The sequence below is a fragment of the Williamsia phyllosphaerae genome (assembly GCF_014635305.1).
GTDB classification, from domain to species: Bacteria; Actinomycetota; Actinomycetes; order Mycobacteriales; family Mycobacteriaceae; genus Williamsia_A; species Williamsia_A phyllosphaerae.
The window spans coordinates 344,316-459,658 of the sequence record NZ_BMCS01000002.1; the positions used below are offsets into that span (position 1 = coordinate 344,316).

The following is a 115,343-nucleotide window of genomic DNA, read 5'->3' on the forward strand; positions in this document are numbered from 1 at the left end:
GAGGGCGATCCCGCCCCCGGCACCCTGGTCACCCAGGACGCCAACACCGTCGAGATCGAGGCCGACGTCATGTCGATCCCCGAGCAGATCGTCGTCTCGGTCGAGGATGCCCAGGTCGGCGTGACCGTCAGCGCCTCGGATCTCGAGCTGCCCGATGGCGTCACCCTCATCACCGATCCGGAGACCCTGATCGTCGCCGTCAACCAGGCGCCGACCCAGGAAGACCTCGAAGCCGAGCTCGACCAGGATCTGCTGCCCGACGAGCCCGCGGACGACGAGGACGCCGAGGGCGAGGGCGACGGCGACGCGGACTCCGAGTCCAAGGACGACTCGACCGACGAGTAGGTGCGTCTGGTCGTCGGTCCCGGGAATCCCGGGCCGCGCTACGCGGCCACTCGACACAACATCGGCATGACCGTCGCCGATGCGCTGGTCGAGCGGGCCTCGGAGCGGTACAAGGTGCACAAGCGGTCCGGCGCCGACATCGCGACGGTGTCGGTGGCCGGGACGTCTGTGCTCATCGCCCGACCACGGGTGTTCATGAACGAGGCCGGTCGCCAGATCGGACCGCTGGCCTCCTTCTTCTCCATCGCGCCCGACGACGTCATCGTCGTGCACGACGAACTCGACATCGATTTCGGTCACGTGCGTCTCAAGCGCGGTGGCGGCGAGGGCGGCCACAACGGATTGCGGTCGATCTCGGCGGCGCTCGGTTCACGCGACTACCTTCGGGTGCGTCTGGGTATCGGACGTCCGCCCGGACGCCAGGACCCGGCCGATTTCGTGCTCAAACCGTTTGCCTCAGCCCAGCGCTCCGAGGTGGACCTGTTGGTGGAGAACGGCATCGACGCCGTCGATCTGCTGCTCACGACAACGCTGGAAGAAGCCCAGAACCGCGTACACGCGTGGTGAGACGAACGAGGGGGATGCATGGTCGCCATCAAGGTCAACGAAGGTAATCCGAATGTCGCGATGCTGGGGATCGGCGCGTACCGCCCGACCCGGGTCGTGAGCAACGCCGAGGTGTGCGAGACGCTCGACTCCTCCGACGAGTGGATCTACGAGCGCAGCGGAATCCGCAACCGTCGCTACATCAGTGGTGACGAGACGGCGAAGTCCATGGCCATCACCGCGGCCGAGCGCGCGATCGAGAACTCCGGTGTGCCCAGGGAGAAGATCGGCGCGATCCTCCTGGCCACGCTGAGCTGGAAGACGAAGATCCCGCACGGTGCACCCCAGATCGCCTTCGAGCTGGGCATCAACGGCATCCCCGCGTTCGACATCGCCTCGGGCTGCGGCGGATTCGGCTACGGCCTGGGCATCGCGACCGACATGGTCCGCGCCGGCTCGGCCGAGTACGTGGTCGTCATCGGCGTGGAGACACTGTCGGTCGTGCTCGACCCCACCGACCGCAACACCGCCTTCATCTTCGGTGACGGCGCCGGTGCGGTGGTCGTCGGACCGAGCGAGGTCAACGGCATCTCCCCCACCGTGTGGGGCAGCGACGGCGAGAACGCCGAGGCCATCGGCCAGAGCTACGACATCATCGAGTACATGGACCGCGCCGAGGAGTTCCAGTCGCGCGATCCGCAGACCGATCCCGTCGAGCGCATGGTGGTCACCATGCAGGGATCGCGGGTCTTCCGCTGGGCGGCGATCACGCTGCCGAAGGCGCTGTCGTCGACGCTGGAGCTGTCCGGGGTGAGCGCCGAGGACATCGAGGTGTTCGTCCCGCACCAGGCCAATGCGCGCATCAACGAGTTGATGCGCAAGAACCTCGGTCTGCCCGACGATCTGCCGATGGCCAACGACATCGAGAACACCGGCAACACGTCGGCGGCCTCGATCCCGCTGGCGATGGAGGAGATGCTGGCCACCGGCAAGGCCAAGGGCGGCCAGACCGCGCTGCTTCTCGGTTTCGGCGCGGGCCTGAGCTACGCCGGCCAGGTCGTCACGCTGCCCCCGGCCCCGAAGATCACCAGTTTCTAGCGAATCGGAGCTCACGAGCTGAGCTCCACCTGTTGTCGGTCACAGTCTGCTAGGACTGTCCTTGTACACCTGCACAAATCGTTCACCTGATCACATCCGGGGTCGGACGCCGCAGGCAACCAGAGGACACCCGCATGACAGTGATCGCCGAACGCACCGGCACCAACAACATCGGGATCCTCGGGATCGGCGCCTATCGCCCGTCACGAGTCGTCACCAACGACGAGATCTGCGAGAAGATCGACTCGTCCGACGAGTGGATCTACACGCGCACCGGGATCAGAACACGGCGCTTCGCCGGTGTCGACGAGTCCGTCACCACGATGTCGGTGGACTGCGGGCTCAAGGCGATCGCGAACGCACTGCTACAACCCTCGGACATCGACGCGGTCATCATCGCGACCAACACCCACCTGTTGTTGACCCCGGCCGCCGCCACCGACGTCGCCCATCGGATCGGTGCCACAGGGGTCCCCGCGTTCGACATCACCGCGGGCTGCGCCGGGTTCGGTCACGCGATGGCGGTGGCCGCCGATCTGATCCGCGGCGGGAGTGCCGGACACGTCCTGGTCGTCGGCGCCGAACAGCTGTCGGTGGGTATCGACATGACCGATCGCGGCAACTGCTTCATCTTCGGCGACGGGGCCGGCGCCGTGGTCCTCGGGCCCGCCGATGAGCAGGGCGTCGGGCCCGTCGTGTGGGGCAGCGACGGTTCGCAATACAACGCGATCAAGCAAGACGTCGACTGGGCGACCTTCCTCCGCGGTGACCGTGAGCAGCAGCCGTTCCTGCGCATGGAGGGCACCGCGGTGTTCCGCTGGGCGGCGTTCGAGATGGGCAAGGCGGCGCAGCGCGCCCTCGAGGCCGCGAAGATCGGTGCCGAGGACCTCGACGTGTTCATCCCGCACCAGGCCAACGCCCGCATCAACGACCTGCTGGCCAAGAACCTGCATCTCCGTGAGGGCACCCCGGTGGCCAAGGACATCGAGTTCACCGGCAACACCTCGGCCGCCTCGATCCCCCTGGCGATGGAGAACATGCTCTCGACCGGCGAGGCCAAGCCCGGCCAGACCGCTCTGCTGCTCGGCTACGGCGCCGGACTCAGCTACGCCGCCCAGGTGGTGACCCTTCCCCCGGTCCCCTTCGAGTAGCTCGCTCCGTAGCAGTTCGTGTCGGTGCGCGACACGAACTGCTACGAACTCGGTTTTTGGTCTGACCTGCGCATTGAGTAGCCTCGACAGGTGAGTTCCAGTCCCGACACCGTCGCCCGCGAGGTCGCCCGTCGTCGAACCTTCGCCATCATCTCCCATCCCGACGCCGGCAAGTCCACGATGACCGAGGCGTTGGCTCTGCACGCCCGGATGATCTCCGAGGCCGGGGCCATCCACGGCAAGGCCGGACGGAAGTCGACCGTCTCGGACTGGATGGAGATGGAGAAGGCCCGCGGTATCTCGGTGAGTTCGACTGCCCTGCAGTTCAACTACGAGGGCAACGTCATCAACCTCGTCGACACCCCCGGTCACGCCGACTTCTCCGAGGACACCTATCGGGTGCTCACCGCCGTCGACGCCGCCGTCATGCTCATCGACGCCGCCAAGGGGCTCGAGCCCCAGACCCTCAAGCTGTTCCAGGTGTGTCGCCACCGCGGTGTGCCGGTGATCACCGTCATCAACAAGTGGGACCGGCCCGGCCGCTCCCCCCTCGAGTTGATCGACGAGATCAGCGAACGCATCGGTCTCACCCCCACCCCGCTGTTCTTCCCCGTGGGCATCGCCGGCGACTTCCGCGGCGTGCTCGACCGCCGCACCGGTGAGTACGTCCGCTTCACCCGTACCGCCGGCGGCGCGACCATCGCACCCGAGGAGTTCCTCGACGCCGAGCACGCGGCGCAGCGCGAGGGCAGCGACTGGGAGGCCGCCGTCGAGGAGAGTGACCTGCTCTCGGAGATGGGCCAGGACCACGACGAGGAACTGTTCCTCGCGGGTGAGACCTCGCCGATGATCTTCGCCTCCGCGGCACTGAACTTCGGTGTGCGCCAACTGCTCGAGGCACTCGTCGAGTTGGCGCCACCGCCCACCGGCCGTGAGGGCATCGACCACCACGAGCGGGAGGTCACCGACCCGTTCTCCGCCGTGGTGTTCAAGGTCCAGGCGGGGATGGACTCGTCGCACCGAGATCGCCTGGCCTACATGCGGATCGTCTCCGGCGAGTTCGAGCGCGGCATGGTCGTGACCCACGCGCAGACGGGCAAACCGTTCACCACCAAGTACGCACAGGCCGTGTTCGGACGAGACCGCTCCACCGTCGACACCGCCTACCCCGGCGACGTGGTGGGCCTGGTCAACGCGATGGCGCTGGCCCCCGGCGACACCCTGTACACCGACGATCTCGTGCAGTACCCCCCGATCCCGTCGTTCGCGCCCGAACACTTCGCCGTCCTGCGCGCGGAGAGTGCGGGCAAGTACAAGCAGTTCCGCAAGGCCATGGACCAGCTCGACTCCGAGGGCGTCGTCCAGGTGCTCCGCAACGAGGTGCGCGGCGACGCGTCACCCGTACTCGCGGCGGTCGGGCCGATGCAGTTCGAGGTCGTCACCGCCCGCATGAAGACCGAGTTCGGCGTCGAGACCTCCGTGCAGAACCTCCCGTACGGGCTCGCGCGGCGCACCGACGCCGAGAGCGCCGACGAACTGGGCCGACAGCGCGGGGTGGAGGTGTTCACCCGCACCGACGGCGCCATCCTCGCCCTGGTCAGCGACAGGTGGCGGCTGCAGTACATCGAGAAGGAACACCCGAAGCTGACTCTGGAACCCCTTGTCGCGGCTGCGGATTGAGCGAGTCCCGGTAGGCGTCCTCACACTGGTCGCCCTCCTCGCGTCCGGCTGCGCGTCGTCCACCACGGGCACGTCCCGCCCGCCCGCGAGGGTGACCACCCCGGTGGCATCGGCCCCGTCGTCGCCCGCCCGGACCGACGACCGCGTCGCCGAGGAGCGGTGTACCGAGAAGCCGCCGGCCGGTCAGCTCACCCAGGCGCCCGGCGGCGTCTCGTTCCGCACCGGACGCGTGTTCGTCGATGTGGCGCGACTCGCCCCCGCCGCGCCCGGTGAGGTCGCCGATCCCGATCCGGACACCGACGCCACCTCGGGCGACGGGTGTCACGAATTCCCCAAGTGGGGCAACGACGATCCCCTCGTTCCCCCGGACAGCGCGTTGTTCGTCTTCAAGAGCGAAGGCAAGAACGGTGTGCAGATCGAGGCACCGATCGCCGAGTTGGTGTCGCGACGAGACGTGACCGCGCAGATCGGCGTGGTGGCCGAGGGCAGATATTTCCAGGCCATCTCGTGCGCGCTGACGATGAGCTCGTTCACCGAGGACAGCGCCGCGGGATCGTTCACCTGTCCGAACGCCGTTCTCGTCCAGGCGAACCCGTTCCGACCCGACGACGCCATCGACCCGACCGATCAGTCACCGGAGCCGCAGGCGCCGATCCCCCCGATCGGGGTGCCGGGAACAGTGGCACCCGATGCGGCGTCGACGGCGGTGCTCTCCGGGTGGTTCGAACTCAGCCGTTGACGACGTCTCAGATGCTGCCGACGATCCGCTCGACCTCGGCCGGGTCGACGTCGTCGACCTGCGCGGGCGAGAACGCCGGGTTGCGGTCCTTGTCGACGAGGACCGCACGAACCCCCTCGGCGAAATCGGGAGTCGCGCAGATCCGTTCCGCGGCATGGAGTTCGCGCTCGAAGCACTGATCGAGCAGCGACGAGTCACCGATCTCGATCAACCGGGCCGCGACCATCAGGCTGGTCGGCGAGGCCGACTCCATCAACGACACCATCTGCGTGGCCCACTGCGCCTGCTGCTCCGACGCGCTCGACGCCGCACCGCGCAGACCGCCCAGGATCGCGGGGACCGAGCTGTCGGCGAAGTACTCGGCGATGTTCTTCAACGGGATCTCGGTCGGGGCCGGCGCCGACGAGGTGAGGACCTCGACCAGCGGAGCGCCCGAACGGATCGCCGCGGCCACCTCGGGGAGCCCCTCGGTCGGTACGTGGTGGGTGGCCAGGCCCACCGTGACGGCATCGGTACCGGTGATGCGGGCTCCGGTGAGCCCCAACCACATCCCGACACCTGCGGGCAGTCGCGGCAGGAAGTAGGTCGCACCGATGTCGGGGAAGAAGCCGATGGCCGTCTCCGGCATCGCCATCACGGCCTTGTCGGTGACGACCCGGACCTCACCGTGCACGCTGATCCCGAGACCGCCGCCCATCGCGGCTCCGTCGATCAGGGTGACGTAGGGCTTGGGGTAGTCGGCGATCAACTGATCGAGGGTGTACTCCGAGGCGAAGTAGTGGCTGATGGCCGCAGCGTTGCCGTCGACCGCGTTGTCCCGGATCGCCCGGATGTCACCGCCGGCGCAGAACGCCCGGTCCGACGCCGACGTCACGAGCACCGTCGACACCGACGGATCGTCCGCCCACCGGGTCAGCACCTCGTGCATGTCGTCGATCATCGACTGGTCGAGTGCGTTGAGCGCTCGTGGCCGATCGAGGACGATCTCGCCGACTCCGTTGGCAACCGAGGTCTGAATGTAGGACATGCAAGTACCGTACTATCCCCACTCTTCGGCGAGTTCCATCCATTCGACCTCGGCGGTCTCCTTCTCGGCCACGACGGCGGTCAGCTCGGCGTCGAGTTCGCGTAGACGTTGCGAGTCGGTGGCGGACTCGGCCAGCAGGGCGTGCAGTTCGGTCTCGCGCGCATCGAACTTCGCGATCTGACGCTCGAGCCGCTTCATGGCCTTCTGCGCATCCCGCTCGGCACCCGCATCACGGACCGGTGCGGCCGGCGCACCGTCCGAGCGGCCCACGACCGAGGACACCGGGGTGCTGTTGTCGCCCTGCCGCGCTCGTCGCTGCAGGTAGGACTCGATGCCGCCGGGCAGGTTCGTCAGTCCACCGTCGCCGAACAGCGCCCAGGTGCTGTCGCAGATCCGCTCGATCAGATATCGGTCGTGACTGATGACCACCATGGTCCCGGCCCAGCCGTCGAGGATGTCCTCGAGTTGCTGCAGGGTGTCGATGTCGAGGTCGTTGGTGGGCTCGTCGAGCAGCAACACGTTGGGCTGTGCCATCAGCACACGGGTCAGCTGCAGCCGCCGTCGCTCACCACCGGAGAGGTCCCCGACGGGAGTCCGCTGACGGGCCGGCGAGAAGCCGAGCCTCTCGGCGAGCTGGCCCGCCGAGATCTCCTTCTCCTGCTTCGTGCCTGCACCGATGGTGATGCGCCCGGCGACGTCCTCGACCGCCTCGAGCACCCGCATGTCGGTGGGCAGGTCGTCGAGTTCCTGACGCAGCCACCCGATGGACACGGTGGTGCCCTCCTTGCGACGACCGGGGTCGACGGGCACCTCACCGGCGAGGGCACGCAGCAGGGTCGTCTTGCCGGAGCCGTTGATGCCGACGAGACCGATCCGCTCGCCGGGCTGCAGACGCCAGGTCAGATCCTCGACCAGCACGCGGTCGTCCGGGGTGCGCAGGGTGGCGTCCTCGAGTTCGATGACGACGCGGCCGAGCCGACGCTTCGCGAAGCTCGACAACGCGACGCTGTCGCGGACCGGGGGCACGTCGGCGATGAGCTTCTCGGCCGCCTCGATCCGGTACTTGGGCTTCGACGTCCGGGCGGGCGGGCCGCGACGCAGCCACGCCAACTCCTTGCGGGCCAGGTTGCGCCGACGCTCCTCGGCCGCGTCGGCCAGACGGCCGCGCTCGGCACGGGCGTAGATCCAGTCGTTGTATCCGCCTTCGTATTCCGTGACCGACCCGTGCGCGACCTCCCAGGTGCGGGTGGCGACGGTGTCGAGGAACCAGCGATCGTGGGTGACGACCACGAGCGCGCTGCGACGGTTGACGACGTGGTCGGCGAGCCACTGCACACCCTCGACGTCGAGGTGGTTGGTGGGCTCGTCGAGGATCAGCAGGTCGAGGTCCTGGACCAGCGCGGCGGCCAGGGCGACTCTTCGGCGCTGTCCACCGGAGAGCTCGGAAACGCTGCGCTCGAGGCCCCCGTCGAGGCGGTCGATCCCGATGCCGGCGAGCACCGCGCGCACGCGCGCGTCCGACGCCCACTCGTGCTCGGGGATGTCGAGAGGTCCGAGGACGACGTCGCCCACGGTCGCCCCGGGCGGGAGCACGCCCCGCTGGGTGACCACGGCCATCCGCAGACCACCGACTCGCGACACGCGCCCGGAATCGGGTTCGGTGATGCCGGCGAGGATCTCGAGCATCGTGGTCTTGCCGCCGCCGTTGAGGCCGACCACGCCGATGCGCTGGCCTTCTTGCACACCGAGACTCACCGACTCGAGCAACGGCGCGATGCCGAAGCTCTTGCTGATCTTCTCGGCGTTGACGAGGTTGGTCATCGGATCCTGTCGTTGGTGTGTCGCCGGTACGGCGTCATCGGTCGTCGTCGACCCGGTGTGAACGGTCGTCGACGAGGTGTCATTGGTCGTCGTCGACGAGCCGCGCGCCGGGAACCGGACCCGAGGCGATGCGCACCGATCGGCACACCCCGGCCCCGGACAGTTCGGCGGCGACGTCGACGGCGTGGTCGGAGTCGGTGCACAGGAACACACACGTCGGCCCGGAACCCGAGACGATGCCGGCGATCGCACCGGCGTCGGTACCCGCTCGCAGCGTCCGGCGCAGGGGCGGCATCAGCGACACCGCGGCCGGCTGCAGGTCGTTGCGCAGCAGTGGCGCGAGCCGACGCGGGTCACCCGCGGCGAGCGCCTGCATCAGCTCGTCCGGATGCGAGGCGCGGGAAAGGGATTCGTTGCGGCGCAGACTGTCGAGCTCGCGGTACACGTCCGGTGTGCTGAGACCGCCGCCGGCGATCGCGATGACCCAGTGGAACTCACCGCGCGACAGCACGCTCATCAGGTTCTCACCGCGTCCACTGCCCAGGGCCGTACCGCCGTGCAGCGAGAACGAGACGTCGCTGCCGAGATCGGCGGCCATGGCGTACATCTCGTCGCGCGTGGGTTCGACGCGCCACAACCGGGCCAGGCCGACCAACACGGCGGCGGCGTCGGCACTCCCGCCGGCCATGCCGCCCGCGACCGGTATGCCCTTGGTGATCTCGATGGCGACCTCGCCGGAGTGTCCGGTCACCGCGGCCATGGCGTCGACGGCCGCCCACGCCAGGTTCCGGTGATCGGTCGGAACGACGGCGGCGTTGTCGCCGCGAACGGTGATGCTGCGTGCGTCGGCGGACACGATCGAGATCTCATCGGTCAGCGACACGGCCTGGAAAACCGTCTCCAACTCGTGGTAGCCGTCATCGCGCAGGTCACCGACACCGAGGTGCAGGTTGATCTTGGCGGGGACCCGGACTGTGACCGGGCGGGGAACGACGGAGAGCACGACTGCCAAGACTACTGGGCGCGGCGAGCTAGGACGAACCGGCGAGGCGCACGAAATCGGCCACCTCGAGGCGTTCGCCGCGTAGCGACGGGTCGATGTCGGCGGCCCGGAGTCGGCGTTCGGCCTCCGTCGCCGACCCGGCCCACCCGGCCAGCGCGGCGCGCAACGTCTTGCGGCGCTGGGCGAAGGCGGCGTCGATGACCGCGTAGACCGGACGTCGCGTCGCGTCGTCGGTGGCCCACGGCATCTCGAGGCGGTCGACGCGCACCAGCCCGGATTCCACCTTCGGCTCGGGCCAGAAGACGCCGGCGCCGACGGTTCCGGCCCGTTTCACGGTGCCGAAGAACCGGGCCTTGACGCTCGGCACCCCGTAGATACGCCCGCCGGGACCGGCCGCGAGGCGTTCGGCCACCTCGAGCTGCACCATCACCAGCACGGTCCGGATGGACGGAAAGGTGGCGAGGAGATGCAGCAGGACCGGCACCGCGACGTTGTACGGGAGGTTGGCCACCACGGCGGTCGGGGCGGCGGGCAGATCGTCGGCCGCGATGCTCAGCGCATCGGCCTCGACGACGGTGAGTCGGTCGGCGTGATCGGGGGCGTACTCTGCCACCGTCGTCGGCAATGCCCCCGCCAACACCGGATCGATCTCCACCGCCATCACCGCACCGACGACGCCCAACAGCGCCAGGGTGAGTGAACCCAATCCCGGTCCGACCTCGAGAACGACGTCGTCGGAGTCGACGCCTGCGGCGGCCACGATCCGACGCACGGTGTTGCCGTCGTGGACGAAGTTCTGCCCGAGTGTCTTGGTCGGACGGATCCCGAGCTCCTCGGCGAGGGTCCGGACCTGGACCGGCCCGAGCAGACGCGGTGGTGTGGGACTCAGCGAAGGCCCCCGCCGGAGGCGGGAATCACCGAAGACCCAGCTTCGCCGAGCAGGACGGCCACGCGCCCCAGCCCTGGGCGGCGAGGGTCTTCTCCGCGACGAAGATCTGCTCCTCGCGGGTGGCGAGATCGGCGCGCGGCGCGAATTCCTGTCCGCCCCAGCGGTCCCAGGTGTTCTGGTCGAACTGGACGCCACCGAAGAAACCGTTGCCGGTGTTGATGGCCCAGTTGCCGGTCGACTCACACTGCACGAGCTGGTCCCAGACCGATCCGACGGGGACGAAAGGTGCGCCCGGCTTGGTGCCGACGTTCACCTCGGCGGCGACGGCCGGGGTGACCTCGGTGGCGCCGGTCTTGACGCGCTTGGTCTCTTTGCCGTTGACGGTGGTGACCGAGTAGGTGACGTTCTGGGTGCCGGGCTTGCCCGGGGTCTTGACGACCTTCTTGCCGGTGATGACGGTCGGGTCCTTGGTCTCCTTGTCCGGCGCCTTGAGCGGCTCGGTCTCGGTGACCTCTTCGGTGCGGACCCGGGTGACGTTGATGGCCATGTTCGCGGCGATCGGCGTGTCGGCGGCCGGGGTGACGACGTCCTGCCCGGCGAGCGGGTCCCCCAGGTCGGCCAGCAGTTCGCCGACCGTCTTCGCCGCGACCTCCGGGGTCGACCGCACCTTCGCGTCGACGAGGGTGACCTTCTTGGGCAGCGTGACCGCCACGGCGGCACCGTCCACGGGCAGGGTCTCGGTGCGCGGGGCCTCCACGTCGATCGACGGCGCGGCAAGGTTCTGCTGCGCGAGGGCCTGCTCCACGGTGACGGCGTTCGTCTTGATCTCACGCTTTTCGCCGTCGACGTCGAGAACGATCGTCTTGAGGCGATGGAAGGTGATGGTCTGTCCGTCCGCGACGCCGTCCGACGGCGCGGGGCTCACGAGATCACCCTTGACCGGGTGGTAGCCCTCATCGGCGAGAACGTCCTCGATCGACGACCGCATGGTCGCGACGGTGACCATTTTCCCGTCCACATCGATGGTGACCGTCTTGTGCATCGCGATCCCCATCACGCCTCCGGCGATGAGCGTCAACAGCAGCGCCGCGATGGCGACTCGCACCTTGGTGGAGTTGGAATCGTTAATTCGGGCTAAAAAAGACACACGTCAACTTCTGGTCGGGGGCGGGGGTGTCCGTCAGGACTCGGCGGGATCACAGAAGGATAACGGTGGCCTACACCGATGGCAAAGCGATCCGGTAAACCCGCTCGGCGGTGGCCGTGAGATGTCCGGCGAGTGTCTGCGGGTCGGTGTTCCTCATGTCGGCCATCGCCCGCACCGTGTACGGCAGGCAATACGACTGGTTCGGGTGTCCGCGGTAGGGGTGCGGGGTCAGGAACGGCGCGTCGGTCTCGACGAGGAGTTGGTCGTCGGGGACGACCCGCAGGGCGGCCTGCAGTCCGGTGGCGTTGGTGAAGCTGACCGTCCCGGAGAAACTGAGCACGTAGCCCCTCTCCACGCATTCTCGAGCGATGGCCTCGTCGCCGGAGAAGCAGTGCATGATCACCGTCTCCGGGGCGCCCTCGGCGGCGAGGACGTCGAGCAGATCGCGATCGGCCTCGCGGTTGTGGATCATCAGCGGCTTGCCGACCTCTTTCGCGAGGTCGATGTGCCACCGAAACGATTCGTGCTGTTGGGTTTTCGACGCGCAGTCGTCGGACTTGCCGAGCCAGTAGTAGTCCAGGCCGGTTTCCCCGACCGCGACGACCCGCGGGTGGCGCGCCATCGCACGCAGTTCCTCGGCCGTCTCGTCGGTCAGATCGGCGGCGTGCGTCGGGTGCAGGGCGGTCGCCGCATAGGCACGGTCGTCCCATTCCGCGGCCGCCACGGCCCAGCGTGCGTCGACCATGTCGTCGGCCACCGTGACCACCGCGCCGACGCCGACGCCCTGCGCGTGATCGAGGATCGCCGCGACAGCCTCGCGGTCACGGCCACCGCAGGCGGCGAGGTGGGTGTGCGCGTCGATCAGCGGGGTCAGCGGTTCCGGATCCGGAGGCGGCAGACGTGGCTTGCGGCTCACAATGACACCATCCCGGTGATGGTGGTCACACTGGCCCCGCCGACCCAGATCCGGGACCCGTCGTCGTCGACGAACACACGTCCGTCGCGGCCCAGTGCTGTGCCCTGCGCGGCGATGTAGTGGGCGGGGATCTCCCCGGTGGCGCGCAGCCAGGTGGCGAAGCCGGCGTTCAGACTCCCGGTGACCGGGTCCTCGGGCACGCCGTCACCGGGCGCGAAGGCCCTGACCTCGTAGTCGACACCGACATCGCCTCCGCGGTAGGCCCCGATGAGGCCGACCTCGTGAGCGCCGAGGGCGGTGAAATCGGGTCGGACCTCCAGCACGCGCTCGCCCGAGGTGAGCATCAGTCCGATCCACCCCGGGCCGTTGTCCACCCAGTTCGAGGCCACGACGTCGGAGGCGGCCAGCCCCAGGGCGGCACGGATGTCGACGAGGGTGGCCTCGTCCACCGGACCCGACCGACGCAACGGGGGCGCAGCGAACGCGAGCCGCTCGCCGTCGCGGCGGATGGTGATCAGTCCCGCGCCACACTCCTGGACCACGACGTCACCCTGCGGGGTGTTCCCGGCCTCCAGCCAGGCGTGCGCAGATCCGAGCGTCGGGTGACCGGCGAACGGGAGCTCGCCGCCCGGGGTGAAGATGCGTAACCGGTAGTCGGCCGACGATTCGGTGGGCGGCAGCACGAACGTCGTCTCCGACAGGTTCGTCCACCGCGCGAACGCGGCCATCTGCTGATCGTCGAGATCGGTCGCGTCGAGCACCACGGCGACGGGGTTGCCGGAGATGGGTCCGGATGCGAAGACGTCGACCTGGGCGAAGTCTCGGGTGGTCGTCATGGGGGCGAGCGTACGACCCGGGCGTCGACCACACCTGATCCGAGTGTCGTCAGGGGTTCGCGAACTCGTCCGACAACTGTGTAACGCATTGCCCGATGATCCGATAGTAAGAACAAGCACGTAGTGGTACTTGTCAGTACCGTGCAGTTCGGAGCGATAGGCGTGCTTCGGTCCGTCGGCCGTACCGGCGAAGGCGAGGAACCGAAGGAATTCAGATGAGAACAGCGATGAAACAGCGTGTGGCTGCGGTACTGACCGCCGTCAGTGTCGGATCCATGATCGCGACCGGAGCAGCTGCACCCGCCTCGGCCGACCGCCTCATCGACGGCGTCAACGTGGGCGGGCGCATCGAACAGGCGTATCTGGAGACCGGTGGATTCGATCGATGGGGCGGCCCCCGCAGCGAAGAGCTGCGAGCGCGCAACAACGGCCGCTTCCAGAGGTTCAGCAAGGACACGTCGTTCTACTGGAACGCCGGCGTCGATTTCGGACGCGCCCACCAGATCAGCGGCGCGATCCGCGCGAAATGGGCTTCGCTGAACTGGGAGAACGGTGCGCTCGGTTACCCGGTGACCAACGAGTTCGCGCAGGGGCCCGCACGTGTGAACTTCTTCCAGGGCGGCACCGTCTACTGGTCGGCGCAGACCGGCGCGCACCAGATCTGGGGCGGAATCTTGTCGAAGTGGCGCGCGCAGGGCGGCGCCACGTCGCCCATCGGACTACCGATCGGCGACGAGATCCGACTCGGCAACACCTTCCTGCAGCGGTTCCAGAACGGGGTGATCTATTTCCCCTGATCGCGCGATGACCATGTGGCGGTGCGCGGCCGGCCGGAGGAACCCCTCCGGTCGGTCGTCGCGGTTGCGCCGGCGCCACGCGTAACGTCCTGCCTCGATGAAACCTGGTGAACGCCCCGCTGCGCCGACTGAACCGTCCGGGTCGGTGACGATCGACCGTCTCGTCGCTCCGGCCGACCCCGAGCTGGTCGCGCTGCTGGTGGCCACCGTTGCCGACCTCAACGAGCGGTACCCCGACTACGACCCCGACCCGGTGGTCGCCGAGTCCGAGTACTTCGTGGCCCGTCTCGACGGGGTGCCGGTCGGGTGCGTCGGTCTGCGCGACATCGGTGGTGGCCGCGGCGAGATCAAACGGATGTTCGTCGCCACGTACGGCCGTCGACGCGGGATCGCCGCTCGGCTCGTCACCGCGCTCGAGGAGCGGGCAGCCGAGCGTGGGATGTCGAAGGTCGTGCTCGAGACCGGTATCCGCCAGCCCGAGGCGATCGCGCTGTATCGGGCCATCGGCTACACCCCGATCGACGCATTCGGCGAGTACGCGACGAGCCCGCTCAGCCGGTGCTTCGGCAAGGACCTCGTCGCCTGACCCGTTCAATGCCCGGTAACCCGAGGTTGCCGGACAGTTCGTGTGGGCGGCCTAGCGTCGCGATCATGCAGTCGTTCGCTCGTTGCCGAGCAGTGTTCTCCCGACGCAACCTCCGATCAGCGATCGCCGTGGTACTCACGGTGGGAGCGGTGACGTTCGGCCACGAGGCGGCCGGGTCGGACTCGGCGTCTGCCGCCCCCGCACGACCGGGAGGGCACCGCGTGTTCGATCTCCAGGCGCACCGCGGCGGTATCGGGCTGACCACCGAGTCCACCATCGCCGGCTTCGACAAAGCCCTGCGGCTGGGCGTCAGCACCCTCGAGCTCGACACCCAGGTGACCCGGGATCTGCGGGTGGTCGTCTCGCATGATCGGCAGATCTCCGGTGACAAGTGCCGCGACACCGCCCCGGCGTTCCCGTCGGACCCGCAGTTCCCCTACGTCGGGAAATACATCAGGGACCTGACGCTGGCGCAGATCCGGACACTCGACTGCGGGTACCGACAACTCCCCCAGTTCCCGCAGCAGCAACGCATCGCCGGCGCCCGGATCATCGAGCTGCGCCAGGTGTTCGACCTCATCCGGTCGCGCCGTGCGTGGGGCGTGCACCTGAACATCGAGACCAAGGTCGAGGCGGGATCGCCGGAACAGACGATGCCGCGGGAACTGTTCGTGGCCCGCGTCCATCAGGAGATCGTCCGGTCCGGCCTGTCTCGACAGGTCACGATCGAGAGTTTCGACTGGGGCGCCCTGCGCGTGATGCACCGCCTCGATCCTCGGCTGCCGTTGATCGCGTTGACCAACAAGGACTTCCTGCAGGTCGGTCAGACGGGACGATCGCCGTGGCTCGGCGGGCTCGACGCCGACGATTTCGGTGGCGACCTGGTCCGCACGGCGAAGGCCATCCCGGGGGTCACGGCCATCTCGCCGGTCCAGGGCACACCGCAGGACGGCACGATCGGCGATCCGTCGTTCACGCCCTACCCGGACGCACGCATGGTCGCCGACGCGCACCGCGCCGGGCTGAAGGTCATCCCGTGGACCGTCGACGACCCGGAGACGATGGATCACTTCGTGAAGCTCGGGGTCGACGGACTCATCACCGACTACCCCGATCGCCTGCGCACGGTGCTCGCCGCCAACGGTCTCGCCCTCCCCGCGCCCGTCCGCTGACCCCCGCCGAACGTGCCATAACCACCCGCCCAACGTGCCGAAACCGCCCGCCCAACGTGCCGAAACGACCCGTCGATCGTGCCTAAAACACTCGCCGACCGTGCCGTAATCACACATCGACCGTGCCGAACTCGACATACGGTCAGGTACCGGCTGACTACAGATGCGTGGATCGCACACGCAGCCACCGTCGACGTCGAAACGAAGGGGAGCGTCCATGTTCGAACACGCCGCGATCCGCATCGCCCGCCCGTGCACCAATCTGGAGATTGCCGAACGCTTCTACGTAAGAGGTCTCGGATTCGCAGTCCTCGCACGTGTTGCCGGCGAGGGGCGCGACGAACACGACCTCGTCATGGTCGGCGCTCCGGGCGCCGCCTGGCACATCGAGTTGGTGGGTGGCCCGAACTTGTCCGTGACACCGACTCCCACCGCGGAGGACCTGTTGATCCTGTACCTCGACGCACCAGTCGACCCCGCCGTGATCGCCCGGATAGAAGAAGCGGGCGGGCGCGTCGTGTCGCAGGGCAAGTACTGGGATGAATGGGGCGTCACAGTCGAGGATCCCGACGGCTACCGGCTGGTCTTGTCCACGCGCGGGTGGGATTGATCGCGAGACTCGCCGAGCGAACCGAGTGTCGACTGTTCTGCCCACGCGACCGGTTTCTCCGCCCGGTCGACGGGTCGCTTCGGCACGATCGGAGCGTCATTAGGGCACGTTCGGGGCGTCGTTTCGGCACGTTCGGGGCGTCGTTTCGGCCCGCTCGGCGGGTTGTTTCGGCATGGTCGGGGCGTCGTCGGGGCGCGGTCGGCGGCTATCGTCGGACCGATGAGTGAGAGCCAGCTCCGCACCGGAACCGCCCACGTCGGCGACATCGACATCTACTACGAGGACATCGGCGACATCGCCCATCCGCCCGTGCTGCTGATCATGGGCCTCAGTGCCCAGTTGACGGTCTGGCCGACCGGGTTCTGCGACGTCCTGGTCGATCAGGGCTACCGCGTCATCCGGTTCGACAACCGCGACATCGGCCTGTCGACGCACCTCGACGGCGTCCGCGTCTCGGGCTCGATCCTGCCGCGACTGATCAAGACCGAGCTCGGCCTCGGCAGCGACGTCCCGTACACGGTCGTCGACATGGCGGCCGACGCGATCGGCGTCCTCGACTATCTCGGTATCGAACGCGCACACGTGGTCGGCGCGTCGATGGGCGGCATGATCGCCCAGGTCGTCGGCGGCAAGTACCCCGAGCGGGTGTCCTCGCTGGCGATCCTGTTCTCCTCGACCCTGCAGGCGTTGCTGCCGCCGCCGGACCCCCGCAAGCTGCTCGCACTGCTGTCCGGCCCGGGCAAGGGTGCGACGCGCGAGGACTACATCGCCGGCTCGGCGAAAGCGTTGCAGACCATCGGCAGCCCCGGTTACCCGCTGAGCGACGACGAGGCATGGGAGTTGGCCGCGTCGTACCACGACCGCTCGCACGACCCGGCCGGGATCCTCCGCCAGACCAGCGCGGTGATGGGCAGCGGGAGCCTGCGACGGTACGCACGCAAAGTGACCGCCCCCGCGGTGGTGATCCACGGCAAGGCCGACGGTCTCATGCGTCCCTCCGGCGGCAAGGCCATCGCCCACGCCATCTCCGGATCGAAGCTGGTCCTGATCGACGGCATGGGCCACGACCTGCCCGAGCCGCTGTGGCCACAGATCACCGGCGAGCTCATGGCGAACTTCGCCCGTGCCACCACCTCCGCCGACGCACCGTGACGGCGATGACCGGCCCATCGAGCGAGACCGTCTCGTACTGAGCGTATTTCGCGCGTAGGAGTGCGTACGCCCGATCGGCGGTCACCCCGGCGTGATGTACCTGCGCGGTTCCGTCGACCCGCACCCACCACAGTGCGTTCCAGTCGTCGTCGTAGTGGTCGACCAGCAGGCTGACGTTCGGATTCGCGGCGATGTTGCCCAGCCGACGCAGCGGTGCCCCGGATTTCGGCTTGCCGTCGACCGCCGTGTAGACCGTGTCCCCGTCGACGGCGAACACGACCGGGACCAGGTGCGGCAGCACCTCGTCGGACACCGTCGCCATCCGGGCCACCGGGGCCTGCGCGAACCGCTGCCGCGCCCGGGACTCGCCGTCGGTCATGCGATCACCCTAAGGCGGCCATCAATCCGGTGGCGCAGCCCCGATAGGCTGGGCGCACCATGGCACCCGCAGCGAAGACTCCCTTTTATGTGACCACGGCGATCGCCTACCCCAACGGCGCGCCGCACATCGGGCACGCCTACGAGTACATCTCGGCCGACGCCATCGCGCGGTTCAAGCGACTCGACGGCTTCGACGTCCGATTCCTCACCGGCACCGACGAACACGGTCAGAAGATGGAACAGACCGCCGCCGCCGAGGGGATCGCGACCCGCGCTCTCGCCGACCGCAACGCCGCGGCCTTCCGCGAACTGCAGCTCGCACTCGGCAGCAGCTTCGACCGCTTCATCCGCACCACCGACGCCGACCACCACGTCGCGTCGCAGGCGATCTGGCAGCGGATGGCCGACAACGGTGACATCTACCTCGACAAGTTCGCCGGCTGGTACTCGGTGCGTGACGAGGCGTTCTACACCGATGGCGATCTCACCGTCCGCGACGACGGCACCCGCGTGGCCACCGAGACCGGAACGCCGGTCGAGTGGACCGAGGAGGAGTCCTACTTCTTCCGACTGTCGGCCTACCAGGACAAGTTGCTCGCCCACTACGAGTCCCACCCCGACTTCATCGGTCCGCTGACGCGACGCAACGAGGTGGCGAGTTTCGTACGCGGCGGCCTTCGTGACCTGTCGATCTCGCGGACCACCTTCGACTGGGGTGTCGACGTACCCGGTGACGACGCGCACGTGATGTACGTGTGGGTCGACGCGCTGACCAACTACCTCACCGGCGCGGGTTTCCCCGACGACACCGAGACCCTCGAGAAGTACTGGCCCGCCGATCTGCACATCATCGGCAAGGACATCGTCCGGTTCCACTGTGTCTACTGGCCCGCGTTCCTGATGAGTGCGGGTATCGCCCTGCCCAAACGTGTGTTCGCCCATGGCTTCCTGTTCAACAAGGGCGAGAAGATGAGCAAATCGGTCGGCAACGTCGTCGACCCGTACGCGCTCGTCGACGAGTACGGACTCGACCCCCTGCGCTACTTCCTGCTGCGGGAGGTGTCCTACGGCCAGGACGGGTCCTACAGCCACGACGCGATCGTGGCGCGGATCAACGCCGACCTCGCCAACGAGCTCGGCAACCTCGCGCAGCGGTCGCTGTCGATGATCGGCAAGAACTTCGACCACGTCGTACCCACCCCCGGTGAGTTCACCGCAGACGACACCGCGCTGCTCGCGCGGGCCGACGCGTTGCTGGCACGGGTACGCGGCGAATTCGACCAGCAGGCACTGCATCTCGCGCTCGAGGCGCTGTGGGAAGTGCTGGCCGAGACCAACCGGTACATCTCCGCGCAGGAACCGTGGAAGCTGGCCAAGACCGATCTCGATCGCACCGGCACCGTGCTCTGGATCTGCGCCGAGGTCGTGCGGATCGTCGCCATCCTGGTGCAGCCGGTGATGCCGACCTCCGGTGGGACCCTGCTCGACCTGCTCGCGATCCCCGTCGAGAACCGGTCGTTCGACGCGATCGGCGATCGCCTCGCCGCGGGCACCACGCTGCCCGCCCCGTCTCCCGTCTTTCCCCGGTACGACACCAAGAAGAGCTGAGATGGCCTCCCGGGTCACCGATCTCGGACCCGGTCGATCGCCGAGCGCACTGCTCGCCGCGCTGCACGAGCGCAGCGTCGTCGCGGGCGTCCCCGGTCCCGCCGGGTTCATCGGCGACTGGCTGGGCGGCGATGCGGCGATCATCCCGTCGGTCGACGTGCGGGCCGGGGTCCGACCGCCGGACGACCCGACGCGATTCTGGGTGGGGTACCTCGCCTATCCGGATCGTCTGGCCGAGGCCGCGTTGCCCGCCGTCGTCGGTGGGGTCTCCCCGGACGTACTCACCCACGAGGGCGGACGGTGGTTTCACCACGACGCGACCGGCTCCTCGTGCCCGGACTGGTTGCGCGCGTGCGTGTCCGGTGATCTGAACCCACCCCCGACCCGAGCGTGGTCCACCCGCTGGACCACTCCCCCGCGTGCGCCCCACGACGCCGCGATCCGGTCGTGCCTCGAGGCCATCGCGGCGGGAGAGGTCTACCAGGCGTGCGTCTGTACCCGCTTCACCGGGCACCTCACGGGGCGGCCCGTCGACTTCTTCGTCGCAGGCGTCGAGTCGATGCGACCCCGGAAGGCCGCGTACGTCTCCGGCGACTGGGGCGCGGTCGCGTCGTTCTCCCCGGAGACCTACCTGCACGTCCACGACCGCACGGTCACCTCGAGCCCCATCAAGGGCACCGTGCCGTCGGGCGCGGATCCGACGTCGCTGCTGTCGTCGGTCAAGGACGTCGCCGAGAACGTGATGATCGTCGACCTCGTCCGCAACGACCTCGGCCGCCTCGCCGTACCCGGCAGCGTCACGGTGCCTGAACTGCTCGCCGTCCATCCGGCGCCGGGGGTGTGGCACCTGGTGTCGACGGTCGCGGCGACGCTGCCCGACGACGTCGGCAACGACGCGCTGATCGAGGCGACGTTCCCGCCGGGGTCGGTCACCGGCACGCCCAAGATCCGTGCGCGGACACTCCTGCAGGGATGGGAGACGTCGGCGCGTGGGGTCTACTGCGGCGCGGTCGGGATCGCGACACCCGACGGCGACCTCGACCTCAACGTCGCGATCCGCACGGTGGAGATCACCCCGGACGGGACTACGGCCCTCGGGGTCGGCGGCGGCATCACCATCGACTCCGACCCCGACCGCGAATGGCAGGAGTGCCTCGACAAGGCCGCCAGCATCATCTCGATGACGTCCTCGGCGTCCTGACTCGTCAGCGACTGTCGAGAACGGCCTGGTAGAGCTCGCGCTTGCCCGTGGTCGTCGGGGCGGCCACCTGCGCGCACGCGTCCTTGAGGCCCGCGCCGGCGTCGACGAGAACCCCGACGCGCCCGACGAGGGTGTCGAGGTCCTGCTCGACGGGCACAGCCCCCTCGATAACGACGGTGATCTCGCCGCGTACCCCGTCGGCGGCCCACCGGGCCAGGTCCTCGAGAGTCCCGCGCTTGACCTCCTCGTAGGTCTTGGTCAGTTCGCGGCAGACGGCGGCGCGGCGGGTCGGGCCGAGCACCGACACCGCGTCGGCGAGGGTGTCGGCGAGTCGGTGCGGGGATTCGAAGAAGACCACGGTGCGGGGCTGCTCCACCAGCTCGCCCAGCCAGGCGCGCCGCTGCCCGGTCTTGCGGGGCGCGAAACCGTCGAAGCAGAACCGCTCCACCGGCAGCGCCGACAGGGCCAGCGCCGTGGTCACCGCCGACGGCCCCGGCAGACACGTGATCGGCAGACCCGCATCGGCGCAGGCCACGACCAGCCGGTAACCGGGGTCGCTGACCGACGGCATCCCCGCGTCGGTGATCAACAGAACGGTCGCGCCGCCGGTGATCTCGGCGACCAGAGCGGGTGTGCGTTGCGCCTCCACCTGGTCGTAGTAGCTGACCACGCGTCCGCCGATGGTCACCCCGAGTGCGCTCGCCAGCGACTTCGCGCGACGTGTGTCCTCCGCGGCCACCACGTCGGCGGTGCTCAACGCGGCACGTAGTCGTGGGGAGGCGTCGTCGCGTTGCCCCATCGGGGTGGCCGCCAGAACCAGCCGGCCGTCACCCGGGAGCGCGCCCCGGGCACTGTCATCCGTGATCGTCATCATCGGACAGCCTACGATTGATCGGGTGACCGCAGCCCCGTCGATTCGCAGCTCTGCTGCACCGTCGACCACCGACACCGCCGATCCGGCGTTCGACGACGGACGCAGCGGCGACGCCACGGCATGGCAGTACCCGCTCGACGACGTCGAACCGGCCCGGCTGTACGGATCGGACGACGACCTCGGCGCGACCGAGGACCTCGGCGATGCCCCCGGCCCCCGCGTCCCCGACCCGGTCTTCGGCGCGTCGGACACCCGACGCGGGTGGATCGTCGCCGCGGTCCTGACCGCGATCGCGGCCGTCACCCGGTTCTGGGGTCTCAATGTCCCGACCGACGGCGGCACCCCGGTCTTCGACGAGAAGCACTACGTCCCGCAGGCGTGGCAGGTCCTCACCGGCGGCAACTGGATCGAGGACAACCCGGCCTACGGGCTCGTCGTCCACCCACCCGTGGGCAAGTGGCTGATCGCGGTCGGTGAGGGGCTGTTCGGCTACACCCCGCTGGGATGGCGGTTCGCCTCCGCGGTCGTCGGCACGATCATGGTGCTGATCGTGTTCCGGCTGACGCGACGCCTGAGCCGTTCGACCCTGATCGGCGCGGTCGCCGCGGTCTTCATGATCTGCGACGGCGTCACGTTCGTGTCGTCCCGCGTGGGCATGCTCGACATCTTCCAGATCTTCTTCGTGCTCGGCGGACTCGCCGCCCTGGTCGCCGACCGCGACCAGATGCGCTCACGTCTGCACCGGGTGTGGACGGAGGGTCGCATCGGCGATTCCCCGTTCGGACCCCGGCTGGGCTTCCGGTGGTGGCGCTTCGGCGCCGCGGTGCTCCTGGGCCTGGGATGCGCCACCAAGTGGTCCGGCATCTACTTCGTGTTCTTCTTCCTGCTGTTGGCGATCGGTTTCGACATCGCCAACCGCAAGGCCTATCACGTGCAGCGGCCGTGGATGGGCACCCTGCGACGCGACGTCATCCCGTCCGGATTCAGCCTCGGCGTCGTCCCGATCCTCGTGTACCTCGGCAGCTTTGCGCCGTGGTTCGCCAGCGAGACATCGGTCTACCGCTACGAGGTCGGCCGATCGATCGGCTACGACGGACCGTTCTCCTGGGTGCCCGGTGCGCTGCGGTCGCTCTGGTACTACGAGGCCGGGATCCTCAAGTTCCACGAGGGGCTGACCAATTCGGCGGGAAATCATCACCCGTGGGAGTCGAAGCCGTGGACGTGGCCGATGGGGCTGCGACCGATGCTCTACGCCGTGCAGAACGGGCCGGACAAGTGCGGCGGCGGAGAATGCATCCGCGTCCAGATGCTGATCGGCACGCCGGCCATGTGGTGGCTCGCGTTCCCGATGCTGCTGTGGGGTTTGTGGCAGTTCCTGCTCCGCCGCGATTGGCGCTACGCCGTCGTCATCGTCGCCTACGCGGCGTCGTTCCTGCCGTGGTTCCTCAACCTCGACCGGCAGATGTACTTCTTCTACGCCGCCGCGATGGCGCCGTTCCTGATCATGGGGTTGGCGCTGTGCGTCGGTGATCTGCTCGGCGCCGACGGTCGATGGCGAGAGTTCGGCCGGGAGCGGCGCATGCTCGGGGTGGTGCTGGCCTCGGTGTACATCGGGCTGGTGATCACCAACTTCATCTGGCTGTGGCCCATCCTCACCGGCCAGCCGATATCGCTGCACATGTGGAACCTGCAGATGTGGCTACCGAGCTGGCGCTGAGGCGCGAAAACGGTGGCCGCCGCTCCCGCATCGCGGGAACAACGGCCACCGATCTCGTCGTCAGATGACCCGGGCCGCTAGGGGCGGGCCGGCGCCCCGATGAACCGTCCGTAGATCGCGTCGGTCGTCGCGGTGTTGCTCGGGATGAAGATGCGGTCGATGCTCGTCTGCACCTGCATGTAGCGCAGCGGCAAATTCTTCAACTTGTCGTCGGCCGCGCGGAACTCGACCCGGTTGGCGAGGTACTTCACGTCGACCGGCACCAGTTGGTCGACGGCGGTGCCGGGCGGGTTGAACACGAGCGAGCCGTTGGCCGGGTACCCGAGCGACACCAACGACAGGACCGACTGTCCGAGACCGCCGGTCGCGTTGCGCGGACCGAACAGCAGAACCGAGTAGTTCGGTCCCTCGCCCGGGCTCGGGGTGATCCCGCCGCGCATCACCAGCGTGACGGCGAGCCGACCTCGTGCCCGGTCGTAGTCGATGGTCGCCGAGCGGATGTCGGTGCTCTTCTTCGCCCCGGGCTTGATCGGCGACTGAACGGTCACCGGCACCGCGGAGGCGGGCGCCGCGCACACCCCGGCGCCCACGGCCATGGCGACCCCGAGCGCAGCGGCGACGACCGAACGACGTGCAGTGTGAGACATGCGTACTCCTGTGACCGTTCCCCGACCGAATGTGATTCCTCGCAGTATTGCATCCCTCGCATGGGCTTCGAGCTACATCAAGCGCAAGCCACGGGTCACGTCAGACAGGATGGGCCGCCAGCCACTGCTTGGCGATGTCGGCCGGCTTGGTGCCGTCGGCCGCCTGACCGTTGAGGGTGAGCAGATCGTCGGTGGTCAGCTTCGCCGACACCGCGTTGAGCGTGGTGGTGACGGTGTCGGTCTGCTTCGACTTCTTGATGACCGGCAGCACGTTCTGCGCGGCGAACAGCGACTTGTCGTCGGTCAGGGTCACCAGGTTGTTCTTGGCGATGCCCGGATCGGTGGTGAAGAGGTTGGCCGCCTGGACCTGACCGCTGGTGAGTGCGTTCATCGTGAGGGTGCCGCCGGCGTCGAGCGGTACGAAGCTCTTGAAGGTGACGCCGTAGACGTCCTTCAATCCGACCACGCCCTGAACGCGGGTCTTGAACTCCGGCGCCGCGCCCAGCGCGAGTTCGCCTCCGACCGGCGCGAGATCGGACACCTTCGCGAGCTTGTACTTCGACGCGGTGTCCTGGGTGACGCAGATCGCGTCCTTGTCCTCGGCGGGCGAGGGAGTGAGACCGACGATGCCCTCGGGCAGCTTCTGGGTGAGCTCGTCGGTGACCGCCTGCGGGGTCGCCGCGGTCGACTTCTCGTCCAGGTACTTCAGGAGCGCCCCGGTGTACTCGGGCACGAGGTCGATCGACGAGTCCTTGAGCGCGGTGAAGTAGACCTCGCGGCTGCCGATGTTGAACTGGGTCTTCACCGCTACGCCCTTGGATTGCAGGGCCTGGGCGTAGATCTCACCGACGAGCTGACTCTCGGTGAAATCGGCGGAGCCGATGATGATCTGCGAACCCGACGAGCCCGACTGGTCGGTGCTGCTGTTGAGCGGGTCGCCACCGCACGCCGAGATGGTCAGGACGCTCGCGGCGGCGACGGCCGCCGCGACCAGGGTGGTCTTCTTCATGGGGGTTCTCCTCGGTGTGGTGACGCTGGGGTGGACGAATGTGGGGCGGGTGCGCGGCGGGTTCAGGTACCCGGCGCCGGCACCGGGATCGCCGGTGAGGGACGCGAGCGGGTCGCCGAGGTCTCGGCGCGCCGCAGGCCGGGCGAGATCGTGAATCGACCGACGAGAGCGAACAGCACCTCGAACGCTATCGCGAGAACCGCGACGAGCAGGGCGCCTGCGGTCATCTTGGTGAAGTCGGCCTCGGCGCGCCCGTCGAGGATGAACCGACCGAGGCCCTGCAGGCCGACGTAGGCCGCGACGGTGGCCGTCGAGACGATCTGGAGTGTCGCGCTGCGGATCCCCGACAGCATCAGCGGCAGCGCGCACGGCAGCTGGACCCGAACGAGGATCTGGGCGCGGGTGTAGCCCATCGCCCGGGCCGCGCCCACCGCTCCCGAGTCGGCGTTCTGGATGCCCGCGTAGGTGCCGGCGAGAATCGGCGGCACACCGAGCAACACGAGTACCGCGGTCGTCGGGATCAGATACACCGCCTGACCGCTGACGCTCGAGGAGATCAGCAGGAACAGGAGCACCAGGGCGCCCAGGGTGGGCAGCGCGCGCAGGGCGTTGGCCGATCCCACCACGAGTCCCCCGCCGCGTCCGGTGTAGCCGATGAACATCCCCAGCGGAACGGCGATGGCGAGTGAGATGCCGAGCGCGAGGAGCGTGTAGACGAGGTGGTGTCCCACCTGCGCGGGCACGCCGTCGGGTCCGGTCCAGTGGGCGCTGTCGGCGAACCAGCCGGTCACGTTCACGAGGTCACGATCCGTTCACGCCAGGGGGTGGCGAGTCGGTTGGCCACCTGGATCGCCACGTCGAAGATCACCGCGAGCACCACGCACATCACCACACCGGAGACCAGCGGACCGTACAACTGCAGTTGGAGCCCCTGGGTGAACAGCGACCCGAGTTGGGAGATGCCGAGCAGGGCGGCCAACGTCACGATCGACACGTTCGACACGACCGCGACCCGGAGGCCGGCGCTGATCACCGGCACCGCCACCGGCAGCTCCACCAGGAACAGGATCTGCCACGTCCGGTACCCCATGGCGCGTGCGGCGAGAACGGTGTCCACGGGCACCGAGGCGAGTCCGTCGGCGACCACCCGCACGAGCAACGCAACGGTGTAGATCGTCAGCGCCAGAACGATGTTGATGGGGTCGAGGATCTTCGTGCCGATGATCGGCGGGAGGAAGATGAACAACGCCAGCGACGGCACCGTGTAGAACAGGCCCGCGATTCCGACGATCGGGGTGTAGCTGCGTCGCGAGCGATAGGCCCACCAACCCAGCGGTAATGCGACGAGGAGTCCGATCACGGTGGGGATCAGCGTCAGCCAGATGTGGCTGACCGTCAGCGACCACACCAGCCCGTAGTTGTCGCCGACCCAGTCGACGATCTTGTTCACGCCGCACCCTCGCTCGCGCGGGCCCGGCGGATCGCGGCCAGTACGTCGGTGTCGGTCACCGAACCGACCAGCACGCCGTCGTCGCCGACGATCACGCAGCGGCCCGCGGGGTTCGACAGCGCCGAGTTGAGCAGCTCGCGCAGCGGGCTGTCGGCGCGCGCGACCGTGCCGGCGAGGTTGATGTCGCTCGACTCGACGCTGCGGGTCCCGATCGCGGTGATGTCGACCCACCCGATGGGTCGGTGGTCGCTGTCGACCGCGAGGGCCCAGCGCCCTTCGGACCCGCCGATCGGCTTGCCGACGGTCACCGTCGGCTCGGTCTGCGGGACGAGCTCGTCGTCGCCGAACCGGAAGCCGAGCGAACGGTATCCCCGTGTGCTGCCGACGAAGTCGGCGACGAACTCGTCGGCCGGGGCCTCGAGCAATCCGGCGGGGGTCGCGACCTGGGCCAGTCGCCCGCCCTGTCGCAGTACGGCGACGCGATCGCCGAGTTTGAGGGCCTCGTCGATGTCGTGGGTGACGAGGATGATCGTCTTGGAGATGTCGCTCTGCAGGCGCAGGAACTCGTCCTGCAGTTGCGCGCGGACGATGGGGTCGACCGCACTGAACGGCTCGTCCATCAGCAGGAACGGCGGGTCGGTGGCCAGTGCCCGGGCGACGCCGACACGCTGCTGCTGTCCACCGGAGAGCTGCCACGGGTAGCGCTTCGCGAACGCGGAGTCGAGGCCGACGCGTTCGAGTAGCTCCATGGCCGCGGCCCGGGTCTGCTTCTTGCCGCCACCGAGCAGTCGCGGCAGGGCGGCGACGTTGTCGACGACGGTGCGATGCGGGAACAGCCCTGCGTTCTGGATGACGTACCCGATGCGGCGGCGCAGCGTGACGGCGTCGATCGAGGCGGTGTCGGTGCCGTCGAGGGTGATGCGGCCCGCGGTCGGGTCGATCAGTCGGTTGACCATGCGCATCGTCGTGGTCTTACCGCAGCCGGACGGACCCACGAGAACGGTGATCTGGCCGCTCGGGGCGGTGAGGTCGAGCTCGTCGACCGCGACCGTCCCGTCCGGGTATGTCTTCGAGACGCGCTCGAACTCGATCATGGTCGTCCTCTGTGGGTGTCGGAATCCGCCGGCCCGTGACACGGCTCTGGATCAAACCGTATAACGCGCGCGGAGACACCGCCCCCGATCCCGCGGGTCAGCGCAGAGTGCGACCGTAAATCCCGTCGATCCCGAAGAAGCTGCCGGGCTCCGGTGATCGGGTCCTGGTCGACTGGACGTCGAAGTAGCGCACGTCGAGGCCGGCGATCCGATCATCGGTCGCGGTGAACTCCACCCTGTTCCCGAGGAAGCGGACTCGCACGGGGACCGACGTGGTGATCCCGTCGTTGGCGCGACTGACCTCGAGTCGCGCATCACCGGGCACACCCACCGAGGACAACGCGATCACCGCACCGCCACCGATGTACTTCTGGGGGCCGTAGAGCACCACCGAGTAGCCCGGCCCGCCGTTGGCCAGTGGCACCGGCGCCCCACGCAGGGAGATTGTCGCCGACAGTGATCCGGTGGATCGTCCGTAGTCCACTGTCGCGGAGAGGATGTCGATCGCAGGCGCACTGAGCAAGGACGGCGGCGAGTACACCGTCACCGGGGCGGCCGAGGCGGGGGCGGCTCCGAGACCGATGCCCATGGCCGCGGCCAGACCGCAGGCGAACGCGAGGGCGGAGCGACGTGGTGTGAACAAGGTGAACTCCCTGAGATGTCCCGACCTCAATTGGTACTGAACGGTACCAATTGTTCGCCTGGGGAACAAGGAGGTGTGCGGGACAAAAGAAGCCACTCGCGAACCGGATGGCTCGCGAGTGGCTTCTGGAGTGCGACAGCTCAGCTGGTGGTCGTGCCCGGCCGGGCCTCCCCCGACGGATCGGCGGCGACAAGCGACTCGTCGACCGGCAGGTCGTCCGACGGCAGCACGTCGTTGGTGTCGTCGGTGGCCGCGATGGTGTTGGCGTGGACGCGCAACTTGTCATCGAGTCCGTCCGAGCGGTGCTTCTCCGCCAGGATCAGCGGATCGCGCCGCAGATCTTTGTAGAGCGACACGCACATCAGGATCATCACGATCACGAACGGCAGGGCCGCGATGATCGCCATCGTCTTGATGCCCTGGAGGGCGTCGTCACCGCTGACCCACAGCAGCAGAGCGGCCACGGCACCGGTGAGGACACCCCAGAAGATGGTCACCGTCCTGCTCGGTTCGGGTCGTCCGCGTTCGGACAGCGTCGCCATCACCAGGGAGGCCGAGTCGGCACCGGAGACGAAGAAGATCGCGACCAGGACCATGACGAGCACCGAGGCGATGCCTGCCCACGGCAGGTTGCCGAGCAGATCGAACAGCTGCGACTCCGGGCCGTCGCTCTCCGACAGGCCCTTTCCGTCCATCTCCTGGCTGATCGCGGTGCCACCGAAGATGGCGAACCACACGAGCGAGACGCTGGACGGGACGACCATCACGCCGATCACGAACTCGCGGATGGTGCGTCCACGGCTGATCTTGGCCAGGAACATGCCGACGAACGGGGTCCAGGAGACCCACCAGGCCCAGTAGAAGATGGTCCAGCCCGCCAGCCACTCCTTGCCCGCGGCGTCGGTGCTCGCACCGGAACGCGCGGCGTCGGCGGTGATCTCCTTGGCGTAGCTGCCGATCGACGTCGGCACGACGTTGAGGATGAAGATGGTCGGGCCGACGACGAAGATGAACAGGGCCAGCGTGATGGCCAGCACCATGTTGATGTTCGACAGCCACTGGATGCCCTTGGCGACGCCGGACACCGCAGACGCGACGAACGCCGCGGTGAGGACCGCGATGACCGCGACGAGAAGCAGCTTGCCGCTCTCGCCGACGACGTTGAGCTCCTCGAATCCCGAACCGATCTGTGCGGCACCCAATCCGAGGGACGCGACCGTACCGAACAGGGTCGCGAAGATGGCGAGGATGTCGATGACCTTGCCGCCCCAACCGTTGGCGCGGTTGCCCAGGAGCGGTGCGAACACTGCGCTGATGAGCTGGCCGCGTCCGCAGCGGTAGGTGCTGTAGGCGATCGCGAGTCCGACGACGGCGTACATCGCCCACGGGTGCAGGCCCCAGTGGAACATCGTCGTCGCCATGGCCACGCCGACGTCGTTGGCGTTGGTTCCGGGAGGCGCGTCGGAGTAGTGGGTGAGCGGCTCGTTGGCGCCGTAGAACATCAGGCCGATGCCCATGCCGGCGCTGAACATCATCGCGATCCAACTGACCGTCTTGAACTCGGGCTTCTCGCCGTCGCGACCGAGCGGGATCTTCCCGTACTTGCTCGCCGCGAGGAACACGGCGAACAGGACGAACCCGGTGGCGCAGAGGATGAACATCCATCCGAGGTTGTCGGTGATCCACGCGAGGATGTTCGCGGTCACGTCCTTGAGGCCGGTCTTGTCGACGATCCCCCAGACGAGGAACCCGACGATCAGGGCGGCGGTGACGCCGAAGACGACGAAGTCGACGTGGTGTCCGCCGGCCTTCGAAGACCTCGTATCCCGGGTTTCGGTGTCGCCACCATCACCCGACATTCGTGTTTGCGTAGTCGTAACCATGTCTTTACTGTCGCAGGATTTGGCTGCGACATTCAAACGAGTCGGGGAATGGACATCGACTCGTAACAGTCGCCAGCTGCCCCGTTCGGGCTCAGCTGACCCTCAGGTGGCGCTCAGGCGCAGCTCAGGACCGTTTCAACGCCACTGACAGCATGTCGGCGATCATTTCGTCGCCGATGCCCATCGAACGCAGTTCGGCGACGTGCGCCACGGTCATGCGCTGCGCTTTCGCGTCCGCGGAGCCTGACCGCTCCGTCACGAACGACCCGTTGCGCCCCCGCGTCTCGATGACGTCGGCCGCCTCGAGCTCGCGGTAGGCCCGCGCCGCGGTGTTCGGTGCGATGGACAACTCGGCGGCGAGGGCGCGCACGGTCGGCAGCTTCGAGCCCACCAGCAATTCGCCCCTGCCGACGAGCTCGATGACCTGCCGCCGCACCTGTTCGTAGGGCGGTTCGGCGGAATCGGGATCGATGGTGATGTCCATTCCCCGGCCCGTCACAGCAGATCGCGCGCGACCGGGCACGACATGCAGCGCGGACCACCCCGGCCCGAGCCCAGTTCACTGCCGGCGATGGTGAGGACCTCGATACCCGAGTCCCGGAGGCGGCGGTTCGTCTCGACGTTGCGGTCGTAGGCCACGACGACGCCGGGCGAGATCGCCAGGGTGTTGTTGCCGTCGTCCCACTGCTCGCGTTCGGCGGTCACCGCGTCGAGCCCGGTGTCGATGACGCGGAGCTTGCCGATCCCCATGGCGTCGGCGGCCGCCTCGACGAACGGCGCCGGTCCCACGACGGTCGGGGTGTCGTCGTCCATCCGGATCGTGAACGCCGACAACGAGTCCTGGATCACCGGGTACATCACCACGGCGTCGGTGTCGACCATCGTGCAGACGGTGTCGAGATGCATCGACGCTCGCCGCTGCTCGATGGGGACCGCGAGCACGGTGTGCGCGAGTCCGTCGTCGAACAGGCTGCGCGCCAGCGCCTCCGCCCCCGCGGGCGTGGTCCGCTCACCGACACCGACCGCGACGACCCCCGGCGCCATCAGCAGGATGTCGCCGCCCTCGATCGGGGCGCTGTGCGACTCGTAGGCGCGACGGGCGCCCCGGAACCGCGGGTGGTGGGCGTAGATCAGGTCGGTCAGCGATGTCTCGCGCACCCGTGCGGGCAGCGCGAGGGTGGTGATCGCGAACCGGGTCCCGATCCAGAACGAGCTGTCCCGGGTGAACAGCAGGTTGGGCAGCGGATCGATCGCGAACTCGACGCCGTGATGCATCCGTCGCACCAGCGACGCCCGCGCCGCGGCGGGGCTCTCGGGCATCTCGTCGAACGTCATGCCCGCCATCAGGATCGTGGCCAGGTCGGCGGGCGGCAGGGTGCGCAGGTGGCCGGCGAGTTCCTGGGCGAGGTGGTGCCCGAGGCGACGCGCGCTGACCGCTGCGGCGATGCCCTGCATGCGGGCGGCGCCACTGAGCTCGATGGTCTGGCGCAGCAGGTCGCCGAGCAGCAGGACCTCGACGTCGTGATCACGCAACACCTGGGCGAACGTGTCGTGCTCCTCCTGCGCCCGGTCCACCCAGGGCAACCCGTCGAAGAGCAGTTGGTCGCTGTTGCGCGGGGTCAGACGCCGGAGCTCGTCGCCCGGCCGGTGCAGCATCACACTGCGGAGCCGACCCACCTCGGAATTCGCACCCAGCGGTGGTGCCGATCCGGGATCGACGGCAGATCCGCTCTGATCACTCATGCGGACACGGTAATCGTCGGCGCGGCGCGTCGCCGCTCACCGACGGGGCGGCTCCACGGTTGCGTCGCCGTCGGCCGTGGGTGGGATCGACGAGATGACGGGCTTGTCGATGGGCTCGCCGGTGCGCACCGGGGCGGTCTCCCGGGCGACCGACCACAGCGCCAGGGCCACGAGCGGCACCGCGCCGGTGAGCAGGAACGCCGGACCGTAGCCACCGGCGTGGTCGACCATCAGACCCGCGAGGATCGGCCCGGTCACGGCACCGACGTCGGAGATCATCTGGAAGGCGGCGAGTGCGGTGCCGCCCTGACCGCGCTTGGCGAGCAGGTCGGCCAGTGCCGCCTGGTGGGTGGGGGCGAACAGCCCCGACCCGACGCCGGCCACGAAGCTCAGGACGCCGGCCAGCCACAGGGATCCGCTGTAGCCGAGGACCAGGGTGGCACCCGACATCAGGGCGAGACCGGGCAGCATGATCGGCTTCCTCCCCAGGCGATCCGAGAGCCGCCCCGCGACGACGATGGACGCGACGTTGCCCGCGGCGTACACGGCGAGCACCACACCCGACCACGCGCTGGACTCGTCGAGCCCGTAGACGATGTAGAGCGGCACGAGCGCCACGCGCACGCCCTGACTCGCGAAACCCTGGGTGAAGCTCGAGGCGAGGATGGCCCGATAGGTCCTGTCGCGGAGCGCCTCCCGGAGTCCGACGGGGTCGAGGACCGGACCCGATCCGCCGACCGGGCGGCCGCCGACGCCCCGCAGTTGGGTGGCCACGACCGCCGAGGCGATCAGCAGGGCGACCGCGTAGACGACGAACGGCAGACGCAACCCGTAGTTGACCAGCGCCGCGCCGATCAGCGGGCCGGTGATGTTGCCGAGGAGGAAGCCGCCGCTGAAGAAGCCCGAGACGCGGCCGCGCAGATCGGTGGGCGAGAGCCGGATGAGCAACGCCAGCGCGGAGACGCTGAACATCGTCGAGCCGATGCCGCCGAGACCACGGAAGATCAACAGCTGCCAGTAGTTCTGGGCGAAGGCGCACGCCAGCGTCGAGGCCGCGACGATGAGCAGGCCGGTGAGGTAGACCCGCCGCTCACCGAGCAGCGACACCAACTTGCCGCTGGCGGGGGCGAACAGCAGACGCATCATCGCGAACGCCGAGACGATCACCGTCGCCGCGGCGACGGACACGTCGAAACTGCGGGCGAAGTTGGGGAGCGCGGGGGCGATCAGGCCGTAGCCGAGGGCGATGACGAAGTTCGCGGCGAGCAGAACCCAGATCCCGCGAGGGATCTGTCTCATCGTGGACCCGGATTCGACGTGATCGGCATGTGTTCGATAGTCGACCATCGCCCGGCGTTGCACCAAACCGTCGACCGTTCCCTACGATCTGGCAGATGACGATCTCGACCTCTCGCGGCCTGGCCGCCATCGCCGTGCTGGCCCTCGCCCTGACAGCCGCCTGCGCACCCACCTCCGACTCCGACGGCGGATCCGCCTCCGGCGCGGCGTCGGCGTCGTTGTCGGAGTGCGAGCCCGCCACCCTGCCGGTCGTGGCCAAGGGAACGCTGACCGTGGCCACCGACGACCCGGCGTACGAGCCGTGGTTCAGCGACAACGACCCCACCAACGGCAAGGGCTTCGAGTCGGCGGTGGCCTACGCCGTGGCCGACAAGCTCGGATTCACCAAGAATCAGGTCAAGTGGACCAAGGCGGGGTTCAACCAGGTGATCCAGCCCGGCAAGAAGAACTTCGACTTCGACATCAACCAGTTCTCGATCTCCGCGCAGCGGGCCAAGGCCGTGGACTTCTCGAGCCCGTACTACTCGGCCTCGCAGGCGATCATCACACTCGCGGACTCACCGTTCGCGGGTGCGACGTCACTCGCCGACCTCAAGGGCGCGAAACTCGGTGCGCAGATCGCCACCACCTCGCTCACCGCGATCGATCAGATCGCACCGACCACCGCGCCGCTGGTCTACGACGACACCTCCAAGGCCGGCCAGGCCCTGCAGAACAAGCAGGTCGACGCGATCGTCGCCGACCTGCCGACCGCGTACTACCTGACGTCCGCGGAGATCACCGGCGGCAAGATCGTCGGCGAGTTCCAGCCGACGAAGGGTGAGCAGGAACGGTTCGGACTGTTGCTGTCGAAGGGCAGCGCGCTCACTCCGTGCGTCAACGCAGCGGTCGACTCGTTGAACTCCGACGGCACCCTGACCGATCTCCAGAACGAGTGGTTGACCCGGGCGACCAGCGTTCCCGAACTGAAGTGACCTCCCGCGCGACGCCGCTGAGCGAACGCCAACTCGAGCGGCAGCGGTACCGGCGTCGCCGGACGCGGACGCGGGCCGCCATCGCCGCGGTCTCGACGGTCGTCGTGCTCGGCCTCGTCATCGCGGTCGTGATCTCCTCCCCGGGCTGGGACCGGGTGCACGCCACGTTCTTCGACTGGCACGACGCGAAAGGGTCGTTCCCCGACGTCGCGAAGTCGTTCTGGCTCAACATCCGTCTGTTCCTCGTCGTCGAGGTCTTCGTCCTCGTGCTCGGTCTCGTCGTCGCGATCATCCGGGTCATCCCCAGCCCCGCGCTCGCGCCGGTCAAACTGGTGGCGGTGCTCTACACCGACATCTTCCGTGGCACCCCAACACTTCTCATCGTCCTGCTGGTCGGTTTCGGTGTGCCCGCGCTCGAGTTGAGCGGCTTGCCGACGAGCCTGTTCTGGCTCGGCGTCATCGCACTGACGCTGAGTTACGGCGCGTACGTCGCCGAGGTCATCCGCGCGGGCATCCTGTCGGTGCACCCGTCCCAGTGGGCGAGCGGTCGCGCGATCGGCCTGTCCTACGGCAAGACCCTGCGGCACGTGATCCTGCCGCAGGCGTTGCGACGGGTCGCTCCCCCGCTGCTCAACGACTTCGTGTCGCTGCAGAAAGACACCGCGCTGCTGTCGACGATCGGGCTGGTGGAGTCGTTGCGCGCGGCCCAGGTGATCTCCGGTCGCGATTTCGTCTTCACCCCGTACGTCGTCGCTGCGTGCTTCTTCATCGTCGCCACGATCCCCCTCGCCCGTCTCACCGACTATCTGACGGTGCGTTCGATGCGCCGCGAGAGCGGGTTCTGATGACCGCGACCGGGAAAGACGCGACCTCGGCGACCGAGCTGCTCCGCGCCGTGGCGATCCGCAAGTCGTTCGGCGGCAACGACGTCCTGCGCGGTATCGACCTCACCGTCGGGCAGGGCGAGGTCGTCTGCCTGATCGGCGCGTCCGGATCGGGCAAGTCGACGCTGTTGCGCTGCCTCGACCTGTTGGAGGTCCTCGACGACGGTGACATCTGGCTCGACGGGCGCGAGATCACCGATCCGCGTGTCGACGTCGACGAGGTACGGCGTTCGATCGGGATCGTCTTCCAGGCCTACAACCTGTTCCCGCACCTGTCGGTGCTGCGCAACCTCACCCTCGGACCGGTCAAGGCTCGCGGGATCTCCGGTGCCGACGCCCGTGCCCGAGCGCACGCCCTGCTCGAGCGGGTCGGGCTGTCGGAGAAGTCCGGCGCGTACCCGGACTCGCTGTCGGGTGGTCAGCAGCAGCGGGTCGCACTCGCCCGCGCGATCGCGATGGACCCGCAGGTGTTGTTGCTCGACGAGATCACCTCGGCGCTCGACCCGATGCTCGTCGGCGAGGTGCTCGACGTCATCAGGGGTCTGCGGGCCGACGGGATGACGATCGTGATGGCCACCCACGAGATGACATTCGCCCGCGAGGTTGCCGACCGCATCGTGTTCATGGCCGACGGCCGGATCGAGGAGTCCGGTCCGCCGGAGCAGATCTTCACCGCGCCGAGCAGTCCACGCACCGCGGAGTTCCTCGCCCGACACCTTGGCTGAGCCCGCCCGGGGGCCGGGTCACGAGGACGCGTCGGCCGGTCGGTCGAGCTGCAGGATGTGGTGCGCGGGGTCGTCGATCGGGTTGTCGGGCACGAGATCTCCGCTGGCGACGATGCGGAAGCCCGCCTTCTCCAGAGCCCGCCACGACCGGCGGTTCGCGGCCACCACGGGAACCAGCAACGTCTGGGCGTCGCCGTACCGGTCGAAGGTGTCGGCGCTGACCGAAGCGATGATCACCGGACCGAGTCCGCGTCCGATCAGCTCCGGGACCCCGATCAGGTAGTCGATGGTGTACGCGGTCGGAGGCACCGCTCCGATGACCGGCTCGAACTCGTGCAGGTACTCGGGGTAGTCGGCGATCCGGCACCGCTGGACCAGACCGACCGGTGTCCCGGCGACGAGCACGACGAGGTTGTCGCCGGGTTCGGCGCCGTCGATCCCCGGCCCGAAATCGCGTTCCAGCGCGGCGCCGTCGAACTCCTGATGCCACCACCGCGCGACGTCGGGGGTCGCCAGCCAGCGGGCGAGCAACTCGAAGTCGTCGCGTGTCAGCGGGCGGAATCCGATGTCGGGGTGTGCGATCACCATCTCCGGGATTGTTGCTCGTCGAGCGCGTGCTCGGTGAGCGATCGACCGAGTTCGATCATCTCCGTCGCCCGGTGGAAATCCAGGCTGCGGATGGCGGTGCGCGGCACCTCGATCAGCACGTCCGGCGGGAACGCGGCCAGCTGATAGCGGGCCAGCGCCTCCTGCATGATGTCGAGCGAGCGGTCCATGATCGTGAAACGACTGAGCTTGCGCAGGGCCGAGTCGTCGGACGGCGAGGCGATGACGCGGGACTCCTGATCGGAGGTCTCCGCGACCGCGGCCACGCCGTCGGGATCCACCTCGGAGGCGTCCTCCGCGCCCGGGTCGCCGGCGAACCGGTCGACGATGGACTTGACGAAGTTCTGTTCCAGCAACGGCGACGCGGTCCGTCGGATCATGTCCATCGCGCCGGGTACCACGTGGGCCGATTCGTGGCTCTCGGCGTCGATCCCACCGGTGTCCGCACCGAGGTCGACGCCGATGATCAGGTCGGCGCCGGCCGCGGCCAGGGGCGCGATCGGTACCGGGTCGAGGATGCCGCCGTCGACCAGGACGCGACCGTTCAGGACGAACGGGGTGATGACCCCGGGGATGGCGATCGATGCGCGGATCGCGGTGTCCACCGGCCCGCGTTGGAACCACTTCGCACGGCCCGCGGTGAGGTCGGTGGCGACCGCGGTGAACGGGATCGGGAGGTCCTCGATCTGCACCTCACCCAGGATCTCGCGCACCTTGTCGAGGATCTTGGCGGCGTGGATGACCCCGGGCGCCGACAGTGAGACGTCCATCAACCGCACCACGTCGAGCTGGTTCAGCCCGGTGACCCAGGACGTGTACTCCTCGAGTCGGCCGGCGGCGTGCAGGCCCGCGATGAGGGCGCCCATCGAGGATCCGGCGATGCCGACGATCTCGTAGCCGCGTTCCTCCAGCACCTGCAGGACACCGATGTGGGCGTACCCCCTGGCACCGCCACTGCCGAGCGCCACCGCAACGGTTGTTGTGCTCACGCCGTCCAGCGTACGAGCCGTCACCTCGCAGCGGTTCCGTGGGCACACCACATCGACTTCCCAGGCGAGCCGGACACGCTGGCCGCACCGACCACGTGTGAAAGAGGAATTCGATGGCCACCCCCGCCACCATCACGACCGTGCCGCCGCGCTGCTCTACGCAATGCGCCGCAAGCCGGCGCTCGCCGACACCATCCGGGCAGGGCGACACCCCGCTGCAGATCTACGCCGGTGTCATGGGGCTCGCCGTGCTGGCTCTCGTGTCGACGACGGTGTCGTACTTTCACCGCGAACCGCGACACAGTCAGCAATCTTTCCCGTTGAGCGGGAAGAACTGCTGACTCTGGTCTCGCACCGTCGGCGGGGCGCAACGACGCACCTTGGGGGCAGCGCGAGCAGGCCTTATCGTGGCCTGCATGAACTGGGCTTCCTACGCAGCGTTCCTCGGGCTCGTCGCCCTGCTGACACTGTTGCCGGGACCCGACACCGCCGTGGCCATCAAGAACACATTGCAGGGTGGTCGGCGTCGCGGGGGCTGGTGTCTGTTCGGGATCAGCACCGCCAGCGTCGTGCAGAGCACCGCGGCCGCGGCCGGCCTCGGCGTCCTCATCGTCACGGTCGAACCACTGTTCCTCACCATCAAATACGTCGGTGCGGCCTATCTGCTGTTCCTCGCGGTACAGGCCTTGCGCAGTGCTCGACGCGGCGAGTACAGCGACGACACCACCCCGTCCGGGGGGTCGTCGTCCGCGGTGGCGGGGTGGCGTCAGGGTTTCATCTCCAACATCTGCAACCCGAAGGTCATCGCCTTCTACCTCGCTGTGCTGCCGCAGTTCCTGGGAACCGAGCCCACGCTCACGGCGATCGCGGTCTACGCGGTCACGTTCCCACTGATCGGTACCGCGTACCTCGCGGTGATCATCCACGGCGTCCACCGGGCGCGGGAGGTCTTCACCCGCAGACGCATCCGTCGCACGATGGATGCCGTGACCGGCGCGGCCCTGGTCGCGTTCGGACTCCGGCTCGCCACCGAGTGATCCGCTGACCCGGGCCCACCACCGCGAGGGCGGCGATCGTTTTACCCGAATGCAATGCCGCAGAAACGCGTCTGGGCGCAGAATCTGGGGATGAACGAGCAGACCGTCCGTGCCGCGATCGTCCAGACCTCGTGGACCGGTGACCGCGAGACGATGATCGCCGCGCACATCGACTACGCACGGGAGGCGGCGCTGCAGGGCGCGCAGATCATCGGCTTCCAGGAGGTGTTCGACGCGCCCTACTTCTGCCAGGTGCAGGAGGAGAAGTACTACGCCTTCGCCGAGGAGATCCCCGGTCCGACCACCGACACGTTCTGCGACCTAGCGCGCGAGCTGTCGATGGTGATGGTGGTCCCGATCTACGAACGCGAGCAGGGCGGGTTCCTTTACAACACCGCGGTGGTCATCGACGCCGACGGGACGCTGCTCGGGAGATACCGCAAACACCACATCCCGCAGCTGCCCGGCTTCTGGGAGAAGTTCTACTTCCGCCCCGGCAACCTCGGATGGCCGGTGTTCGACACCGCCGTCGGCAAGGTAGGTGTCTACATCTGTTACGACCGCCATTTCCCCGAGGGCTGGCGCGCACTCGGTCTCGCGGGTGCGCAGATCGTCTACAACCCCTCGGCCACCAGCCGCGGCCTCTCGAGCTACCTGTGGAAGCTCGAACAGCCCGCATCGGCCGTCGCCAACGAGTACTTCGTCGCCGCGATCAACCGCGTCGGCGTCGAGGCGGAGTACGGCGACAACGACTTCTACGGCACCAGCTACTTCGTCGACCCCGAGGGCAAATTCGTGGGCGAGGTGGGTTCCGACACCGACCCCGAACTCATCGTCCGCGACCTCGACCTGGGTCTCATCGAAACGGTGCGCAATCGGTGGGCGTTCTACCGCGACCGCCGCCCGGACGCCTACGGCCCGCTCACCGCACCCTGACGTCCGCTCTCCTCGATCGAAGGGACACCGAAGTGTCGACGACGTTCATCCACGGCGGAACGGTGGTGTCGACCACCGGTGCCCAACCCCTCGACGTCCTGATCTCCGACGAGACGATAGTCGCGGTCATCGCGCCCGGATCCACCGTTCTCGGAGCGGATCTCGCGGCGAGCGCGGATCACACCATCGACGCGACCGGGCGCTACGTGATCCCCGGTGGCATCGACGCGCACACGCACATGGAGATGCCGTTCGGTGGCACCTTCGCCTCCGACACCTTCGAGACCGGGACCCGTGCCGCGGCGTGGGGTGGCACGACGACCATCATCGACTTCGCCGTGCAGAACCCGGGGATGCGGTTGCAGGACACCGTCGCCGCGTGGCACGAGAAGGCCGCGGGCAACTGTGCCGTCGACTACGGCTTCCACCAGATCATCGGCGGCGTCGACACCGACTCACTCAAGGCGATGTCCGAACTCGTCGCCGAGGGCATCACCAGCTTCAAGCTGTTCATGGCCTACCCGGGGGTCTTCTACTCCACCGACGGCCAGATCCTGCAGGCCATGCAGTTCGCGGCCGAACTCGGCGCGCTGATGATGATGCACGCGGAGAACGGGATAGCGATCGACGTCTTGGTCGAGCAGGCCCTCGCCCGTGGTGACACCGATCCGATCTTCCACGGCACATCACGCGCATGGCAGATGGAGGAGGAGGCCACGCACCGGGCGATCATGCTGGCGCATCTGACCAAGGCGCCGCTCTACGTCGTACACGTCTCGGCCAAGCAGGCCCTCGAACAGATCGCGACGGCACGGGGCAACGGGCAGAACGTGTTCGCCGAGACGTGCCCGCAATATCTGTACCTGTCCCTCGAGGAGCAGCTCGGCGCACCGGGTTTCGAGGGCGCCAAATGGGTCTGCTCGACCCCGCTGCGCCCACGCGCGGAGGGTCACCAGGACGAACTGTGGCGCTACATCCGCACCGGCGACGTGACGACGGTGGCCACCGACCACTGTCCGTTCTGCATGAAGGACCAGAAGGACATGGGCGTGGGGAACTTCGCGAAGATCCCGAACGGTATCGGGTCGGTGGAACACCGGATCGACCTGATGTTCCAGGGCGTCAAGGACGGCAAGATCTCGCTCGAACGCTGGGTGGACATCTGTTGCACGACGCCCGCGCGCATGTTCGGGATGTACCCGCGCAAGGGCATCATCTCCCCCGGTGCCGACGCCGACATCGTCATCTACGACCCGAACGGACACACCAGCATCGGCGTCGAGAAGACCCACCACATGAACATGGACTACTCGGCCTACGAGGGCTTCGAGATCGACGGCCACGTCGACACCGTCATCTCGCGTGGCCGGGTCATCGTCGACGACGGCGCCTATCACGGCTCCAGGACCCATGGCTCGTTCGTCAAACGCGGCCTGTCGCAGAACCTGATCTGACGGCCGGCCGGACACGAAGCGCAGCGGAGCTGGACCAGAAGGAGGTCGGGTACATCATGGATCTCGGTGTTGTGCTGCAGTGCAATCCGCCCGCGTCGGAGGTGGTCGACCTCGCCGTGCGCGCCGAACAGCTCGGGTTCAGCCACGTCTGGACGTTCGACTCCCACCTGCTGTGGCAGGAGCCGTACGTCATCCACTCGGCAATCCTCGCCGCCACCGACCGGGTCGTCGTCGGGCCGATGGTGACCAACCCCGCGACCCGCGAACCGACGGTCACCGCGTCCACGTTCGCCACGCTCAACGAGATGTACGGCAATCGCACCATCTGCGGCATCGGCCGGGGCGACTCCGCGGTCCGCACCCTCGACGGTCGACCGAGCACGCTCGCCACCCTGCGCGAGTCGATCCGGGTGATCCGCGCGCTGGGGAATTCCGGCGAGATGGAGATCGACGGCACCACGCTGCGGCTGCCGTGGAGTCACGGCTCCGCGCTGGAGGTCTGGGTCGCGGCCTACGGCCCGAAAGCACTCGCGCTGACCGGTGAGGTCGCCGACGGCTACATCCTGCAGCTCGGCGACCCCGACATCGCCGTGTGGATGATCGGGCAGGTGCGGGCGGCCGCCGAACGCGCAGGACGCGACCCGGCCGCCATCCGGTTCTGCGTCGCGGCACCGGCCTACGTCACCGCCGACGACTCCCCCGACTCGCTGGCCCACGCGCGCGAGCAGTGCCGCTGGTTCGGAGGCATGGTCGGCAACCACGTCGCCGACATCGTCACCCGCTACGGCGCGACATCGGAGGTCCCCGAGGCGCTCACCTCGTACATCGCCGGACGCACCGGCTACGACTACACCGAGCACGGCCGCGCCGGGAACAGCCACACCACCTTCGTGCCCGACGACATCGTCGACCGCTTCTGCATCATCGGTCCACCGGCCACGCACGTCGAGCGCCTCGCCGAACTCCGCGAACTCGGCGTCGACCAGTTCGCCGTCTACCTGCAGCACGACGCCAACTCCGAGACGCTCGAGGCGTACGGCGCGCAGGTCATGCCTGCCCTGGTGCAGGGCACAATGAACACATGACCGACAACTCCGTCCCCACACCCGACCCCGCGACCGGAGCGCAGGTCCGCGCCGACGACCGCGCCCACGTCTTCCACTCGTGGTCGGCCCAGGCGCAGATCGACCCGCTACCGATCGCCGGCGCACAGGGCTCCTGGTTCTGGGACTACGACGGCAAACGGTATCTCGATCTCGGCTCGCAGCTCGTCAACGCCAACGCGGGCCACGGCCACCCCGCCATCGTCGACGCGATCTGCGAACAGGCCCGGATCCTGCCGACCATCGCGCCGTCGTTCGCCAACGACAAACGCGGCGAACTGGCCCGACTCATCGCCGAACGGGCGCCGGGCGACCTCAACAAGGTGTTCTTCACCAACGCCGGTGCCGAGGCCAACGAGCACGCGATCCGCATGGCGCGCGTGGCCACCGGCCGCTCGACGGTGCTGGCGATGTACCGCAGCTATCACGGCGCCTCGGGCACCACGATCGGGCTGACCGGCGATCCCCGTCGCTGGCGCGCCGAGCCGACGGGTAACGACGTCGCCCGGTTCTTCGGCCCGTACCCGTTCCGGTCGCCGTGGAACACCGACTCGATCGAGGCGGAGGGCGTTGCGGCACTGAATCATCTGCGACAGGTGGTCGAGCTGCAGGGCCCCGCGACCATCGCCGCGATCATCATCGAGACCGTCATCGGCACCAACGGCGTCATCGTCCCGCCGCCGGGATACCTCGCCGGTGTCCGCGCGCTGTGCGACGAGTACGGCATCGTCTACATCGCCGACGAGGTCATGGTCGGATTCGGCCGCCTCGGAGAGTGGTTCGGCGTCAACGCCTTCGACGTCACCCCGGACCTCATCACCTTCGCCAAGGGCGTCAACTCCGGCTACGTCCCGCTCGGCGGGGTCGTCATCGGGTCGCGCATCGCCGACCACTTCGCCGACACCCCCTACCCCGGCGGCCTCACCTACAGCGGGCATCCGCTGGCCTGTGCCGCGGGTGTGGCGTCGATCAAGGCCTTCGAGGCCGACGGCGTCATCGACCGGGTCCGCGCGACCGGCGAGGACCTCATCCGCCCGACCCTGGAGAAGATCGCCGACAATCATCCGTCGGTCGGTGAGATCCGCGGTATGGGGTTCTTCTGGGCGATCGAACTCGTCCGCAATCCCGAGACCCGCGAGGGACTGGTCCCGTTCAACGCATCCGGCGCGGCGGCGGCGCCGATGGCCGAACTCGTCGGGGCGTTCAAGGAGCGCGGGGTGTGGCCGTTCACCCACTTCAACCGCATCCATCTCGCGCCGCCGCTGGTCACCTCCGACGACGACCTCTCCCACGCGATGGGTGTCCTCGACGAGGTCCTCGACCTCGCCGACCGACACGTGGTGTCGTAGACGCAGCGATGAGTTCGGGCGCCGCGGCAGGTCTGTACGGTCAGCACCCACCAGCGTCCGAGGAGCAGTCATGGCATCGATCACCCCGTCCCTGTGGTTCAACGAAGATCTCGAGGAGGCACTCGAGCTGTACACGTCGGTGTTCCCGGACACGACCGTCCACGGGGTCAACCGGTCGTCGGAGGACGGTCCGGTCCTCTCGGCCGAGTTCGAACTCGTCGGACAGCGGTTCATGGCGCTGAACTACCCCTCGGACTTCCGGTTCACCGAGGCGGTGTCGCTGGTGATCTCCTGCGCTGACCAGGCCGAGGTCGACCACTACTGGGATCAGCTCGTCGTCGGCGGCGAGGAGTCGCAGTGCGGATGGCTCAGGGATCGGTTCGGACTCAGCTGGCAGATCGTCCCGACGCGGTTGTACGAGTTGCTGTCCGACCCGGACCCGGCGCGCGCGAACGGCGCGATACAGGCCATGTTGCAGATGCAGAAGATCGTCATCGCCGATCTCGAGGCCGGCGCCGACAACGCCTGAGGAGCCTCAGGTCTCGCGAGGCACCCGCAGGCGTGAGGCGCCCGGGCCGGTCGTCGCGGCGACGTCGTCGGGGTTGAGCAGCTTGCAACTGCTCATCGACAGGCAGCCGCACCCCACGCACGACCCCATCAGGTCACGCATGTGCTCGAGCAACTCGATGCGCTCGTTGATGTCGTCGATCCACTGCTTCGACGCCTTCTCCCACATCCGCGGGGTCGGGGACTCGGTGGTGCCCAGCACCGCGAGCACCTCACCGATCTTCGTCAGCGGGATACCGGCGGCGGCCGACGCCCGGATGAACGCGACCCGCCGCAACATCGCGCGGTGGTACCGGCGCTGGTTGCCCGAGGTGCGACGACTGAAGATGAGTCCCTTGTCCTCGTAGAAGCGCACCGCCGACGGGGCGACGCCGGCACGCTGCGCCAACTCCCCGACGGTGAGTTCGACATTCTTCGGAGGCATGCCGAGCACCCTACGCCGACTTCAAGTGAGATTGAAGTCCCGATCAGCTTCGCATTGCGGTGACCAGGATGGCCGGGAAGATGTAGGTCGCGATCAGTACGAGGATCCCCACGAGCGGGATGGAGACCGACACCCGATCGCAGTAGTACGCCCTACACGCGAACCCGATGGTCACGGCGATGATGATCGGTCCGCCGATTGCGACCGCGCCGCTGCCGACGAGCATGGCGCCGAGAGACGTCGGATCGCGCGCCCAGTCCGAACTCGGGAGCATCAGCCGAACAAAGAGCGCGCACTGCACGGTGACCAGCACCGCGGTGGCCACCCGGTCAGCGATGTTCCAGCCACTCGAACTCGACGTTGCGCTGTCCGCCATCATGATGCCGCCCCTGGTTCGTCAACTCGCCGCGGTGTGCGGTGTCGAACTCTTGGATGCGCTGACAGAACCCGAATGTTCCCCGGCACGGGCCGCCGTATCGGGGCCCCGAGGTGCTGACTGTGTGGAAAGCGCCATCGAGTGTGCTGGCAGCGATACGCGAGACGTGCCGCAAAACAACGCACACTCGATGAGCGCTTTCCGCACCGTCAGCGGCTTTTCACCATCCCCAGAACGCGGGAAGACTTCGAATGTTCGAACATGTGTTCGAGTAGTTGTGGTACGCTGACAATGTAGCCGCGCCCGGGGAGGAGTGCTTCGTGACCATCGCCGATATGCCTGACACCGATACCGTGTCTGTTCTGGAAGCGAATTACGCTGCGCTCGAACAGCTCCTAGACGAGATCGCAGCTGGCTCGTCGGATGCATGTAGCGATGCGGTGGTCGCGGAGTTGGCCGAGCGTCATGAGCGGGTGGTGCGGCGGATGGAATCGATCGGAAACCGACGGATCCTGGACGTGTCTGATCGGGAGGCCTTCCGGGTGTCGGGGTCGAAAAGCCTGACCGACTACATGTCGACCCGGTTACGGATCACCCGCCCCCGCAGACGGTTACGCGCAGTCCAACACCTCGAAGCCATGCATGCGATGACCGGCGAGAAACTCCCACCCCGCGCCCCGAACACCGCAGTAGGCCTGGCCGACGGACACCTGGGTGCCGAGCACGTCGATGCGATCCTCGACGTACTGGCCAAGGTTCCCGCCGCAGTCGACCCCGACGAGACAGCGAAAGCCGAATCCGCGTTGGCCACCGAAGCGCGTCGGTTGACGCCGCGGGAGATCACCCAGCTCGGGGTCCGGATCCTGGCCTACCTCGACCCCGATGGCACCCTGACCGACGACCGTGACCGCGCCCGCAACCGGAAGCTGTCATTGGGTTCTCAGGACGCGCAGCTGATGTCGACACTGTCCGGGACCCTCGACCCGACCACCCGGGCACTGTTCGAGGTGGTGCTCGCGGCGTGGGCGGCACCCGGGATGAACAACCCCGACGACGATCAGTCTCCGCGCGGCGACACCGCCGGCATCGACCCCGACCATCTGCGCGACGCCGCCGGCCGCGACACCCGCTCAGCGGCCCAACGCAACCACGACGCATTGAAAGCGCTGCTGCAGTGCGCGGCCGACGGCGGCCTGCTCGGTGCGTCGCATCGCGGACTGCCACCGCACATCATCATCTCGATCACCGAGAACGAACTCCGCGACCGCGCCGGCGTCGCGAACACCGCGACCGGCACCGACCTCCCCTTCACCGACGTGCTGACGCTGGCGGCGAAAGCGCAGATGCATCTCGCGGTGTTCGACGACCACACCGCCGAACCACTGTTCCTCGGCCGCGCCCACCGCCTCGCATCCCAAGCCCAACGATTCCTGTTATTCGCGAAATACGGCGGCTGCGGGGCAGCGGACTGCCCGACCCCCTACGCGCACTGCGAAATCCACCACGCAGAAAAAGACTGGGCCGACGGCGGCACCACCGACGCCAACCACCTCGCACCCGCATGCGGCCCCCACAACCGGGCCGTCGGCCCCAACCCCGACCAATGGACCACCGAAAAAATCACCACCGGCCCCGACCGCGGCCGATACGGCTGGCGCCGCAACACCGACCCACCCGAGGAACTCCACGCCAACCACCGACACCACATCCGCGAACTCCTCGACCAACACGGTGACGATGACCCGTGGGTCGAGAACACATCACACGTCGAGATCCCGTTGTCGAGCATCGAGCACCGACTGGCGCTTCGACTGATCGAACGGATACCGCGGCCCACCGCAGACGTCGCCTGGCCCCGGCGCCCGGTCAGCTACATGTGAAGAGACTCCGGGCGCCATGAGGTGCTCGACCCGCTGCCCGCACGTGAGTATCGGTTATTAGTCTGTCGAAGTGACTGATCTCCAGACCCCCGCGGTGAGTGTCGCCGCGCGTCTCGACCGCCTGCCGATCGTGCGCGCGCACTGGGTGGCCACCGGCGTCATCGGCCTCGGCCTGTTCTTCGACCTCTACGAGAACTTCCTGGCCGCGACCATCTCGTCGGTGCTGCGAACCGACCTCGACCTGAGCCGGACCGAGCTGAACCTGCTCCTCGGATCAGCCTTCCTGGGCCAGTTCCTCGGTGCCGCGGTGATGGGCCGATACGCCGACCGGGTGGGCCGGCGCCGCGCGTTCATGATCAACCTCGCGGTGTACTCGCTGTTCTCGCTGCTCGGCGCATTCAGCCCCAACGCGACGTTCCTGGTCGTCACCCGGTTCATCGCCGGGATTGGCATCGGAGCCGAGTTCGCACTCGCCGACTCGTACCTCTCGGACCTGCTGCCCAAGAACATGCGGGGCAAGTTCATCTCCTGGGCCTACACGGTCGCGTTCCTCGGAGTCCCCACCGTCGGCCTGCTGGCGAGGTGGCTCGTGCCCCTGGAACCGTTCGGAGTCGACGGATGGCGCTGGCTGTTCGTCTTCGGCGGGCTCGGCTCGTTCGCGGTGTGGCTGGTCCGTCGGGGCCTGCCGGAGTCACCGCGCTGGTTGGAGACGCAAGGCCGCCACGACGAGGCCGACGAGATCTGCCGTCGTTTCGAGCAGCAGGCCATCGACGCCGGCCACGTGCTGGCCGAGCCCGATCCGCACCTGACGGTCACACCGATGAAGAAGGTCCCGCCGACCGCACTGTTCCGTGCGCCGCTGACCCGACGCACGACCATGCTCTGGATCCTGTCGGTCCTCGAGGTCTTCGGGTACTACGGGTTCGGCACCCTCGCGCCCATCATCCTGCTGGACAAGGGGTTCGATCTCGTCACGTCGCTGGGTTTCGTCGCGGCGACCTACATCGGCTACCCACTCGGATCCGTTCTGGCCATCCCGATCGTCGAACGCATCGAGCGCAAGTGGCTGGTGATCTCCTCGGCCGGGCTGATGGCCGCGTTCGGACTCTGGTTCGGGTTCGCCGACGCCGCGTGGGCGATCGTCGTGTCCGGTGTGCTCTACACGATGGCGTCGAACCTGTTCTCCAACGCGTATCACGTGTATCTCGCCGACTCCTACCCCACCGCGATCCGCGGAACGGCTGCGGGCGCGGCGTATTCGCTGTCGAAACTGGCCACCGGCGTCCTGCCGTTCATCCTGCTGCCGTTCCTCGACGCCAACGGGTCGGGCGCGGTGTTCGCCCTCGTCGCGGTCGCCATGGTCGCCCTGATGATCAACGTCGCGGTTCTGGGCCACCGCAGCACGGGGTTGTCCGCCGACGCGACGGTGTAGTCCCCAGGAGCGCGGCGACGTCGTTTGACGAGGCCCATGACCCCATGGATGCTGGAGACATCAGCACTCAGGAGCCCGACCCCACGTTTCGCCAGGCGGCGACCTACGCGATCACCGTCATCGTGGTCGCTGCGCTGTTCCTCGGCGTGGGTGGCCTTCTCTACGATCCGGTGCCGCTCGCGATCATCATCGTGTTCCCGCTCCTGGTCCTCGCAGGCGCGGCCGGCGCGCTCTGGTGGACCTATCGCACCTGGCAGGCCAAGGGCCGCTGGCAGATCTGGCAGGGCGCGAGCTGGTTTCTGCTCGCCCTCTTCCTGATCTCGCTCGGCGGGACCGGCAGCGCACTGCTCGACCGCTGAGCCGCACCCCACCCGCCTCCCGACCGCCGATTCCTGTCATGGACATCGGCGCTGCGTTATACCGTTCTCCCACGTACACAGGAGACTCGCGATGTCGCACTGGTTCACCGAGAGATTCGTCGACACAGGCCGACTGCCCATCTTCTTCCTGCTCGTCGCCTTCGTCCTGACGTTTCTCTTCATCCGGTTCAGCGTGCGGATGATCCGGGCCCAGGTGTCGTGGTGGCCGGGCAACGTCACCCCGGGCGGGATGCACATCCACCACGTCATCTTCGGTCTGGTGTTCATGCTGCTCTCCGGATTCGGACTCGTGGTGCTCTCCGACGAGCAGACCCCGGTGGCGAACTGCGTCCTCGCCGCGGTGTTCGGTGTCGGGACGGCGCTCGTACTCGACGAGTTCGCACTCGTGCTGCACCTGCGCGACGTCTACTGGGCCGAGGAGGGGCGCGCGTCGATCGACGCGGTGTTCGTCGCGATCGCGATCGTCGTGCTGTTCCTGTTCGGCATCCGCCCCATCGGTTTCGACGGCGACGTCGGCGAACTCCGCGAGGACCACTCGATCGCCGCGGTCGTCGCGACGACGATCTGGTTGGCCGTCGAGCTGGGCCTCGCGGTGATCACCGTGCTCAAGGGGAAGCTGTGGACCGGGCTCGTCGGACTGTTCATCGTCCCGTTGCTGATCGTCGGCGCGATCCGTCTGAGTCGGCCCGCCGCTCCGTGGGCGCGGTGGCGATACGCCCGCAACCCGGGCAAACGGAGTCGATCGCTGGCCCGGGAGGAACGTTTCCGCGAGCCGATGGTGCGGGCGAAGATCATTGTGCAGGAGTCCATCTCCGGACGTTTCGGGTTGCCCGAGGTGACCACCCCCGCGAGCGTCGGCACGCCACCGCCGGTCCCCGCCGCCCTCGATGACTCCGCCCTCGACGGCACCACCGCACGGCCACCCCACCGACTCGCCACCGCGATCGCGTGGCAGCGCACGCGGCGGCGGCTGCGGCCGGTGCCGATCTGGCGCCTACCCCTGATCCTGGTCGGTCTCGCGGTCATCGCGTCGGTGGCGCTCGACACCGCCGACGACCAGTTCACCGTCGACGGCATCGACGGTGGCGCCCTGGCCACCCTGCTCAGCGTCATCGCGGGCGCGATGATCACCCTCACCGCGCTGGTGTTCACCGCCATCACCCTGGCCATGCAGTTCGGGGCGACCCAGATCTCGGTGCGCGTCATCCCGATGCTGCAGCAGGATCGCACCATGCGTGCGTCGATCGGTGTCTTCCTGGCCACGTTCGTCTTCGCGCTCGGCATAGCACTGGAGATCGCGATCGGCGGGCAGCCAGGCACCACGAAAGTCGAGGCGCCTGTGGTGTCGACGGCCATCGCGATGGTCCTGACGCTGATCAGTGCAGTCATGTTCGTGATGCTGGTCTCGAAGGTGGGCAATGTCCTCAACTCCGAACGCCTGCTGCGGTGGATCGCCGCCGAGGGTCATCGCGCGATCCTGCGGCGCTACCCCGAGGTGCCCACCGACACCGAGACACTCGAGGAGTCGGCCGGGAACCCGACCATGTCCCAGCCGCCCGCCGACGCCGACGTCGACCCGGCGTCGGTGATCGTGGTGCGGTTGCGGCAGGTCCCCGCACACGGTCGCGTCCTGCTGGCCATCGATCTCGCACGGATCCAGCGACTGGCGACCCGCTGGGAGGTGTCGGTGGCGATCCTGCCCGCGATCGGCGACTTCGTCCCCCACGACAGCCCGGTGTTCGAGGTCCGCGGCACCCCGACCGGGCTGGCGCCGCACCAACATCCGGCACATCAACTGCAGGGCACACTGATCTTCGGCGACACCCACCAACCATCGGTGAGCCCGGTCGCCGCACTACAGTCCATCGTCGACGTCGCATCCAAGGCGTTGTCGACGTCGGTGAACAACCCCGGTCTCGCGGTCCAGGCACTGAACCACCTCGAGGACCTGCTCCTCGTACTGGCACCGCGACTGCGCGCCGGCACCGCCGACGTCACGTTCTCGCGGATCACCGGATACCGACGTTCCTGGGCCGACCACGTCTCCATCGCGACCGACGAGATCCGACAGTTCAGCGGTGGATCCATGCAGGTGCAGCGCCGACTACGGGGGTTGCTGACGACCCTGATCGACAACTGCCCGGAGGCGCAGCACCCGCCGCTGGTCGAACGACTCGCCGCACTCGACGTCCGCAGCACCACCGAGTGGGACTCCCCGCTCGACCGCCGCCTGGCGAGCGCCTCGGACTCCCAGGGGCTCGGATCGGAGTCGGGTAGCCGACGCGGACCGGCGGTGGCTCACCCCAGCAACGACTGCATCACCCCGGCCGCCTCGGCGAACCTGCTCGGATCCGAACTCCCGTAGTTGAGCCGGATGTGCGGCCCGGACACATCGGCCGGGAACCACTCCGCACCCGGCGAGATCGACACCCCGCGGGTCAGTGCGCGGGCGGCGTAGGTCTCGGCGTCGGCGTCCTCGGGCAGTCTCAGCCACAAGTTCAACCCGCCACGCGGAACGTGGGTCAACTCGAGGTCGGGTGCATGCTCGGCGACGCTGCGCACCAACAGGTCCCGGCGTTCGGTGAGTTCGCGCCGCAGTCGGGTGCAGTGGGTGCGCCATGACGGTCGGGTCACGACATCGAGCGCCGCCTGCTGCAGCAGCGGCGAGACGTAGAGGTCGTTGACCGCCAACGCGTTGGCGATCCGGTTGCGCGCCGGTCCACGCGCGACCACCGCGGCCACCCGCAACGTCAACGACGCGCTCTTGGTCAACGATCGGATGTAGACCACGTGACCGTCACCGTCGGCCGTCGCGAGCGGGACCGGGGTCTCGTCGATGGCGAAGTCGTGTGCCCAGTCGTCCTCGACGAGGAACGCGCGCCGCGAACGGATCACGTCGAGGATCTCTCGACGATCCGCCGGGTTCCACAGTGCACCGGTGGGATTGGCGAAGTTCGGTTGGGCGTAGAACAGTCGCGCACCCGAGGACCGCAGGGCGTCGTCGAGATCTTCCGGCCTCGGTGCGCCGGTCGTGCGGGCCACCGGCACGATGACCAGACCGGCCTGCCGGGCAGCGGTGATCGCACCCCAGTAGGTCGGCGACTCCATGACGATCGGTTCGCCCGGGCCGGCGAGGGCGCGGAACACCGTGGACAGCGCACTCTGACCGCCGGAGGTGATCACCGCGTCGGAGTCGCGCCACGCGTCGTCTGCGACGCCGGTCAGTTCTCGGACGAACCACGCCCGCAGCTCGCTGACCCCGGCGATCGGCGGCCTTTCGAAGCTGCGGTCCTCGCGAATCGCCTTGGCCAACGCCGAGCGCACCTCGCGCATGGGCATCAGTGACATGTGCGGGTAGCCGCCGTGCAGCGCGATGGTCTCGCGGTCGACGCCGCGCAGCGACGAGCCCACCGGCGATGCGCCACTGCGCTCCGGGCCGAGGCTCGTGGTCTGCCAGTCGACGTCGGCGGTGCGACGAGTGCGCGGGCGGTGCACGACGAAGTTGCCTGCACCGGGCCGGGTCTCGACGAGTCCGTCGGCCACCAGGGTGGCGATGGCGCGTTGCACCGTCACCGGGCCCGCGGTGAAGCGTTCGGCCAGGATGCGCGTCGAGGGCAACCGGCTCCCCGGGGACGAATCGGCCACCAGGGAACGGAGGTGACCCGCGATTCGCGTACTGCTATCGTTCGACATGAGTAGCAACGATAGCGCTTTCGTCCGGTCCGCGACACCGCTTTCCACACGGTCCGGTGTCTGGTTCGGCTTCCTCGGCGTGCTGGCCTTCTCGTTCACGGTCCCGTTCACGCGCGTGGCGGTCGGCGCACTTGATCCGCTGTTCGTCGGCACCGCCCGAGCGGTGGTCGCCGGCGTCCTCGCGATGATCGCGCTCGCCGTGTGCCGTGTGCGGTTCCCGAGTCGGTCCCAGGTCACCCGACTCGTCGTCGTGGCGATCGGCATCGTCGTCGGTTTCCCTGTTCTCACCTCGTTGGCCCTGACCACCACCACCGCAGCCCACTCGGCGGTCATCATCGGACTGCTGCCCGCGATCACCGCGGCCACCGTGGTGATGCGCACCGGCGAGCGGCCCGGGCGCCGGTTCTGGCTGTTCAGCGTGGCCGGAGCGTGCGCGGTCATCGGCTACTCGTTCATCGCGCACGGCTCGCTGGGCAGCCCGAGCATCGGTGACCTCTATCTGGTCGGGGCCGTGCTGCTCGGTGCGCTCGGCTACTCCGAGGGCGGGCTGCTGGCCCGGGAACTCGGCGCCTGGCAGACGGTGAGCTGGGCGCTGGTCGTCGCGTTCCCGGTCATGTCGGTCGCCACCGTCGTCGTCGCGGTCCTCGCACCGCCGCACGCGAGCGCGGCGCAGTGGTCGGCGTTCGCCTACCTGGGCGTGGTCAGCATGTTCCTGGGATTCTTCGCCTGGTACCGCGGACTGGCGATCGGTCCGATGACGACGGTCAGTCAGACCCAGCTGATCCAGCCGGTGCTGACCCTCATCTGGTCGGCCCTGCTCATCGGAGAGGCGATCACGGCACCGTTGGTCATCGGTGGCGTGGTGATCGTCGGATGCGCGTGGGGCGCGGTGCGGAGCCGCATGTCCTCGGCGGCAACTGCGGCGGTCGCCACCCCGGCGGTCACTGGATCGGCGAGTCCGGAGGTGCCGCGCGGAACACCGGTGCCTCTTCGATAGCGCCGACACCTGTGATCTCCGACAACGCCGTACGCCGATCCGCGGGCACGGTGGCCGAGATGAGGCCGATCGCGGCGTGCACCCCGGTCACCTCGACGCCACTCGCGCGGACCGCGGCCACGACCTCGTCGATGGCCGCGAGGTGCGCGTCGTCGACGGTAATGGTGATCTCGGGCATGAGCCGCACTCTACGCCCGGTCGCGACCTCCGCCGAGCGGGCCGAAAACACCCCTCGAGCGTGCTTAGGCTCGACGGGGCGTTTCGGCACGCTCGACGGCGGCGAGTCAGCGGGGCGCCTGCACCAGACCCGCGCCGACATCGGCGGCGGGGATGTCGAGGCGACGGGCCTCCCGGGTCAGCGTGGTCCACAGGTCGCGACCCCGCCGGCCGGTGGTCTCACACCACAGCGCGGCGATGCCCGCCACATGCGGTGTCGCCATGGAGGTCCCGCTGATCGTGTTGTACCGCGACGGACTCTCGGCGAAGACCGGCCACGACGAGTAGACATCGACACCCGGCGCCGCGATGTCGACGTTGCCGCCGTCGACGCGCGTGCTGCGCGCCGAGAACGGGGCGATGGCCGATGCGCCGTCGATCGCGCCGACCGCGGCGATCGACGGACTGTTGGCCGGGACCCCGACGAAACCGGGATCCGACGGCCGGTTGGCGTTGTTACCCGCCGCCGCGATGATCAGGGTGCCCGCGTCGAGTGCGCGTCGGCCGACGGTCTCGTACGCCTGCGACACCGCCCGAACGTCGGCGCCCAACGACATCGACACGATGTGCACACCGTTGGCCAGCGCCCAGTTCAGACCCGCGAGAATCCCCGCGTCCGGACCGCCGCCGTCGTTCCCGAGCACCTTGCCGACGTAGATCTCCGCTCCGTGCGCGATGCCGTACCGCCGACCGGTCGGCGGCGCGAGCGGACCGCACGACGTTCCGACGCAGTGCGTTCCGTGGCCGTGGCCGTCCTGGGGCTGCTCACCCGAGACGAAGCTCTGCGCCGTGATCGAGCGACCGACGAAGTCGGGGTGGGTGAGGTCCATACCCGTGTCGAGCACCGCGACCTTGACCCCGGCGCCGGTGGCCGCGGAGGTGGACACCCCGGTCGCGATGAGTCCCCAGGTGAACTGATCGGTGTCGACGATCGGGCCGGTGGCCGCGGCCGAAACCACTGCCCCACCGAGACGTTCGGACAGATCGGTGACGCCGCCGCGATAGCCGCGCAGATAGTCCGGCGACGCCCCGCCCGACTCGGCGGAGCGGATGCGCTGCACGCGTTCGGGTTCGATCGATCGGATCGCGCCGTCGAGCGAGCACATGGCGTCGAGCGCGACGATCTGATCGGCGTCGGCGTCGACGACCGCGACCCCCAGCTCGGCGAAGATGGTCGCCTGAGCCGAGCGGGTCTGCTCGATGTCGAGGGCCTGTCCTGCGAAATCGGTTGTCGAGGCCACGCTCGTCATGCCCGCCACCTGACGCAGAGTGCCTGCGTAGGAGGAACTCCCGTCGTTCGGGGCGAACACGACGATGCGCCGTCCGGTCCCGGTGTCGCCAGAGGTATGGGTGTCGCCGATCATCGAATCTTCCTCCCGTTGGTCACATTCGTCGCCCGCGCCGCTCACGCTACTTCGCCTGACTCATCAACTCATGCGCATACCGTAACCTCGCGCTCCGACATGTACCGGACGTCGTCGGTCGAGTAAGTTGGTGTCGATTCGACGACGTGAGGACAGCAAGAAGATGCTCGTGCACGGCTTGATCGCCAAGGCGACAACGACAGTGGTGACCGGCGCGGTGGGCGCCGTCGCCTACGACCTCGCGCGCAAGGCCGTCGCGAAGGCGCCGGTCCGCGACGCCGCCGTGGTCGTCACATCCTGGGGCCTGCGGGGCACCCGCAAGGCCGAGGAGTCCGCGGAGTCGGCACGCCTGGCCGTGGCCGACGTGGTCGCCGAGGCACGCGAACGCGTCGGCGAGGAGACCACCCCTCCGGGCACCGCCGACGCCGGACACACCCACGAGCATTGATCGACATCACCCCGGTCTCCGACGCGGCCGGCCGTCTCCGGCTGCGGGTGGGGTGGCTACGCGGATCGTCGATCCGTGCGGTCGCCATCGAGGAGGCCGTCATCGGCGTGCCGGGCGTCCGTGTCGTGCACGCCTATCCACGCACCGGTTCGGTCGTGATCTGGTACCGCACCGGGTCCCTGGACCGCGACGCGATGATCTCCGCGATCGAGGCATCGTCGTCCGTCTCGGCTGACCTGCTGCCCGTTCGCCCGCCGTACTCCGCGGAGATCTCCAACACCGACATCGTCCGCATGGGCGTCGGCGCCCTCGCGCTGGGCCTTCTCGGAATCCGCCGCTACGGACTGCGCCGTGCGCCGATGCTCGGTCCGACGAGCCGGCTGTTCGCGACCGGCGTCACCGTGTTCACCGGCTACCCGTTCCTGCGCGGCGCGTTCCGCTCGCTGCTCGGCGGAAAGTCGGCCGGCACCGACGCACTGGTCTCGGCGGCCACGGTCGCCAGTCTGCTGCTACGCGAGAACGTCGTGGCGCTGACCGTCCTGTGGCTGCTCAACATCGGCGAGTTCCTGCAGGACCTCACGCTGCGCCGCACCCGGCGCGCCATCTCGGACCTGTTGCGCGGCAACCAGGACACCGCCTGGGTCCGCCTCGCCGACGGCACCGAGATCCAGGTCGGCATCGAGACCCTGGCCGTCGGCAACGAGGTCATCGTCCACGACCGTGTCGCGGTACCCATCGACGGAACCGTCGTCGAGGGCGAGGCCCTCGTCGACCAGTCCGCCATCACCGGCGAGAGCCTGCCGGTGACCGCAGGCGTCGGCGCCACCATCTACGCCGGGTCGGTCGTGATGAACGGTCGGTTGGTCCTGCGTGCGGATGCGGTCGGCGACAACACGACCATCGGCCGGATCATCACCCGGGTCGAGGAGGCGCAGCACGACCGCGCCCCGATCCAGACCGTCGGCGAGAACTTCTCGCGACGGTTCGTGCCCGCGTCGTTCGCGGTCTCGGCCATCACCCTTCTGCTGACCCGCGACGTCCGGCGTGCGATGACGATGCTTCTCATCGCCTGCCCGTGTGCGGTCGGTCTGGCGACCCCGACCGCGATCAGCGCGGCCATCGGCAACGGCGCCCGACGCGGCATCCTGATCAAGGGCGGCTCACACCTCGAGCGCGCCGGCCGGTTCGACGCCGTCGTCTTCGACAAGACCGGGACCCTCACCCAGGGCCGTCCCATCGTCACCAACGTCGTGTCGTTCCACGACGACTGGCAGCCCGAGCAGGTCCTCGCCTACGCGGCGAGCTCGGAGATCCACTCCCGACATCCGTTGGCCGAGGCGGTCATCCGGTCCACCGAGGAACGCCACATCGCCATCCCCCCGCACGAGGAGTGCGAGGTGCTCGTCGGACTCGGCATGCGTACCCGGGCCGACGGACGCACTCTGCTGCTCGGCAGCCCGTCACTGCTCACCGGCGAACAGGTCGCGGTCAGCGCGGACGCCGAGGCGTGGGTCGACAAGCTGCGCTCACGCGCGGAGACCCCACTGCTGCTGGCGGTCGACGGTGAGCTGGTGGGGTTGATCAGCCTGCGCGACGAGGTGCGGGCCGAGGCGTCCGAGGTGATCGCCGAACTGCGGTCGGTGGGCATCACGCGCATCGTCATGCTGACCGGCGACCACCCGACCACCGCGGCCGCGGTCGCCGCCGAACTCGGCATCGACGAGTGGCGCGCCGAAGCGCTCCCCGAGGACAAATTGGCCGCGGTTCGCGACCTGCAGGACGCCGGACACGTCGTCGCGGTGGTCGGCGACGGCATCAACGACGCTCCGGCGCTGGCGGCCGCCGACATCGGCATCGCGATGGGCCTCGGTGGCACCGACGTGGCCGTCGAGGCCGCCGACATCGCCCTGGCCGGAGACGACCTGCGACGCCTGGTCGATGTCCGTGAGCTCGGCGCGCGCACCGTCGATCTCATCGGCCAGAACTACGGGATGTCGATCGCGGTGAACGCCATCGGACTCGCTGTCGGAGCCGGCGGCGCACTCTCCCCGGTGCTCGCCGCGGTGCTGCACAACGCCTCGTCGGTCGCGGTGGTGGCCAACAGCTCCCGACTGATCCGACACCGCCTCGACTGAGTGCGCTCAGCCCTGGTCGGGAAGACGATCCAGGAACGGCTGCTGCGCGGCGAGGATCTTCTCCCGGGCCACGTCGATGGCGAACCACTCGACGCGGTCGACCTCGGGGAACGACGCGGTGACACCGGAGCGCGGGGGCCACACCATCTCGAAGGTGTTGCTCACCGCGTCGGACACGTCGAGATCGGCCTCGACCGCGAACGCGGTGACGATCTTGCCGCCCTTCTGGGTGATCTCCCCCAGGTCGATGACCGTACCGTCCGGCACCGGCATCCCGAGTTCCTCGGTGAACTCCCGCCGGGCCGCGTCCAGCGCCGGTTCGTCGGACTCGTACTCCCCCTTGGGGATCGACCACGCCCCGGCGTCCTTCTTGGCCCAGAACGGTCCACCCGGGTGGGCCAGCACCACCTCCACCGTCGCCGACGACCGACGGAAGACGAGCAGCCCGGCGCTACGTCTGGGCATACGACGACTCGCGCGGGCGCGTTGGGAGGTTCAGGGCTGGGCGTGGATGAGCGACGTGGCCGTCGGCATCTCCGTGACCGGCGCCTCGGGGTGCGGCGAGCGGACGCCGATACCGTCCCCGCTGCCGAGGTCGGCGTCGCGACGCTCCACGGCGCGACCGATCAACAGCGCAGCAGCGATCGAGACCAGGCACCACCCTGCACAGATGGTGATCACGATCACAGTCAACATGGCTCCATCGTGTCTGGTCGCGGTCACGAACACAACTCCGGGGTCGGCGTTTCGCGGGATCGGAAACACCGTTAACCAGGTCTAATGATCGTAAATGGCTCGCTCGGCCATCCACGTCACCCCTCCGATGGCTTCGGAAGCCCCTCGACTGCGGCGCGGATCTCGCCCGCTTCCGGATACGACTCCAGGGTCCCGGTCGCCTGCACGGAGATCGATGCCGCTGCCGTGGCCCACCGGACCGCGTCGGCGAGCTCGTCCCCCGTCGCCAGGCGAGCGGCCAGTGCGCCGACGAACTGATCACCGGCGCCGGTGGAGTCCACCACCTCGACCCGCGGTGAGCGTTGTCGCCCGTCGCCGTCGGAGTCCACCCAGACCGCCCCGGCGGCGCCGAGCGTCGCGACGACACTGTTCGCTCCCCGCGATCGCAGTTCCCGGGCGGCGGCGATCGCGGAGTCCGGACCGTCGACGGCGAGCCCGGTGAGGTCGGCCAGTTCGTTGTCGTTGACGATCACCGGGTCGCAGCGACCCAACACAGACTCCGGCACCGGACGCGCGGGAGCCGCATTCAGGACGAACCGACCGGCGCACTGCTGCGAGGCCGCGACGATCACCTCGTCGGGGATCTCGAGCTGGCACACCACGACCGGCGCGGTCTCGATCGCCGCACGCTCGTCGTCGGAGAGCGCGCCCCAGACACCATTCGCCCCGGCCGCGACCACGATCGTGTTCTGCCCGTCGGCGACGGCGATGTAGGCCGCACCGCTCGGCGCATCGGCGACCGCCGCCACCAGATCGGTGGCGACGCCCCGTCGGTCGAGTTCGGCGACGAGTGCGCGCCCGTCCTCGTCGTCACCGACCCGCCCGCAGAACGACACCGCACCGCAGGTGATCTGGGCCGCGACAGCCTGATTGGCACCCTTGCCACCGACATTGCGCCGCACCGAGCGCGCGATGAGGGTCTGTCCCGCGCGCGGCAGGTGATCGAGTTCGGTGACGACGTCGAGGTTCACCGATCCGACGACGACCACGAGTGGCGTCGGGGTCGGGGTCGTGGGGGTCATCGTGTCAGTGTCGCGTAGAGCCGCCTCATCGCGTCCCGCGACCGGCCCTCACCGTGTCGGGGCGGTTCCCGACTCCACCTGCACCGGCAGGTCGTCGGCCCACGGCTGGGCGTTCACCATGTCCGTGACCCGGATCGAGCCGCGTTCGAATTCGCCGGTCGCGGGGTCGACCAATCGGTACTGCTGCGTGCGTCGGTGGATCGGCTGCGCGTCGAGCAGGATGACGCGGACCTCGCCGGGGTCGAATTGACAGCGTTCCTGCAACGCGGCGATGAGCGTCTCGTTATGCATGTGTCCGTCGCCGAAGTTCCAGCCGATGGCGGTGCTGCAGATCCGTTCGCCGTCGACGATGACGTAGTCGGATTCGTCCCGGTCGGCGAGGGCGCGGTGGACGAGGGTGAACAGGGCGCGGCCGTGGGTGTTCATGGCGCGGAACGCGTATCCGAGGTGTTGCTGGATGACCGCCTGCTCGGGACCGAACATCTTCTCCAGCTGCGCCTGCGGCATGATCGCGATCGTCTTGACCCGATCGGTCAGTTTCGCCGACGCGGTTGGCGTCATGCACCACATGGTGGTGTCCCAGTTGCCCGCGTAGTAGCGCATCCCCGGCAGGAACGAGATCTTGTGCGGGAACAGGTTGCCTGCGACGACGACGGCCACGACGACCGCGAACAGTCCGAACACCGGGATCGGTTGCGAGACGTCGCCGAGACCGGTCTCGGCGTGGCCGACGAACAGGATCCCGACCCCGATGATCATGAAGACGTTCCATTCCAGCGGTGCCCCCATCGGAATCGACGACAGGATGCCGAGGTGGAACACGATCATCACGGTGGCGGCGACGGTGGTGACGATTCCGCCGCCGGAGAAGAACAGGACCAGCGGCACCGCCATCTCCACCGCGGTGGCGACGTGGGCGATCGTCGCCGCCAGACGGGAGGGTCGCAGGTCGTCCGGGTAACTGCGGAAGAACCGCTTCTTGATCGAGGTCGGCCGGATCGTGGGGCTGTTCGACAGCATCGTCGACATCACGAACGGCAGGTGCGGGTTGACCTTCGAGGTGGCCGCCGCGACCCAGATGACGAGGAAGATCAGTTTCGCCGCCACGACCATGTCGACCGCGGCGAAGAGGAACGTCACCGACAACGTCGCGTAGATCTCACCACGGCAGGCCAGGAAGATCACCTTGTCGCGGAGTCCGAGCACGGCCAGCACCCCGAGCATGACGGCGACAGGTGCGACCGGCAATACGCCGACCGTCGTGTCGAGTGCGGGCACCTCTCCGGTGCCGTCGGAGGCCAGCGCCCACACCGCGGCACCGAGCAGCGCGGCGTAGAGGAGCACGTCGAACGGGGTGCGCGCGGTGCCCGCGGTCAGCGGGATCCGCGGCCACGGGGGCAGTCGAATGGTGCCCGGCCGCAGCCAGTACAGCGGCGATCCCATCGGCGGGAAGTAGCGGTTGTTGAGCGGACCGAAGCCACAGCCGAGTCCGAGGACCTCGAACAGCAGCGAGAACACGACGATCTTCTGGAAGACGATCGGTTCCGACCACCAGGAACCGGTCGCGGTGAACCCGTCGACGCCGGTGGTCGCCAGCGCGACAGCGATCCCGCCGAGCACGTACAGGACGATCTTGGTGACGTAGAAGACGTACAGGGCATCGGGTACACCGAACCCTCGACGCGCGAGGTGTGCCGCGGCCGGGCGGATGCGTTCGCTCCGGCTGCCCGCCGACCACGCGGCCATGTCCCACACGGGCAGGTCGGGGCGAAGGAATCCCATGGGAGAACAACCTAGCCCAAACGAGCGCTTGGTCGGTGGAGAACGAACCCGACACCGCACGGCAGCGTCCCTCGCCACCCGGGGTGCGGAGGTTGTCACAGCGAACCCGAGCTCGGGCAGCCCATTGTTCAGACTTCGGTCGCAGCGGCCGACCCGGTACGAACCGCCACCTACCGTCGGCCTCGATGACCATTGTCGAAAGTGAGCCACCCGTGGGCACGACCGCAGACAAACTCGCCGAGCTGCACAAGAAGATGGCCGAGGCGGCCGAGCCGGCCGGCGACAAGGGCATCGCCAAGCGGCGGCTGAAGGGGATCCCGAGCGCGCGCGAGCGCATCCACAGCCTTCTCGACCCGGGAACCTTCGTCGAGATCGGGGCGATGGTCCGTCAGCCCTACGTCACCGACGCGCTCTACGGCGACGGCGTCGTGACCGGGCGCGGCCTCATCGAGGGCAGACCGGTGGTCGTCATCTCCCATGACCAGACGGTGTTCGGGGGTTCGGTCGGCGAGATGTTCGGTCGCAAGGTCGCCGCCGCGATGGAGACCGCGATCGACAACGGCTGTCCCCTCGTCGCGATCAACGACTCCGGTGGCGCCCGCGTGCAGGATGCCGTCACCTCCCTGGCCTGGTACGCGGGGATGAGCCGCCGTCAGATCCGGCTGTCGGGATTGGTCCCGCAGGTGTCGCTGATGTTGGGCAAGTGCGCTGCGGGCGCGGTCTACGGACCCATCAACACCGACGTGTTGATCGCGACCGAGCGGGCCTACATGTTCGTCACCGGTCCGGACGTGATCCGCGAGGTCACCGGCGAGGAGGTGAGCATCGACGAACTCGGCGGTGCCTACAACCAGGCCCGATACGGCAACATCCATCACGTCGCGGCGACCGAGGATGAGGCTTTCGCGTGGGCCCGGGAGTATCTCGGGTTCTTCCCGTCGTCGTGTTGGGAGAGTCCACCGGTGGTCAACCCCGGACTCGAACCCGAGATCACGGCGTCGGACCTGGAACTCGACCGGATCATCCCCGACCAGGACCGGGCGGGATACGACATGCACGACATCCTGGTTCGCATCTTCGACGACGGGACGTTCCACGAGTTCGGCGAGCCGGTGGCCAACAATCTCATCACCGGCTTCTCCCGGGTCGACGGGCGCACGGTGGGTGTGCTCGCGAATCAGCCGCTGGTCTCCGCGGGTGCGCTCGACGCCAAGGCGTCGGACAAGGCCGCCCACTTCATCCGGCTGTGCGATGCCTTCAACATCCCGCTGGTCTTCGTCGTCGACACCCCGGGGGTGCTCCCCGGCGTCGACGAGGAGAAGATCGGCGTGATCAAACGCGGCGGCCGGTTCTTCTACGCGGTGGCCGAGGCCTCGGTGCCGATCGTCACCGTCATCGTGCGCAAGGCCTACGGCGGCGGGTACGCGGTGATGGGCTGCAAACAGCTCGGCGCCGACGTCAACCTGGCCTGGCCGACCGCCCGCATCGCCGTGATGGGTGGCGAGTCGGCGGTCGGGCTCATCGGACGGCAGGCGCTCGCCGCGGCGAGCGACGAGGACCGCCCACGGGTGCGCGAGGAGCTGATCACCTTCTACAACGACACCGTCGCGACCCCGTGGGTCGCCGCCGAGCGGGGCTACATCGATGCGGTGATCCAGCCCTCGGACACCCGACTCGAGATCCGCAAGGCGCTACGGCTGCTGCGGGACAAGACGACATCGGACACCCCGCGTCGCCACCGCGTCATCCCGCTCTGATCGGCGACGAAGGTCGCGGCAGACGTCAGAAGGTGACGGTCGGCGGTGCCTGCTGCCCCTCGGGCGCCTTGTAGAACTCGCGGGTCGACACCTTCGCGAAGCCGGAGAAGAACATCCACGGGATGGTCTGCACCAGGGTGTTGAGGGTGGTGACGGCGTCGTTGTAGTACTGGCGGGCGAACGAGATCTGGTTCTCGGTGTCGGTCAGCTGCCGCTGCAGGTCGAGGAACTGCGTGTCGGCCTTGAGGTCGGGGTACGCCTCCGCCACCGCCATCACGTTGACCAGGGCGTCACTCAACTGGGCGTCGGCGGCGGCCTTCTCCGGGACCGCGTCGCCCTCGGCGGCCTTCGCCACGCGTGAGCGCGCAGCGGTGACGGCCTCGAACACCCCGGATTCGTGTGCGGCGTAGCCCTTCACGGTGTTCACCAGGTTGGGGATCAGGTCGGCCCGTCGGGTCAGCTGGACGTCGATGCCGCCGAGTGCTTCCTGCGCGCCGATGTCGGCCTTGCGCAGCTTGTTGAAGCCGACGACGCCGAAGCCCACGAGGGCGACGATGACCACCACGATCACGATCAATGCGATCAGCATGCGGTATTCCCTTTCACGACACATCCATCGGTTTGCCTTGTCACCACGAGCCGCCTCCTCCGCCGCCCCCGCCGCCACCGCCGGAGAAGCCACCCCCACCGCCGGACGACGAGGAGGTCGTCTGGGTGGCCTGATACGCCGAGATCGCCGACGACACCGAGGAGTTGAAGTCCGCGGAGAAGTTGCTCATCGACGCCAGGCCGTAGCCGGCAGCGTAGCCGTGGCCGGCCCCGAAATACGACGGGGTCGGCGGATCCTCGCCCACCTCGATCCGGTACTTCGTCGCCCACACCTCGGCGACCCCGAACGCGACAGCCCACGGGATGTACTGCGTGTAGAGCTCTTTGCGGCCACTGAAGTCGAATCGCGCCTCACTCGAGGCGGTCCCGAGCACACGTCGGAACCCGCCGATGTGCGACCACGCCTCGCGTCCCTTCTTGGTGCGGAACGTCTTCGCCTCGGGCGCCGCCAGCGGCAACGCGAACACCGCGAAGATCGCCAACGGCAGTCCGATCAGCGACATGTGGAACGGACTGAAGAAGAACAGGTAGCCCGCGCCGAGTGCGGCGCCGATGACGAGCAGGGCGCCGATCGACCCGATTCCCTTGACCTGCATCAGTCCGGTCGCCTGCGACCACGACGTGACCGACGAGTCGAAGCGGGCCCGCGCGGCCTTGAGGGCCTTGCCACCGTCGACGTCGCCCGGCTGGGCGGAGAAGCTCTGTCCCGGTGCGACTCCGAGCGTGGTCGCGGTCTGCGCGGTCACCGCGTCGAGGCGACCGAAGTCGCCGTCCTTGCCGGTGATGGTCCATGCGCCGTCGACGTTGTCGATGTCGGCGACGCCCTTCTCACCGAGTTCCAGCATCGTCGCGGCGTACATGTCGTCGCTGATCTTCTCGGTGAGCACGTAGGCACCCTGCGCCGGGCCCATGCCCTCGGGCGGGCCGTACATCAGTGGATACGCGGGCGGCGGCTCTCGGACACTGCGTGCCAGAAGCCAACTCACCACGCCCGCGACCACGGCGAGGAGCGCGAAGACGATGGCCAGGGGTACCGACCGGCCGAACACGGGGTCGAACGGGATCGACCACGGGAGCGACTTCTGTCCGGGCGCCGCGGTGCTCAATGCGGTCTGCACCGTGACCGGGGTGTTGGGTTCGAGCGATCCGGTGGTGACGGTCAGGGTGTTGCCCGCCGCGCTCGCCTGACAGCCGGCGTCCGACCCGGCCCCGACCGCGCACCGGGTGTCCTGCGGCGGTGTCGGCGTGGTCGCGCGCAGGGTGGCCTTCGTGATCGGCATCCGCCATCCGCCGGGGATGAGGTTCCAGTAGAACTGCGAGCCGCGCGCCCCGTTGATGGGGTCCGACAGCACTCCGTCGACCTCATAGGTGATGACGTAGCGGTGGTTCCCGCTGATCGAGACGTCTGCCTTGCCGATCTTGGCGACCACGTAACGACCACCGCGCTCGGTGCTCAACGAGACACCGTCCGACGATCCGTCCCGGGTCACGCGGATGTTCTTGGGCACGTAGCGGATGTGGGAGTCCGCCGGGTCGGCGATGTCGAAGAACCGGAAGATCCCGTGTTTGGACAGCGGGAAGTCGACGTCCAGGGTCTCGGTGGCCGTCATGGTGCCGTTGTCGTCGACCTCGAAGTCGGCGGTGTAGTCGGTGATGACGGCGGTCTCGGCGGCGGCATCGGACTCGCTGTCGTCGAAGCTGCCGAACAATGCGGGCAGCAGCATCGCCCCGATGACGACCAGGACCGCGAACACGCTGACGACCGCACGCCTCATGGCGCGGAGCCTACTGTGCGCATGCCCGATTCGCCTATGTCCGATCGGCCCCGGGGCATCAGCCCAGGCGCGCGAGGTCTGCGGAGATGGCGTCGGCTGCGGCGAGAAGTGCCGGCAGCAGGTCGCGGCGCATCTCCTCCGGAGTGTGGCGGGTCGCGGTCGTCGACAGATTGACCGCCGCGGTGACCCTGCCGGTGCGGTCGCGGATCGGCGCGGCGATCGACCGGAGGCCGTCCTCGAGTTCCTGGTCGACCAGGCTGTGTCCCTGGTCGCGGACCCGGTTCACCTCCGCGCGAAGGGCATCGACGTCATCGAGGGTGCGAGAGGTCAGCGGCTGGGCTCCATGGGCCAGCTGCTCGTCGAGTGCGTCGGCGCCGAGCCCAGCGAGCAGCACCCGGCCCATCGACGTCGCGTGGGCGGGGAATCGGGTGCCGATGGTGATCGACACCGTCATGATCCGGCTGACCGGCACGCGTGCGACGTAGACGATGTCGTGCCCGTCGAGGACCGACACCGAGCTCGACTCGCCGACCGTGGCCGAGAGGTGCTCCAGGTGCGGGCCGGCGACTTCGGGCAGCGACAGACTCGACAGGTAGCTGTAGCCGAGATCGAGGACGCGGGGGGTGAGCCAGAAGCGCGATCCGTCGCCGGCGACGTAGCCGAGGTGCTCGAGGGTCAGCAGGAATCGTCGGGCGGTCGCGCGCGTGAGGTCGGTGGCTTTCGCCACCTCGGACAGCGTGCGACGGGGGTGGGTGGCGTCGAACGCGCGGATCACCGACAGTCCGCGCGCGAGCGACTGCACGTGATCGCCCGATGTCTCCGGGGTCGTCATGGGCGGTTCCTCTCCCGCCGCGATGAAGACGGCGCGAGGCCCATGTTCGCATTACGAACACTGGTTCACAATACGAACACTGTCGGATACAGTGCTCGGCATGGACAAGGTGGTGCGCACAGCGGCCGACGCGGTGGCCGACATCCCCGACGGCGCCAGCATCGCCGTCGGCGGGTTCGGCCTGGTCGGGGTGCCCGAGATACTGATCGACGCGCTGCGGGATCAGGGCGCCGGCGAGCTGGAGACCATCAGCAACAACTGCGGCACCGACGGGTTCGGGCTCGGGGTGTTGCTCGCCGAGCACCGGATCCGGCGCACGATCAGCTCCTACGTCGGCTCCAACAAGGAATTCGCCCGGCAGTATTTGCAGGGCGAGCTCGAGGTGGAGTTGACGCCGCAGGGCACCCTCGCCGAGCGGATGCGGGCGGGCGGCGCCGGGATCCCCGCCTTCTTCACCCCCGCGGGTGTCGGAACCCAGGTCGCCGACGGCGGACTCCCGCTGCGCTACGACGGGGCCGGCGGTGTCCTGGTGGCCAGCGAGCCCAAGGAGACCCGGGAGTTCGACGGCGTCACCTACGTGATGGAGCGTGGCATCGTCGCCGATTACGCGTTTGTGCACGCCTGGAAGGGCGACCGGCACGGCAACCTCGTCTATCGCCGGAGCGCCCGGAACTTCAACCCCAACGCCGCGGCCGCCGGCAGGATCACCATCGCCCAGGTCGAGCATCTCGTCGAACCGGGCGAGCTCGACCCGGAGAACATCCACACGCCGGGCATCCAGGTGCAGCGTGTCGTCGAGGTCGGGCCGGTCGAGGTCGGGATCGAGAAGCGCACGGTGCGGACGGAGAACTGAGATGGCCTGGACACGTGATGAAATGGCGGCCCGCGTCGCTCTCGAACTGCGCGACGGCGAGTACGTGAACCTGGGGATCGGTATGCCGACCCTGGTGCCCAACCACATTCCCGCCGACGTCACCGTCGTCCTGCACTCGGAGAACGGCGTCCTCGGTGTCGGGCCCTATCCCACCGACGACGAACTCGACCCGGAGCTGATCAACGCGGGCAAGGAGACCATCACGGTCCTGCCCGGGGCGTCCTACTTCGATTCGGCGGCGTCGTTCGGGATGATCCGCGGCGGCCAGGTCGATGTCGCCGTCCTGGGCGGCATGCAGGTCAGCGCGCGCGGGGACCTCGCCAACTGGATGGTCCCCGGACACATGGTCAAGGGCATGGGCGGTGCGATGGACCTGGTCCACGGCGCTCGGCGGGTGATCGTGATGATGGACCACCAGTCCCGCGACGGCGCCTCGAAGATCCTCCCCGAGTGCACCCTCCCCCTGACCGGTGAGCGCTGTGTCGGACGCATCATCACCGACCTCGCCGTCATCGACGTCACCGACGACGGGCTGGTCCTCATCGACACCGCACCCGGCGTCACCGCGGACGAGGTGGTCGCGGCCACCGCCGCTTCCCTGCTGGTCGCCTGACTCGCCCGACGAGGGGACGGCCGAATATGGGATCCGGGTGACCCTTTGGTACCGTTGTCGAGCAGTACCAGGGGCTATAGCGCAGTTGGTAGCGCGTCTCGTTCGCATCGAGAAGGTCAGGGGTTCGATTCCCCTTAGCTCCACCACCGGGACCCATCGGGCCCTTTCTCCCGTTCCCGCGACATCGATCGACTCCCGCGACGGGGATCTCTGTCGCGCAAGTCGAACCACGTCGCGGGAAGCGTGTCAGCCTGCGTCGAAATCGCGGACCATGGTCTTCGGCGCACGGCGTCGCCACGCCTCGGTGATCATCTCCGCGACGACGTCAGCGTCCGCGGCGGTCAGCGACACCGCAACCGCCGACAGCTTCGCACCCCAGTACACCTCGGTGCACCAGTCGAATTCGGCCACGGCCTCGCGGATCTGCTCGTCCGACACCATGACCCGCAGGGTGTCGTCGTCGGGCATCGTGGCCAGGATGTTCTTACGAAAGCGCAGCGCCGCCATGCCGTGATGGTCGGCAACAGACACCTCGGGGAGCGACAGCGCACGAGCACTGACGTCATCCCAGGTGGTCATGGGACGAGCTACTCGCCTGCGGCCCTACGGAACTCGGGCTCCTCGCGCATGACGCGACGACGCTGGAACGGCGGGAGGTGGTCGAACACGGGATGCTCGTCGTCGATCTCGAGCACCACGGCACCCGGCCGGATGAGGTGTTCGGGGATCTCGTCGGCCAGCGGGCTCTCGTCCTCGATGCGGCGGCGCTGCTGAGTCATTCGCGCGGCACGCGCGGCGCGGACACTTCGCTGGCGACGGATTCGCTCCTCGATACGCACGGTGCGTCGCAGGTACGCCATGTAGGCGACGAGGAGGAACACGCCGACACCGGTGGCGGCCCAACCGATCCCGCCCAGCAGCACACCGACACCGACCGACGCGATCGCGAGAACCGCGAACACGAGCAGGAGTCGCTGACGACCGCGGTAACGGGCCTCGCTGCGGCGGGTGTCGGCGGTGGGGTCGTATCCCCCGCGACCGCGCCGGGCCGGCTCCTCGGCGGTCAACGGCTCGGTGACCACCTCGTAGTCGGAATCCTCGTCGTCGAACTCGTCGTCCGCATCGAGATCGTCGAGGTCGTCCAGATCGTCGTCGGCGTCGGCGTCGAGATCGGCGTCATCGGACTCGAGGCGCTCGACGTCGTCCGCGGAATCGACGGTGTCGGACTCATCGGCATCGGCATCGCGATCGTGATCGTCCGAGTCCACGACGATCTCGTCGGCCTCGTCGATGTCCTCCGGCGCCTCGGCGACCAGCACGTCCGAGTGGTCGTCGAGCTCGTTGATCAGCTCACCGGGCTTGCGGTACTCACGCACCGGCGCGACCCAGTCGGCATCGTGCGGATGACGTCCGCGAGCGACCTTGCTGCTCGCCTTCGACATCGCGCGGCCGCCACGGTTGATGACGCGGGTCGCGAGGGTGGCCTCGGTGCGCTTGCGCACCTCGGGCCGTCCCTTGATCACCATCGGCACCAGCACGAACAGCCAGATCGCCACCAGACACACCCACAACACGGAATTCGGCATGACCGCGGCTCTCCTCTCCGTTCCGACCGACCCTGGTGATCACCCGAGCCTCATGAGTCACAAATGACTGCCCTCAGGCTAGGGGTGGGGGCGCCCCGGCCAGCGCAGACGCGCCGAAGCGACATTGAAAGTTCTCCCCTGTTCGCGACGGGGTCGATCAGCCGGGATACGACGCCCGGCCACTGCGCACGAGGGCCTCGGCGGCGCTGCCGGCGATCTCCTCCGCGGTGAGTGCGAACAGGATGTGGTCGCGCCACCCACGGTCGACGTCCATGTAGCGCTCGAGCAGGCCCTCCTTGCGGAAGCCGACCTTGGTCAGCACGGCCTTCGACGCCTCGTTGCCGGGTTGGACCGTCGCCTCGAGTCGGTGCAGCCCGACCGCGCCGAAGCAGTGGTCCACGCCGAGCGCGACCGCCGCGGTCGCGACACCCTGGTTGGTCACCGAGTTGTCGATCCAGTAGCCGATCCAGGCGTTGCGCAGGGCGCCGCGCTGGATGTTGCCGATGGTCAGCTGCCCGACGAACTCGCCGTCGACCTCGATGACCAGCGGCAGCATCGACCCGTTCTTGGCCTCACGCTTGAGCACCGAGTGCAACGTGGGCCACGAGGTCATGTGGTGACGGTCGACCCAGTTGCCCTGACCGGTGGGTTCCCACGGCATGAGGGTGTTCTGGTTGGCGATCCGCAGCGAACTCCACGCGCGGGCGTCGCGGAGGCGGACGCCACGCAGCGTCACCGTTCCCGCTCTCGTCTGCAGCGGCCCCAACACCGTGGGCCAGCCGGGATGCCCGGCGCCGCTGCGCACCCATCGTCCAAACACGATCGAAGACTATTACCCGTGTCCGACCGCGGTGGCGCTATCCACGCTGCGCCAGGAACGCCACGTCGACCTCTTCGCCGATGCGGAGCTCCTCCACGTCGGGCTCGACCATCACCAGACAGTTGGCCTCGGCCAGTCCGGCGAGCAGATGCGACGACCCGCTCTCGGACGTGCCGATGACCTGCACGAGGTATTCACCGGTCTGTTCGTCGCGCATCAGCTGCCCACGGAGGTAGCCCTTACGGCCGCGGACCGACGCGATCGGGCCGACGGTGCGCGCCCGGATGATGCGACGCATCGGCTTGCGTTTGCCCAGCGCGATGCGGATGAGCGGGCGGACCATCACCTCGAACGCGACGAGCGCGCTCACCGGGTTCGACGGCAACAGGAAGGTCGGGACCTCGTCGCGTCCGAGCTGTCCGAAGCCCTGCACGGAGGCGGGGTGCATCGCGATCCGTTCCACATCGATCTCGCCCAGCGGCGCCAATGCGTCGCGGATGTTCTCCGACGCGGTCCCGCCGAGCGGCGCGCAGATCACCACGATCTCGGAGCGGATGAGCTGCCCCTCCACCACGTCCCGCAGTTGCGAGGCCTCACGATCGGCGATGCCCACACGGTTGACGTCGGCGCCGGCGTCGCGCGCGGCGGCCGCCAACGAGTAGCTGTTGACGTCGAAAACCTGTCCCGCACCGGGGGTCCGGTCGATGTCGACGAGTTCTCCACCGACCGAGATCACCGACAGCCGGGGTCGCGGGTGGACGAGGACGCGGGTACGACCCACCGCGGCAAGCAATCCCACCTGGGCGGCACCGATGATGGTCCCGGCGCGCACGGCGACATCACCGGGCTGCACGTCGTCGCCCACGCGACGCACGTAGTCGCCGGTCTCCACCGCGTGTCCGATCTTGACCTTCGACACCCCGCCGTCGGTCCACCGCAGCGGCAGGACCGCGTCGGCGAGAGTCGGCAGGGGCGCGCCGGTTTCGACCCGCACGGCCTGCCGTGGCTGGAGTCGGGTCGGGGTGCGCGAACCGGCCTCCACCTCACCGACCACCGGCAGCACCACCACGACGTGTTCGCCGGGGGCCTCGGAATCGTCGGAGGCGACGATGCCTGCCTCGGCGACGTCGACGCTGCGGACCGCGTAGCCGTCGATGGCGGCCTGGTCGAACCCGGGCAACGGGTTCTCGGTCGTCACCTCTTCGGCACAGAGCAACCCCTGCGCCTCGGAGATCGCCACCCGCACCGGACGTGGTGCGACCGCGGCCGCGGTCACCCGCGTCAATTGGTCCTCGACCGACCGCATCTCGCCTCCCGCCCATCGCTCCCGCACGTCAGTTCGCGCAGAATCCGACGTTAGCCGGTCGGCGAGCCGAACCGGTGACGCAACGCGGTGCGCGCGGCGATCAGGCCTGCTTGAGTCGCTCCTCGAGGAACTCCCGCAGATCGGGGCCGTAGTCGTCGCGGTCGAGCGCGAAGTCGACGCACGCCTTGAGGTAACCGCCCGGGTTGCCCAGGTCGTGCCGGGTACCGCGGTGGACCACCACGTGGACCGGGTGGCCCTCCTCGATGAGCAGGGCGATCGCGTCGGTGAGCTGCAGTTCGCCGCCGGCACCGGGTTTGATCCGACGCAGGGCGTCGAAGATGGCGCGGTCGAGGATGTAGCGGCCGGCCGCGGCGTAGTTCGACGGCGCATCGGCGGCGTCGGGCTTCTCGACCATCCCCTTGAGCCGCATGACGTTCGGGTTGTGCGCGTCCGGCAGCGGCTCCACGTCGAAAACGCCGTAGGCGGAGATCTTCTCGGTGGGCACCTCGATGGCGCAGAGCACGGTGCCGCCGCGGCGCTGCCGGGTACGGGCCATCACCTCGAGCACCCCACCGGGCAACACGAGGTCGTCGGGCAGCAGGACCGCGATCGCGTCCTCGTCGTCGTCGAGCTGGGATTCCACGCAGCCGACCGCGTGGCCGAGTCCGAGGGGCTTCTCCTGGATGACCGACGAGACGTGCATCAGCGACGGCGCGTTGCGCACCTTCGCGAGCATGGCGTTCTTGCCTCGTTTCTCCAGCGTGTTCTCCAGCACGAGGTCCTCGACGAAGTGCGCGACGACGCCGTCCTTGCCGGGCGAGGTGATGATCAGCAGTCGTTCGGCGCCCGCCGATTTCGCCTCCTCGGCGACGAGTTCGATGCCGGGGGTGTCGACGACCGGCAGCAACTCCTTCGGCACGGTCTTCGTGGCGGGCAGGAAGCGGGTACCGAGGCCGGCCGCGGGGACGATCGCCGTCTTGGGGATCGGTGGTGTGTTGGGTACGAATTCGTACTCGGCACCCGGCGACCCGTCGCCCTGATTTCCGACCGTCTGCGTTTCCGTCATGTTCCACACCCTAGGACTCGACCCTGGACACCGACTGTGCGTGCGTTCGATCGACGACGGCTTGTGGCAACGTCGACCGCACGAGCAATCTATCGGGTGGGCGCCGATCGCGAAGGGTGGAGACCATGGAGCCGACACAGGGACCGATCCGGTGAGCCAGACACCGGGGGATTCCGTGGCCGAGGCGAAGGCCGCGCTGCGCCGCCGCCTGATCGCCGCCCGCACCGCCATGGACGAGACCGAACGCGCCGCGGCGGCGGCGGATCTCGCGGGCTGGATGTCGGCCGATGTCCCGTTCCGGCTCGAGGCCGACGTGACTGTGTGCTGCTACGCCAGTGTCGGGACCGAACCGGCGACGGCGCAGATGCTCGACGCGCTGGTCGACCGGGGTGTGAACGTGCTGCTGCCCATCACCCCCGACGGACCCCCGACGGCGTTGGAGTGGGCGCGGTACACCGGCACGGACGGGTTGCGGACCGGACGGTTCGGACTGTCCGAACCCACCGGCAGGCGGCTGTCGAACGCCGCCCTGGAGATCGCCGAGGTCGCCCTGATCCCGGCGCTGGCCGTCGACCGTCGCGGTGTGCGCCTTGGCCGCGGAGCGGGGTACTACGACCGATCCCTGGCCGCGACCGGCGCCGAACTGGTCGCCGTGGTCTACGACGACGAGGTGCTCGACGAGATCCCCGCCGACTCCTACGACATCGCCGTGGGCTGGTCGTTGACCCCCGGCGACGGGTTCACCCGGCTGGGGTGACCGCCCCTCGACTCCCCCACTGGCACTCACGTGTCGCGAGTGCCAGAACCGGCGGTAGACTCGACGGCGGTCCGCGATGCGGTCCCCTGATCTCACCGCGCGACGACCTGTCGACGCGCGGCCACTCACTCCCTCGGAGGTGCCCGGTGCCGACATACTCGTACGCCTGCACACAGTGCGACAACCGGTTCGACATCTTCCAGTCGTTCACCGACGACTCGCTCACCGAGTGCCCGAAATGCGGCGGCAAGCTGCGCAAACTCTTCAACTCGGTGGGCATCGTGTTCAAGGGCAGCGGCTTCTACCGCACCGACAGCCGCTCGGGTTCGACCGCCTCGGAGAGCGCGAGCAGCGACTCGTCGTCGTCCTCGGACTCCAAGTCGTCCTCGTCGGATTCGGGTTCGTCGAGCAAGGAGTCGTCGTCCTCCTCGTCGGACAAGCCCTCGAAGTCGTCGCACAAGTCGTCCGGATCCTCGGGATCCGGCTCCTCGGGCTCGGGGTCCTCGACTCCCGCCGCCGCGTCCTGATCTCCTCGCCCGGGTCACCGCCCGGGCTCGCGATGGTCCCGCGATCCACAGTTCCGGTCCGTCCACAGGGTGATCGACTGATCTCTCGCGTCGGTCCGCGGCCGTTTCTAGCGTGGGGACATGCCTGCCGACCGGTTCCGTCTCCAGCCGACGATCGTCGATCGGTTCCGCTCTGCCGCACGGCCCGGATGGACGCGTGCGCTGGCCGTCCGCCGCACTCTCGCGGTCGCGCTGCTGGTTGCGTCGATCGTCGCCGCCGTCGTCGCTCATCGCGGTGAGCAGCAGGTCACGGTGATGATCGCCGCGACCGACCTCTCCCCCGGTACCGAGTTGGCGGCGACCGATCTGACCGAACTGCGCATCGGCCCGGGCGTCGTGCCGCAGGGCGCACTGCGGATGACCCGTGACGGGGTGGGACGGACCGTCACCGGACCCGTGCATCGCGGCGAGGTGCTCACCGACTGGCGACTGCTCTCCCCGCGCCTACCCACCCAGCTGATGGACGACCCGAACGCCCGACTCGTGCCGGTCCGTCTCGCCGACGACGCGGTGGTGCGCCTGCTGCGCTCGGGCGACGTCGTCGACGTGCTCACCGAGGCCCCCGACCCGCAGAGGTCGGCGTCCGGTGTGGATGTCGTTACCGACGAGCGCGATTCGCGAGCCGCCCCGGTGTCGTCGGCCGCGTCCGGGCGAGTACTGGTGCGCGGGGCGGTCGTCGCGGTGGTCGCGGCACCGGAATCGCGTACCGCGCGGGGATCGGCGGCGCCGGTCATCATGCTGGCCATGGGCGAGCGCGAGGCCCACACCGTCGCGGGCGCCACGCTGGCCGCCCCGCTGACGGTTGTCTTTCACTGATCTGACAATGCATTTGGTTGGCCGCGGCGATGTCGGTGCAGCTCCGAGGTGGCGGCAGGGACGCGGGGCGCGCCGAGTAGGACGAGAGTCCCGCATGCCACACCGGGTCTGGTTACGATTCCTTCACCGGACGCGGCCGCTCATTGCCGCGCCTCGATCGAACAGGACAGACACATGCTCAAAGGATTCAAGGAATTCCTGCTCCGCGGCAATGTGATCGACCTCGCTGTCGCTGTTGTCGTCGGCGCCGCGTTCAGCGCCATCGTCACCGCGTTCACGGGCAGCATCATCCAGCCGCTGATCAACTCGCTCGGCGGCACCGGCGCGGCCCAGGGACTCGGGTTCACGATCCGCGACGGCAACCCCAGCACCTTCGTGGACTTCGGGACCCTGATCACCGCGGCGTTGAACTTCCTCATCATCGCCTCGGTCGTCTACTTCGTCATCGTGATGCCGTTCGAGAAGCTCAAGGCGTTGCGCGCCAAGGCCGGTGACGACGCCGCCGCGCTCACCGAGGCCGAGTTGCTCACCGAGATCCGTGACCTGCTGGCCGGAAAGGACCCGAAGGAGGCCAAGCAGAAGGCCGCCGACGAGTCGATGACCACGGCGTTCCCCGGCAGCCCCGCCTCGGGACAGTCTCAGGGTGAGAGCCCGCTGGATCGCAGCCCGAACATCTCCGGACAGTTCAGCGGCCAGGGGCCGGCCCCCCAGGGGCAGCGACCCCCCAACCAGGGACCGCCGAATCAGGGTGGCCAGAACCCGGGCGGGCAGAACGCGGGCCCACAGAACCAGCCTCCGCAGCAGCCGTACCCGGGCCAGAACCAGCCCGGCGGACCGCCCCAGTACGGCCAACCCGGCCAGGGCGGATACCCCGGCCCCGACAACCGCGGCGCCTACGGCCAGCAGTACGGCGCACCGGGTGGGCCCGGCGAGTACCGCCAGGGCGACTACCCGCCCCCGGGTTACCGTCCCGACGGACCGGGCCGCCACGAGCAGTAGTCAGGCCCGCAACCGCCCACCCGAACGACACCGAACAGCACCGATGGGGTGCACCGACTCAGTCGGTGCACCCCATCGGCGTCTCTGCCCGGCCGCGGTGTCATTCAGGCGATCAGCGTTCCCTATCGACCTCCGGTCGGCCCGTACGACTCCCCGAGACTGAGGTTCGCCCGAGGCGTACCGCGCAGCGAAGGGAACGCACGCAATGACCTCCACCATGGGAGCCGTCGATCTCACCGGTCTCACCGACCGGATGACCGAGTTCATCACCGAGGAAGTACTGCCCGTCGAGCGTGAGGTCATCGTCGACGAACGCCCGGTCACCGACGACCTGCGCATCCAACTGCAGACCGCGGCCAAGCGTGCCGGGGTCTTCGGACCGCTGTCGGCCCCGGAGTACGGCGGACTGGGCCTCACCGCCAGTGAACTCGTCGTGGTCATGGATGCGGCCGGCGCGAGCCTGCTCGGCCCGACCGCGGTCAACTGCTCGGCCCCCGACGACGGCAACATCGATCTGCTGAGCCACGCCGCGAACCCCGAGCAGCGGGAGCGTTACCTGACGCCGCTGTCCTCGGGCCTGGTCCGATCGTCGATAGCGATGACCGAACCGGCGCCCGGCGCAGGATCGGATCCGTCGATGCTGGCCACGACGGCCGAGAAGACCCCGACCGGGTGGATCATCAACGGCGCCAAACACTTCACCACCGGAGCCGACGGCGCCGCGTTCTTCATCTGCTTCGCGGACACCGCGAACGGACCGACCATGTTCCTCGTCGACTCCGACAACCCCGGCGTCCGGGTGGACGGCCGCATGCGCACCCTCGATCGCTGCGTCACCGGCGGACACTGTCGGGTCACCTTCGTCGACTGCGTCGTCGACGATTCCGCAGTCCTCGGCGAGGTGGGGACGGCCATGCTTCACGCCCAGGCCCGCCTCGCGCCGTCGCGGCTGATCTTCTGCATCAACTGGCTCGGACTCGCCGTGCGTGCACACCACATGGCCGGGCGACACATCAACTCCCGCCACTCGTTCGGTGGCCCCATCGCCGACAACGGTCTGGCGCAGGGACTCATCGCCGACAGCGAGATCGACATCGCCGCCTCCCGCGGTCTGATCCGTCGGGCCGCCGAGCTCATCGACGAACAGGGGCCCGCGGCGTCGGAGGCCCGACACTCCGCGACGGTGGCGAAGGCGTTCGTCGCCGAGGCCGTGTGGCGGATCCTCGACCGCTCGGTGCAACTGCACGGCGGGCTCGGGGTGGCCGAGGACTCCCTTGTCGCGCGGTTCCTCGTCGAGAGCCGCGCCTTCCGCATCTACGAGGGACCCACCGAGGTGCTGCGCTGGTCGATCGCGCGCCGCACCCTGCGATCCCTGCGCTGAGACCCCGGCGCCTCGCCGACCCATCACGTTCCACCATCTCCGGGAGGACCCCATGACCGCATCGACAACCACCCGTCTGGGCGCGTTCGCACGCGCCCTGGGCACCGACATCGACTTCCGCGCACCCGATTACGACCTGCTACGGCAGCGTTCCGACGACATCGTGCCGTTCGGCAAGCACGTCGGGACCGTCATCACCGCGGTCACCGCCGACGAGGCGATCGTCGAGATCGGCGGGGAGCGCAGCGGCCAGAACCACATGGGCACCGTGCACGCCGGCGCGATCTACACCGCCGCCGACATCGCCGGGGCCGCCGCGTTCGTCGGGGCGGCCGCAACCCGGCTGGCGCGGGTCGAGCGACTCGTGTTGCGCTCGGCGACCGCCACCTACCGCAAGCCCGCCACCGGTGTGCTGACCACGATCGCCTCGGTCGACAAGCGGGAACTCGCACCGATCCTCGCCGCCACCGGCGACGGCCGCCACGAGCTCACCGCCAAGGCCTGGGTGCACAACGCCGACGGGGTCGTCGTCGCCAAGTTCGGTTTCGACTACGTCGTGGACCTCATCGACATCGACGCGCAGGCCGGCGCATGAGCGCCCCCGAGAAATCGGCCCCCGAGACGTCGACACAGCGCGCGAGCAAGCCGGACACGAGGGAATCGGTGGTCGTCACCACCGCGCCCGGCGTCACCATCACGCTGCGGCTGTGGCGCAATCCGGTCGCCGGCGCACCGGTGGTGCTGATCCTGCCCGCGATGGCCATGAAGGCCAAGCACTACCGCGCGCTGGCCGGTGCCCTGGCCGCCTCCGGCGCACAGGTCGCCACGTGTGACCTGCGCGCGCAGGGCGAGGCCCGGCCGTCGCTGGAGGACAGCCCGAACTTCGGCTACCGCGAGATGCTCGAGGAGGACCTGCCCGCGCTCATCGCGGCGGTCCGCGAGCAGTTCGGCGTCGAGCGTGTACATCTGTTCGGGCACAGCGTCGGTGGGCAGCTCGCGATCCTGCGCGCGGCCGCCGAGTTCGGTGCCACCGACACCCGACCGTCGATCGCCTCGGTCACCATCATCGGCACGGGCACCGTGTTCTGGCGCGCGTTCGGACCGCGTCGCTGGTTCGAGGCACTCTCGCAGATCCAGTGGATCGGCATGGTATCCCGGGTACGCGGCTCGTGGCCCGGTGGCGTGCTCATCCCCGGACCGATGGCCGGACGGGTCATGGTCGACTGGTCCCGCCACTCGCTGACCAGCCACTATCGGCCGGCGGGCACCGAACTCGACTACGACGCCCTCGTCGACCGGCTCCCCGTCCCGGTGCTCGCGATCTCGCTGGCCGACGACGACCTCGGTCCCCGGTCGAACGTCGACTTCCTGGTGCGCAAGCTGCGCAGCGCGTCGGTGAGTCGCTGGCACATCGAGGGCGACTCACCCATCACCCACCGCGGGCACGTCGACTGGCTGCAGGACTCCGCGCTGCTCGCACCGGTGGTCACCGCCTGGATGTCGGCAGGCACCCTGCGTCCCGACCTCGCAGGCGCGAACGTCGCGGGGGAACCGGCATGAGCGCGATCGGCCTGCACGGCATCACCAAGGTGTTCGGTGCCGCGGCACCGGCCCTCGACTCCATCGACCTGCACATCCCCGACGGCGAGTTCATGGTGCTGCTCGGTCCGAGCGGGTGCGGCAAGTCGACGCTGCTGCGCATCATCGCCGGTCTCGAGGCGCCCTCCGACGGCGTCGTGGCCATCGACGGCACCGATGTCACCGGGGTGTCACCACGAGATCGCAACCTGGCCATGGTCTTCCAGAGCTACGCCCTCTACCCGCATCTCTCCGCGGCGAAGAACATCGGCTTCCCACTGCGCTCGGCCAAGGTGGCCCGGGCCGCGGTGGCCGAGCAGGTCCGACGGGTCGCCGACATCCTCGGACTCTCCGAGCTCCTCGACCGGCGCCCCGCCGAACTGTCCGGTGGCCAACGTCAACGGGTGGCCCTGGCCCGCGCGATGGTCCGCGATCCCGGCGCGTTCCTGATGGACGAGCCGTTGTCGAACCTCGACGCCCGGCTCCGGGCGGTCACCCGGACCGAACTCATCGGACTACATGCGCGCGTGCGCAAGACGTTCGTCTACGTCACCCACGACCAGGTCGAGGCCATGACGATGGCCGACCGCATCGCACTGCTCAACGCCGGGCACGTCGAACAGGTGGGCACCCCCACCGAGCTCTACGACCACCCCGCCTCGGTGTTCGTCGCGTCGTTCCTCGGCGCACCGCCGATGAACCTCGTGACCGTCGACGTCGAGCGTGTCGACGGCGAACTCCTGGCCCGTATCGGCGACGACCGACTGCGCCTCGGGATCACCGACGACTCGACGGCGTTCGACACCACCACGCTGACCCTCGGCGTCCGACCCGAGCGCATGGACATCGCGCCGCGCCTGCTCGACGACGCGCCCGCGGACCCCGACGGCGGGATCACGGCAACCGTCGATCTCATCGAGAACCTCGGCGGAGACCTGTTGGTGCACTGCGCACTGGCCGGGTCCACCGACCGGATGTGCGTGCGCACCGCGCGGCTCGGGCCGACCGCCGCACTCGCCGTCGGCGACGCGGTGGTCCTCACCGCGGGCACCGACGACATCCGCCTGTTCCACCCCTCCACCGGACGCAGCGTCCGGTGGCAGCAGACCAGCCCGTCCCCCGATCTCATCCACGCTTAGGAGCACCAGCCGTGAAGGCAACACTGAAGTTCGCCGCGACGATGCTCGCCGCGTCGCTCACGCTGGCGGGCTGTCTGTCCAGCAATTCCGACACCTCGACCACCGCCCAGGTCCCCGAACTGGCCGCGGGACAGAAGGTCTCGATCGTCCTGGAGAGCTACAACTACGGCATGGCCGGGGCCTGGACCGACACCTTCAACTCACTGATCGGCGAGTTCGAGAATCAGCACCCGAACATCACCGTGCGCGCGCAGAAGCCGCAGGGCAACAGCCCCAACCCGGCCACCGACACCATCTCGAGCATCCGTAACCAGCTCGCCGCGGGCACCGTCCCCGACGTCGCGCAGCTCGGGTTCTCCGACCTCGACTTCACCATCCACCAGCTGCGGGCGAAGTCGCTCGACGCCCTGGTCGGCAAGGACGCCGTCCAGAAGAACTTCGACGGGACCACCCACCCGTACGCACCGACCGCACGCACTTTGGGCAACTGGGACGGACAGACCTACGGTGTCCCCTTCGTGTTCTCCACCCCGGTGCTCTACCTCAACGCGTCGCTGATGACCCGCGCCGGACTCGACCCGAACAACCCGCCGAAGACGTGGTCGCAGGTGCAGGCCGCGGCCGCCCAGATCAACCAGCGCACCGGCGCGGGCGGCGTGTACGTCGACTGCCTGACCAAGTCGGCCAAGGACTGGTGCTTCCAGTCGATGGTGCGGTCCAACGGCGGTCGCGTACTCGCGCAGGATCGCAAGTCCCTCGACTTCGCGTCCGAGCCGGCCGTGCAGGTGGTGTCGATGGCACAGAACCTGGTCCGCTCCGGTGCCTCACCGAAGCTCACCCAGCAGCAGGGGTACGAGGCGTTCGCCCGCGGTCAGATGGGCATGATCCTCGAGACCAGCGCACTGCAGGGCCAGTTCGTCAAGGGCGCCAAGAGCGGCAACTGGGACCTGCGCTCGACCACCATGCCGAGTTTCGACGGCAAGCCGGTCGTGCCAACGAACTCCGGTGCGTCGCTGTTCATCCTGTCGGGCGACCCGGCCAAGCAGCGTGCGTCGTGGGAGCTCATCCAATTCCTCACCAGCAACGAGGCGTACACGAAGATCTCCGAGGGCATCGGCTACCTGCCCCTGCGGACCGGACTGATCGACGACCCCAACGGCCTCAAGGCCTGGGCGGCGAAGAACACGCTGCTCGAGCCGAACCTCACCCAGCTGTCGGCCATGGAACCGTGGGTCTCCATGCCCGGCAACGACTATCTGCAGATCAGGGACTCCATGATGACCGCCGTCGAATCCGCCGTGTACCAGGGCACCGACCCCGCCTCCACCCTCCAGGCCGCTCAGAAGCAGGCGAGTTCGCTTCTGCCCGCCTCATGACCACGCCCGACCACACCATCATCCAGCTGACCGACACCCACCTCAGCACCCCCGGTGATCTGGTGCACGGCGTGATGGACACGACCCGCAACCTGCGCGACGTGCTGGCCCATCTCGACGCCTCCGATCAGAACGTCGACGCGATCGTGTTGTCGGGCGATCTCGCCGACGCCGGGAAACCGGCTGCGTACGAATGCCTGCGGTCGATGGTGGAGCCCACGGCGGCCCGACTGGGCGCATCCGTCGTCTACGCCGTCGGCAACCATGACGACCGGGCGTCGTTCCGCACGGGCCTGGGCCTGAGAGACGTCGGCCCGCACGAGTTGGGCACCCCGTACGACGTCGTGCACATGGTCGGCGACCTGCGGATCATCGTGCTCGACAGCACCTCCCCCGGTCGCCACGACGGCAGCCTGGAGGTCGAGCAACTCGACTGGTTGGCCGATCAACTGCGGCACCGCACCCCGCGCGGCACGATCCTGGTGCTGCACCACCCGCCCATCCACTCGCCGGTGTCCACGGTGGACTTCCTGCGCCTCAACGACCCCGACTCGCTGGAGTCGGTGCTGGCCGGTTCCGACGTGCGGATGATCCTGTGCGGACACGCCCATCACACCGGCGCCTCGGCCATCGCCGGTATCCCGGTGTGGATCGGACCGCCCATCTCCTACCGCACCGACCCGATGCCGCCGGCCGGTCGTCACCGTGCCGGGGTGGGTTTCGGCTTCAGCCGCATCGACGTCTTCGGCCGGTCCGCGGTCGCGACGGCGGTCGACGTGGTCGGTGCACGTGAGGTGTACAGCGAGCCGCGGTCGGTGGCCATGGAACGCCTCTGGGCACTGACACCGTTGGCGCGGTGACCGGGGTGTTCGTCGAGGCCCCGATCACTCCCGTCACCGAGAAGAAGGACCTCGGGTCCCCGGTGACGCCCGCTCGTCGCGACCGGAATCTCCTGGCGCGTCTGCGATCGTCGTCGGTGCCCTACCTGTACCTCGTGCCCGCGCTCATCCTGCTGGTGGTGTGGACCTACCGTCCGCTGGTGCAGGCCGCGCAGCTGTCCACCGTGTCGTGGAACCTGCTGCCGGACTCCCCCATCGTGTCGGTGGGAACGGCGAACTATCGCAAGCTGTTCGAGATGCCCGACCTGGGCGACGCGGTCTGGCTGACCGTGGTCCTGATCATCGGTCTGCTGCCGTTCACCGTGGTGCTGCCGGTCATCGTCGGCGGGGCGATGCGACGGTTGTCCTCGCGTGGCTCGCGGATCTATCAGGGCCTGATCTTCGCACCGTTCCTGGTCGCGCCGGTGGCGGGCGCCGCGGTGTGGCGGTGGCTGCTCGATCCCGGATCCGGCGTCGTCAACCGGGTTCTCGGGTCGGATCGCAACTGGATCTACGACGAGTCCACCGCACAGGTGGCGATCATCGTCATCACCGGATGGCATCTGATCGGCTTCGCGGTCCTCGCGGTCGCCGCGGGACTGGCGGGCATCAACAACGACTACGAGGAGGCCGCGCAGCTCGACGGGGCCACCCGTCGACAGATCACCTGGCGCATCACGCTGCCGCTGCTGTCACCCACGTTGGTCTTCCTCGTCCTGATGACCGTGCTGCTCAGTGCGCAGTGGACCTTCCCTCTCATCGACACCCTCACCCAGGGTGGCCCGGCGCGGGCCACCACCAACATCTACTACCTGCTCTGGGACTACGGTTTCCACACCTTCGACGCCGGTCGCAGCGCGGCCGCGGGCATGCTGCTGTTCGTCGGATTCGGTGTGATCGCCGGAGCGCTGGTGTGGATCTCGGAACGGATCACCTTCCATGACAAGTAACTCCGTCCTCGACCGCGTCGAGGACACCGGTCCGGTCGACCCGCCGACGGTCCCACCCCCGTCCACCGATCCGGGGGCGAGCCGCTCCAGGCAGCTGTGGCGGCGGGTCTCGGGACACCTCGTCCTCGGCCTCACCGCGCTGGCCTGCATCTTCCCCATCTACTGGCTCGTGGCGACCTCGCTGCGCAGGCCGGACGACGTCAACTCGCTGAGCATCATCCCGTGGCCGCTGTCGTTGGCGAACTTCGCCGACGCCGCCGACGCGGTCGACATCCCGGGTCTGATGGCCAACACCTTCCTGATCGCGGCCGCGTCCACCTGCGGTCAGCTGCTCATCGCGCTGCTGGCGTCGTATGCGTTCGCCGTCTACGACTTCCGGTTCAAGACCCTGCTGTACCTCGCGTTCGTCGGGACCTGGTTGGTCCCGTACCAGGTCACGATGCTGCCGAACTACGTCCTGCTCAACCAGCTCGGGCTGATCAACTCACTGGCCGGCGTCGTCGTCCCGACGCTGAGTTCGGCCCTGGCGGTCCTGCTGCTGCGCCAACACATGTCGAGCTTCCCCACCGAGCTGATCGAGGCCGCGCGGATGGACGGACGCTCCTCATGGTCGATCCTGTGGACGGTGGTGGTCCCGAACATGCGACCCGCCCTCGCCGCGCTGGCCATCCTGCTGTTCATCAACTCGTGGAACGACTACTTCTGGCCCGCGATCGTCCTGCAGCGCAGCAACGACGTGCTGCAGTTGGGGTTGCGCAGCTTCATGGGCACCGAGGGCAACCAGTGGGGGCCGATGATGGCGCTCGCCGGACTCGCCTGCCTACCGGTGTTCGCGCTCTACGTGGTGCTGCAGCGCCACATCGTCAACGCGTTCGTCCGCAGCGGCCTGCACTGACCCCAGTTGGGCACCTACACCCGCCAGTTGGGCACCTACACCCGCCAGTTGGGCACCTACGACCATCGGTTGGGCAGGTAAGTGCCCAACTGATGGTTCTACGTGCCCAACTGGCGGGTCAGCGGGCGGGCTGGGGTTCGCGCGGTTGCGCCTCGTCCGAGACGGTAGCTGCGGGACGGCGTCGCCGATCCAGCCCCAGTCGCGTCAGGGTGATGGCCATCAACGCCAGCGCGGGGGTACCGATGGCGATCGCGATGGGGGCGATCGTGCGCAGGTGCAGTGCCTCGATGATCGAACTGTAGAGCGCGCCACTGGCCATCTGGACGAAGAAGAACAGTCCGGCACCGACTCCCTGTGCGGGCAGGTTCAGCGAAATCAGCCCGCTCTGCGCGTGCGGGATCGCCGCACCGACACCGACGTACGTCACGGCCAGCGGGACGACGAGCGCGAAGACCGAGTCGACCCCGGAGACGGCGAGTGCGATGACGACGGTCGCGCCGATCCCGCCGATCGAGGTGCCGAGCAGATAGGCGCGGGCGTGCGAGCTCATCCGGCGGATCAGGACGCTGCCGCTGATGTAGCCGATCGCCGGGATCATCAGCAGCAGTCCGTACTCGATCCGCGACACCCGGTGGATCCCCTGCAGCAGATACGCCGACTGTTCGATGAACAGGAAGTAGCTCATCCAGGCCAGCGAGATCACCGCCGCGTGCCAGTAGAACCCGCTGCGCCGCAACGCCGCACCGATCCCGGCCGCGATCGACGACGGTCGGACCGCGACCGGCGTCGTCGGACGGGCCGACGGCACCAGCCGGTAGAACGCGAACGCCAAGATCAGACCCACCGCGGCCAGCACCCCGAACAGCGAACGCCACGTCGCGATCTCGATGAGCGAGGCTCCCACGAACGGGGACAGCGCCGGTGTCGCCGCGATGACGATCGACAGCGACGTGAGGATCTGCATCCGCTCGGACTCCGGATAGCGCCGCTGGATCACCAGTCGGCAGAGCACGGTCGCCGAGGTGCCCCCGATGGCCTGGACCACCCGGGCGCCGGCGAGCACACCGACGGTCGGTGCCGTCGCGGCGAGCACACCGCCGATCGCGAACAACACCAGTCCCCACACCTGCAGGGTCCGGGCGTCGAAGCGGTCGGCCAGCACCCCGGCGGCGAACATCGAGATCGCGTATCCGGCCATGTATCCCGACAACGTCAACTGGATCGCCGACACCGACGTACCGAGGTCGGCGGCCATGTCCGGGATCGACGGGTTGAGCAGACTCAGGCCCAGCTGCGGCACCATTACCGCGACGAGCAACATCACCGTCGCGTGCCGACGGGGCAGGGACATCAATTCAGACATAGGTGGCCTCCGACCGGTTCGACGTCATCGATTCGTCGGCGATGTGGCGTGCCACCGACCGCGCGCGGCGACGGATCTTGCCCATGCTGCTGATGTAGTAGAGATCTCCCGAGGCGATCTCACCGATCACGTACATGCCGGGGACCGCCTGTCCCGACGCGTCGAGCAACGCATTGGTACCGACGTCCACGCGCAGTCCGCCGTAGGGATTGCGCTGCGCCAATCCGCGGTACAGCAGCGACGACACCAGGCTCGCGGCGGCCGGCGACGGCGCTCCGGCCGGGGTCCGCGTCGCGTTGACCGCGTGTTCCACCGATTCCCGGGTCCCGTCGGCGAAGCGGATGCCGAAACCGGTCCGTCCCGGATCCACGTCGCGGACGCCTGCGGAGATGCTCAACGCTCCATCGCTGAGCATCAGCCCGAGCCGTCGCGCGCTCTTGGCGGGCAACGGGTTCGACAGCGCCGCGAACGCGGCGTGCGTCGTGGACAGGAACGTCGCCCGGGCCGGGCGGGTCATCGCCGCCCAGATCTCGTTGACGTAGTGCTGGGCGATCCCGATGACCAGGCGTTGCACCGCGACATCGACCGATCCGGTGGCAACCGCCATCTCGGCCAGTCGCTCGGCGGCCGGTTGCGAGATCTCACGGAACGCGGCCCGGACCTCCGATCGTCGGATTCCCTCGCCCAGGGCGAGATAGTCGACGATGTGCAGGACGTCCTCCCACTCGAGGCCGCCGCGTTTGCGGGTGACCCGCATGATGAGGGCGGAGATGTCGGGGTCGAAGTCCAGCGGCGAGACGATCGCCCGGGCGTCGGGCAGGATCCCGTGTCGCGACACCATCGTGAGGTGCCCGCGCCAGCCGCGCGCCCGCACCGCGAGCGCGACGTCGACGGCACTGAGTCCGGTACCGATCACGGCGGCCGACTGTGTGGCCGCCACGTCGTCGATCCAACCGCTGGTGGGGTACGGATCCGGTGTGTAGGACGCGACGCCGTGCAGGTTGTACGGGTCGGCAGGCGGGCTCGATCCGAGCGCCAGCACCACCACGTCGTGGACTGCCTCCGCCCGGACGCCGTCGCCGGAATCCACGGTCAGACGCCATCCTCGGTCACGCGGGGCGATGTCGATGACGCGTCCGGAGACAAAGCCGAGTCGCTCGCCGAAGTGCGACGCGGCGGTGTCGGCGGAGTCGGTCAGGTAGCGGCCGTAGAGGCTGCGGGGCACGAAGCTGTGTTCGTCCTCGTCCAGCCATTCCGGCGCGTGTGCCCGAACCCAGTCGTGGAATTCGTCGGGCCACGAGTCCGACACCGACATGGCGAACACCTGGCGGTTGAGGATCGCCGAATCGGCGTTCTCGCAGTACGCACGGCCCGGGCCGAGGGGCCGGTCGGCGTAGACACTGACATCGAGCCGGTCGGAGTTCGGCAGTTGCCGCAGCAGGCTCACCGCCGCGGCGCCGCCACCCACGATTCCGATCGAGACCATGCAGCGCTCCACTTCCCTGGACAACTAGTTAGCCAGGGTAGTTAAACACCACACGTCCGAATCGCACCAGATGGTCGGAAAGAGACGTTCGTTACGTTCTGCGGCCAAATGCATTAGCCTGCATGCATTTACGATCACCGCGAGCCGCGCGGAGAGTTCGCCGCCGCGACACCCGCCGGCAACCCCCACCCCGGTTGGGGTGGGGGTTGAGAGGGGCTAGTGCGAGACCGCCTTCTCCACACCGACACCGGTGAGCGAGCGGACCTCCATCTCGGCCTGCTTCGCCGCGCTCTCCTGCCTACGACGTCCGACCCAGGTGCCGATGACCGCGAGCAGGAAGCCTGCCGGGATGGAGACGATGCCGGGGTTCGACATCGGGAAGATGTCGAAGTTGGCGTCGGGGAACATCGAGGTCGGCTTGCCGGAGACCGCGGGCGAGATCACGATCAACCCGATGCAGACGATCAGACCCCCGTAGATGCTGAACAGCGCACCGGTGGTGTTGAACTTCCGCCAGAACAGCGAGAAGAGCAGCGTCGGAAGGTTGGCCGAGGCGGCGACGGCGAAGGCCAGCGCCACCAGGAACGCGATGTTCTGCCCCATGGCGAGGATGCCCAGCACGATCGAGACGACACCGATGACGACCACGGTGATCCGCGAGACGCGGACCTGCTGCTCCTCGGATGCGTTGCCGCGCTTGATGACACTGGCGTACACGTCGTGGGCGAACGAGGCCGACGCGGTGATGGCCAGTCCGGCGACGACGGCGAGGATGGTCGCAAAGGCGACCGCCGAGATCACCGCGAGGAAGATCGTGCCGCCGAGCTCGAACGCGAGCAGCGGTGCCGCGGCGTTCTCCTTGCCGGGTGCGGCCAGGATCTTCTCCGGGCCGACCATCCGGGCCGCGCCGTAGCCCAGCACCAGCGTGAACAGGTAGAACGCGCCGATGAGGCCGATGGCCCAGGTGACCGATCGACGGGCCTCCTTGGCGGTGGGCACGGTGTAGAAGCGCATCAGCACGTGCGGGAGTCCGGCGGTGCCGAGGACCAGGGCGATACCGAGCGAGATGAAGTCCAGCCGCGACATCGCGCTGATGCCGTACTTCGCGCCCGGCGCGAGGATGTCCTTGCTGGAGTTGGCCTGTGCGTCGGCGAGCAGCGTCGAGAAGTTGCCCTTCACCGCCAGCAGCACGAGCACGAACATGATGCCGGCGCCGAGGATCAGCAGCACCGCCTTGACCATCTGGACGTAGGTGGTGCCCTTCATGCCGCCGACGAGCACGTAGACGATCATCAGGACACCGACCACGGCGACCACGACGCCCTGACCGAACTTGCCGTCGATGTTGAGCAGCAGCGCGACGAGTCCACCGGCACCGGCCATCTGGGCCAGCAGGTAGAACAGCGACACCGTCAGCGTGGAGAGTGCCGCCGCCATGCGGACCGGGCGTTCTTTCAACCGGAAGCTCAGGACGTCGGCCATGGTGAAGCGGCCGGTGTTGCGCAGCAGCTCCGCGACGAGGAGCAGCGCAACCAGCCATGCGACGAGGAATCCGACGCTGTAGAGGAACCCGTCGTAACCGTAGACGGCGATGGCGCCGGCGATGCCGAGGAACGACGCGGCCGACAGGTAGTCGCCGGCGATCGCGAAGCCGTTCTGCGGACCGGAGAACTGACCGCCACCGGTGTAGAAGTCGGAGGCCTTCTTCGTGGTGCGGCTGGCGCGGATCACGATCGTCATGGTGATGACGACGAACGCCACGAAGATGGCGATGTTGAGGATCGGGCTACCGACCGCGGTGGATTCTGCGGCGAGAGTGGTCATGAGAGCGGGCCTTCCAGCTCGTCGCGGATGGCGGCTGCGCGCGGGTCGAGATCGCGGTTGGCGAAGCGCACGTAGATCGCGGTGATCACGAACGTCGACACGAACTGCCCGAGGCCGAGGATGATGCCGAGGTTGACGTTGCCGAAGACCTTGGTGGCCATGAAGTCCGTCGCGTAGGTCGCGAGCAGGACGTACAGGGCGTACCAGGCGAGGAAGAACCCGGTCAGCGGGAAGACGAAGCGACGCAGCCGACTGCGGAGTTCCTGGAACTCCGGGGACGCCTGCATGTCGATGAACGCCTGCTCGTCCGGAGCCTTCCGCGCGGGAGACCGTTCCGGGCTCGATGTGGTCATGACAACTCCTGATGTGATCGGGATTGCGAGTTGCCTGCAGACAGTAGTGAGAGCCAGGTCACAAAATGACGTGGTCGCGCCAGTCACACGCCGAGCTGCGAGAGTGTGCGACGAACGGTCGCTGTGGTGCGACGAGCGGCACGGCGGATCGGTACGTCCGGGCTAGAGATTGGCCTCGCGGTCGCGTCCCACGCCGAGTCGTTCGGGTGCGTGCAGTCGGGTCAGGACCCGCGCGACGTCGGTCGGGATCCGGTCAGAAGTCCACAGTGAGACGCCGATCATCACCGCGAAGGCCAACGGGACGCTGATCGCGGCGGGGTATCCGACCAGCACCGACGGCCATCCACCCCAGAGGTCGTCGGGGAAACCGCCGACCGCCGTGGTCAGGGACGCTCCCCCGGCCACGACGCCACCGACGATCAGTCCCGCGGCTGCGCCGACAGCGGTCAATCCGCGCCACCAGACGCCGAGCACCAGCAGCGGGCACAGCGTGGACGCGGCGACCGCGAAGACCAGACCGACGCTGCGCGACAGGTCGACCGACGTGACGCCGACGGCCAGCAGCACCGGGATCACCCCGGCGAGCAACGATGCGAGCCGGAAGTCGCGCACCCGTCCTCGCAGCACGTCGGTGCTCACGACGCCGGCCACGCTGACCAGCAGTCCCGACGACGTCGCCAGGAACGCCGCGATCGCGCCGGCCGCGACCAGAGCGGCGAGCAGCTGCCCGCCGATCCCGGAGACCACCGACCCCGGCAGGAGCAGCACCGCGGCGTCGGAACCGCCGGTGATGAGCAGCTGCGGGACCCAGAGTCGGGCGAAGGCACCGAGCAGCGTCGGGAAGAGGTAGAACACCGAGAGCAGTCCGACCACGGCGAGCGACGTCCGGCGCGCGGCCCGCCCGTCGGGGTTGGTGTAGAAGCGCACCAGCACATGGGGTAATCCCATGGTGCCCAAAAAGATACCGATGATCAGCGAGTAGACCTGGTACATCGGGTGGTCGCCGCCGAATCCCCAGCCCGGGGTCGCCCACTGCTCGTGGGTGGCGGGCGCTCCGGCCACCACCGGCACCGACGATCCCGCCGCGAGCACCACCGACGTCCCCGACGTCAGCTCGTGATCACCCGCGGTGAGTCGGATCGGTCCCGACACCGCCTTGCCGTCGATGGTCCCGGTCGCGGTCACCTGCAGCGGCTCGGCGACCTGGACGATGACGTCGGTGGTGACGTCGACGGTGGTCTGTTCGGTGACCGTCGGCGGCGCGCTGGACCCGAGATCGTGGTCGCCGCCGTAGAAGTGCAGCGCCAGGACGACGGTGGGCACGGCGATCGCCGTCAGCTTCAACCAGTACTGAAACGCCTGCACGAACGTGATCGACCGCATCCCGCCGCCGATGACGTTGGCGATCACGATGAGCCCGACCACCACCGCGCCCACCCACGGCGGGATCCCCAGCAGGATGTTGAGCGTGAGTCCGGCGCCCTGCAGCTGCGGGACCAGGTAGAGGATGCAGATGAGGACCACCACAGCGGTGGCGAGCTTGCGTAGTCGCGTCGACCCGAGGCGGAACTCGGCGAAGTCAGGGACGGTGTAGGCCCCGGAACGACGCAGGGGTGCTGCGACGAACAGCAGGAGTCCGACGTAGCCGGCGGTGAATCCGATCGGATACCAGAGCGCGTCGGCGCCGTACTTCGCGATGAGCCCTGCGACACCGAGAAACGACGCGGCCGACAGGTACTCACCGGAGATGGCCGCGGCGTTCCAGTTCGAGCCGACGCTGCGCGAGGCGACGAGGAAGTCCGAGGTGGTTCGCGCGAGGCGCACTCCGTATGCGCCGATCGCCACCGTCGCGACGGCCGCGGCGACCAACGCGATCACCGTCGGCACCGGGACCGACGAACCGGTCAGCCCGTTCATCATCGTCTGCTCATCGTGGGTTCGTGGACCATCAGTCGTCGACGAGGTCGCCGAACTCCTGCTCGTTGCGATCCGCGGAGCGGTTGTAGACCCAGCACACCGCGAGCAGCAGTGGGTACACCGCGAACCCGAGCAGGATCCACGACAGACGGATACCGAGGATCGTCACCGCCCCGGCGTCCGGGAACAGGGCCAGCAGCAGCGGGATGGCGCAGAGGACACCGAGGGTGACGCCGGCCAGGCGCAGCGCGAGTCCGAGCTGGGCACGCATGAGGCCGCGGATCAAAGCGTCCCCGACCTCGGTCTGCTCCTGCACCTCGACGCGGGTGCGGACCGTGCGCGCGCCGCGTCGGGTGGCGAGTACGACGCGTTCGCGTCGGGGCGGGCCGTCCGACGGCGTGCTCATCGGGAGCCCCGGGTCGGGCGGGGGCTCGGCACCAGACGGTCCTTGAGTTCGCGGGTGTGTCGTCGGCTGACGGGGAGCTCGACGGGCGCACCGTCACGCTGGGACCGCAGCACCACCACCGTGGCCGATCCCGCGGTCCGGATGCCGGTCACCAGCGGCAACGACACCAGGAACGACCGGTGCACGCGCACGAATCCTGCGTGCGCCCAGCGGGTCTCGAGAGTGGAGATCGGGATGCGGACCAGGTGCGAGCCGGCGGCGGTGTGCAGGCGGGCGTAGTCGCCCTCGGCCTCCACCCATTCGACCGAGGAGCGGTGCACCAGCGTCGTCGCCCCGCCCATCTCGACGCCGATGATCTCGTCGGCCGTGTCGTCGGCCGACGGGCCCGACGACACGTCGGCCGGGTCCCGACTCCCCCGTGCGTCGACGACGCGGCGCACCGACTCGGCGAGCCGTTGTGCACGTAGGGGTTTGAGGAGGTAGTCGACGGCGCCGAGGTCGAAGGCGCGCACCGCGCGGTCGTCGTGGGCGGTCACGAACACCACCGCGGGTGGGTCCGCGAACGCGGCCAGCACGCCGGCGAGTTCGAGCCCGTCGAGTCCGGGCATGTTGATGTCGAGGAACACCGCGTCGATGGCCGACGGTCGCGCGTCGTTGATCAGGCGGAGCGCGGTCGTGGCATCGGCGGCGGTCAGCACCTCGCCCACCTGATCCTGCGCCCGCAGCAGGTAGGACAGTTCGTCGAGCGCCGGCCACTCGTCGTCGACCGCGAGCACCGTCAGGGCAGCGGTCGGTGCGGCGGCGGTCCCAGAAGTATCGGTCACGGGGGTCTCGGTCCCAGAGGTGTCGATCACAGTGGACCCATCGTGCCACCGGTTGGTCCGGTCGGTGCTCACACGGCGATACCGGGACGGAATTTCGGGACCCGCATGCTGACCTTGGTGCCTGCGCCGGGCGCGGTCTCGACGACGAGTCCGTAGTCGTTGCCGAACGCGGCGCGGAGGCGATCGTCGACGTTGGCCAGGCCGACGTGGGCGTTCTCGATCGCGCTCGGTCCCGACGCGCCGGAGGTGATGGCGTCGAGGTCGCCCGAGCGCAACAGTTCGGGGTCCATGCCGATGCCGTCGTCCTCGACGCTGATGACGCAGTCGGTGCCCTCGTCGGCGGCGATGATCGTCACCGTCCCTCCGGCCGGTTTGCTGGAGATGCCATGACGTACCGCGTTTTCCACGAGCGGCTGCAGCGCCAGGAACGGGAGCACCACGTTGAGCACCTCGGGGGCCACCTGCAGACGCACCTCCAGGGCGCTGCCGAACCGGGCGCGTTCGAGCGTCAGGTAGCGGTCGATGTTGCGCAGTTCGTCGGCCAGCACGGTGTACTCCCCGGCCGATCGGAACGAGTACCGGGTGAAGTCGGCGAACTCGAGGATCAGCTCGCGGGCCTGCTCGGGGTCGGTGCGGACGAACGACGCGACGGTGCCGAGCGCGTTGTAGATGAAATGCGGGCTGATCTGAGCTCGCAGTGCACGGACCTCGGCGCGGTCGAGTCGGGCGCGTGACGCGTCGAGTTCGGCGAGTTCGATCTGGCTGCCCGCGTATCGGGCGACCTCGGTGATGGCCGACAGCATGCCGGGGCCGGGTTGGGCGCGGCTGACCACGCCCATGACCCCGACCGACCGCGACTCGTCGACCAGTGGTTGGACGATGAGGGCACGCACCCCGGGTTCGTCGAGGTCGGCGCCCGTGATGAGGATGCGTCGCCCCTCGTCGGCGGCGCGGGTCGCGGCGTCGGCGAAGGCCGGAGCCAGGCATTCATAGGGACCGGTCCACGCGAGGACGGTTCCGTCGGCGTCGGCGAGCCCGAGTGCGTCAGCCGACGTCAGCGCACGCAGGTGCGGGGCGGCCTCGGCGGCCGAGTCGGTGTCGAGTCCCCGCCGCAGCGGGCGCGCCGCGAGCGATGCAGTGTGCAGGGTGGCGTGCACCGCACGCTCGGCCGGGGTCGTCAGGGTGGGGCGGGTGCGCACGCGCAAGGCGACGACGGCCACCGCGACAGCCACCACCGCGATCACGGCGATCACGATCGTGGCGCCGGACATCAGCTGCTCGTCACGGCGCTGTGCTCATCACGGCTCCGGGGTCAGCGATCCGCGACCGCGTAGGTGACGCCGGCGACCGCCGTGGTCACAGACAACACCGACGGCCAGGCGCCGATCTTCTTCGCCAGCGGATGCGATCCGCCGAACGCTCCGAGATACCCGGCCAGGAGCGCGCCGGCGACGACCGGGCCCTGCGACCGAGACCACTCGCGCGTCGACCATGCTCCGGCCGCAGCGAGTACGACGCCGCCCAACGGACGGATGCCGCTGTAGCGGGCGGTGGCGAATCCGCCGATGAGACCGGCGGCGACAACGGGTGCGGTGGGTGTGGTGGTCACCCGGCGACTGTACCGTCGTTGTGGAAGGCCAAACCTGCCCAAGGCCCGACCGCGCGGCATCTCCCGCCGCCGATCGTTCACAGCCCGAATCTCGCGTGATTCATCCGCGCCGGCCCTCGACGCCACTCCCCGAGCGCCCACACGCGATTCGCGCTGTCACATCACCCGTACTCCCCTGATCGGCATCAGCCGCTCGGGTCATCACTCGTCGACCGAGGAGCCGACCGCATGCAGACCCACACATCACCGAATGACGACGACCGCAAGATCATCGAGAACCGACTCGATGTCAATCGGCGCGCTCTCATCGACACCGCACGCGGGCTGTCGGATGGAGACGCGCGTCGACGCCTGGTGTCGTCTCTGACCACGCCGATCTCGCTGATCAAACATGCCGCTGCGGCAGAACGGATCTGGTTCCAGCGGTTCTGGGGTCACTTCGCCGAAGCAGAGTGCGACGGCTACTCCCGCCGCGACGAGGGAACGTTCGCCGTCGACGATTCCGAGACGCTCGACGACGTCATCGCCGAATACGAGCGAGCGATACAGGTGTCGCGGACCACCGCCGCCGGGTTCAGCCTGGATGCCGTATTGGTGGAACCCCACGAGGGGCCCGTCAGCATGCGATGGACACTGCTCATGATGATCGCCGAGACGGCCAGACATGCAGGGCACGGCGACATACTGCGTGAGCAGATCCTGACTCCTCGGTCGCCGTCCGTGCAACCCCACTTGCGCGCAACGGATCCCGCTCGGATCGAGCAGGAGATCATCGCGGCCTTCGGGAAGATGCGAACCACCATCTTGACGCGCAACCGACGTGAGCTGGTCGAACTGCACGACGACGAATTCCTGGGCACGGAGCTTCCCGGGAACGTGATCACCGCCGAAGAGCACATTGCGACGACCATGAATTCGCGCGACCTCGAGATGGAGTTCTTCGACATCCGGGTCAAGGCTTTCGGCGACATCGCGTTGTCCTGGGCACGGCAGACCCTGGCCGGTCATCTCGACCCGACTGATCCGGGAACGTCCCCCGCGGTGGCGGCTCGCGTCGAGAAGGAGGGGGTCCACTGGGCGATGTTGGTGGTGTGGCGCCACACGCGTGGCCGGTGGCGGATGCTCTCGTATCAGGTCACGCCCATCACTGACGACTGAGTAGCAGGGGTGAGTCTCGTGTGGACCGCTCGTTGTCCACAGGCTGCGTGACATCTGTTCACCGATGGGAGTGATGGGACGAAACCTATTGCGCCTGTGGATAACTGAATTCACCTGTCGGACCTCTCCAATACAATTGGAAACATGTTCGAGGGGTGGAATCAGGTCGGGGACGCAGCCATGGGGTTGCTGCCCGACCGTGTCGGCGCACCGGTGAACGACGTCCTCGGCGAGATGCGCTACGCCGCCGCCGGACTCGGTTATCTCGAGTGGGTCACCTACCGAGATGCCGCTGAACTGCACACCCAACTCGTCGAGCCCGAGATGGTCACCGACGTCCGCATGCTCGATGCACTGACGCGCTGCGCGACCCGGATCGCCACTCAGCTCAGCATCTCTCAGATGTCCGGGGAGGGCCTGTTGCACCGCGCGATCGCTTTGCGCGACCGGCTCCCCCACGTTCTCGAGTGCATGAGACTCGGGCTCGTCTCACCCCGTCACATCCGGACGATCGTGTCGCGGACTGAACTGATAGACGGACAGGACTACGCAGCCGACGTCGACGCCGCGATCGCGGAGTCTCTACGCCGCAGAGGCTCCTGGTCCGACAACCGGATGCGCGACATGGTCGACCGCATCGTCTACCGCCACGACCCCGACGCCGTGCGCGAACGTCGTCGGCGCGCCCTCGACGACCGCGGCTGCTGGATCGAGCGCGGCGAGGACGGCATGGCCGAGGTCGGCGCCTCGATGTCCGCCGAAAACGCCCTCCTCGCATACAAGAACGTGTGCGACTTGGCCGATCTGGTCTGCGCCGACGACGGTCGCACGAAGGCGCAGCGCCGGAGTGACGCGGCCTTCACGCTGCAGAGCGGCGCCAACTGGGAATGCCTGTGCGGCAACGCCGACTGCGGCGTCACGATTGCCACCCACTCTGATCCCGAACCCGTTCCGGACGAGGGCGGCGGATTCGACGGACCCACAGGCGGCGAGGCGACGTTCGAGGACCCCCGAGACGATCACGCCGATGTCCCGGAGCCGAGCCCGACTCCAACCCGGACACCTACCGACCGTCGGCACTGCAACGCGCCCACAGCACCGAACCGCCAGCAGCGTCGGGCAGCAGCCAGATCCACACGGCTGCATGCCTACACCGATCCTGCGACCGCGAACGGCACCGCCGATCACCCCGGCTTCCTCGATGGATACGGCGTCATCTCCGCCGACCACGTCCGCGATCTGCTCACCGATCCCGGTGTTCGGATGCACGTGCTGGGCAATCGGCACAACGCAGACGGGACGGTTCGGCCGCAACCGTGCACGCAGCCCGCCGACCCGTACCGGCCGTCGACCGCGCTGCGCACCTACGTCCGTGCCCGCGACCAGTACTGCATGTGGCCCGGTTGCAACCGAGCAGCGTGCGACACCGACCTCGACCACACCGACGAATACGACCACGACAACCCCGAACGCGGTGGGCAGACCTCGCCCGCCGGCCTCATTGCTCTGTGCAGATTTCATCACCTGATCAAGACGTTCACCACGTGGCTCACCGATCAGTTCGTCGGCGCCGACGGCAGGATGCGGTTCACGGTGACCACGCCGGAGGGGCTGACGCACGACGGACCGGCGCACACCGGCGAGGACGTCATCCCCGGGCTCAGCGACATCGAGTTCGAGCACCCCCCGGACGAGCCGCCACCAGGCGCCCGCGACACCGACACGGACGAACCGACCAGACGACGCACACGCCTGGAGGACAAGCTCGCCCGCCGGCGCACCGAACGCGAACGCAACCGGGCTCGACGTGAGGCCGACGCAACCGAGCGACGACAAGCGGCCGACGACGACCCGCCGCCACCTTTCTAGTCGTTGCGAGACGAAACGTCGATGTCCTCGCCGGGGGTCGACCTGGTGAGTCTGGGTTCCATGGTGTCCGAGTAGCGTGGCGTCCATGTCGAGCCCCGAATCGGACAGAGCGGGGGCTCACGGTCACACCGTCAGCCCCCTGAATCACTGAGTCCTCAGCCTCCTGCCCAAGCCCGTGTGCGTGGGCAGTCATTCGGGTGTTCCCAGGCCGACCGCGGTGACGAGACGTCCTCTGTCCGTTCCTGCCTCGGAGTAGCTCAATGCCTCTCGCTCTCTACCTGCTCGCCCTCGCGGTCTTCGCCATGGGCACGTCAGAATTCATGCTCGCCGGCCTGGTGCCGGAGATCGCCGCCGGTCTCGACGTATCCGTCGGTTCCGCGGGACTCCTCACCTCCGCGTTCGCGGCCGGGATGATCCTCGGCGCACCCGTCATGGCTGCGTTCGCTCGCCCGTGGCCCGCCCGGAGCATGCTCCTCGGATGCCTCATGATCTTCACGATGTGTCACGTGATCGCTGCGCTCACCCCCTCCTTCGCCGTGCTGTTCGCGACGCGCCTCGTGGCCGCCATGGCGAACGCCGGTTTTCTGGCGGTCGCACTGCGCACCGCCACCCGACTGGTTGCCCCGGACCGGAAGGGCCGAGCCCTCGCAATCCTGTTGTCGGGCACAACCATCGCGATCGTCGCCGGCGTTCCTGCAGGATCCCTGCTCGGCACCGCCCTGGGGTGGCGGGCCACGTTCTGGGCGGTGGCCGTCCTGTGTCTACCGGCAGCGGTCGGGATTGCCACCGGTATCCGTCCCGCCGGACGAACCTCTCTCGGCGAGCCCGACCACGAACCCTCACTGAGGGCCGAGCTCGCTCAACTCCGGACGCCGCACGTGCTCATCGCGATGCTGCTCGGCGCCTTGGTCAACGGTGGGACGTTCGCCGCATTCACTTATCTCGCACCCGTGGTTACCGCGACAGCCGGCCTGGACCCGGTGTGGGTGCCCGTGGCCCTGATGCTGTTCGGCACCGGGTCGTTCGCCGGGATCGTTGTGGCCGGTCGTCTTTCGGATGCACACCCTCGTCTGGTTCTCGGCATCGCGTCGCCCGTTCTGTTCGCAGGGTGGCTGATCCTCGCACTGTGCGCGGCACGCCCCGTGCTGCTGCTCAGCCTGATCATCGTCCAGGGGGTTCTCGCCTTCGCCGTGGGAGGCACGCTCATCGCACGGGTTCTCTACGCGGCGTCAGCAGCGCCCACGATGGGCGGCTCTTACGCGACCGCGGCCCTGAACCTCGGCGCCGCCGCGGGACCGGCAATCGGGGCGCTGGCGCTGGCGGGTCACGACGAGCTGGCACCTGTGTGGGTCGCCGCGGTGCTGACGGGAACCGCGACGCTGATGGTGCTGCCCTCGCTGCGGCTCATCGCACCGCGGGCCCATCGTGTGGCGCCCACCGGGTGAACACGGCGAAACGTTCCGCGAACCGCACACGTCTGACGTCGCCACTAGGCTGGTCTGATGCTGTTGTGGATCAACGGACCGTTCGGGGTCGGGAAGACGCAGACCGCGTTCGAGATACATCGCCGCGCCCCGGGCAGCATCATCTGCGACCCCGAGCAGGTGGGCTTCGGCCTGCATCGCATGATGCCGCGATCGTTGCGCGGCGACTTCCAGGAGCTACGCGCCTGGCGGCAGGGCGTCTACGAGGTCCTCGACCTGACCCTGGCCGAGCACGACGGCCCGGTCATCGCGCCGATGACTCTGGTCAACTCGTACTACTTCGACCAGATCATCGGCCGACTCCGTGACCGCGGCCGCGAGGTCTGCCACGTCACGCTCATGGCCGAGCCGGAGACGGTCCGCGGTCGCATCGGTCGTCGTGGTCTCGGACTGAAGGCGGATCCGTTCGCGGTGTCGAGAGTCGACTCGTCACTCGAGGAGTTGCAGCGCGACGAGTTCGCCACGCACATCGACACCGAGGCACTGAGCATCCCGCAGACGGCCGACCGGATCGGCGAGATCGCCGGGCTGACGCTCGAACCGAACACCGACGGACCCATCCGCAACGCGATCAACCAGGGACTGACCACCGCGCGTCACATCCGACTCGGCTGACACCCCGGGACCCGTCGCTCGGTCGCCCGATCGTCGACATCGCGAATTCGCAAGCGAGAACGCAAAATTTGCTGACTGCGCGGTAGTCGGACCGTGTGGCGGGCCGGCCACCGTCAGTCGAACATACGAACTCCGAGTGGATCGCCGCCGTCGGCCATCGATCCGGACGCGACGGGTCTCTTTGGATTCACCTTCAGAGACGTTGCTGTGGAGCGACTTACAGATTCATTGATCTGTTCGACGGACACCCGCGGCGACTACCGTACCGTTCGCTAGCTCACCTAACCTCAGTACTCGCAACGCAATCGAGATGGTTGAGTTGCCTCCAGCAATTCAATCTGGAGGGGTTTCACGATGTCGATGAACACTGGTCCTGTCGCGGCCGGTCGGCCTGACGAGTCGGCAACGGCCGGCGCGGTCCGCCGCCGCCGAACGATCATCCTGGGTGTGATGGCGGCGGTGCTCGCGATCATCGTGGCGGTGGCGACCGTCATCGTCCTCACCACCCACGACTCCGGCCGATCCGCCGATCTGTCTCTCGTGGCCGAGAACTCAACGGGCGACGACCCGTTCAGCCCTTCGGTCAGTCTCACCAACAAACCGCTGCGCAACGACGTCCGGCTCGCCTCCACCACCGGCACGTACACCGGTCGTGGGGTGCGCGCTGTCGCCGGCAACACCACCGGCCTCTACGGCGGCACGGAGAACTCGACCTGCGACGTGGCCAAGCTGGCCAACTTCCTGTCGCAGAACCCCGACAAGGCACGCGCGTGGTCCGGTGTGTTCGGGATCAGCCGCTCGGAGATCCCCTACTACCTCGACACTCTCACCCCGGTCGTCCTGACCTCCGACACATGGGTGACCAACCACAGCTACGCCGGCGGCGAGGCCACCCCGTTCCAGGCCATCCTGCAGGCGGGAACCGCCGTCCTCGTCGACGACGCCGGAGTACCCCGTGTGCGCTGCTCCTGCGGCAACCCGCTCGCCCCGTCGGCGAGCGCGCCGTTGTCGCGCTACAACGTGACCGGTAACCGCTGGAAGGGCTACCAACCCACCACCGTGGTCTACGTCAGCTACAACACGACCAACAACAACACCACCAACGTCGCGGCTCCTGCGGGCGTCGCCCCCACCCCGGCCGCATTGAGCCTGGTCAACACCGATACCGCGAGCACGCTGATGCGTACCGTCGGCGGCCTGCTCAACCTGACCGGCATGCCGCCTCTGGCCGCTCCCCTGCCCACCGCCGCGTCACTGAACGTGCCGTTCCGCTCCGAGGACGCCGCGGTGCAGTCGGCCAACGGGGTCGGCTCGGGGACTGCGGCACTCGCCGAGTCCGCTTCGCTGGAGGCCCCCGCCCCGGCACCGTCGCAGGTCCGGACGCAGGAGGCCGGCTCGAACCAGGCCGCGCCCCCCGTCGCCGATCCGAACCTCGCGGCTCCCGTGCCCACCACGGCCTCGGCGTCGGCACCGTCGAGCGCCGCCGCTGCACCGCCCGCCGCGCCGAGTCCCGGACTGCCTGTGCCGGAAACCATCCCGTCGACTCCGGCGGCCGCACCCCCGTCGCCGACGAGCTTCACCGGTTCGGGCAGCTCGGTGGTCGCGTTGACCTTCACCACCGCCGACGGTGTGCCGGTCAGCTGCACCATCCCGGAGCCCGTGGCCGAGACGACGACGGTGGAGACCACAACGCCGCCCGAGGTGCCCACCACCACCACGGAGACATCCACCGAGGCGCCGGTCGAGACGACAACCGCCGAACCGACCGTCACCGAGGCGCCGACCGCGATCGTGGTCCCGTCATCGACCGTCACCGTGACGCTGAGCTGCAACTCACCGGTGGTGTACACCGCCGACATCAGTGACCTGACGTCCGCGGCTGCCACGTCCGCCACCGGCTCCGATGGGATCTGGACCGCACCGCTGGACGCTGATGGCGTGCGCGCATCCACCCCGATCGCGACCGCTACCTACGGCCGGTGACGTGGCGGTGGCCAGCTCGTACCGGTCAGTTGCTCCAGTCGATGACGACGGCGTAGGACCCGACACCGATCAATCGGTTGCCCGGTGCGGTCTCCGACTCGAGCACTATGCCGGTGATCGTGCCGGACGTCTCGTCGAACTCGACGTCCTTGACCGACCCGAGTTCCGCACCGGCGGTGCTGAGCACCTTCTTGCCGAGGACCTGGTGGTGTTTGTCGGCGAGCACGGCGACGTCACCGACGGCCGCGGTGATCTTCTCGTCGGACTCGACGGTGACCGCGTCGTCGCCGAATCCCTTGACGTCTTCCCACAGGACCACGTCGCCGTCCTTGGTCTTCTTGACCTCGACGGCCACGACCGACCGCGACGCGGGATCGACGACGAAGCCGGCCACCTTCGCGATGGTCTCGGCGGTGGTGGTGCTGACGACCTTGCGGCCCTTGGCATCTGAGAACAGCATCAGTGGGAGCCCTTCAGGTGTGCGCGGAAGTCGTCGACGGCGGCGCCGAATCCGGCCAGGTCGTCACGAACGAAGTCGACCGCTCCGGCGGGCACCATCAGGTGCTCGGCCGATGCGGCGAGGGTGTCGGGCAGCGGGATGAGGACCTTGGTGCTGTTGGTCTTCAACGCCTCCGACGCCTCGATCTCGTATCCGACGACGTCGCACTGACCGCCGTTGGCGCCACTGACCTCGATGATGACGTCGATGACCTTGCCGAGATCGGTGCCCGAGTCGGTGAGCACCCGCGATCCGAGGACGTTTCCGTGTCCGGAGCCCGAACCCGAGCCGGAGACCCCGGCGAACGCCTCGTCCGGCGAGACCAGGACGTCCTCGCGCAGGATCATCACGGCGTCCGGACCCAGTGCGGCAACCGACTTCCACGCCAGAACCTCTTTGCGCGGGCCGGAGAAGATCCCGCGACCGGCGAGCGTGAAGCCCGCGACCTCGCCGCCACCGGGGGCGTAGACGATGTCCTTGATCTGCGCGACGTCCTCGCCCTGCATCGTCACGACGGGACGCTTGGCCACCTCACCGGCGCGCATCAGGACGCTCATGCGGACTTGTCCCGTGGTGTGGTGTCACCGAGCGAATCGCTGATGATGACCCCGCCCGACCGACGCCGGGCCTGGATGGCGAGAACCGCCCCCACGACGACAGCGATCACCACCACGACGATGATCAACCAGGTCCACCACTGCATAACAACTCCCGGGTCTCGCAGACCGGCACGCGACGGAGCGTCGATGACGACAAGGGTCTGAGGACACCAACATACCCGGGCGCGGTGAACGCGAACCGTCGCCCGGACCCTGGAGTTCACACGTGCGGTCGGTACTCCGCGTACATCGCGGGCAGCCGCAACCCGGCCGCTCGCAGTGACGAGATCCGGGTCGCGTGGGCGGCGCCGGTGAGGATCTGCTCGGCCACCTCCACCACACCGCGGCGCCCTGGCGATTCCAGGTGCGTGCCGGCGACCCAGGCGTTGAACGCGCCCATCGCCGGCCCGCACCACACCTGGTAGTCCGTCGCGCGACTCGTCTCACCGGCGATGCTCCACGCCGACGACAACCCGAGGTACCACCGGAAGATCAGCGCCATCTTGCGACGCGGATCGTCGGCCGCCGCGGTGATCTGCGCCGGGTCCCGCTCGGTGAAGAACCGCACGCACTCGTCCCACACCGAGTCCAGATCGCGGCGGAAGACGCTCTTCTCCAACGACGCCCGCAGCGGTGCGGGGATGTCGTCGATCGAGTCATACCGCCGGTAGGTCTCGAACAGACTCTGCGCGCGGGAGGCGAACATCGTGCCGCGCCGCAGCACCTGCACGGTGACACCCAGCTCGAACATGTCCGACGACGGCGCCATCGCACAGTCCGAGGCCGACGCCGTCGCGAGCAGTTCCTTGGTCGCCGTCGACTGGCCCGCCTCGACGGTTGCCTGGTTGATCGACCCGGTGACGATGTAGGCCGCACCGAGCGCGAAGGCGGCGGCCGCGGCCGCCGGCGTCCCGATGCCACCCGCCGCACCGATCCGCACCCGCCCCGAGAGTGGGTCGGACACCGCGAGACGGTCACGCACCGCGATGATCTCGGGCAGCGCCACGACCAGCGGGCGGCGGTCGGTGTGTCCGCCGGAATCGGCCTCGACGGTGATGTCGTCGGCCATCGGCACCCGCTGCACCAGTCGGGCCTGCTCGTCGGTGATCTCCCCCGCGACACGCAACGTCTCGACCAGAGCCGACGGTGCGGGACGCAGGAACGCCTCGGCGACCTCGGTCCGCGACACCTTCGCGATCACGCGGTGGCCGACGACGACGTCGCCGTCGGATCCGGTGCGTAGACCGCGTGCGCGGTAACGCACCAACTCCGCCGTCACCGACATGAACGCCGATGCCTCGACACAGCGCACGCCGTGGCGCAGACACGCGTCGACGATGCCGCGTTCCAACGCCGGCTCACTGGGGCTGTGGATCACGTTGCAGGCGAACGGGATGTCGCCCAGCGTCCTGCGCAGACCGGCGAGTGCGGAGTCGACGGTCGCGGGCACCACCCCGGCCGCGCCGTAGCTGGCGAGATATCCCGCCCGGGCCATCGCGGCCACGAGGTCGACCGAGGCGATCCCGTTGGCCATGGCCCCGGCCATGTAGGCGGCCCGGACGCCGTGGAACGCGGCGAACCCGCGCTCGCCGAGCGACTCCGGCGCCAGCGGTCCGACCGCGGCGATCACGGTGGAGCGGTGCGCGACGGCGGGGTCACCGGTGACCGTGACGCCGGACTCGCCGCGCACCACCCACACCGGTGACGCGAGGTCGGCCAGCGCCGCGCCGATGGCGGCGTCCGGGGCGGTCCGGGTGGGCGAGGCGAGGGTCATCGTGCTGCTCCGTCCCGCAGTTCCACCGCGATGTCGGTGAGTTCGTAGATCCGCAGTCCGGGCTTCCACAGCGACGCGTCGGCGACGACGACCACCGAGTCGGCGTCGCGGGTGACCGTCTTGATGTGCACCTCGAGTTCGCAGTGTCCGTCGGTGGGGACGAACTGGCCGCGGTACTTCCAGGAGAACGGCACCCCCTCGGGGATGTGGAACTCGGGTTCGGCGAAGCCGCGGTGATCGCCGGCGTCGATCAGCCACTCCTGCAGGCACTGGATCACCGATTCGACGCCGAGCGAGCCCGGGATGACCGGATCGAGATAGAAGTGGCAGTCGAAGAACCAGTCGCCGGGGTCGATCGGTCGGTCCATGTGCAGGTAGCCCTGCCCGAACTCGCCACCGCCGTCGACGACCTCGACACGATCGACAAGCGCCAGCGCGTCGGTCGAGCAGAGCGGCCCACCGGCGGCCCGACGTCCGGCGACGTCGATGCTGCGGCACCGCGACCGCGCGTTCTCCCGCGCCAACCAACTCGGCCGGTCGCGGCCGGCGTCGAGGCCGGTCTGATTGTCCAGGGCGGAGTCGCTGAAGTACCCGAACATCGTGGAGCCGGAGTAGAACTCGACTCCGTCGGCCCGCAGCGAGTACTCGAAGCTCTGCAACGAGGATCCCGGCATGATCGTGGTCGAGGTGAGGGTGGAGTGCTGGTCGATCGTCTTCCCGCGCAGGTCGATGCGTCGGGCGACTGTCGCGGTCCCGCCGAGGTTGCGCAGACGTAGCGTCTCGTCCGAGGCCAGGGTCGGCCCGAGGTAGTACCCCATCAGCAGCGCCGCCTGCAGCGACGTCTCCATGTAGACGAAGTGCGGGACCGACGCGTTCGCTGTGTCCGCGAGGTACCAAGCGTCGGCGGGGACGTCGTATTCGGTGCGGTACCGGGCACCGGAGTCCCACTCGCCGCGTCGACCGGCGAATTCGGTGACCCGGTCCACCAGGAGCAGGCCACCGGTCGGCAGCCGGGTCGCCCGATTGCCGGTGTAGCGCGCGAACTCCGGGCCGAAGGCGGTGCCCTGATCGCCGCGGGCGAGATGCGCCATGTGGAACTCGGTCAGCAACGCGGGCGTCCCGAGCGCACCGACCCGACCGGTCGGTGCGGTCAGTGCGCCACCGCGGGCGGGACCGACCGTGGCGGCGTCGGTCGGGACGAAGTGCGCGGTCAAATCGAACGGGCTGCCCGGGCCGGCGGGGCCGATGGGGGTGACCCGGGCCCGTAGATGCGGTACGGGCACCAAATCGGCCTCGATCACCCGGACGGACAGTCGGTGTGCGCCCACGGCCGAGGGCGCGGAGTCGACGCTCGAGCGCACCGTGGCGTCGGCCAGACACAGGTGGAGACCGACGTAGGCACCGAGGATCTCGGCGGTGGTGCGGGCGGCGGCCACCGGGTCGCCGCTGATCTCGGCGACACATCCACCGAAGTCGGAACCGGTGGGCGCGTAGTGCAGGTCGCTGATCGAGTCGACGTGTCCGGACGCGCCGATGCGCAACGATGCGTTGACATCTCGCGACGCCGCGCCGATGCGCTGGCGGTAGGCCGCCCCGAAGACGTCGTCGATGCTGCCGCGGGTGAGCCGGTCGATGTCGGGGCCGGTCAGCTCGGTGCGGTCGGTACGCGCCAGCGGCGAGAAACACCGCACCGCGGTCAGCTCGAGTCGGCTGGTCAGGGCACCGGACGTGACCGGGGCCTCGGGCGGGGCGTGATCGGTCGCGCCGGTGTCGATCTGGCCGAGGATGCGATTGATCATGGCGTGCGCGACCGAGTCGGTCGCGGCGATCGTCGCCCGATGTGCCGCGACGACACTCGCCCGGATGGCAGCCACCGGCGTCAGATCCGGCGAGGGGGCCGGTGCTGTCACGGATTCCGAGGCGCGGTGGAAATTCGGGGCGCGGTCGGGCTCCTGGCTGGGTTCGACGGGCGCGGCGACGAGTGCCGCGGTCGCGCCGAGTGGATCGAAATCCGCTCCGTCGAAGGTGATCTGGTCGTTCATCGTGTGCTCCCGCCCGCTGTTGACAGCGATGCCGTCGAGGAATGGTTCGAGTCCGGTCGATCACTCCACCGGCGGACCGAGTCGGCAAACATCGCCGACAGGTCGGGTGCGGCGACGACGGCGATGTCGCGCCAGCTCTGTAGGACCGTGCCGTCGTCGGCGACCGCACGGGCGTCGACGGTGGCCGACATGGCGCCGGGTCGGAGGTTGTCCGCGACGACGGTGAAGGCGCCGTTCGCGGGAAGGGGCCGGTACAGCTCCACCGCGCCGACCCCCATCGGTAGGCACGCCGACCCGAGGGACGCCAGCGCGAGCACCGGCGGCACCTGCAGGATGAGGTCGGCGAGCACCGGGTCGTGCAGGCAGCCGCGGTAGGCACCACCGGCGACGACGCTGTCGGGCAGTCCGCACCGGACCACCAGGCGGTGGGCCGACTCCTCGAGCACGGTGGTCATACCGTGCAGGGCGGGCCCGTGGAACTGGCGCCCCTCCCGGTAGAGATGCCCGGCATCGACACCGTCGAGTGGCCAATCCCGCGGCAGCTCCGGCGGATCGACCGCCGCATCCGAGGAGAGGATGGTGGCGGTGTAGTGCGGAACGGCCCGTCCGGCGCGGTCGCTGGTGACGCGCACCGACATCCGGTCGGGGTCGTCGGTCGGGGTGACGGTGATGTCGAGGTGGTCGGTGACCGACTCGCCGTCACCCGAGGCGAGGGTGACCCCGGAGAGCACCCGCATGTCGTGGACGCCGACGACCGTGCGGCCCGGCGTGGCGCGCTCGACGACGTTGATCGTTGCGGCGATCGCGAACGTGGCCGGCAGCACGGTGCGGGTGCCGATGGTGTGTGCGGCGATGATCGGGTCGGCGGCGACCTCGCCCAGGGAGCGCCGGGCGGTGATTGCCTCGCCGGCGCCGACGGCCCCGGCGCTCGTGCTCGTTGTTCCGCCTCCGGCGAAGAGCGGGCTGTTGGTCCCGATCAGGACGGCCACGTCGTCGATGCGGTCGGTGGTGAACTGCTCGACGAACGCGGTTGCGCCGGTCTCGGGTTCGAGCAGCGAGACACCGACCGCGGCGAAATGCGCACGCAACGCGTCGTCGACCATGCCCGCATCCCATGCACCCCAGTCGATCGCGGTGACATGTCGGGACGGGTCGCGCCGCTTGAACGCGGCCGCGAACCGGGCCAGTGCCTCGTTGGCGGTCGCGTAGTCGCTCTGGCCGGTGTTACCGAACAACCCGGCGATCGACGTGAACAGCACGAGGTGTCGTAGGCGGTGGTCGTCGACCGCACCGAGCAGCGCCGTCAATCCGTCGATCTTGGTGGTCAGCACCCGGTCGATCTCGTCGCGGGTCTTGCGCACGATCGGGGCGTCGGCCAGGACACCGGCGCCGTGCACGATCCCGGTGATCTCCGAGCGTCGTGGCGCCAGCGCTGTCCGGACCGCGTCGGCGTCGGTCACGTCGACCGACACGTACACGGCGCGTCCGTCCAATGCGGCCAGGGTGGAGGCGATCTCGCGTTCGGCGCGCACCGCGCCACAGGCCCGGCCGATGGCGCGGGGATTGGCGCCCGTCGGTGCGAGCGCCGCGATGGCTGCCCGCTGCAGGGCGTCGTCGGCCACTCCCCTCGCCCAGTCGGGTTCGGTGGAGCGTTCGGATCGTCCGAGCAGCAGGAAGCGGGCGTCGCAGTGCCGCGCCAGTTCGATGACGCACAGGGCGGTCACCCCGCGCGCACCGCCGGAGACCACGAGCAGATCGTCGGCGGTGACGGTCAGGTCGCGTCGGTCGACGGCGCGGGCGGCCACATCGGGCAGCACGACCGTGGGATCGCCGTGGCGGCTGGGTACGACCGTCACGCGCTCCCCGGTGGCGTCGACGCCGACCTCGAGGGTGTCGGTGGCGGCGTCGTGGATCTCGGTGACCAGCGCCTGCGCCGCCTGCTGCGGGTCGAGGTCGGGAGCGAGGTCGATCGCGCGGGTGAACAGCGTCGGGTGTTCGGCGGCCAGGGTTTTCACCAGGCCCCCGACGCCGGCGGTCATGGATGCGACGGGGTCGGTGCGGGTGTCACCGAAGCCGCAGCAGCCGTCGACCGCGGTGACGGTGATCAACGCGGTGCGGCCGTCACTTTTCGCGGTCAGTGTCGGGATGAGCGAGCGGACTGCGAGGATGGCGTCGGTGAGCAGTGCGCGGGCGCCGCGTGCCGAGGCGGCCGTGGCCGGGTCGAGTACGAGGACCGCGAGGTCGGGGGCCCGGTCGCCGCTCAGGTGGGTGTCGAGATCCGTGCCGCCCACCGTGGCGAGAGTGTCGGTGGCCCAGCTCGACTCGGCGAGCTGCCGGGCCAGGGCGACCGAGACCGGCGCATCGAAGGACGCGCCGAGGGTGACGATCAGCGCCGACGACCGCGGCCGGAAGGCGGACGCGTCGACGTCGACACCGGGCAGGGCCACCACACCGACCGCGGTGCGCGCGGTCGGCGTGACGGTCGTCGCTGCCGTCGAATCGGTGGAGGAGAAGGTCAGATCAGAGTGCCGCGGCTCCGCGGCCGGCGCTTTTGGGTCGACATCACTCCCCACGGCGATCACCGCGACGATGTCGTCGATGGTCCTCAACTCCCCGAGTCGTTCCGGCCCGAGACTGGGCAGGTGCGGGAAGCGTTCCTGCACCGCACCGAGAACCTGGACGCGCTTGATGGAGTCGACACCGAGGTCGGACTCGAGATCCATTGTCGTGTCGATCATGTCGACCGGGTAGCCGGTCTTGTCGGCGATGACCTCGCGCAGGGCGTCGCGCAGCACGGCGCTGTCGCCGGACGGGGCGGACTCGACGGCCGGTTCCGGCGCAGGAGCAGGCGCGGGCGCAGGTGTCGGGGCGGGAGCAGGCGTCGGCACCGGGGCGGGCGCGGCCTGAACCGGTGCCGGGCGCTCGGCGATGGCCGGCGCGGCGGGCGCCGGGGCAGCGGCCGGGGCGACACTCGCCTGCGGTGCAGCGGTGTGCGTCGTGAACTGACGGCTCGCGACGGGACGCGGCGCGGTGCTGATCGGCAGTCCCGCCTCGAGCTCGGCGAGACCGGCGAGCACGTGTGCGGCCTGGGTGTGGCTGTCGCTCAACGCGACCGACTGGTTGCTGACGGCCTCGATGGCGCGGACGGTGGTGTCGTCGAGACGGTCACCGGCGAGCGCGGCGGCCAGGCCACGGGCGATCGACAGCTGCGTTCCGAGGAACTCGCGGTGGGTGTCGAGATGCTGGGTGAGGGCGTGACCGAGCTGCCCGGAGTCAGAGAACTCCGAACTCGGTGACGGATGGGGCGTGCTCATGGGGGTCTCCTGGTGGTCGGGGGCGGGAGCAGGGGGCGGGGTCGGGACGGGGACGGGAACGGGCGGTACGTGCCCAACTGGCGGACTTACGGGCCCAACTGGCGGACTTACGGGCCCAACTGGCGGACTTACGTGCCCAACTGGCGGGTCTACGTGCCCAACTGGCGGGTCTACGTGCCCAACTGGCGGGCTTACGTGCCCAACTGGGGCGTGGGGGGCGTGGACCTGATAGCCGTTGTCGAGGGTGTCGGCGTAGGCCTTCGCGCGGGCGGCTGGGACATACTCCGGGGCCGAGATCGTCACCGACATCTTCCCGGCGGCGCGCGGGGTCGTCGGCGCGGTCTGATGACGGTTGATGTCGTGGAGCGGGACACCGAGCACGGCCAGCTGCACCGCGGCCCGCTTGATGCCGAGGTCACCGTCACCCATCGGGCCCAGGTCGGTCGGTATCGCGACCACGTCATCACCCAGCGTGCGGCGCACCAGCGAGGTGAGGACCTGCTTCGGGCCGAACTCGACGAACACCGTGCACCCGGCGTCACGCATGCCCTCGAGCACCGACACGAACTCCACCGGCTGCATCAGCTGGTCGACGAGGATGTCGCCGTTGGCCGAGGAGTCCGCACCATACCGACGGCTCGGGTCGTTGCCGAACACCGGACGCGCGGGTTCCCCCACCGACACCGACCGCACCGCTGCGCCGAAGGCGTCGCTGGCGTGGGCGACGTAGGGCGTGTGGAAGGCCGCCGAGACGGGCAGGCGTCGGGTGTTCCAGCCGCGGTCGGCGGCGATGGCCTCGAACGACTCGACGGCGGCGGTACCTCCTCCGACGACGACCTGATCGGGTGCATTGTGGTTGCAGACGTAGAGATCGGCCACGGCTGCGACCGCGGCGTCCACCTCGGGACGGGAGGCGCGCACGGCGAGCATCGTTCCGGCGTCGCCGTCACCGCGGGGCGCCATCGCGGCACCACGGGCCCGGGCGAGGGTGAAGAAGTCGTCGGTGTCGAGCGACCCGGCGGCCCACAGCGCGGTCAGCTCACCGAAGCTGTGCCCGGCGAATGCCGTTGCCCGCAGGCCCAGCTCGTCGAGGTACCGGTACAGACCGACCGAGAGCGCGCCGATCGCCGGCTGCGCGTACTCGGTCTGCCGCAGGCGGTCCTCGTCGGCGTCGGCGGTCTCGTCGTCGAACGACGGCGGCGGGAACACCACCGACCCCAGTCGTCGCGGCGCACCGGCGAACGCGGCGTTCGCGTCGTCGAAGGCGGTCGCGACCGGCGGGATGGCCAGCGCGGCGGCCGAACCCATGGCGACGTACTGGCTTCCCTGGCCGGCGAACAGTGCGCCGACAACCAGATCGGCCTTGGCCGAGCTGCGGTAGTGGATGCCCTCCGGATGCGACCACGCCGACGCGTCGGGGTTGCGGCGCAACTGCTCGACGGCGAGCTCGCGCAGACGGTCCCGCTGCTCGTCGTCGACCCAGACGAACCCGATCCGCACGTCGCCGGCCGGGATCTCGCCGCCGTCGAGTCCGGCCTCGGTGTTCAGCGACTCGATCAGCGAGTCCACGTCGGCGGCGTGCCACAGCCCGACCGTCGCGCTGCGGTGCAGGGCGCGCAGCCCGGTGCGGTCACCGTCGGCCTCCTCGAGCACGAGGTGGAAGTTGGTGCCGCCGAATCCCATCGCCGACACCGCGGCCCGACGGACCGGGCGGTGCGGGTCCAGGATCCACGGGCGGGTGACGCTGTTGACGTAGTACGGCGAGTCGGGCGTGATGACGGCATTGGGTCGGTCGACGTTGATCGTGCCCGGCAGCACCTTGTGGTGCAGGCCCAGCGCCAGTTTCATCAGGCTCGCGGTGCCCGCGGCCCCCTTGGTGTGACCGATCTGCGACTTGACACTGCCCAGGGCGGCGAAGGCGTTCTCGTCGGAGTCCGCTCGCAGCACCGCACCCAGCGCGGTCAGTTCGGTACGGTCCCCCACCGCGGTTCCGGTGGCGTGCGCCTCGAACAGCTCGATCGACGACGCGTCGACCCGTGCGTCGGCGTATGCGCGGCGCAGCGCGACCTGTTGGCCGTCGGCGTGCGGGGCGTAGATGCTCTTCGACCGACCGTCACTCGACGACCCCAGTCCCTTGATCACCGCGTACACCCGGTTGCCGTCGCGCCGGGCGTCGTCGAGACGACGCAGCGCCAGCATCGCGATGCCCTCGCCGAGCAGCGTGCCGTCGGCGTTGTCGGCGAAGGGGCTGATCTGTCCGGTCGGCGAGAGCGCCCCGACCTTGGAGAAGCAGAGGTAGATGAAGATGGAGTTCTCGGTGTCCACACCACCGGTGATCATGGTGTCGGCGCGGCCGTCGACCAGTTCGGCGATCGCGGTCCGGATGGCGGCCAGCGATGCGGCACAGGCGGCGTCGACCGTGCAGTTGATGCCGCCGAGGCCGAAACGGTTGGCGATCCGACCCGCGACCACGTTGGCCAGCAGCCCCGGGAACGAGTTCTCCTCCCACGGCGCGAACGCCGCGACGTACTTCTCGGCGATCGCGTCGGCGTCGTCCTCCGAGAGTCCTGTGCTGCGGACCGCCTCCTTGAGGACCGGCGTCGACAGGCGCGCGGCCAGCGGGTGCATCAGCGGCACCGGTCCCGTGGTCCCCACCACCACACCGGTCTTCGACGGGTCGTACCAGGACGCGGTCCCGTCGGGGGTCGTCGCGCCGGCGTCGGCGAGCAGATCCCGTACGACCCCGAGGCTCAGCGTCTGCATGGTGCTGGTGACCTCGAGCTGATTCGGCGGCATCCCGAACTCGATGGGATCGAACTCCACGTCCGGGACGAACGCGCCTCGCCGCGAGTACGTCTTGTCCGGGGTCGACCGGTCGGCGTCGTAGTAGTCGTCCAGACTCCACCGCGACGCGGGAACCTCGGTCGTGCAATCGGTTCCGTCGACGATGTTCTGCCAGTAGTCACCCATCGTGGGTGCGCCGGGCAGCAGCGCCGACATGCCGACGATCGCGATGGGGGTGTCGGCGAGACGTCGGTTGATGTACCCGGTCTGCTCATCGGGCGAGGGGGCGATGGTCACGTGGGCTCTCCGCGTTCGAGTCCCGGCGCCCGCGGATGCGGGCGCCGGAGGGGGTGGGCGAACTTCAGGGGTGGTGTCGGCCTAGGCGGCGAGGTCGGTGTCGCGGGTGTGCGCGATCCGCTCGGCCACCGTCTGCGCGAACAGGCTGTGACCGGATGCGTTGGGGTGCAGCCCGTCCTCGGACCACACGGCGTCGGAGTCCCAGCGCGACTCGACGGCGATGTCGAGCAGCAGGGTCCCGGTGTCCCGACAGACGTCGGCGAGCACCTCGTTGGCGCGGGCGAACCGGTCGCGGAGCAGCTCGGTGAACGCGGGCGGCACCGGGAGTCGGCCGGGGATGTCGGGGTACGACGCGGTGAAGACCGTCGCACCGGTGGCGTTGAGGGTGGAGTGGATCGTCGACAGGTTCTCGGCGAACCTTCTCGGGTGGTAGTCGCTGACGAGGTCGTTGACCCCGACGATCACGCCCACGAGCGGCGGTCGTCCGGCGACGGCGCGGGCGAGCTGGTCGGCGCACACCATCGCGGTGGTCGCACCGTGCTCGCCGAGGTTGCGCACCCGCGTCGACCGCAGGCCGAGCTGGCCGGCCAGACGCGGGACCCAGCCGCGGAATGCGCCGTCGGTGCCGGTGTCGCCGCGACCCTCGACGAAGCTGTCGCCGATGGCGCAGAGATCGACGCCTCTCATGCCGGGACCAGGTGGCGGTCGTCGGCGGGCAGGCCCACGGTCGCGTACAGCTCGGCCAGGTTCTCCGGCGCGAAGAACTCCTCGCCCGGGTAGCCGCCGGCGATGAGGCCGAAGAACTTCCGGGTGTACTCGGGGCTCTTGCTGGCGGCGCGGAACACCGAGTCGTAGTACGGGGTGAGCGAGAGCTCGGAGATCGACTTTGTCAGCTCGAACGTCCCGGCGCTCTGCGCGTCCCGCTCGGCCTGGTAGGCGGCCAGCGCCTCGTCCAACGGACGCGCTCCGCCGAGGCCCTCGATCAGGCGCTGCGACAACAGTTCTGCGTACTTCAGGGCGTCGGTGATGCCCCAGCCGGTGAACGGGTCCTTGTGGTAGGCGGCGTCGCCGACCAGGGCCCAACCGTTGCCGAAGGACTCGCGGCGGAAGTTGTCCGGGTAGCTCATCGGGCGCAGGCGCTCGACGCGGGTGCCCATGTCACGGAACTCCTCGCCGTAGGCGGGATCGACGGCGCTGATGATCTGCTGGATGCCGCCGTCGGCGTCGCGACGGAAGTCCTTGAGACGGTCGCGCTTGCGCATGACCGCGACCAGCGACAGGTCGTCGTTGGTGGGCCAGGACGCGAACTGCTGCTCGCCGAAGCCGGTGCGGTGCTGCATGCCCCAGTCGAGGCCGGAGTAGTAGGAGTAATAGACGAAGCAGCCGCCGGGCGACTCCTCGTACTTCTGCGCGCCGACGTGCTTGGCGACGGTGGAGTTGGCGCCGTCGGCCCCGATGACGAAGCGCGCGCGGAACTCGCTGTCGCCACCCTCGGCGCTGGTTCCGCGGATGCCGACCACACGGCCGTCGTCCTCGGTGATGAGGCCGCGGACGGTGTAGCCCTCGATGATCTCGGCGCCGGACTCACGCGCGGCGTGCACCAGGATCGAGTCGAGGACGGTGCGCCGCGGGCAGTACACCGCGTCGATGCCGTCGATCGGATCGGCGAAGCCCTGCAGGGCGATGTCGGTGTAGGAGAAGTTGAGGTGGCGGATCGGCGGGCACCCCGAGGCGATGACCGTGTCGAGCAGACCCCAGTCCTGCAGCCGCGACAGGCCGGCCTGGTGCAGGTAGTGGGTGGACACGGTGTCGCTGGGGAAGCGGGCGGTGTCGACCGCGAGGACACGGAGTCCGCTGCGCGCGAGCAGCATTGCGGCGGAGCTTCCGGACACGCGGGCTCCGACAACGATGACGTCGTACATGGTGATCTCCTTGGTCTGACGAGGGATGGTGGGCGGTGATCCTGCGGCGGACGAGGGGCCGTTCGCCGCTCTCATGACCAGTCTTCGGGTTCGGCGGCCGCGGTGCCGCTCGGTGTCGAAGTAGTCATGGGTTCATCGGCAGAGGCTATCGAGCACGGGAGTGGTTCCGGCAGAACACAATCACCGGAAGTTCATCCACCCGCCACGGCGCCGACACGGCTGGGGACGGACCCGTACATGTCGCTCACGTGCGCGTCGAAGTGGTCGACGATGGCGGCCCGACGCAGTTTCAGCGACGAGGTGAGCAGACCGTTGGCGACGGTGAGATCGCCGGGCACGATGCGGAACTCCCGCACCGACTCCGCCCGCGACACGAGGCTGTTGGCGTCGGCGATGGCCTCGGCCACCGCATCGCGCAGGGCCGGGTCGGCGAGGTCAGCGTCGCCGCCCGGTCCGGTCGCGCCACGCTCGGAGCGCCATCGGGCGTACGCCGCAGCGTCGAGGGTCACCAGGGCCGCGACGAACGGCATCCCCTCCCCCACGACGATCGCGTTGCTGACCAACGGGTGCAGTCGGATCCGGTCCTCGAGTGGGGTGGGGGCGACGTTCTTGCCGCCGCTGGTCACCAGGATCTCCTTCTTGCGTCCGGTGATCATCAGGTAGCCGTGCGGGTCGATGTCACCGATGTCGCCGGTGTGCAACCAGCCATCGGCGTCGACGGCGGTGCGGTCGGCCGCGGCACCCCAGTAACCGGGGCTGACGTTGGGCCCGGACACCAACACCTCGCCGTCGTCGGCCACCGCGATCGTGGTGCCCGGGATGGGCCGACCGACGGTGCCGACACGGTTGGTCTCCGGTGCGTTGACCGAGGCCGCGGTGGCCGTCTCGGTCATGCCGTAGCAGTTGCAGATCGTGACGCCGAACCCGGCGTAGAAGGCGACCGTGGTGGCGTCGAGGGTGGCGCCGCCGCAGATCACCGACCGCAACCGACCACCGAGCATCGACGAGGTCGGTTGATCCACGGCGTGGTCGCGTTCGCCGATGACGTCGTGTCCGCGCAGCAGTGCCGCGGTCTCCTCGCCGGCGGGCAGGTGCAGACGGTGGGCCTTGCGGATCTTCTCCAGCGCATACGGCACCAGGGCGAGGAACGTCGGTGCGATGCCCGGCAGCGCGGGGACGAGGTCGGGGACGCCGGGCAGCAGGTGTGTCCGGGTGGCGGCGAGCAACGACGCGAACAGCATCGTCTGACCGAACACGTGCGACAGGGGCAGCGCCAGCGCCGTCGCGGCGTCGTTCTCGGTGAACATGGCACCGGCCCGGTCGACGGTGTTGGCCGCGGCGGCGTACATGTTGCCGTGGGTGATGATGCAGCCCTTCGCATCCCCGGTGGTCCCGCTGGTGTAGACGATCATCGCGGTGTCGTGCGCACGGACCGCGCCCAGGTGGTCCTCGACGCTCATCGGTACGGCGTCGTGGTCCGGGGCGAGCTCGGCGAACGTGAGCGCCTCGATTCCCGCCGTGGTCAACCGCGCGCGGTCGGTGTCGTCGGCGGCCACGCCCAGCCGTGCTCCGGAGTCGGTGACGACGTGGTTCAGCTGGTGCTCCGAGGAGGTGGGGTACACCGGCACGACGACCGCGCCGAGCGCGAGGACGGCCAGATCGACGAGCACCCAGTCCAGGCTGGTCACCGCCAGGATCGCGACGCGGTCGCCACGTCCGATCCCCCGTGCCGCCAGGTCACCCGCGATCTGCCGGACACGATCGTCGGCCTGCGCCCCCGACAGGGACACCGACCCGGTCGCGTCGACGAGGATCGAACGCAGGGAACAGTTCCCGAAGCTGACGCGCACCTGCGCGTACAGCGACTCGTCATCGGCCAGGACACGTCCGGTACCACCGTGCGACTTCTTCATGGCTGCCATGGTTGCCGCGCCCCGTGACCGCGGCGTCGTACCCGGGCAAAAGCCGAACGGCCGAATGGCTCTGCCTATGACCGTCGCGGGCGAGCCCCTAGGACGCCGGTGTACGCACCTCGGCGACGACCCGCTGGCGTGTGGTGAGCGCGGACGGATCGTG

General features: G+C 68.7%; 108 protein-coding genes and 1 tRNA gene (2 of these 109 cut by a window edge). 52 read left to right on the forward strand and 57 right to left on the reverse strand.

Translation table 11 applies throughout. From position 1 onward, the window contains the following. The 6 genes from IEV93_RS15530 to IEV93_RS15555 form a co-directional block, all read left to right on the forward strand. Window positions 1–345, forward strand: partial view of a 50S ribosomal protein L25/general stress protein Ctc gene (locus IEV93_RS15530; RefSeq protein ID WP_188490884.1) — the 3' portion only. Its footprint begins 333 nt before the window's first position; 345 of the gene's 678 nt are visible here — the last part of the coding sequence; the start codon falls outside the window, past its left edge; the stop codon is at window positions 343–345. Then, window positions 346–912 (forward strand): aminoacyl-tRNA hydrolase, encoded by a 567-nt coding sequence (gene pth / locus IEV93_RS15535; protein ID WP_188490885.1) that lies wholly within the window; start codon window positions 346–348, stop codon window positions 910–912. A gap of 18 nt (window positions 913–930) precedes the next feature. After that, the gene (locus tag IEV93_RS15540) at window positions 931–1,989 is read left to right on the forward strand and encodes a beta-ketoacyl-ACP synthase 3 (protein WP_188490886.1); all 1,059 of its coding nucleotides are present in this window, start codon (window positions 931–933) and stop codon (window positions 1,987–1,989) included. A 134-nt stretch (window positions 1,990–2,123) separates the two neighbouring features. After that, window positions 2,124–3,140 carry a beta-ketoacyl-ACP synthase III gene (locus IEV93_RS15545; protein ID WP_188490887.1) on the forward strand — a complete coding sequence of 339 codons (1,017 nt, stop codon included), beginning with the start codon at window positions 2,124–2,126 and terminating at the stop codon, window positions 3,138–3,140. 90 nt (window positions 3,141–3,230) lie between these two features. Beyond that, window positions 3,231–4,820: a peptide chain release factor 3 gene (locus IEV93_RS15550; protein ID WP_188490888.1), complete on the forward strand. Its 1,590-nt coding sequence runs from the start codon at window positions 3,231–3,233 to the stop codon at window positions 4,818–4,820. A gap of 103 nt (window positions 4,821–4,923) precedes the next feature. Continuing rightward, window positions 4,924–5,559, forward strand: coding sequence for a hypothetical protein (locus tag IEV93_RS15555; protein ID WP_188490889.1), 636 nt, complete (start codon window positions 4,924–4,926; stop codon window positions 5,557–5,559). 7 nt (window positions 5,560–5,566) lie between these two features. On the opposite strand, the gene IEV93_RS15560 is transcribed toward IEV93_RS15555, so the two are convergent. The 7 genes from IEV93_RS15560 to IEV93_RS15590 all read right to left on the reverse strand — a co-directional run bounded on the left by IEV93_RS15560 (window position 5,567) and on the right by IEV93_RS15590 (window position 13,198). Next, complete coding sequence (locus IEV93_RS15560; RefSeq protein ID WP_188490890.1) at window positions 5,567–6,586, reverse strand: enoyl-CoA hydratase/isomerase family protein; 1,020 nt, start codon at window positions 6,584–6,586, stop codon at window positions 5,567–5,569. A 12-nt stretch (window positions 6,587–6,598) separates the two neighbouring features. Continuing rightward, a complete protein-coding gene (locus tag IEV93_RS15565) occupies window positions 6,599–8,407 on the reverse strand; it encodes an ABC-F family ATP-binding cassette domain-containing protein (RefSeq protein ID WP_188490891.1) in 1,809 nt (602 codons plus the stop codon). Between the two features lie 79 nt (window positions 8,408–8,486). Continuing rightward, complete coding sequence (locus IEV93_RS15570) at window positions 8,487–9,410, reverse strand: 4-(cytidine 5'-diphospho)-2-C-methyl-D-erythritol kinase (protein WP_188490892.1); 924 nt, start codon at window positions 9,408–9,410, stop codon at window positions 8,487–8,489. A gap of 28 nt (window positions 9,411–9,438) precedes the next feature. After that, window positions 9,439–10,299: a 16S rRNA (adenine(1518)-N(6)/adenine(1519)-N(6))-dimethyltransferase RsmA gene (gene rsmA / locus IEV93_RS15575; protein ID WP_188491627.1), complete on the reverse strand. Its 861-nt coding sequence runs from the start codon at window positions 10,297–10,299 to the stop codon at window positions 9,439–9,441. A 25-nt stretch (window positions 10,300–10,324) separates the two neighbouring features. Further along, window positions 10,325–11,446: a resuscitation-promoting factor gene (locus IEV93_RS15580; RefSeq protein ID WP_229705223.1), complete on the reverse strand. Its 1,122-nt coding sequence runs from the start codon at window positions 11,444–11,446 to the stop codon at window positions 10,325–10,327. Window positions 11,447–11,516: 70 nt separating this feature from the next. After that, window positions 11,517–12,362, reverse strand: coding sequence for a TatD family hydrolase (locus IEV93_RS15585; protein ID WP_229705224.1), 846 nt, complete (start codon window positions 12,360–12,362; stop codon window positions 11,517–11,519). Beyond that, window positions 12,359–13,198: a PhzF family phenazine biosynthesis protein gene (locus IEV93_RS15590; RefSeq protein ID WP_188490893.1), complete on the reverse strand. Its 840-nt coding sequence runs from the start codon at window positions 13,196–13,198 to the stop codon at window positions 12,359–12,361. Before IEV93_RS15590 ends, IEV93_RS15585 begins: the two co-directional genes overlap by 4 nt. Before the next feature lie 215 nt (window positions 13,199–13,413). On the opposite strand from IEV93_RS15590, the gene IEV93_RS15595 reads away from it, so the two are divergent. The 5 genes from IEV93_RS15595 (at window position 13,414) to IEV93_RS15615 (ending at window position 17,515) form a co-directional block, all read left to right on the forward strand. Continuing rightward, window positions 13,414–13,995: an LGFP repeat-containing protein gene (locus IEV93_RS15595; protein WP_188490894.1), complete on the forward strand. Its 582-nt coding sequence runs from the start codon at window positions 13,414–13,416 to the stop codon at window positions 13,993–13,995. Between the two features lie 145 nt (window positions 13,996–14,140). After that, window positions 14,141–14,581 (forward strand): GNAT family N-acetyltransferase, encoded by a 441-nt coding sequence (locus IEV93_RS15600; protein ID WP_188490895.1) that lies wholly within the window; start codon window positions 14,141–14,143, stop codon window positions 14,579–14,581. A gap of 65 nt (window positions 14,582–14,646) precedes the next feature. Beyond that, window positions 14,647–15,753, forward strand: a complete 1,107-nt coding sequence (locus tag IEV93_RS15605; protein WP_188490896.1) for a glycerophosphodiester phosphodiesterase family protein — start codon at window positions 14,647–14,649, stop codon at window positions 15,751–15,753. Window positions 15,754–15,970: 217 nt separating this feature from the next. Beyond that, the gene (locus tag IEV93_RS15610; RefSeq protein WP_188490897.1) at window positions 15,971–16,363 is read left to right on the forward strand and encodes a VOC family protein; all 393 of its coding nucleotides are present in this window, start codon (window positions 15,971–15,973) and stop codon (window positions 16,361–16,363) included. A 219-nt stretch (window positions 16,364–16,582) separates the two neighbouring features. Then, complete coding sequence (locus tag IEV93_RS15615) at window positions 16,583–17,515, forward strand: alpha/beta fold hydrolase (protein ID WP_188490898.1); 933 nt, start codon at window positions 16,583–16,585, stop codon at window positions 17,513–17,515. On the opposite strand, the gene IEV93_RS15620 is transcribed toward IEV93_RS15615, so the two are convergent. Next, window positions 17,469–17,894 (reverse strand): TIGR03668 family PPOX class F420-dependent oxidoreductase, encoded by a 426-nt coding sequence (locus IEV93_RS15620; RefSeq protein ID WP_188490899.1) that lies wholly within the window; start codon window positions 17,892–17,894, stop codon window positions 17,469–17,471. The two genes, IEV93_RS15615 and IEV93_RS15620, sit on opposite strands and share 47 nt — an antisense overlap. 59 nt (window positions 17,895–17,953) lie before the next feature. Here IEV93_RS15620 and metG point away from each other — a divergent pair, with 59 nt between their 5' ends. Further along, window positions 17,954–19,504 (forward strand): methionine--tRNA ligase, encoded by a 1,551-nt coding sequence (gene metG / locus IEV93_RS15625; RefSeq protein WP_188490900.1) that lies wholly within the window; start codon window positions 17,954–17,956, stop codon window positions 19,502–19,504. Window position 19,505: 1 nt separating this feature from the next. Further along, the gene (locus IEV93_RS15630; RefSeq protein ID WP_188490901.1) at window positions 19,506–20,705 is read left to right on the forward strand and encodes an aminodeoxychorismate synthase component I; all 1,200 of its coding nucleotides are present in this window, start codon (window positions 19,506–19,508) and stop codon (window positions 20,703–20,705) included. A 4-nt stretch (window positions 20,706–20,709) separates the two neighbouring features. Here IEV93_RS15630 and rsmI read toward each other — a convergent pair whose 3' ends face one another. Then, window positions 20,710–21,576 (reverse strand): 16S rRNA (cytidine(1402)-2'-O)-methyltransferase, encoded by an 867-nt coding sequence (gene rsmI, locus IEV93_RS15635; protein ID WP_229705225.1) that lies wholly within the window; start codon window positions 21,574–21,576, stop codon window positions 20,710–20,712. A gap of 160 nt (window positions 21,577–21,736) precedes the next feature. Between rsmI and IEV93_RS15640 the strand changes: the two genes are divergently transcribed. Then, window positions 21,737–23,296, forward strand: coding sequence for a dolichyl-phosphate-mannose--protein mannosyltransferase (locus IEV93_RS15640; protein WP_188491634.1), 1,560 nt, complete (start codon window positions 21,737–21,739; stop codon window positions 23,294–23,296). A 77-nt stretch (window positions 23,297–23,373) separates the two neighbouring features. Here the strand turns inward: IEV93_RS15640 and IEV93_RS15645 are convergent, their stop codons facing one another. The 10 genes from IEV93_RS15645 to IEV93_RS15690 form a co-directional block, all read right to left on the reverse strand. Continuing rightward, a complete protein-coding gene (locus IEV93_RS15645; protein ID WP_188490903.1) occupies window positions 23,374–23,943 on the reverse strand; it encodes a hypothetical protein in 570 nt (189 codons plus the stop codon). A gap of 100 nt (window positions 23,944–24,043) precedes the next feature. Continuing rightward, a complete protein-coding gene (locus IEV93_RS15650; protein ID WP_188490904.1) occupies window positions 24,044–24,952 on the reverse strand; it encodes an ABC transporter substrate-binding protein in 909 nt (302 codons plus the stop codon). Window positions 24,953–25,014: 62 nt separating this feature from the next. Continuing rightward, a complete protein-coding gene (locus IEV93_RS15655; protein ID WP_188491636.1) occupies window positions 25,015–25,743 on the reverse strand; it encodes an ABC transporter permease in 729 nt (242 codons plus the stop codon). 2 nt (window positions 25,744–25,745) lie between these two features. Then, on the reverse strand, window positions 25,746–26,402 hold the full coding sequence (locus IEV93_RS15660; protein WP_229705227.1) for an ABC transporter permease: 657 nt from the start codon (window positions 26,400–26,402) through the stop codon (window positions 25,746–25,748). Further along, the gene (locus IEV93_RS15665) at window positions 26,399–27,496 is read right to left on the reverse strand and encodes an ATP-binding cassette domain-containing protein (RefSeq protein ID WP_188490905.1); all 1,098 of its coding nucleotides are present in this window, start codon (window positions 27,494–27,496) and stop codon (window positions 26,399–26,401) included. Before IEV93_RS15665 ends, IEV93_RS15660 begins: the two co-directional genes overlap by 4 nt. Window positions 27,497–27,593: 97 nt before the next feature. After that, window positions 27,594–28,139: a hypothetical protein gene (locus IEV93_RS15670; RefSeq protein ID WP_188490906.1), complete on the reverse strand. Its 546-nt coding sequence runs from the start codon at window positions 28,137–28,139 to the stop codon at window positions 27,594–27,596. A gap of 140 nt (window positions 28,140–28,279) precedes the next feature. Then, the gene (locus tag IEV93_RS15675; RefSeq protein WP_188490907.1) at window positions 28,280–29,998 is read right to left on the reverse strand and encodes a BCCT family transporter; all 1,719 of its coding nucleotides are present in this window, start codon (window positions 29,996–29,998) and stop codon (window positions 28,280–28,282) included. Between the two features lie 148 nt (window positions 29,999–30,146). Beyond that, window positions 30,147–30,506, reverse strand: a complete 360-nt coding sequence (locus IEV93_RS15680) for a GntR family transcriptional regulator (protein WP_188490908.1) — start codon at window positions 30,504–30,506, stop codon at window positions 30,147–30,149. An 11-nt stretch (window positions 30,507–30,517) separates the two neighbouring features. Continuing rightward, complete coding sequence (gene arcA / locus IEV93_RS15685; RefSeq protein ID WP_188490909.1) at window positions 30,518–31,765, reverse strand: arginine deiminase; 1,248 nt, start codon at window positions 31,763–31,765, stop codon at window positions 30,518–30,520. A gap of 36 nt (window positions 31,766–31,801) precedes the next feature. Continuing rightward, window positions 31,802–33,064, reverse strand: a complete 1,263-nt coding sequence (locus tag IEV93_RS15690) for an MFS transporter (protein ID WP_188490910.1) — start codon at window positions 33,062–33,064, stop codon at window positions 31,802–31,804. A 95-nt stretch (window positions 33,065–33,159) separates the two neighbouring features. Here IEV93_RS15690 and IEV93_RS15695 point away from each other — a divergent pair, with 95 nt between their 5' ends. The 3 genes from IEV93_RS15695 to IEV93_RS15705 are packed head-to-tail and all read left to right on the forward strand — an operon-like array spanning window position 33,160 to window position 35,647. Beyond that, window positions 33,160–34,038, forward strand: a complete 879-nt coding sequence (locus IEV93_RS15695) for an ABC transporter substrate-binding protein (RefSeq protein ID WP_188490911.1) — start codon at window positions 33,160–33,162, stop codon at window positions 34,036–34,038. After that, the gene (locus tag IEV93_RS15700) at window positions 34,035–34,883 is read left to right on the forward strand and encodes an amino acid ABC transporter permease (protein ID WP_188490912.1); all 849 of its coding nucleotides are present in this window, start codon (window positions 34,035–34,037) and stop codon (window positions 34,881–34,883) included. Before IEV93_RS15695 ends, IEV93_RS15700 begins: the two co-directional genes overlap by 4 nt. Further along, entirely contained in the window at window positions 34,883–35,647 is a 765-nt protein-coding gene (locus tag IEV93_RS15705) for an amino acid ABC transporter ATP-binding protein (protein ID WP_188490913.1), read from the forward strand. The genes IEV93_RS15700 and IEV93_RS15705 overlap by 1 nt, the downstream gene beginning before the upstream one ends. Before the next feature lie 18 nt (window positions 35,648–35,665). On the opposite strand, the gene IEV93_RS15710 is transcribed toward IEV93_RS15705, so the two are convergent. Further along, the gene (locus tag IEV93_RS15710; protein ID WP_188490914.1) at window positions 35,666–36,235 is read right to left on the reverse strand and encodes a GNAT family N-acetyltransferase; all 570 of its coding nucleotides are present in this window, start codon (window positions 36,233–36,235) and stop codon (window positions 35,666–35,668) included. Beyond that, on the reverse strand, window positions 36,229–37,242 hold the full coding sequence (locus tag IEV93_RS15715; RefSeq protein ID WP_188490915.1) for a patatin-like phospholipase family protein: 1,014 nt from the start codon (window positions 37,240–37,242) through the stop codon (window positions 36,229–36,231). Before IEV93_RS15715 ends, IEV93_RS15710 begins: the two co-directional genes overlap by 7 nt. Before the next feature lie 113 nt (window positions 37,243–37,355). Here IEV93_RS15715 and IEV93_RS15720 point away from each other — a divergent pair, with 113 nt between their 5' ends. The 7 genes from IEV93_RS15720 to IEV93_RS15750 all read left to right on the forward strand — a co-directional run bounded on the left by IEV93_RS15720 (window position 37,356) and on the right by IEV93_RS15750 (window position 43,650). Beyond that, entirely contained in the window at window positions 37,356–37,583 is a 228-nt protein-coding gene (locus IEV93_RS15720; protein WP_188490916.1) for a hypothetical protein, read from the forward strand. Between the two features lie 75 nt (window positions 37,584–37,658). Then, window positions 37,659–38,279, forward strand: coding sequence for a LysE family translocator (locus IEV93_RS15725; RefSeq protein WP_188490917.1), 621 nt, complete (start codon window positions 37,659–37,661; stop codon window positions 38,277–38,279). Window positions 38,280–38,369: 90 nt separating this feature from the next. Next, window positions 38,370–39,215, forward strand: a complete 846-nt coding sequence (locus IEV93_RS15730) for a nitrilase-related carbon-nitrogen hydrolase (RefSeq protein WP_188490918.1) — start codon at window positions 38,370–38,372, stop codon at window positions 39,213–39,215. 32 nt (window positions 39,216–39,247) lie between these two features. Further along, a complete protein-coding gene (gene hydA / locus IEV93_RS15735; protein ID WP_188490919.1) occupies window positions 39,248–40,669 on the forward strand; it encodes a dihydropyrimidinase in 1,422 nt (473 codons plus the stop codon). 56 nt (window positions 40,670–40,725) lie between these two features. Continuing rightward, complete coding sequence (locus IEV93_RS15740; RefSeq protein ID WP_188490920.1) at window positions 40,726–41,754, forward strand: TIGR03842 family LLM class F420-dependent oxidoreductase; 1,029 nt, start codon at window positions 40,726–40,728, stop codon at window positions 41,752–41,754. After that, a complete protein-coding gene (locus tag IEV93_RS15745; RefSeq protein WP_188490921.1) occupies window positions 41,751–43,121 on the forward strand; it encodes an aspartate aminotransferase family protein in 1,371 nt (456 codons plus the stop codon). Before IEV93_RS15740 ends, IEV93_RS15745 begins: the two co-directional genes overlap by 4 nt. A gap of 70 nt (window positions 43,122–43,191) precedes the next feature. After that, the gene (locus tag IEV93_RS15750; RefSeq protein ID WP_188490922.1) at window positions 43,192–43,650 is read left to right on the forward strand and encodes a VOC family protein; all 459 of its coding nucleotides are present in this window, start codon (window positions 43,192–43,194) and stop codon (window positions 43,648–43,650) included. A 6-nt stretch (window positions 43,651–43,656) separates the two neighbouring features. Here IEV93_RS15750 and soxR read toward each other — a convergent pair whose 3' ends face one another. Together soxR and IEV93_RS15760 are read right to left on the reverse strand one after the other, a co-directional pair. Next, on the reverse strand, window positions 43,657–44,112 hold the full coding sequence (soxR, locus tag IEV93_RS15755; RefSeq protein WP_188490923.1) for a redox-sensitive transcriptional activator SoxR: 456 nt from the start codon (window positions 44,110–44,112) through the stop codon (window positions 43,657–43,659). A 43-nt stretch (window positions 44,113–44,155) separates the two neighbouring features. Continuing rightward, window positions 44,156–44,491, reverse strand: coding sequence for a hypothetical protein (locus tag IEV93_RS15760; RefSeq protein ID WP_188490924.1), 336 nt, complete (start codon window positions 44,489–44,491; stop codon window positions 44,156–44,158). A gap of 332 nt (window positions 44,492–44,823) precedes the next feature. Between IEV93_RS15760 and IEV93_RS15765 the strand changes: the two genes are divergently transcribed. From IEV93_RS15765 to IEV93_RS15780, 4 genes are all read left to right on the forward strand, one after another. Continuing rightward, a complete protein-coding gene (locus IEV93_RS15765; RefSeq protein ID WP_268237502.1) occupies window positions 44,824–46,368 on the forward strand; it encodes an HNH endonuclease signature motif containing protein in 1,545 nt (514 codons plus the stop codon). 70 nt (window positions 46,369–46,438) lie between these two features. After that, a complete protein-coding gene (locus tag IEV93_RS15770; RefSeq protein WP_229705228.1) occupies window positions 46,439–47,800 on the forward strand; it encodes an MFS transporter in 1,362 nt (453 codons plus the stop codon). A 44-nt stretch (window positions 47,801–47,844) separates the two neighbouring features. Beyond that, entirely contained in the window at window positions 47,845–48,159 is a 315-nt protein-coding gene (locus tag IEV93_RS15775) for a hypothetical protein (RefSeq protein WP_188490926.1), read from the forward strand. Between the two features lie 91 nt (window positions 48,160–48,250). Next, window positions 48,251–50,545: a DUF2254 domain-containing protein gene (locus tag IEV93_RS15780; RefSeq protein WP_188490927.1), complete on the forward strand. Its 2,295-nt coding sequence runs from the start codon at window positions 48,251–48,253 to the stop codon at window positions 50,543–50,545. Here IEV93_RS15780 and IEV93_RS15785 read toward each other — a convergent pair. Next, complete coding sequence (locus IEV93_RS15785) at window positions 50,479–51,825, reverse strand: aminotransferase-like domain-containing protein (RefSeq protein ID WP_229705229.1); 1,347 nt, start codon at window positions 51,823–51,825, stop codon at window positions 50,479–50,481. The two genes, IEV93_RS15780 and IEV93_RS15785, sit on opposite strands and share 67 nt — an antisense overlap. Window positions 51,826–51,871: 46 nt before the next feature. Between IEV93_RS15785 and IEV93_RS15790 the strand changes: the two genes are divergently transcribed. Continuing rightward, a complete protein-coding gene (locus IEV93_RS15790; protein ID WP_188490929.1) occupies window positions 51,872–52,870 on the forward strand; it encodes a DMT family transporter in 999 nt (332 codons plus the stop codon). Here IEV93_RS15790 and IEV93_RS15795 read toward each other — a convergent pair. Further along, window positions 52,815–53,048, reverse strand: coding sequence for a hypothetical protein (locus IEV93_RS15795; RefSeq protein WP_188490930.1), 234 nt, complete (start codon window positions 53,046–53,048; stop codon window positions 52,815–52,817). The two genes, IEV93_RS15790 and IEV93_RS15795, sit on opposite strands and share 56 nt — an antisense overlap. Before the next feature lie 106 nt (window positions 53,049–53,154). Continuing rightward, window positions 53,155–54,450 (reverse strand): S8 family peptidase, encoded by a 1,296-nt coding sequence (locus IEV93_RS15800; protein WP_188490931.1) that lies wholly within the window; start codon window positions 54,448–54,450, stop codon window positions 53,155–53,157. A 163-nt stretch (window positions 54,451–54,613) separates the two neighbouring features. On the opposite strand from IEV93_RS15800, the gene IEV93_RS15805 reads away from it, so the two are divergent. Together IEV93_RS15805 and IEV93_RS15810 are read left to right on the forward strand one after the other, a co-directional pair. Further along, complete coding sequence (locus IEV93_RS15805; RefSeq protein WP_188491642.1) at window positions 54,614–54,898, forward strand: DUF1490 family protein; 285 nt, start codon at window positions 54,614–54,616, stop codon at window positions 54,896–54,898. Next, a complete protein-coding gene (locus IEV93_RS15810) occupies window positions 54,895–57,033 on the forward strand; it encodes a heavy metal translocating P-type ATPase (RefSeq protein WP_308691284.1) in 2,139 nt (712 codons plus the stop codon). Before IEV93_RS15805 ends, IEV93_RS15810 begins: the two co-directional genes overlap by 4 nt. Before the next feature lie 6 nt (window positions 57,034–57,039). Here IEV93_RS15810 and IEV93_RS15815 read toward each other — a convergent pair whose 3' ends face one another. From IEV93_RS15815 to IEV93_RS15830, 4 genes are all read right to left on the reverse strand, one after another. Beyond that, complete coding sequence (locus tag IEV93_RS15815) at window positions 57,040–57,498, reverse strand: NUDIX hydrolase (RefSeq protein WP_188490932.1); 459 nt, start codon at window positions 57,496–57,498, stop codon at window positions 57,040–57,042. Between the two features lie 30 nt (window positions 57,499–57,528). Then, the gene (locus IEV93_RS15820; protein WP_188490933.1) at window positions 57,529–57,729 is read right to left on the reverse strand and encodes a hypothetical protein; all 201 of its coding nucleotides are present in this window, start codon (window positions 57,727–57,729) and stop codon (window positions 57,529–57,531) included. 116 nt (window positions 57,730–57,845) lie between these two features. Then, entirely contained in the window at window positions 57,846–58,790 is a 945-nt protein-coding gene (locus IEV93_RS15825; RefSeq protein WP_188490934.1) for a ribokinase, read from the reverse strand. Window positions 58,791–58,838: 48 nt separating this feature from the next. Then, a complete protein-coding gene (locus IEV93_RS15830; protein WP_188490935.1) occupies window positions 58,839–60,572 on the reverse strand; it encodes a DUF3556 domain-containing protein in 1,734 nt (577 codons plus the stop codon). Between the two features lie 185 nt (window positions 60,573–60,757). On the opposite strand from IEV93_RS15830, the gene IEV93_RS15835 reads away from it, so the two are divergent. Next, a complete protein-coding gene (locus tag IEV93_RS15835; RefSeq protein ID WP_188490936.1) occupies window positions 60,758–62,329 on the forward strand; it encodes an acyl-CoA carboxylase subunit beta in 1,572 nt (523 codons plus the stop codon). 25 nt (window positions 62,330–62,354) lie between these two features. On the opposite strand, the gene IEV93_RS15840 is transcribed toward IEV93_RS15835, so the two are convergent. The 3 genes from IEV93_RS15840 to IEV93_RS15850 are packed head-to-tail and all read right to left on the reverse strand — an operon-like array spanning window position 62,355 to window position 65,545. After that, complete coding sequence (locus tag IEV93_RS15840; RefSeq protein WP_188490937.1) at window positions 62,355–62,918, reverse strand: LemA family protein; 564 nt, start codon at window positions 62,916–62,918, stop codon at window positions 62,355–62,357. A 40-nt stretch (window positions 62,919–62,958) separates the two neighbouring features. Beyond that, window positions 62,959–64,713, reverse strand: coding sequence for a DUF2207 domain-containing protein (locus IEV93_RS15845; RefSeq protein ID WP_188490938.1), 1,755 nt, complete (start codon window positions 64,711–64,713; stop codon window positions 62,959–62,961). 58 nt (window positions 64,714–64,771) lie between these two features. Next, window positions 64,772–65,545 (reverse strand): IclR family transcriptional regulator domain-containing protein, encoded by a 774-nt coding sequence (locus tag IEV93_RS15850; RefSeq protein WP_188490939.1) that lies wholly within the window; start codon window positions 65,543–65,545, stop codon window positions 64,772–64,774. Between the two features lie 100 nt (window positions 65,546–65,645). Between IEV93_RS15850 and IEV93_RS15855 the strand changes: the two genes are divergently transcribed. From IEV93_RS15855 to IEV93_RS15865, 3 genes are all read left to right on the forward strand, one after another. Further along, on the forward strand, window positions 65,646–66,398 hold the full coding sequence (locus IEV93_RS15855; protein WP_188490940.1) for a CoA transferase subunit A: 753 nt from the start codon (window positions 65,646–65,648) through the stop codon (window positions 66,396–66,398). A 1-nt stretch (window position 66,399) separates the two neighbouring features. Further along, the gene (locus IEV93_RS15860) at window positions 66,400–67,032 is read left to right on the forward strand and encodes a CoA transferase subunit B (protein WP_188490941.1); all 633 of its coding nucleotides are present in this window, start codon (window positions 66,400–66,402) and stop codon (window positions 67,030–67,032) included. A 70-nt stretch (window positions 67,033–67,102) separates the two neighbouring features. Beyond that, a tRNA-Ala gene (locus IEV93_RS15865) sits at window positions 67,103–67,178 on the forward strand. A 100-nt stretch (window positions 67,179–67,278) separates the two neighbouring features. Here IEV93_RS15865 and IEV93_RS15870 read toward each other — a convergent pair. From IEV93_RS15870 to IEV93_RS15890, 5 genes are all read right to left on the reverse strand, one after another. Continuing rightward, on the reverse strand, window positions 67,279–67,611 hold the full coding sequence (locus IEV93_RS15870) for an MmcQ/YjbR family DNA-binding protein (protein WP_188490942.1): 333 nt from the start codon (window positions 67,609–67,611) through the stop codon (window positions 67,279–67,281). 8 nt (window positions 67,612–67,619) lie between these two features. Further along, entirely contained in the window at window positions 67,620–68,618 is a 999-nt protein-coding gene (sepX, locus tag IEV93_RS15875) for a divisome protein SepX/GlpR (protein WP_188490943.1), read from the reverse strand. 157 nt (window positions 68,619–68,775) lie between these two features. Beyond that, on the reverse strand, window positions 68,776–69,438 hold the full coding sequence (locus IEV93_RS15880) for a GNAT family N-acetyltransferase (RefSeq protein ID WP_371873849.1): 663 nt from the start codon (window positions 69,436–69,438) through the stop codon (window positions 68,776–68,778). Window positions 69,439–69,475: 37 nt separating this feature from the next. Further along, window positions 69,476–70,744 carry a molybdotransferase-like divisome protein Glp gene (gene glp / locus IEV93_RS15885; RefSeq protein ID WP_188490944.1) on the reverse strand — a complete coding sequence of 423 codons (1,269 nt, stop codon included), beginning with the start codon at window positions 70,742–70,744 and terminating at the stop codon, window positions 69,476–69,478. 100 nt (window positions 70,745–70,844) lie between these two features. Further along, on the reverse strand, window positions 70,845–71,810 hold the full coding sequence (locus IEV93_RS15890) for a UTP--glucose-1-phosphate uridylyltransferase (protein ID WP_188490945.1): 966 nt from the start codon (window positions 71,808–71,810) through the stop codon (window positions 70,845–70,847). A 151-nt stretch (window positions 71,811–71,961) separates the two neighbouring features. On the opposite strand from IEV93_RS15890, the gene IEV93_RS15895 reads away from it, so the two are divergent. The 12 genes from IEV93_RS15895 to IEV93_RS15950 all read left to right on the forward strand — a co-directional run bounded on the left by IEV93_RS15895 (window position 71,962) and on the right by IEV93_RS15950 (window position 83,145). Further along, window positions 71,962–72,567 carry a 5-formyltetrahydrofolate cyclo-ligase gene (locus IEV93_RS15895; protein WP_371873850.1) on the forward strand — a complete coding sequence of 202 codons (606 nt, stop codon included), beginning with the start codon at window positions 71,962–71,964 and terminating at the stop codon, window positions 72,565–72,567. Window positions 72,568–72,713: 146 nt separating this feature from the next. Then, a complete protein-coding gene (locus IEV93_RS15900; RefSeq protein ID WP_188490947.1) occupies window positions 72,714–73,094 on the forward strand; it encodes an FmdB family zinc ribbon protein in 381 nt (126 codons plus the stop codon). Window positions 73,095–73,214: 120 nt separating this feature from the next. Next, window positions 73,215–73,949, forward strand: coding sequence for an SAF domain-containing protein (locus IEV93_RS15905; RefSeq protein ID WP_188490948.1), 735 nt, complete (start codon window positions 73,215–73,217; stop codon window positions 73,947–73,949). Between the two features lie 174 nt (window positions 73,950–74,123). Further along, window positions 74,124–74,948, forward strand: coding sequence for a large conductance mechanosensitive channel protein MscL (gene mscL, locus IEV93_RS15910; protein ID WP_188490949.1), 825 nt, complete (start codon window positions 74,124–74,126; stop codon window positions 74,946–74,948). Between the two features lie 205 nt (window positions 74,949–75,153). Continuing rightward, window positions 75,154–76,329 (forward strand): acyl-CoA dehydrogenase family protein, encoded by a 1,176-nt coding sequence (locus IEV93_RS15915; protein ID WP_229705230.1) that lies wholly within the window; start codon window positions 75,154–75,156, stop codon window positions 76,327–76,329. A 52-nt stretch (window positions 76,330–76,381) separates the two neighbouring features. Beyond that, complete coding sequence (locus IEV93_RS15920) at window positions 76,382–76,924, forward strand: YiiD C-terminal domain-containing protein (RefSeq protein WP_188490950.1); 543 nt, start codon at window positions 76,382–76,384, stop codon at window positions 76,922–76,924. Next, window positions 76,921–77,889, forward strand: a complete 969-nt coding sequence (locus IEV93_RS15925) for an alpha/beta hydrolase family protein (RefSeq protein ID WP_188490951.1) — start codon at window positions 76,921–76,923, stop codon at window positions 77,887–77,889. Before IEV93_RS15920 ends, IEV93_RS15925 begins: the two co-directional genes overlap by 4 nt. Next, window positions 77,886–79,046: an ABC transporter ATP-binding protein gene (locus tag IEV93_RS15930; protein ID WP_188490952.1), complete on the forward strand. Its 1,161-nt coding sequence runs from the start codon at window positions 77,886–77,888 to the stop codon at window positions 79,044–79,046. Before IEV93_RS15925 ends, IEV93_RS15930 begins: the two co-directional genes overlap by 4 nt. 41 nt (window positions 79,047–79,087) lie before the next feature. Next, window positions 79,088–80,422, forward strand: a complete 1,335-nt coding sequence (locus IEV93_RS15935; protein ID WP_188491650.1) for an ABC transporter substrate-binding protein — start codon at window positions 79,088–79,090, stop codon at window positions 80,420–80,422. Further along, entirely contained in the window at window positions 80,419–81,282 is an 864-nt protein-coding gene (locus tag IEV93_RS15940; protein ID WP_188490953.1) for a metallophosphoesterase, read from the forward strand. The genes IEV93_RS15935 and IEV93_RS15940 overlap by 4 nt, the downstream gene beginning before the upstream one ends. 5 nt (window positions 81,283–81,287) lie before the next feature. Next, on the forward strand, window positions 81,288–82,250 hold the full coding sequence (locus IEV93_RS15945; protein WP_371873863.1) for a carbohydrate ABC transporter permease: 963 nt from the start codon (window positions 81,288–81,290) through the stop codon (window positions 82,248–82,250). Then, window positions 82,240–83,145: a carbohydrate ABC transporter permease gene (locus IEV93_RS15950; protein ID WP_188490954.1), complete on the forward strand. Its 906-nt coding sequence runs from the start codon at window positions 82,240–82,242 to the stop codon at window positions 83,143–83,145. Before IEV93_RS15945 ends, IEV93_RS15950 begins: the two co-directional genes overlap by 11 nt. Before the next feature lie 118 nt (window positions 83,146–83,263). On the opposite strand, the gene IEV93_RS15955 is transcribed toward IEV93_RS15950, so the two are convergent. The 9 genes from IEV93_RS15955 to IEV93_RS15995 form a co-directional block, all read right to left on the reverse strand. Then, window positions 83,264–84,508, reverse strand: a complete 1,245-nt coding sequence (locus IEV93_RS15955; protein ID WP_188490955.1) for an MFS transporter — start codon at window positions 84,506–84,508, stop codon at window positions 83,264–83,266. After that, complete coding sequence (locus IEV93_RS15960; protein WP_188490956.1) at window positions 84,501–85,994, reverse strand: FAD/NAD(P)-binding protein; 1,494 nt, start codon at window positions 85,992–85,994, stop codon at window positions 84,501–84,503. Before IEV93_RS15960 ends, IEV93_RS15955 begins: the two co-directional genes overlap by 8 nt. Before the next feature lie 216 nt (window positions 85,995–86,210). Continuing rightward, entirely contained in the window at window positions 86,211–87,818 is a 1,608-nt protein-coding gene (locus IEV93_RS15965) for a monocarboxylic acid transporter (protein WP_188490957.1), read from the reverse strand. Beyond that, window positions 87,815–88,171 carry a DUF485 domain-containing protein gene (locus IEV93_RS15970; protein ID WP_188490958.1) on the reverse strand — a complete coding sequence of 119 codons (357 nt, stop codon included), beginning with the start codon at window positions 88,169–88,171 and terminating at the stop codon, window positions 87,815–87,817. The genes IEV93_RS15965 and IEV93_RS15970 overlap by 4 nt, the downstream gene beginning before the upstream one ends. A 162-nt stretch (window positions 88,172–88,333) precedes the next feature. Beyond that, entirely contained in the window at window positions 88,334–90,088 is a 1,755-nt protein-coding gene (locus tag IEV93_RS15975; RefSeq protein ID WP_188491655.1) for a sodium/solute symporter, read from the reverse strand. 31 nt (window positions 90,089–90,119) lie between these two features. Next, window positions 90,120–90,494: a DUF485 domain-containing protein gene (locus tag IEV93_RS15980; protein ID WP_188490959.1), complete on the reverse strand. Its 375-nt coding sequence runs from the start codon at window positions 90,492–90,494 to the stop codon at window positions 90,120–90,122. Then, window positions 90,491–91,318, reverse strand: coding sequence for a LytR/AlgR family response regulator transcription factor (locus IEV93_RS15985; RefSeq protein ID WP_229705231.1), 828 nt, complete (start codon window positions 91,316–91,318; stop codon window positions 90,491–90,493). Before IEV93_RS15985 ends, IEV93_RS15980 begins: the two co-directional genes overlap by 4 nt. A 68-nt stretch (window positions 91,319–91,386) precedes the next feature. Continuing rightward, a complete protein-coding gene (locus IEV93_RS15990; RefSeq protein WP_188490960.1) occupies window positions 91,387–92,589 on the reverse strand; it encodes a sensor histidine kinase in 1,203 nt (400 codons plus the stop codon). 41 nt (window positions 92,590–92,630) lie between these two features. Beyond that, complete coding sequence (locus tag IEV93_RS15995; protein ID WP_188490961.1) at window positions 92,631–92,927, reverse strand: hypothetical protein; 297 nt, start codon at window positions 92,925–92,927, stop codon at window positions 92,631–92,633. Window positions 92,928–93,155: 228 nt separating this feature from the next. Between IEV93_RS15995 and IEV93_RS22685 the strand changes: the two genes are divergently transcribed. The 5 genes from IEV93_RS22685 to IEV93_RS16020 all read left to right on the forward strand — a co-directional run bounded on the left by IEV93_RS22685 (window position 93,156) and on the right by IEV93_RS16020 (window position 100,036). Further along, window positions 93,156–94,085, forward strand: a complete 930-nt coding sequence (locus IEV93_RS22685; RefSeq protein WP_308691289.1) for a mycothiol transferase — start codon at window positions 93,156–93,158, stop codon at window positions 94,083–94,085. 144 nt (window positions 94,086–94,229) lie between these two features. Further along, window positions 94,230–95,954, forward strand: coding sequence for an HNH endonuclease signature motif containing protein (locus tag IEV93_RS16005; protein WP_188490962.1), 1,725 nt, complete (start codon window positions 94,230–94,232; stop codon window positions 95,952–95,954). Between the two features lie 260 nt (window positions 95,955–96,214). Continuing rightward, window positions 96,215–97,399, forward strand: a complete 1,185-nt coding sequence (locus IEV93_RS16010) for a Cmx/CmrA family chloramphenicol efflux MFS transporter (RefSeq protein WP_188490963.1) — start codon at window positions 96,215–96,217, stop codon at window positions 97,397–97,399. A gap of 57 nt (window positions 97,400–97,456) precedes the next feature. Further along, window positions 97,457–98,053, forward strand: a complete 597-nt coding sequence (locus tag IEV93_RS16015) for an AAA family ATPase (protein WP_188490964.1) — start codon at window positions 97,457–97,459, stop codon at window positions 98,051–98,053. Window positions 98,054–98,407: 354 nt separating this feature from the next. Beyond that, complete coding sequence (locus tag IEV93_RS16020) at window positions 98,408–100,036, forward strand: DUF6777 domain-containing protein (RefSeq protein ID WP_188490965.1); 1,629 nt, start codon at window positions 98,408–98,410, stop codon at window positions 100,034–100,036. A gap of 25 nt (window positions 100,037–100,061) precedes the next feature. Here the strand turns inward: IEV93_RS16020 and IEV93_RS16025 are convergent, their stop codons facing one another. The 10 genes from IEV93_RS16025 to IEV93_RS16070 all read right to left on the reverse strand — a co-directional run. Next, window positions 100,062–100,496 carry a PRC-barrel domain-containing protein gene (locus IEV93_RS16025; protein WP_188490966.1) on the reverse strand — a complete coding sequence of 145 codons (435 nt, stop codon included), beginning with the start codon at window positions 100,494–100,496 and terminating at the stop codon, window positions 100,062–100,064. Then, window positions 100,496–101,092, reverse strand: coding sequence for a PRC-barrel domain-containing protein (locus IEV93_RS16030; RefSeq protein WP_188490967.1), 597 nt, complete (start codon window positions 101,090–101,092; stop codon window positions 100,496–100,498). Before IEV93_RS16030 ends, IEV93_RS16025 begins: the two co-directional genes overlap by 1 nt. Then, window positions 101,089–101,238, reverse strand: coding sequence for a hypothetical protein (locus IEV93_RS16035; protein ID WP_188490968.1), 150 nt, complete (start codon window positions 101,236–101,238; stop codon window positions 101,089–101,091). Before IEV93_RS16035 ends, IEV93_RS16030 begins: the two co-directional genes overlap by 4 nt. A 116-nt stretch (window positions 101,239–101,354) precedes the next feature. Beyond that, complete coding sequence (locus tag IEV93_RS16040) at window positions 101,355–102,908, reverse strand: PfaD family polyunsaturated fatty acid/polyketide biosynthesis protein (RefSeq protein ID WP_188490969.1); 1,554 nt, start codon at window positions 102,906–102,908, stop codon at window positions 101,355–101,357. Continuing rightward, a complete protein-coding gene (locus IEV93_RS16045; RefSeq protein ID WP_188490970.1) occupies window positions 102,905–104,950 on the reverse strand; it encodes a beta-hydroxydecanoyl-ACP dehydratase in 2,046 nt (681 codons plus the stop codon). Before IEV93_RS16045 ends, IEV93_RS16040 begins: the two co-directional genes overlap by 4 nt. Beyond that, on the reverse strand, window positions 104,947–111,345 hold the full coding sequence (locus IEV93_RS16050) for a type I polyketide synthase (protein ID WP_229705232.1): 6,399 nt from the start codon (window positions 111,343–111,345) through the stop codon (window positions 104,947–104,949). The genes IEV93_RS16045 and IEV93_RS16050 overlap by 4 nt, the downstream gene beginning before the upstream one ends. A gap of 81 nt (window positions 111,346–111,426) precedes the next feature. Further along, window positions 111,427–112,032, reverse strand: coding sequence for an SGNH/GDSL hydrolase family protein (locus IEV93_RS16055; protein ID WP_188490971.1), 606 nt, complete (start codon window positions 112,030–112,032; stop codon window positions 111,427–111,429). Further along, on the reverse strand, window positions 112,029–113,342 hold the full coding sequence (locus IEV93_RS16060; protein WP_229705233.1) for an NAD(P)/FAD-dependent oxidoreductase: 1,314 nt from the start codon (window positions 113,340–113,342) through the stop codon (window positions 112,029–112,031). The genes IEV93_RS16055 and IEV93_RS16060 overlap by 4 nt, the downstream gene beginning before the upstream one ends. Before the next feature lie 116 nt (window positions 113,343–113,458). After that, window positions 113,459–115,180, reverse strand: a complete 1,722-nt coding sequence (locus tag IEV93_RS16065) for an AMP-dependent synthetase/ligase (protein WP_188490972.1) — start codon at window positions 115,178–115,180, stop codon at window positions 113,459–113,461. A 97-nt stretch (window positions 115,181–115,277) separates the two neighbouring features. Beyond that, window positions 115,278–115,343, reverse strand: partial view of a LysR family transcriptional regulator gene (locus IEV93_RS16070; RefSeq protein WP_188490973.1) — the final stretch only. 1,017 nt of this gene lie beyond the right edge of the window; only the last 66 of its 1,083 coding nucleotides appear in the window; its start codon lies off the right edge, out of view; it ends in the stop codon at window positions 115,278–115,280.

Bases quoted from the DNA above. Each gene is read 5' to 3' on its own strand.
- IEV93_RS15540 (WP_188490886.1), top strand. From the start codon at position 931: ATGGTCGCCATCAAGGTCAACGAAGGTAATCCGAATGTCGCGATGCTG.
- IEV93_RS15545 (WP_188490887.1), top strand. From the start codon at position 2,124: ATGACAGTGATCGCCGAACGCACCGGCACCAACAACATCGGGATCCTC.
- IEV93_RS15560 (WP_188490890.1), bottom strand. From the start codon at position 6,586: ATGTCCTACATTCAGACCTCGGTTGCCAACGGAGTCGGCGAGATCGTC.
- IEV93_RS15565 (WP_188490891.1), bottom strand. From the start codon at position 8,407: ATGACCAACCTCGTCAACGCCGAGAAGATCAGCAAGAGCTTCGGCATC.
- IEV93_RS15590 (WP_188490893.1), bottom strand. From the start codon at position 13,198: ATGACGACCACCCGAGACTTCGCCCAGGTCGACGTCTTCGCATCCGGA.
- IEV93_RS15595 (WP_188490894.1), top strand. From the start codon at position 13,414: ATGAGAACAGCGATGAAACAGCGTGTGGCTGCGGTACTGACCGCCGTC.
- IEV93_RS15605 (WP_188490896.1), top strand. From the start codon at position 14,647: ATGCAGTCGTTCGCTCGTTGCCGAGCAGTGTTCTCCCGACGCAACCTC.
- IEV93_RS15610 (WP_188490897.1), top strand. From the start codon at position 15,971: ATGTTCGAACACGCCGCGATCCGCATCGCCCGCCCGTGCACCAATCTG.
- IEV93_RS15615 (WP_188490898.1), top strand. From the start codon at position 16,583: ATGAGTGAGAGCCAGCTCCGCACCGGAACCGCCCACGTCGGCGACATC.
- IEV93_RS15620 (WP_188490899.1), bottom strand. From the start codon at position 17,894: ATGACCGACGGCGAGTCCCGGGCGCGGCAGCGGTTCGCGCAGGCCCCG.
- metG (WP_188490900.1), top strand. From the start codon at position 17,954: ATGGCACCCGCAGCGAAGACTCCCTTTTATGTGACCACGGCGATCGCC.
- IEV93_RS15630 (WP_188490901.1), top strand. From the start codon at position 19,506: ATGGCCTCCCGGGTCACCGATCTCGGACCCGGTCGATCGCCGAGCGCA.
- rsmI (WP_229705225.1), bottom strand. From the start codon at position 21,576: ATGACGATCACGGATGACAGTGCCCGGGGCGCGCTCCCGGGTGACGGC.
- IEV93_RS15645 (WP_188490903.1), bottom strand. From the start codon at position 23,943: ATGTCTCACACTGCACGTCGTTCGGTCGTCGCCGCTGCGCTCGGGGTC.
- IEV93_RS15650 (WP_188490904.1), bottom strand. From the start codon at position 24,952: ATGAAGAAGACCACCCTGGTCGCGGCGGCCGTCGCCGCCGCGAGCGTC.
- IEV93_RS15665 (WP_188490905.1), bottom strand. From the start codon at position 27,496: ATGATCGAGTTCGAGCGCGTCTCGAAGACATACCCGGACGGGACGGTC.
- IEV93_RS15675 (WP_188490907.1), bottom strand. From the start codon at position 29,998: ATGTCGGGTGATGGTGGCGACACCGAAACCCGGGATACGAGGTCTTCG.
- IEV93_RS15680 (WP_188490908.1), bottom strand. From the start codon at position 30,506: ATGGACATCACCATCGATCCCGATTCCGCCGAACCGCCCTACGAACAG.
- arcA (WP_188490909.1), bottom strand. From the start codon at position 31,765: ATGAGTGATCAGAGCGGATCTGCCGTCGATCCCGGATCGGCACCACCG.
- IEV93_RS15690 (WP_188490910.1), bottom strand. From the start codon at position 33,064: ATGAGACAGATCCCTCGCGGGATCTGGGTTCTGCTCGCCGCGAACTTC.
- IEV93_RS15695 (WP_188490911.1), top strand. From the start codon at position 33,160: ATGACGATCTCGACCTCTCGCGGCCTGGCCGCCATCGCCGTGCTGGCC.
- IEV93_RS15705 (WP_188490913.1), top strand. From the start codon at position 34,883: ATGACCGCGACCGGGAAAGACGCGACCTCGGCGACCGAGCTGCTCCGC.
- IEV93_RS15710 (WP_188490914.1), bottom strand. From the start codon at position 36,235: ATGGTGATCGCACACCCCGACATCGGATTCCGCCCGCTGACACGCGAC.
- IEV93_RS15720 (WP_188490916.1), top strand. From the start codon at position 37,356: ATGGCCACCCCCGCCACCATCACGACCGTGCCGCCGCGCTGCTCTACG.
- IEV93_RS15725 (WP_188490917.1), top strand. From the start codon at position 37,659: ATGAACTGGGCTTCCTACGCAGCGTTCCTCGGGCTCGTCGCCCTGCTG.
- IEV93_RS15730 (WP_188490918.1), top strand. From the start codon at position 38,370: ATGAACGAGCAGACCGTCCGTGCCGCGATCGTCCAGACCTCGTGGACC.
- IEV93_RS15740 (WP_188490920.1), top strand. From the start codon at position 40,726: ATGGATCTCGGTGTTGTGCTGCAGTGCAATCCGCCCGCGTCGGAGGTG.
- IEV93_RS15745 (WP_188490921.1), top strand. From the start codon at position 41,751: ATGACCGACAACTCCGTCCCCACACCCGACCCCGCGACCGGAGCGCAG.
- IEV93_RS15750 (WP_188490922.1), top strand. From the start codon at position 43,192: ATGGCATCGATCACCCCGTCCCTGTGGTTCAACGAAGATCTCGAGGAG.
- soxR (WP_188490923.1), bottom strand. From the start codon at position 44,112: ATGCCTCCGAAGAATGTCGAACTCACCGTCGGGGAGTTGGCGCAGCGT.
- IEV93_RS15760 (WP_188490924.1), bottom strand. From the start codon at position 44,491: ATGATGGCGGACAGCGCAACGTCGAGTTCGAGTGGCTGGAACATCGCT.
- IEV93_RS15765 (WP_268237502.1), top strand. From the start codon at position 44,824: ATGCCTGACACCGATACCGTGTCTGTTCTGGAAGCGAATTACGCTGCG.
- IEV93_RS15775 (WP_188490926.1), top strand. From the start codon at position 47,845: ATGGATGCTGGAGACATCAGCACTCAGGAGCCCGACCCCACGTTTCGC.
- IEV93_RS15780 (WP_188490927.1), top strand. From the start codon at position 48,251: ATGTCGCACTGGTTCACCGAGAGATTCGTCGACACAGGCCGACTGCCC.
- IEV93_RS15790 (WP_188490929.1), top strand. From the start codon at position 51,872: ATGAGTAGCAACGATAGCGCTTTCGTCCGGTCCGCGACACCGCTTTCC.
- IEV93_RS15795 (WP_188490930.1), bottom strand. From the start codon at position 53,048: ATGCCCGAGATCACCATTACCGTCGACGACGCGCACCTCGCGGCCATC.
- IEV93_RS15800 (WP_188490931.1), bottom strand. From the start codon at position 54,450: ATGATCGGCGACACCCATACCTCTGGCGACACCGGGACCGGACGGCGC.
- IEV93_RS15805 (WP_188491642.1), top strand. From the start codon at position 54,614: ATGCTCGTGCACGGCTTGATCGCCAAGGCGACAACGACAGTGGTGACC.
- IEV93_RS15815 (WP_188490932.1), bottom strand. From the start codon at position 57,498: ATGCCCAGACGTAGCGCCGGGCTGCTCGTCTTCCGTCGGTCGTCGGCG.
- IEV93_RS15820 (WP_188490933.1), bottom strand. From the start codon at position 57,729: ATGTTGACTGTGATCGTGATCACCATCTGTGCAGGGTGGTGCCTGGTC.
- IEV93_RS15825 (WP_188490934.1), bottom strand. From the start codon at position 58,790: ATGACCCCCACGACCCCGACCCCGACGCCACTCGTGGTCGTCGTCGGA.
- IEV93_RS15830 (WP_188490935.1), bottom strand. From the start codon at position 60,572: ATGGGATTCCTTCGCCCCGACCTGCCCGTGTGGGACATGGCCGCGTGG.
- IEV93_RS15835 (WP_188490936.1), top strand. From the start codon at position 60,758: ATGACCATTGTCGAAAGTGAGCCACCCGTGGGCACGACCGCAGACAAA.
- IEV93_RS15840 (WP_188490937.1), bottom strand. From the start codon at position 62,918: ATGCTGATCGCATTGATCGTGATCGTGGTGGTCATCGTCGCCCTCGTG.
- IEV93_RS15845 (WP_188490938.1), bottom strand. From the start codon at position 64,713: ATGAGGCGTGCGGTCGTCAGCGTGTTCGCGGTCCTGGTCGTCATCGGG.
- IEV93_RS15850 (WP_188490939.1), bottom strand. From the start codon at position 65,545: ATGACGACCCCGGAGACATCGGGCGATCACGTGCAGTCGCTCGCGCGC.
- IEV93_RS15855 (WP_188490940.1), top strand. From the start codon at position 65,646: ATGGACAAGGTGGTGCGCACAGCGGCCGACGCGGTGGCCGACATCCCC.
- IEV93_RS15860 (WP_188490941.1), top strand. From the start codon at position 66,400: ATGGCCTGGACACGTGATGAAATGGCGGCCCGCGTCGCTCTCGAACTG.
- IEV93_RS15870 (WP_188490942.1), bottom strand. From the start codon at position 67,611: ATGACCACCTGGGATGACGTCAGTGCTCGTGCGCTGTCGCTCCCCGAG.
- sepX (WP_188490943.1), bottom strand. From the start codon at position 68,618: ATGCCGAATTCCGTGTTGTGGGTGTGTCTGGTGGCGATCTGGCTGTTC.
- glp (WP_188490944.1), bottom strand. From the start codon at position 70,744: ATGCGGTCGGTCGAGGACCAATTGACGCGGGTGACCGCGGCCGCGGTC.
- IEV93_RS15890 (WP_188490945.1), bottom strand. From the start codon at position 71,810: ATGACGGAAACGCAGACGGTCGGAAATCAGGGCGACGGGTCGCCGGGT.
- IEV93_RS15905 (WP_188490948.1), top strand. From the start codon at position 73,215: ATGCCTGCCGACCGGTTCCGTCTCCAGCCGACGATCGTCGATCGGTTC.
- mscL (WP_188490949.1), top strand. From the start codon at position 74,124: ATGCTCAAAGGATTCAAGGAATTCCTGCTCCGCGGCAATGTGATCGAC.
- IEV93_RS15915 (WP_229705230.1), top strand. From the start codon at position 75,154: ATGACCTCCACCATGGGAGCCGTCGATCTCACCGGTCTCACCGACCGG.
- IEV93_RS15920 (WP_188490950.1), top strand. From the start codon at position 76,382: ATGACCGCATCGACAACCACCCGTCTGGGCGCGTTCGCACGCGCCCTG.
- IEV93_RS15925 (WP_188490951.1), top strand. From the start codon at position 76,921: ATGAGCGCCCCCGAGAAATCGGCCCCCGAGACGTCGACACAGCGCGCG.
- IEV93_RS15930 (WP_188490952.1), top strand. From the start codon at position 77,886: ATGAGCGCGATCGGCCTGCACGGCATCACCAAGGTGTTCGGTGCCGCG.
- IEV93_RS15935 (WP_188491650.1), top strand. From the start codon at position 79,088: ATGCTCGCCGCGTCGCTCACGCTGGCGGGCTGTCTGTCCAGCAATTCC.
- IEV93_RS15940 (WP_188490953.1), top strand. From the start codon at position 80,419: ATGACCACGCCCGACCACACCATCATCCAGCTGACCGACACCCACCTC.
- IEV93_RS15950 (WP_188490954.1), top strand. From the start codon at position 82,240: ATGACAAGTAACTCCGTCCTCGACCGCGTCGAGGACACCGGTCCGGTC.
- IEV93_RS15955 (WP_188490955.1), bottom strand. From the start codon at position 84,508: ATGTCTGAATTGATGTCCCTGCCCCGTCGGCACGCGACGGTGATGTTG.
- IEV93_RS15960 (WP_188490956.1), bottom strand. From the start codon at position 85,994: ATGGTCTCGATCGGAATCGTGGGTGGCGGCGCCGCGGCGGTGAGCCTG.
- IEV93_RS15965 (WP_188490957.1), bottom strand. From the start codon at position 87,818: ATGACCACTCTCGCCGCAGAATCCACCGCGGTCGGTAGCCCGATCCTC.
- IEV93_RS15970 (WP_188490958.1), bottom strand. From the start codon at position 88,171: ATGACCACATCGAGCCCGGAACGGTCTCCCGCGCGGAAGGCTCCGGAC.
- IEV93_RS15975 (WP_188491655.1), bottom strand. From the start codon at position 90,088: ATGAACGGGCTGACCGGTTCGTCGGTCCCGGTGCCGACGGTGATCGCG.
- IEV93_RS15980 (WP_188490959.1), bottom strand. From the start codon at position 90,494: ATGAGCACGCCGTCGGACGGCCCGCCCCGACGCGAACGCGTCGTACTC.
- IEV93_RS15990 (WP_188490960.1), bottom strand. From the start codon at position 92,589: ATGTCCGGCGCCACGATCGTGATCGCCGTGATCGCGGTGGTGGCTGTC.
- IEV93_RS22685 (WP_308691289.1), top strand. From the start codon at position 93,156: ATGCAGACCCACACATCACCGAATGACGACGACCGCAAGATCATCGAG.
- IEV93_RS16005 (WP_188490962.1), top strand. From the start codon at position 94,230: ATGTTCGAGGGGTGGAATCAGGTCGGGGACGCAGCCATGGGGTTGCTG.
- IEV93_RS16010 (WP_188490963.1), top strand. From the start codon at position 96,215: ATGCCTCTCGCTCTCTACCTGCTCGCCCTCGCGGTCTTCGCCATGGGC.
- IEV93_RS16015 (WP_188490964.1), top strand. From the start codon at position 97,457: ATGCTGTTGTGGATCAACGGACCGTTCGGGGTCGGGAAGACGCAGACC.
- IEV93_RS16020 (WP_188490965.1), top strand. From the start codon at position 98,408: ATGTCGATGAACACTGGTCCTGTCGCGGCCGGTCGGCCTGACGAGTCG.
- IEV93_RS16025 (WP_188490966.1), bottom strand. From the start codon at position 100,496: ATGCTGTTCTCAGATGCCAAGGGCCGCAAGGTCGTCAGCACCACCACC.
- IEV93_RS16030 (WP_188490967.1), bottom strand. From the start codon at position 101,092: ATGAGCGTCCTGATGCGCGCCGGTGAGGTGGCCAAGCGTCCCGTCGTG.
- IEV93_RS16035 (WP_188490968.1), bottom strand. From the start codon at position 101,238: ATGCAGTGGTGGACCTGGTTGATCATCGTCGTGGTGGTGATCGCTGTC.
- IEV93_RS16040 (WP_188490969.1), bottom strand. From the start codon at position 102,908: ATGACCCTCGCCTCGCCCACCCGGACCGCCCCGGACGCCGCCATCGGC.
- IEV93_RS16045 (WP_188490970.1), bottom strand. From the start codon at position 104,950: ATGAACGACCAGATCACCTTCGACGGAGCGGATTTCGATCCACTCGGC.
- IEV93_RS16055 (WP_188490971.1), bottom strand. From the start codon at position 112,032: ATGAGAGGCGTCGATCTCTGCGCCATCGGCGACAGCTTCGTCGAGGGT.
- IEV93_RS16060 (WP_229705233.1), bottom strand. From the start codon at position 113,342: ATGAGAGCGGCGAACGGCCCCTCGTCCGCCGCAGGATCACCGCCCACC.
- IEV93_RS16065 (WP_188490972.1), bottom strand. From the start codon at position 115,180: ATGAAGAAGTCGCACGGTGGTACCGGACGTGTCCTGGCCGATGACGAG.